Genomic DNA, 98,599 nt, shown 5'->3' with positions numbered 1-98,599 from the left:
GTGTGGGCGGGGGCGATGGGGCGGCCCCCGCGCCCCCCCCAAACATGTACCGCTATGTCGGGGGGGGGGGGCCGGGGGCCCGCTCCCGCCGCCGGGGGGGGGGATAGCGCGGGGGGGGGGCGGGGGTTGGGTGGCCCGCTGCGCGGGCGGGGCGCGCCCGCGCCCCGCCCCCCGCCGCGCTGCGCGACACCATTGCCCCGGTCGATTCGGCGGCGATGAGTCGCGCGATGCGATGCCCGATCTCGCGGCTGCCCTTGAACGAGGGGTGGACGCGGTCGAGCGCGTGATAGCTGAGGTCGCCATAGGGCACCATGTCGGCGAGCGACAGGAAATGCACGCCCGCATCCAGCGCCGCCAGCCGCGCGAGGCGGGCATCGAGTGCCGCGCCCTCGTCGGCGCAATGCTCGATCGGAGAGCCCTTGCCCGGCGTGCGCATATAGCCCACGAGCAGCACCTGCGCACCGTCTTGCCGCGCACGCGAGGCCATTCCGGGAATCGCCCCGCGCCGCCCGTCCTTCGAGATCAGCCGATCCATCTTGCGCTCGCAGCGATTGCAGCCGCAGCCGACCCAGAGATCGTTGCCGCCGCCGCCCATCACCACCCAATCCCAGTCGCCCCGGCGGTATTGTTTGGTGATGTTGAGGCCCATCGCCCCGGAAATCGGCAGCTTGTAGAGATAGCGCGCCCCGGCCACGGAATTATCCACCACCGGCGCATCAAGCGCGGCGCGCAGGCGCACGCCCACCGAGGCCCCGACAAGCTTGTGCATGGCAAAGAGCGAATCGCCCACCATCAGGACGCGCGGCCTGCCTTCGGCCTGTGCGATCCCCGCAGACAAGGAAATACTCAGAAAAAGAGCGGTCAGGACCCGTGCGAACATCTCGCCTCCCCAGTTCATATCGGTCCCACCCATCGGGGACATTAGCAGACTGCGGTGGAAAGATGAACAAATGGTGGAGGACAGACTGTTTCCAATCCGCCACCGCGCGTTTGCGCACAGGTCAATGGCCGTTCGCGCCGCTTGCAGCCGCGCGCAGGCCCTCTAGGTTGCGGCCCAAACGAAAGGGGGCAGCATGGGTGCCATTGTCGAGGTGGAACACCTCACCAAGACCTACAAGGACGGGTTGGTTGCGCTGTCTGGCGTGTCACTTGCCATCGAGCAGGGCGAGATCCTCGCGCTGCTCGGCCCCAATGGTGCGGGCAAGACCACGCTCATCTCGGCGCTGTGCGGGATCACCGCGCCTTCGGGCGGGCACGCGCGGATCGGCGGGCATGACGTGGTGCGCGACTGGCGCGCCGCGCGGCAGCTGGTGGGGCTCGTCCCGCAGGAGGTGGCGCTGGAGCCGTTCGAGCGGGTCATCAACACGGTGCGTTTCTCGCGCGGTCTTTTCGGCAAGGGGGCCGACGAGCCGCTGATCGAGCGCACCCTGCGGCAGCTCTCGCTCTGGGACAAGCGCAATGCCCGCACGCGCGAGCTGTCGGGCGGGATGAAGCGCCGGGTGCTCATCGCCAAGGCGCTGTGCCACGAGCCGCGGGTGCTCTTTCTTGACGAGCCGACGGCGGGCGTCGATGTGGAACTGCGCCGCGACATGTGGGAGGTGGTGCGCGGGCTCAAGGCGCAGGGCGTCACCATCATCCTGACCACCCATTACATCGAGGAGGCCGAGGCCATCGCCGACCGCGTCGCCGTCATCAACAAGGGCGAGATTCTGCTGGTGGAGAACAAGGCCGATCTGATGCGCCGGATGGGCCGCAAGACCCTTCGCATCGATCTTGTGCAGCCGGTCGCGGTGGTGCCCGAGGCGCTTGCCGCCTATGCGCTGGAACTGGCCGAGGATGGCCATGCTCTGCTTTATCATTACGACACGCGCGGCGACGGCACCGGCATCACGCGGCTGTTGCAGGCGCTGGCGGGCGAGGGGCTGGGCGTGCGCGATATCGAGACCCGCCAAAGTAGCCTGGAAGAGATTTTCGTGGGCCTCGTGCAGGAGGGAGCAGCATGAACCTGCACGCCGTCAGGGCCATCTATATCTACGAGATGAAGCGGTTTTTCCGCACTATTTTTGAATCGCTCCTGTCGCCGGTCATCTCCACCACGCTTTATTTCGTGGTTTTCGGCGCGGCCATCGGCGGGCGCATCGACGAGGTGGAGGGCGTGAGCTATGGTGCCTTCATCGTGCCCGGCCTCATCATGCTGAGCGTGATGACGCAGGCCATCTCCAACGCCTCTTTCGGCATCTACTTCCCGAAATTCATCGGCACGATCTACGAGCACCTCTCGGCCCCGGTCAGTTCCTTCGAGATCGTGACCGGCTATGTCGGCGCGGCGGCGACCAAATCGCTCCTGATCGGGGCGGTGATCCTGATGACCGCGCGGCTCTTCGTCGAGATCGAGATCGTGCATCCGGTCATGATGGTGGCGTTCCTGGTGATGATCTGCATCAGCTTTGCGCTGTTCGGCTTCATCATCGGGATATGGTCCGAGAATTTCCAGCAATTGCAGCTTGTGCCGCTCCTGGTGGTCACGCCGCTGGTCTTCCTCGGCGGGGCCTTCTACTCGGTCTCGATGCTGCCGCCCGCCTGGCAGGTGGTGACGCTGTTCAACCCGGTGGTCTATCTCATCTCGGGGTTCCGCTGGGCGTTTTTCGGCGTTGCCGATGTCAGCCCCGGCCTCAGCCTGCTGGCGGTGGCGGTGTTCTTCGCGCTGTGCCTCGCGGCGGTCTGGATGATCTTTCGCACCGGCTATCGCATCAAGTCCTGACCAGCGCGAGTGCCCGCCCGAGGGGGCGGACGGGCGCTCGCGCGGCGGCGCGCCAAGGCGCGCCTTGACTCCGCGCGGGAGACAGCAGGCGAACGTCCCCTTCAGCCCCTGAGCGGCCCCCGTCATGGCAGCGGGCACCTTGTGTCAGGCGTAGACCAATAGCATCCGGTCACGCGCGGCAGGACGGGTTTGCAATCGCTGGGCGGTTCGCGCATGTATCGACACGCAGGCGCAGCCAGGGGGCAGAATGACCACCGCCACCGTCAAGACCGCCAACCTCACCGGGGCCGGTTATGCGCTGGCGGCGGTGACGTGTTTTTCGGTCACCGATGTCGGGATCAAGTTCCTGTCGGGCGGCTATGCGCTGCACCAGGTGGTATTCATCCGCGCGCTGGTGGCGCTGGTCGTGTTCGCCGTGCTGGTGATGCCCTTCGCAGGCGGGCTTGGGGTGCTGCGCACGCGCCGCCCGGTGATCCATATCGTGCGCGGGCTCTGCGTTGTGGCGGCCAATATGTGCCTGTTTCTGGGGCTGGCGGCGCTGCCGCTTGCCGAGGCGACCGCGATCTTTTTCGTCTCGCCGCTGGTTATCACCGTGTTCTCGGTGATCTTCCTGCACGAGACGGTGGGGCCACGGCGCTGGGCGGCCATCGCGGTGGGCTTTGTCGGCGTTCTGGTGATCGTCAAGCCGGGCACGGCGGCGTTCCAGGCGGCCTCGCTTTTGCCCATCGCCGCCGCGTTTCTGTATGCCACGCTGCACATGCTCACCCGCCGCATCGGCGGCACCGAAAGTGCCGCGACGATGGCGGCCTATATCCAGATCACCTTTCTGGTGGCCAGCGTGCTCATAGGGATGGCCATAGGCGACGGGCGCTTTGCCGGATCCGGGCATCCGTCGCTCGAATTCCTGCTGCGCGGCTGGGTCTGGCCTGCGACCGGGGATTACGCGCTTTTCGCGATGCTGGGCGTTGCGGGCCTGTTTGGCGGGCTGTGCATCAGCCAGGCCTACCGGCTGTCCGAGGCCGCCTTTGCCGCGCCGTTCGAATATGCCGCCATGCCGATGGCGATTTTCTGGGGGGTCACGGTGTTTGGTACATGGCCCGATGCCACCGCCTGGATCGGCATCGCGCTTATCATCGGGTCGGGGCTATACCTGCTCTGGCGCGAGACGCGGCGCGATGCGACAGTGACCGCCAAGCCCCCGAAACACCGCCGCTGAGCAAAGGAGACGCGCCATGACCCCCACCATCATCCCGTTTGACGAGGGCGAGCGCGCGCTCGACTGGCTGAGCCTTTGTGCCGCGTTGCAGGCGGGCCATGACCGCCCCCGCGCCGAGATCGCCGACAGTTTCCTCTATCGCGACAAGGATACGCTCCTTAATCGCGCGGCGTGGATCGACGGGCTGGGCCTTGCGGTCAAATCCGCCACGATCTTTCCGGGCAATGCCGGGGCCGGTCTGCCCACGGTCAATGGCGGGGTAAACCTTTACGACGACGCCACCGGCACGCTTGCCGCGATCATTGATTTTCACCTTGTCACCAAGTGGAAGACGGCGGGCGACAGCCTTTATGCCGCCACCCGGCTGGCGCGGCCCGATAGCGGGCGCATCCTCATCATCGGCGCGGGCACGGTGGCGCAGTCGCTGTGGCAGGCCTACAGCGCCGCCTTTCCCGACGCGGAATTCACCGTGTGGAACCGCACCCGCGCGCGCGCCGAGGAGATGGCGGCGGCCTGTGATGGGATCGCGGTGGCCGACGATCTGGAGGCGGCGGTACGCGCCGCCGATATCGTCACCTCCGCCACCATGACGACAGAGCCGATCCTGCGCGGCGAGTGGCTGCAACCGGGCCAGCATATCGACCTTATCGGCGCCTATCGCCCCGATATGCGCGAGGCCGATGACGACGCGCTGCGCCGCGCGCGGCTTTTCGTGGACAGCGTTGAGACCACGGTGGGCCATATCGGCGAGATTGCGATTCCGATGGCGGCGGGGGTGATCCGCCGCGAGGACATCATCGCCGATTACTACGCGCCAAAGGCGTTCCAGCGCCTCAAGGAAGACGAGATCACCCTGTTCAAGAATGGCGGCGGCGCGCATCTCGACCTGATGACAAGCCGCTATATCCTCGACGCATGGCAGGCGGCGCGGTGATCTGGGGCGCGCTTGCGCTTCTGGCGCTGGCGGTGGCAGCGCCGGTGCTGCGCGAGGCGCTCAAACCCCGCATCGCCACGGTTCAGGCCCAGGCACCGGGCGCGTTTGCCCCGCTCTCGCGCGGGCGCACGCATTACCGCTGGCACGGGCCGGAGGGGGGCGCGGTCACGGTCTGCGTGCATGGGCTGACAACGCCTTCGTTTGTCTGGGACGGGCTGGTGCCGGGGCTGGTGTCGGCGGGCCACCGGGTGCTCTGCCACGATCTTTACGGGCGCGGCTACTCGGACCGGCCCGGCGGCGCGCAGGATACCGCGTTCTTTGTCGGACAGCTTGAGGACTTGCTGGCCGATCAAGGCGTTGACGGGCCGGTGACGCTGATCGGCTATTCGATGGGCGGTGCCATTGCCGCCGGGTTCGCCGCGCGCCACCCAGGCTACACACGCGCGCTCATCCTCATCGCGCCTGCCGGGCTGGGCCATGATCTGGGGCCGGTGGCGCGGCTGGTGGCGCGCGGCGGGGCAGTTGGCCGGTGGCTCATGCTCGCGGCCTTCGCGCGCAGCTTTCGCCGGGGCTGCGAGGCCGAGCGCGCGCTGCCCTCATCGGTGCCGGGGATCGTGGACCGGCAGCAGGCGGAACTGCGCTGGCGCGGGTTCGTGCCTGCGGTGGCGCGGTCGGTGGCGGGGATACTGGCCGAAGACCAGAGCGCGATCCATGCCGCGATTGCCGGGGCCGGCGTGCCGGTGCGCGCGATCTGGGGGGCCGAGGACCGGGTGATCCCGCTCTCGCGCAAGGCACGGCTGGCGGCGCTCAACCCGCGTGCGCAGCATGTGGTGATCGCGGGGGCGGGGCATGGCCTCACCTATACCCACACTGATCGCGTGCTTGAGGCGATCATCGGCTGAGCGGGTGGTGGCGCGCGGCCCCGCGCTGGTATATGCCGCGCCCATGTCCGATTACCGCCCGCCCGATACCCCGCTCGATATCCTGCACCACGATCACGAGTTGCTGGTGGTGAACAAGCCTGCGGGCCTCCTGAGCGTGCCGGGCAAGGGCGCGGATCTTGCCGATTGCCTGCTCGCGCGCGTGCAGGCGGCGTTTCCCTCGGCGCTGCTTGTGCACCGGCTGGACCGCGACACATCCGGGGTGATGGTGTTCGCGCTCAGCCCCCATGCGCAGCGCCATCTCGGCCTGCAATTCGAGAAACGGTATGTGAAAAAGAGCTATGTGGCGCGGGTGTTCGGGGCGCTGTCGCCCAGGACGGGCACGGTCGATCTGCCGATCACTGTCGACTGGCCCAACCGCCCGTTGCAGAAAATCTGCCACGAGACCGGGCGCGCGGCGCTGACCGAATGGCGGGTGCTGCGGCAAGGCGAGGGCGAGAGCCGGGTGCGGCTCATGCCGCAGACCGGGCGCAGCCATCAGCTTCGGGTGCATATGCTGAGCCTCGGCCACCCGATCCTTGGAGACCCGCTCTATGCCAGCGGGGCGGCGCGCGATTATCCGCGCCTGATGCTGCATTCCGAGGAATTGCGCCTGCGTCACCCCGATGGCGGGGCCGGGGTGCGGTTCCGCGCCAAGGCCCCGTTCTGAGATGGGGGCGCTTTAATGCGCCTCGGCCCAGTTGGCCCCCTGCCCGGCATCCACCACCAGCGGCACATCGAGATGCACCGCCGCGTGGGCGGCCCCCTGCATCACCTCGCGGGCGGTGTCGATGAGGCGGTCCACCGCTTCCTCCTCGACCTCGAAGATCAGTTCGTCATGCACCTGCAACAGCATTTTCGCGGGCATGTCCGCGATGGCCTGCGGCATTCGGATCATGGCGCGGCGGATGATGTCGGCGGCGCTGCCCTGAATCGGCGCGTTGATCGCCGCGCGGCGGGCGAACCCGGCGCGGGGGCCGCGCGCCGAAATCTCGGGCGTGTGGATTTTCCGCCCGAAGAGGGTTTGAACGAAGCCGTGTTCCTTGGCGAAGGAAACAGTGTCGTCCATGTAGTCCTTGATACCGGGGAAGCGCTCGAAATAGCGGTCGATGAATCCCTGCGCCTCCCCTCTCGGAATGCGCAGGTTGCGCGCAAGGCCAAAGCCGGAAATGCCGTAGATCACGCCGAAATTGATCGCCTTGGCCTGACGGCGCACATCGGGCGTCATCTCGTCCATCGGCACGCCGAACATCTCTGATGCGGTCATGGCGTGGATGTCCTGGCCCTCGCGAAACGCCTGTTTCAGCGCGTCGATCCCCGCCACATGCGCAAGGATGCGCAGCTCGATCTGGGAATAATCGAGCGACACGAGGCGGTGCCCAGGCGAGGCAACAAAGGCCTCGCGGATGCGGCGGCCCTCCTCGGAGCGCACGGGGATGTTTTGCAGGTTCGGATCGGAGGAGGAAAACCGCCCCGTGCTGGCCCCGGTTTGCAGATAGGAGGTGTGCACGCGCCCCGTATCCGGGTCGATATGATCCTGAAGCGCGTCCGTATAGGTCGATTTCAGCTTGGAAAGCTGCCGCCAGTCGAGCACGCGGGCGGGCAGGTCGTGCTCGGTCGCCAGGTCTTCGAGCACGTCGGCCCCGGTGGCATAGGCCCCGGTCTTGCCCTTCTTGCCGCCGTCAAGGCCCATCTCGTCAAAGAGGATCTCGCCCAACTGCTTGGGGCTACCGATATTGAAGCTGCGCCCTGCCAGTTCGTGAATCTCCGCCTCGAGCGCCGCCATCTTCTGCGCGAACTTGCCCGACATGGCGCGCAGCGTGGCGCGGTCCACGAGGATGCCCGCGCGCTCCATCTCTGCCAGCACCGGCACGAGGGGCCGCTCCAATGTCTCGTAGACGGTGGTGACGCGGGCGCGGTGCAATTGCGGCTTGAAGGTAAGCCACAGCCGCAGGGTGATATCGGCATCCTCGGCGGCATAGGGCACGGCATCGGCCACCGGCACGCGGTCAAAGGTGATCGCGGATTTGCCCGAGCCCAGCAGCGATTTGATCGGGATTGGCGTGTGGGTAAGGTAGCGATCCGAGAGCGTATCCATGCCGTGGCCATGCTTGCCCGCGTGCAGCGCGTAGGACATCAGCATCGTGTCGTCGATGGGTGCGATGGTCACGCCATGGCCCGCCAGTATCTTGGCGTCGTATTTCATGTTCTGTCCGATCTTGAGGATGGCATCATCCTCCAGCACCGGCTTCAACGCGGCCAGCACCTCGGCCAAGGGCAATTGCCCCTCGGCCAGCGCATCGGAGCCGAAAAGATCATCCGCCGCCCCGCCCTTGTGCGCCAGCGGGATATAGCAGGCGGTGCCCGGTGCCGTGGCCAACGAGATGCCGACAAGATCGGCCTGCATCTCGTTGAGCGAGGTGGTTTCGGTGTCGATGGCCACATACCCTTGCGCGCGGATCGTGGCGATCCAGGCGTTGAGCGCGTCCATGTCGCTTACATGCGCGTAGGTTTCAGGCGTGATCGCGGGCCAATCGGGGGCGGCCGGTGGCTCTTGCGCCGCGTTCTGCGGGGCGGCCTCGCGGATGGTGGGCGCATCTTTGCCCAGCGCCTCGGCGATGCGTTTCGAGAGTGTGCGAAACTCCATTTCCGCGAGGAACCCCAGCAGCGTGTCGGGGTCGGGGTCGCGCACCTCCAGATCGTCGAGGGTAAAGCCCAGCGGCGTGTCGCAATCAAGCTGCACGAGGCGCTTGGACAGCTCGATCTGGTCACGCATCGTCATCAGCGTCTCGCGGCGCTTGGCCTGCTTGATCTCTCCGGCGCGGTCCAGAAGCTCCTCCAGCGTGCCGAACTCGTTGATGAGAAGCGCGGCGGTCTTGATGCCGATGCCGGGCGCGCCGGGCACATTGTCGACGCTGTCGCCAGCCAGGGCCTGCACATCGACCACGCGCTCGGGGTCCACGCCGAATTTCTCGCGCACGCCGTCCACGTCGATGCGGCGGTTCTTCATCGCGTCGAGCATCTCGACCCCGCCGCCCACCAGTTGCATCAGATCCTTGTCGGAGGAAATGATCGTCACCCGCCCGCCCAGATCGCGCGCCTGGCACGACAGCGTGGCGATGATGTCGTCGGCCTCGAACCCTTCGATTTCCTCGCAGGCGATGTTGAAGGCGCGGGTGGCCTCGCGCGTCAGCGGGATTTGCGGGCGCAGGTCCTCGGGCATGGCCTCGCGGTTGGCCTTGTATTCGGGGTAAAGATCGTTGCGAAAGGTGTGGCTGCCCTTGTCGAAGATCACCGCCACATGGGTGGGTGCGTCAGAGCCGGTATTGCCCTCGACATAGCGTTGCAGCATGTTGCAAAATCCCGACACCGCCCCCACCGGCAGCCCGTCGGATTTGCGCGTCAGCGGCGGCAGCGCGTGATAGGCACGGAATATGAAGGACGAGCCGTCGATCAGGTGCAGGTGACAGCCTTTGCCGAATGACATCACTTGCCCTCCCGATCAGGCTTCATCTTGCCAAAAATATCCAAAGCCCGACTGCATCAGTCACCACGCGGCAGACGGCTCAGACCTTGCCCTCGAAATCGCGGTGGATGAGTTTCGCATCGCAATAGGGGCATTCCACATACCCCACCTCCTGCGGGATCTGGAGCCAGACGCGGGGATGGCCAAGCGCGCCCTCGCCGCCGTCACAGGCCACGCGATAGCTCTCGACATAGCGGATTTCAGGGGCCTGGGTTGCCATCGGGACATTTCCTTTTGCGCAGGGTTGGATTAGGTCGGACTATGGTTGAACTTCAGGCAGGGGGCAAGAGCGGCATGGCCGGGAACGCCATCGAAATACGCGGGCTGGTCAAGACCTATGCGGGCGGGCGGCACGGGCCGGAGAAGCGCGCGCTGAAGGGTGTCGATCTGAATATCCCGCAAGGCGCGGTGTTCGGCCTTCTGGGGCCTAACGGCGCGGGGAAATCGACGCTCATCAATATCCTTGCCGGTCTGGTGGTGAAAACCTCCGGGCAGGTCACGATCTGGGGGTTCGATCAGGACCGCAACCCGCGCCAGAGCCGCGCCTCCATCGGCGTCATGCCGCAGGAATTGAACCTTGATCCGTTTTTTACCCCGCGCGAGGCGCTGGAGGTGCAGGCCGGGCTTTACGGCGTGCCGCGCCGCGAGCGGTGCAGCGATGCGATCCTCGCGATGGTGGGCCTCGAGGACAAGGCCGACGCCTATGCCCGCACGCTCTCGGGGGGGATGCGGCGCAGGCTGTTGCTGGCCAAGGCGCTGGTGCATCACCCGCATGTCCTTGTGCTCGACGAGCCGACGGCGGGGGTGGATATCGAGCTGCGCCAGATGCTGTGGCAGAACATCCGGCGGCTCAACCGCGATGGGATGACCATCATCCTCACCACCCATTATCTGGAGGAGGCCGAGGAGATGTGCGACGAGATCGCCATCATCAACGAGGGCGAAGTGGTGGCGCGCGACAGCACGGCGCGGCTCTTGGGGCGGCTTGACGGCAAGACCATGATCATCCAGCCCGAGACTCCGGCGGCGGCGTTGCCCGAGGGGGCGGGGCTGGAGGTGACGCGGCGTGCGGACGGGGCCATCGTGATTGCCTATCGCGCCAGCGAAACCCCCGCCGAGGCGGTGCTGGCGGCGGTGCGCGCGGCGGGGATCAGCATTCGCGATGTGCGCACCGAACAGGCGGATTTGCAGGACGTGTTTCTTGATCTCACCCGGCGGCGCGCGGGCTGAGGCGTCAGGCCCCGCGCAACTCGTCGAGGATCGCAAGCGCCGCCGCGCGCGGGTCCGCTGCTGCCCAGACGGGACGCCCCACCACGATGTGATCGGCCCCGTTTGCGATGGCCTGCGCCGGGGTGGCCACGCGCTTCTGATCGCCCAGCGCGCTACCCATGGGGCGCACGCCGGGGGTGACGATGAGGCGGCCCGTAGCCTGCGGCAAGGCGCGGATCATCGCCGCCTCCTGCGGACTGGCGATGACGCCATCGGCCCCGGCCTCAAAAGCGCGGGCGGCGCGTTCGGCCACCAGATCGGGCAGGTCTCCGGGGCGTATCAGCCCGGCATCTAGATCGGCGCGGTCAAGCGAGGTGAGGATGGTCACGGCGAGGATTTTCAGCGGCTTGCCCCCCGCCCCTTCCTTGGCCGCGCGCACGACATGCGGATCGCCATGCACGGTGAGGAAATCAAGATCGAATTGCGCCAGCCCCCGCACGGCGGATTCGATCGTGGCCCCGATGTCAAAGAGCTTCATGTCGAGGAATATGCGCTTGCCATGCTCCTGCTTGAGCTCGGTGGCGACGGCAAGCCCCCCACCGGTGAGCATCCCGAGGCCGATCTTGTAGAACGACACGGCATCGCCCAGCGTTTCGGTCAGTTTCAGCGCCGAGAGCGCATCGGGCACATCAAGGGCAACGATCAGGCGGTCATCGGACATGGGGCGGCGCTCCGGCATGGGGTTTGACGCCTTGTCGCGGTGCGGCCACCAAGCGTCAAGCCCCGTCGCGGTCTGGAGCGCCCTCAGGCGGCACGCGCCGGGGGAACGGCACCGCAAATCGCGGGCGCAGCATGGCACAGGCGCAGCGGCGCGCGGCCCGAGCGGTGCGCATCAAGCGCACGGGCACGCAACCGCCGCATCACGTAATCGAAATCGGCAGTCATGGGCGCGGGCAGATCGACCGGATAGGCAAAGCGCAGGCCATCATGGGCGATTTCGGCAAGCGTTTCATAGCTGCCGGTCTCGGGGTTGTAGCGGACCGGGCCGAGGGTGAGATGCGGATCGGACATGGCGTGGCTCCTGATGGGGGGCGCTGGCTGCGCCTGTGGATAACTATTGAAAACGTGGGAATTCCATGAGGTTGCGCCAAGGCCGCGTCACAAAAACGTGCAATTTTCGTTATTCTCACGGCCGGGCCGCTTGAACCTCACGCAGGCGTTACCCATTTTCTGGTCAAGGTTCCCACCCGGTGCACGCCTCTTGCAGGGTGCCAATAACGGGAACGCTTTGGAAAAGGAGAAAGAGCCATGGACTTCAACAAGTTCACGGAACGGTCGCGCGGGTTCATCCAGGCGGCCCAGACCATCGCGATGCGCGAAAGCCATCAGAAACTGGCCCCCGAACATATCCTGAAGGCGCTCTTGGACGATCCCGAGGGGCTGGCCAGCAATCTCATCAATCGCGCAGGCGGCGATGCTGCGCGTGTGGCGCAGGCCAATGATCTGGCGCTGGCGAAAATCCCGCAGGTCTCGGGCGATGCGGGTCAGACCTATATGGATCAGCAGACCGGCAAGGTTCTCTCGGAGGCCGAGAAGCTGGCGACCAAGGCCAAGGACAGTTTCGTGCCGGTGGAGCGCATTCTGTGCGCGCTGGCCGTGGTGCGTTCGCCCGCCAAGGAGGCGCTGGAAGCGGGCGGCATCAGCGCGCAAAAGATCAACGAGGCGATCAACGATCTGCGCAAGGGTCGCACCGCCGATACCGCGAGCGCCGAGGACACCTATGAGGCGCTGGAGAAATACGCGCGCGACCTGACGGAGGCGGCGCGCGAGGGCAAGATCGACCCGATCATCGGGCGCGATGACGAGATCCGCCGCGCCATGCAGGTGCTCTCGCGCCGCACCAAGAACAACCCGGTGCTGATCGGCGAGCCGGGCGTGGGCAAGACGGCGATTGCCGAGGGGCTCGCGCTGCGCATCGTCAATGGCGACGTGCCGGAATCCTTGCGCAACAAGCGGCTCTTGGCGCTCGACATGGGCGCGCTGATTGCCGGGGCGAAATATCGCGGCGAGTTCGAGGAGCGGCTCAAGGGCGTGCTGAACGAAGTGACGCAGGCCGCCGGTGAGATCATCCTCTTCATCGACGAGATGCACACGCTGGTGGGCGCGGGCAAGGCGGATGGCGCGATGGATGCCGCCAACCTGATCAAACCGGCGCTGGCGCGCGGCGAATTGCACTGCATCGGTGCCACCACGCTCGACGAATACCGCAAGCATGTGGAAAAGGACGCGGCGTTGGCCCGCCGGTTCCAGCCGCTGGTGGTCGAGGAACCGACGGTGGAGGACACGATTTCCATCCTGCGCGGCATCAAGGAAAAATACGAGCTGCACCACGGTGTGCGCATCTCCGATTCCGCGCTGGTCGCGGCGGCGACGCTCAGCCATCGCTACATCACCGACCGGTTCCTGCCCGACAAGGCCATCGACCTGATGGACGAGGCGGCCAGCCGGTTGCGCATGGAAGTGGACAGCAAGCCCGAGGAGCTGGACGCGCTCGACCGCGAAATTCTGCAAAAGCAGATCGAGGCCGAGGCGCTGAAAAAAGAGGACGATACCGCCTCCAAGGACCGGCTGGCCAAGCTGGAGCGGGAACTGGCCGAGTTGCAAGAACGTTCATCGGAGATGACCGCGCAATGGCAGGCCGAACGCGACAAGCTGGCCAGCGCGCGCGACCTCAAGGAACAGCTCGACCGCGCCCGCGCCGAGCTTGACATCGCCAAGCGCGAGGGCAACCTCGCCCGCGCCGGGGAGCTGTCCTACGGCGTCATTCCGGGGCTGGAAAAGCAATTGGCCGAGGCCGAGAACCGCGCCGATGACGATGTGATGGTCGAAGAGGCCGTGCGCCCCGAGCAGATCGCGCAGGTGGTGGAACGCTGGACCGGCATCCCCACCGCGCGGATGCTGGAGGGCGAGCGCGAGAAACTGCTGAGCATGGAGCATAATCTCCACCGCCGGGTGATCGGGCAGGATACCGCCGTGCGGGCCGTGGCCAATGCGGTGCGGCGCGCGCGCGCGGGCCTCAACGACGAGGGCCGCCCGCTGGGCAGCTTCCTCTTCCTCGGGCCGACCGGCGTGGGCAAGACGGAACTCACCAAGGCGGTGGCCGAGTTCCTCTTTGACGATGACAGCGCGATGGTGCGCATCGACATGTCCGAGTTCATGGAGAAGCATTCGGTCGCCCGCCTCATCGGCGCGCCTCCGGGCTATGTCGGTTATGAGGAAGGCGGCGTGCTGACCGAAGCCGTCCGCCGCCGCCCCTATCAGGTGATCCTCTTCGACGAGGTCGAAAAGGCGCATCCCGAGGTGTTCAACGTGCTCTTGCAGGTGCTCGACGATGGCGTGCTGACCGATGGTCAGGGCCGCACGGTCGATTTCAAGCAGACGCTGATCGTACTGACCTCCAACCTAGGGTCGCAGGCACTCAGCCAGTTGCCCGAAGGCGCGGACGTGGCCGAGGCCAAGCGCGGCGTGATGGAGGCGGTGCGGGCGCATTTCCGGCCCGAATTCCTCAACCGGCTGGACGAGATCGTGATCTTCGACCGGCTGACGCGGCCGCAGATGGATGGCATCGTCGATATCCAGATGGCGCGTCTGCTCAAGCGGCTGGCGGGGCGCAAGATCGCGCTGGAGCTAGACGATTCGGCGCGCAAATGGCTGGCGGACGAGGGCTATGACCCGGTCTATGGTGCGCGCCCGCTGAAGCGCGTGATCCAGAAGGCGTTGCAGGACCCGCTGGCCGAGGCGATCCTCGCGGGCGATATCCTCGACGGGGCGGTTGTGCCGGTGACGGCGGGGCCGGATGGCCTCATCATCGGGGAGCGCGTCGGCACGACGCGCGCAGAGCCGCCCGCCGATGCGGTCGTGCATTAAGCGCCGTTTGGTCTCGACAATCATCGCCCCCCGCGTGACAACGCGGCAAGGGCGATGAGGGCGGGGCCGATGACAAGGCAGATGACCCCGGTGGCCCGGCCCGCGATCCGCGTGCCGGGCCATTTCGGGGAATGGATACAGGGGCGGCTTGGCCCCGAGGGTCCGGTGGTGCTGGTGACGCTGGCCTGCCCTGCGCTTGGCGTGATGGCAGCGGGGGAGGGGCCGGGGATTGACCGGCTGTTCCCGCCGCGCGCGGTGGCCGGGTTTGCCCGCGCGCTGGGGCTTGGCCCGGTGGCATGGCCGGGGCTGGGGTGCGACATGCCGATGGGGGCGGGGGCCGGGGCCTCGACCGCGTGTCTTGTGGCAAGTGCGCGGGCGATGGGCGCGCGCGCCGAACCGGAGGCGCTGGCGCGCGCCTGCCTCGCGGTCGAGGGTGCCACCGATCCGCTGATGTATCCCGCGCCCGATGCGATGCTCTGGGCCTCGCGTGAGGCGCGCGTGATTGAGGACCTGCCGCTGCCGCCGCCCTGCGAGGTGGTGGGCGGGTTCTGGGGCGCGTCGGCGCGCACCGATCCCGAGGATCATGATTTCCCTGATATCGCCGATCTGGTGCCGTTCTGGCGCGCGGCGGTGGCGCGGGGCGATCTGGCGGCGGTGGCCGGGATCGCCACCGAATCGGCGCGGCGTTGTTCGGCCTTGCGCGGGCCGGTGGACCCGATGGCGGCGCTGGCGCGAGACTTGGGCGCGCTTGGCCATACGCGGGCGTATACCGGCACGGCGCGGGCGCTGATCTTTGCCCCCGGCAAGGTGCCCGACGGGGCCGGGGCGGCGCTGGCCGAGGCGGGGCTGACAGGCGTTTTGCGCTTTGCCACCGGGGGGGCGGCATGAGCTTTGCGGGCATGATGCTGGTGGGGCTGGCGATTGATCTGGCTTTGGGGTGGCCCAGCTGGCTCCATGCGCGGATCGGGCATCCGGTGACATGGCTGGGCGCGGTGATTGCGGCGCTGGAGCGGCTGGGCAATCGCGGGGGGCGCTCCATACGTATCGGTATGGGAGCGCTCTGCGTGGCGCTGGTCGTGGCTCTCGCGGTGGGGCCTGCGCTGCTGGTGCAACGGGTCTTGCCGGAGGGGCTGTGGGGCGTGGTCATCGGCGGCCTGCTGGCCTGGCCGCTCATCGCGCTGCGCTCGATGCATACCCATGTTGCCGCCGTGGCTGCGCCTCTCTTGCGCGGCGATCTGGAGGCCGCGCGCGCGGCGGTGGCGATGATCGTCGGGCGCGATCCGGCCCTGCTCGACGGGGCGGGCGTGGCCCGCGCCGCGATCGAAAGCCTTGCGGAAAATACCGGCGACGGCATCGTGGCGCCGGTGTTCTGGGGCGTGGTGGCGGGCCTGCCGGGGATCGCCACCTACAAGGCCGTCAACACGCTCGATTCGATGATCGGGCATCGCAACGCGCGCTACGAGGCCTTCGGCAAGGTCGCGGCGAGGCTTGACGATCTGGCCAACCTGATCCCCGCGCGGATCACGGGGGTGCTCTTCGCGCTGGCCGCGCCGCGCTATATGGCGCGCGCCCTGCGCATCATGTGGCGGGATGCGCGCGCGCACCGCTCGCCCAATGCGGGCTGGTCCGAGGCGGCGATGGCGGGGGCGCTGGGCGTCCGCCTCTCGGGGCCGCGTGCCTATGGCGACCGGGTGAGCGAGGAGCCGTGGCTGAACGGTGCGGCACGCGATCCCGGCGCGGCGGATGTGCGGCGTGCGCTGCGGCTTTATGCACGGGCGATGGCGCTGATGGCGCTTGCGCTCGGGGCGCTGTGGCTGCTCTAACATGGGCATGACAACGCTCCGCGATCATGGTGGCAATCTGGATGCCGCGCGGCACCGCTTTGGCGGGGCGGCGGCGGATTGGCTCGACCTGTCGACGGGGATCAACCCGGTGGCATACCCGGTGCCGCCGCTCTCGGAGCGGGCGTTCACCGCCCTGCCCACGCACGAGGATATGGCGCGGCTGAGTGCAACTGCGGCGGCCTGTTACGGCACGCGCGCCGAGGTGGTGCCCTTGGCAGGCGCGCAGGCGGCAATCCAGACGGTGCCGTATGTTGTGCCGCGCGGGCTCGCGCGCGTGCTGGGGCCGACCTATAACGAGCACGCCGCCGCGCTGCGTGCGGGCGGCTGGGCGGTGGAGGAGGTGGCCACGCCAGAGGCGCTTCGGGGCGCGGACCTGGCGGTGGTGGTCAACCCCAACAACCCCTGCGGAGGCCGGCACGCGCCCGAGGCGCTCATGGCGCTGGCAGGCCGGGTGGGGGTGCTGGTGGTGGACGAAAGCTTTGCCGATCCCGAGCCGGGCCTGTCGCTCGCGCCGCTGCTTGACGCGGCAGAGAACGTGCTGGTGCTGCGCTCCTTCGGCAAGTTCTACGGGCTGGCGGGGCTGCGGCTGGGTTTCGTGCTGCCGTGTGAGGGCATGGCGGCGCGGGTGCGAGAGATGGCCGGGCCGTGGCCGGTCTCCGGCCCGGCGATCGAGGTGGCCTGCAAGGCGCTGGGCGATACCGCGTGGCAGGCCGAAACCACCGCGCGCCTGAACCGAGACGCTGCCCGGCTCGATGCGCTGGCAGGGCGCGCGGGCTGGCAGCTTGTCGGCGGCACGCCGCTCTTTCGGACCTATGCGGCGCCGGATGCCGTGGCGGCGAAGGAGCGGCTTGCCGGTGCCCATATCTGGACACGGGTTTTCCCGTGGTCACGGCACTGGATCAGGCTTGGCATGGCCGGAACGGCGGCAGAGTGGGCGCGGCTCGACGCCGCCTTGTGAGGGAGGCGGTTGGGGGGTGGAGCAGAGGTTGAGGGAGCCGCGCATCGACGGGCCGCGGTGCGGCGATCCAACGTCAGTTTGGCAGCACTTTATCGCGCCAAATCCGAAAAACCTCAGAGGGTGGCGCAGGTGGCAGCCGAATCGCCGTGCCGGTCAGGCGGCCCGGCGATGCGCGGCGGCGCGCAAGCGCGCCTTGTTCCGCGCGGGGCAGCACTCCAACATCCCCTCCAGCCCAAACCCCCTACGCGCCGCAACTCACGCGCAGGCCGCCATCACCGCGCGCACGCGGTCGGCATTGTCGCGCGCCAGCCGCCCATCTTCGTGCCAGAGGCTGTTCTCGAACCCCACGCGCAGCTTGCCGCCCGCCGCGTGCGCGGCCGCGAGGCAGGCGGTTTCGGCGCGGCCAAAGGCGCAGGCGGCCCAATCGGCGGGGGTATTCCGCGCCGCCAGCCGCTCAAGGAACGGGGCAAGGTCGCGCGCGTCGCTTTCCTGCCCGGCGCTGTAGCGGCCAAGCACGAAGATCATCTGCACCCCTGCCGCATCGCGCAAACCCTCCGGCACCAGCCGCGCCAGCAGGTCGAAATCCGCCGCGTCGTAAAGGATATGCTGCACCGCGATGTCGCGTTCGGCGCAGGCGGCGTAGAAACCGGGAGCCTCATCGGCCTCTTCGGCCATTTCGCGCAGCGCGACCGAGACCAGATCGGCCCCGGCATCGAGCGCCACCTGCCGCTGGCGGGGCGGGGCATAGATCCCTGCCGCCTCGGTCGTGACCTGCACCGCCATGCCGGGCACCGCGCGGGCGAGTTCCGCCAGCGCCTCGCGATAGGCTCCGGCGTCGAGCAGGTGCCGCCCTTGCGCGTCGCGCAGGTGCAGGTGCAGCCCGTCCGCGCCCGCCTCAAGACAGGTGCGCGCGGTGGCGACGATCTCGGGCAGGGTCATGGGCAGGGCGGGGTGATCTGCCTTGCTTCGCCGCGCGCCGTTGGGCGCGACCATCAGCCGGGGCAGCGCCCTCATGCGAGGCCCGCTTCCATCGCGAGGGCGAGCTTGTCCACCAACTCGCCCACCTGGTCCTCGGTCAGGATGAAAGGCGGCGCAAGCAAGACATGATCGCCCCGCCGCCCGTCGATCGTGCCGCCCATCGGGTAGCAGATCAGCCCGGCGTCAAACGCCGCCGCCTTGATCCGCTTGTGGACCCCGCGCGCGGGATCAAATGGTGTCTTGCTCTCGCGATCCTCGACCAGTTCCAGCCCGCGAAACATGCCGCGCCCGCGAATGTCGCCGACATGGGGGTGCTGGCCAAAGCGGTCGCGCAGCGCCGCGTCGAGCCGCTCGCCCATCTGCGCCGCGCGGTCGGTCATGCCGCCGTGGGTCAGCTTCGTCACTACCACATCGGCGGCGGCGCAGGCGATGGGATGGCCGATATAGGTGTGGCCATGCTGGAAAAAACCCGATCCGCCCGCGATGGCGGCATAGATCGCGGCTGAGCACAGCATCGCGCCGATGGGCTGATAGCCCGCGCCAAGCCCCTTGGCGATGGTCACGATATCGGGGCGCACGCCGTCCTGCTCGCAGGCGAAAAGCGTGCCGGTGCGCCCCATCCCGCACATCACCTCGTCGAGGATCAGCAATATGCCGTGACGGTCGCAGATCTCGCGGATGCGCCTGAAATATCCCGGCACGGGCGGCACCGCGCCAAGGGTCGCGCCCACCACCGGCTCTGCCACGAAAGCGATGACGTTTTCCGGGCCGACGCGGTGCAGTTCCGCCTCAAGCTCATCGGCGACGCGCAGCCCGTAATCTTCGGGCGATTCGCCGTCCTGCTGCCCGCGATAGGCGTAGCAGGGCGAGATATGCGAGGTTTCCACCATCAGCGGCGCGAACGGCTCTCGCCGCCACATGTTGCCCCCCGTCCCGAGCGCGCCCAGCGTGTTGCCGTGATAGCTCTGCTGTCGCGCGATGAAGCGGGTGCGGCTGGCCTCTCCCTTCTCCAGGAAATACTGCCGCGCGAGTTTCAGCGCCGCCTCCACCGCCTCGGAGCCGCCGGAGACGAAATAGACCCGCTCGATCCCCTCGGGCGCGTGGGCAATCAGCCGGTCGGCCAGCCGCTCGGCGGGCTCTGAGGTGAAGAACCCGGTATGGGCAAAGGCGATTCGGTCGGCCTGATCCTTGATCGCCTGCGTCACGTCCGGGTCGGAATGGCCAAGGCACGACACCGCCGCCCCGCCCGATCCGTCGAGATAGCGCTTGCCGGTCTCGTCGATGATATAGGCCCCGTCGCCGCGCGCGGCGCGGGGCGGGCGGGCCTTGGTGTGGCGGGGAAAGACATGGGTCATGATGCGTATCCTTGGCTGCTCGCCTGACTGAAACAAATGAATCACCTGTTGACAAGAGGTGAAACAGATGGAACCAATGTTTCAAAAAAGACGACATCAGGGGGATACCGTTTGAACGCCTCGTTCGAACACAGACTGTCGCGGAATTTCGACGGCCTCAGTGACAAGCTGCGGCAGGCGGGCGAATATGTAGCGGCGCATCCCGTTGATACCGCGACCCGGTCGCTGCGCAGCGTGGCACAGGAAAGCGGGCTTGCGCCCGCCACGTTTTCGCGGCTCGCGCGCGCCATCGGCTACCAGAGTTTCGAGGATCTGCGCGAGGACATGCGCGAAAAGATCGGCCAGCGCGTCAACAGCTTTGCCGAGCGTGCAGAGCGGTTGCAGGCGGCCCACGAGGCGGGCGAGACCGGGTTTTTCGACGCCCATGTGGGGGCGTGCCAGAACAACCTTGAAACCCTCCTGCGCGATATCGACCGGCCGCTGCTGGAGCGCGCGGTGGCCCGGCTCGACGGGGCGCGCAACGTGCTTGTGTTCGGGGCGCTTGGCTCTACCGGCGTGGTGGAATACCTTGCCTACATGGCGCATTTCTGCACCGGAAACTGGATCATCGGCGGGCGCATGGGGGCCTCGCTCGGGGCGGCGCTGGCCGATCTGGATGCGCGCGACGCGTTCCTTGTCGTGACCAAGCCGCCGTTTTCCACCCGCTCCATCGAGGCCGCGCAGATGGCGGCGGGGCAGGGGGCATATGTGGTGGTCATCACCGACAGCCACGCCTGCCCGGCGCTGCCCCATGCCTCGGCGGGGTTCGTCCTGCCCTCGAACAGCCCGCATTTCTATTCCTCCTATGTGGCCACCCTCGTCTTTGTCGAAGCGATGATCGGGATGCTGGTGAGCCGTGCAGGCCCGGCGGCGCGCGCGCGCATCGCACGGGTCGAAGAGAGCAGCCGCCGCCTTGGCGAAACCTGGGACGGCTGACACGCAAACCGAAACGACATCATCAAAAAAGGGAGATCATGATGTTTGCCAAGTTCAAATTCACTGTTGCCGGGGCCGCGCTGGCCACGCTGATGGCACCGGCGGCGATGGCCGAGGAGTTCATCACCATCGGCACCGGCGGCGTCACCGGCGTCTATTATCCCACCGGCGGCGCGATCTGCCGTCTGGTCAACAAGGGCCGCAAGGATCACGGCATCCGCTGCTCGGTGGAATCCACCGGCGGCTCTATCTACAACATCAAGACCATCCGCGCGGGCGAGCTTGAATTCGGCGTCGCGCAGTCCGACTGGCAGTATCACGCCTATAACGGCACATCGAGCTTTGCCGACGATGGCGCGTTCGAGGGGCTGCGCGCGGTGTTTTCGGTCCATCCCGAACCCTTCACCGTGGTGGCCCGCGCCGATAGCGGCGTCACCAGCTTTGACGATCTCAAGGGCAAGCGCGTCAATATCGGCAATCCCGGATCGGGCCAGCGCGGCACGATGGAAGTGCTGATGGCGGCCAAGGGCTGGACAACCGATGATTTCGCGCTCGCGACCGAATTGAAGGCCGCCGAACAGTCTGCCGCGCTCTGCGATAACCAGATCGACGCGATGGTCTATACCGTCGGTCACCCTTCCGGCTCTATCCAGGAGGCAACCACCGCCTGTGACAGTGTGCTGGTCGAGGTCAGCGGCCCGGCCGTGGACAAGCTGGTGAACGACAACCCCTATTACCGCACCGCCACCATCCCCGGCGGCATGTATCGCGGCAATGACGCCGATACCCAGACCTTTGGTGTCGGCGCCACCTTTGTCAGCTCTGACGCGGTGAGCGAAGAGGCGGTTTATACGGTCGTGAAATCGGTGTTCGAGAATTTCGACGATTTCCGCGGCCTGCACCCGGCCTTTGCCAATCTTGACCCCAAGGAAATGGCGACCGCCGGTCTTTCGGCCCCGCTGCACGCCGGTGCCGCGAAATACTACAAGGAGCAGGGCTGGATCGAGTAACGATCCGCGCGACCCGGCAAGGGCGGCACACCGCCCTTGCCAATTCCCTTTGGGTTATTTCAAACTCAGCATAACAGATCGCGGATTGACCGCGGCACGTCAGGGAGACGCAACGCATGGCCGAGAACACGCAAGCCAAGGGGCCGCTCAGCGAAGAAGAGCTGCAAGAGATGGTCGCCTCCAACGACGGCGGCGCGCGCAATCCGACCGGCAAGGTGGCGATGCTGCTGGCGGTGGTGGCGCTGGTCTGGTCGCTCTACCAGGTGTTGCTGGCCTCGCCGCTCGCGAATTACGTGCTGCCCGGCGATCTCATCAACAATTCGCGCCAGATCCACCTCGCCTTCGCGATCTTTCTCGCCTTCATGGCCTATCCGATGCTGAAATCCAGCCCGCGCACATATGTGCCGATCTATGACTGGGTGCTTGGCCTCGCGGGCACCTATCTGGCGCTTTACGGTTATTTCTTCTACGCCAAGATCGTCGATAATGGCGGGCTGGCCGATCACACCGACAAATGGATGGCGCTTGCAGGTCTCTTGATCCTGTTCGAGGGCGCGCGCCGCGCGCTCGGGCCTGCGATGGCGATCATCGCCACGATCTTTCTCGGCTATGTCTTCTTCGGGGCCTCGGAATGGGTGCCCGAGGTGATCCGCTGGAAGGGTGCCAGCCTGCAAAAGGCGATGAGCCATATGTGGATCACCTCCGAGGGTGTCTTTGGCATCGCTTTGGGCGTCTCGACCAAGTTCGTGTTTCTCTTCGTGCTCTTCGGCGCGCTTTTGGACAAGGCGGGCGCGGGCAACTACTTCATCAAGATGGCGTTCGGCGCATTGGGCCATCTGCGCGGCGGTCCGGCCAAGGCCGCCGTGGTCGGCTCTGCCGCCACTGGCCTCATTTCCGGCTCGTCCATCGCCAATGTGGTCACGACCGGCACCTTCACCATCCCGCTGATGAAGCGGGTGGGCTTCACCTCCGAGAAGGCCGGCGCGGTCGAGGTGGCAAGCTCTGTCAATGGCCAGATCATGCCGCCGGTGATGGGGGCTGCGGCCTTTCTGATGGTGGAATATGTCGGCATCTCTTACGTCGAGGTCATCACCCACGCCTTCCTGCCCGCCACGATCAGCTATATCGCGCTGGTCTATATCGTCCATCTCGAGGCGGTGAAGCAGAACATGCCGACGCTCGGCGACCGGGTGGTGAGCCTGGGGCGCACCATCGGCGGCATGGCGCTTTTCTTCGCGGGATTCGCGGGGCTTTGCTACGGGGTGCAATACCCGGTGGGCTGGATCGTCGCCGCCGTGCCCGACAATTCCGGATTGGTCCTGTCGGCGCTTCTGGTGCTGGCCTATGTCGCGCTGCTTTGGTTCGCGGCAGGCGTGCCGGATCTTGAGCCGGACGACCCCAATTCAGAGGATGTGCGCCTGCCCGACGTGGGCGAGATCTACAAGGCGGGGCTATACTTCCTTCTGCCCATCGTGGTGCTGGTCTATTTCCTGATGATCGAGCAGAAATCGCCCGGCCTCTCGGCCTTCTGGGCGACGGCGCTGCTGTTTGTGATCCTGTTGACGCAGCGCCCCCTGAAGGCGATGTTCCGTGGCCAGAGCGAGATGGCCAACGCCGTGCGCGCCGGTCTCCTTGACCTCATCGACGGGCTGATCGCGGGGGCGCGCAACATGATCGGCATCGCCCTTGCCACCGCCACCGCCGGGGTGATCGTGGGCACGGTCACGCTCACCGGGGTGGGGCAGGTGATGTCCGAACTGGTTGAGTTCCTGTCGGGTGGCAATCTGGTGCTGATGCTCATCCTGGTGGGGCTGCTGAGCCTCGTGCTGGGCATGGGCCTGCCGACCACGGCCAATTATATCGTCGTGTCGTCGCTGATGGCGGGCGTGGTGGTGGAGCTTGGCGCGCAATCGGGGCTGATCGTGCCGCTGATCGCGGTGCATCTCTTTGTCTTCTATTTCGGGATCATGGCCGATGTGACGCCACCGGTGGGGCTGGCAAGCTTTGCCGCCGCCGCCGTGTCGGGGGGCGACGCGATCAAGACCGGCATTGTCGCGTTCTTCTACAGCTTGCGCACAGTGGCGCTGCCCTTCGTGTTCATCTTCAATACCAACCTGCTGTTGATTGATGTCACGGTGACCCAGGGTATCATCACCTTCATCACGGCAACCATCGCGATCCTTGTCTTTACTGCCGGAACCATGGGCTGGTTCCTGACCAAGAACCGCATCTACGAAAGTGTCGCGCTGGTGCTGGTGGCCTTTGCCCTGTTCCGGCCCGACTATTTCATGGACCGGATCCAGCCACCCTTCGAGATCGTCGAGCCTGCGCAGCTTGAGCAGGCGCTTGGGCGCGCGGTGCCGGGGCAGGATCTGCGCATCGTGGTGGCTGGCCCCGATTTCATCAGCGGTGAGCCCAAGGAGACGACGCTGGTGCTCTCGGTCACCGAGGACAAGGACGGGGCGGCGCTGTTGCAGGAGTATGGCCTGACGCTCATTCCCGAGGGCGATCAGGTGCTGCTCGACGAGCCGATGTTCGGCACGCCCTTTGCCGATACGATGCAGGGCTATGATTTCTACGGCGACACGCCGGTCACGATCACCACCGTCAAGGCCCCGGTCGATCAATGGCCGCAAGAGCTTCTGTTCATCCCAGCCTTCCTGCTGCTGGCGCTGGTGGCGCTGTTGCAGCGCGCCCGCCTCGGGAGGGAAACCCAGATCAAGCAAGGAGCCACGACATGACCGGCCCCGTTCTCTGCGCCGTCGATATCAGCAACCCGCGCCGTGACGATAACGTGCTGCGCTCTGCCGCGCGGCTTGCGGCCCTCGACGGGGCGCAGCTTGATCTCATTACCGTCGTGCCCGATTACGGGATGAGCGTGGTAGGCAGCTATTTCGACAAGGAACATCACCCCAAGATCGAGCAAGAGGCGCGGCGGCGGCTCGACGATCTGGTGTCAGAGGTGCTCGGCCCCGAGGCCAATGCCAGCATCCGTCACCTCGTCGTGACCGGGAACGCCTACGAGGAAATCCTTCGCGTGGCCCGCGCCGATGGGGCCTCGCTCATCGTGATCGGCGCGCACAAGCCCGATTTCCACGATTTCCTGCTTGGCCCCAACGCGGCGCGGGTGGTGCGCCACGCCGCGTGCTCGGTCATGGTGGTGCGGTAAGGGCGGGTTGCGCGCGCCCGACGGTTATCCCGGCAGCTTCACCTTGCGCAGATAGGGCAGTTGTGCATCGAAACTGCCGAATTTCTCGCGCGCGGCCGCGTCATTCACCGAGGGCGGCACGATCACATCCTGCCCAAGCGTCCAGTCGGCGGGCGTCGCCACGCCATGTTTCGCCGTGGTCTGAAGCGCGTCGAGCGCGCGCAGCACCTCGGCGAAATTGCGCCCCACCGTCATCGGGTAGGTCATCGACAGTTTCAACTGCTTGTCCGGCCCGATGATGAAGACCGAGCGCACCGTGGCGCTGTCGGCAGGCGTGCGCCCATCGGGTAGATAGGCCTCGGCGGGCAGCATGTCGAAGGCCTTGGAGACCGCCAGCCCGTCATCGGCGATGATCGGGAATCGCGGCGCGGCCCCGCCGACGGCCTCGATATCGCCCTTCCATTTGCGGTGATCCTCGACGCCATCGACCGAGACGCCGATTACCTTGGTGCCGCGCTTCTCCCATTCATCAGCCAGCCGCGAAACGGCGCCAAATTCGGTGGTGCAAACGGGGGTGAAATCCTTGGGATGCGAAAACAGAATCGCCCAGCTATCGCCGATCCACTCGTGCAGCGAGAACGTGCCGAGATCGGTCTCGACGGTCAGATCGGGGATCGTGTCATTGATGCGAAGTGCCATGAAAGCCTCCTTGTTTTGCGGGCGCGGGCGGGGATTTGATCAAATTCCCAGAGGGCCGGATCATCCGGCCTTGCGGCGCGCCGGAACCGCTGACAGAGTGCCGCCAAATCCACGGAGGTCAACCATGATCGAGAAAAAGATGTTCTATATTGACGGGGCCTGGCAGAAGCCGCTTTCCGGCCGTGATCACGCCGTCATCAACCCCACCACCGAGGAGCCCTGCGCGGTCATCGCGCTCGGCGGGCAGGCCGATACCGATGCCGCCGTCGCCGCCGCGCGCGCGGCCTTTCCGGCATGGATGGCCACCCCGCCCGCCGAACGCATCGCTCATGTCGAGAAAATCCTCGAGGTTTACGCAACCCGCGCCGAGGATATGGCGCAGGCCACCAGCATGGAGATGGGCGCGCCCATCGACATGGCGCGCCAGCAACAGGTGCCTTCGGGGACGTGGCATATCACCAATTTCCTGACCGCCGCGCGCGCCTTCGAATTCGACGAGCCGCTTGGCGATCACGCCCCGAATGACCGCATCATCCACGAGCCGGTGGGTGTGGTGGCGATGATCACGCCGTGGAACTGGCCGCAGAACCAGATCACCCTCAAGGTGATCGCGGGGCTCATTGCGGGCTGCACCATGGTGCTCAAGCCAAGCGAGGAATCGCCGCTCAACGCGCTGATCTTCGCCGAGGTGATCCATGAGGCGGGCCTGCCCAAGGGCGTGTTCAACCTCGTCAACGGCGATGGCGCGGGCGTGGGCAGCCAGCTTTCGGCGCATGAGGGCGTCGATATGGTCAGCTTCACCGGCTCATCGCGCGCGGGCAAACTCATCTCGAAATCCGCCGCCGACACGCTCAAGCGCGTCAGCCTTGAGCTGGGCGGCAAGGGCGCGAACCTGATCTTTGCCGATGCCGATGAAAAGGCCGTCAAGCGCGGCGTGATCCATTGCATGAACAATACCGGCCAATCGTGCAACGCCCCCACGCGGATGTTGGTGGAACGGTCGCGCTATGACAGCGCCGTTGCAGAGGCCGCCGAGGTCGCCGCCGCAATCAAGGTCGGCCCCGCCCATGAAGAGGGCCGCCATATCGGCCCGGTCGTCAACGAGGCGCAGTTCAACAAGATACAAGGGTTGATCCAGATCGGCATCGACGAGGGCGCGCGGCTTGTCGCGGGCGGTCTTGGCCGCCCCGACGGGCTCAATCGCGGGTTTTTCGTGCGGCCCACGGTCTTTGCCGATGTCACCCCCGACATGACCATCGCCCGCGAGGAAATCTTTGGCCCGGTCCTGTCGATCATGCCCTTTGAGACAGAGGAGGAGGCGTTGCGCATCGCCAATGACACGCCTTACGGCCTCACGAACTATGTCCAGACCACTGACGCCGCCCGCGCCAATCGCCTTGCGCGCGGCTTGCGCTCGGGCATGGTTGAGATGAACGGCAAATCGCGCGGCGCGGGATCGCCCTTCGGCGGGATGAAGCAATCGGGCCACGGGCGCGAGGGCGGTAAATGGGGCATCGAGGATTTCCTCGAGGTCAAGGCCGTCTCGGGCTGGACCCCCGGCGCCTGATCTGGTGGCGGGCCACGCCTTTATCCTGCATCTGGTGCGTGCCACGGCGCGGCGCGACAACGCGTGCGCCCTGCTCGAGGGCTGCGGGATGGAGGGCGAGATCTGGGCCGCCGTCGATGGCCGCGCGATGTCGTCGCGCGATCTTGCGGCCTGCGTCGGCGCGCGGCTCTTTGCACCGGCCTACCCGTTCGGCCTCAAGACCGGCGAGATCGGCTGTTTCCTCAGCCACCGCCAGATCTGGGCCGAGATCGTGCGGCGCGATCTGGATCACGCGCTCCTCATCGAGGATGATGCCGCCATCGCCGATCCTTTCCCCGCCGCGCTGGCACTGGCGCGCGATCACATCGCCGATCTGGGCTATATCCAGTTCCAGACCCGCCCGGTGCCGCGCCCCGCCACCGTGGTCGATACAAATGGCGGGGCGACGCTTGCGGTGCCGCGGGTGGCAGGGCTGCGCACCACCGCGCAGATGCTGAGCCGCGCCGCCGCCGAGCGGCTTTTGCACCTGTCGGAGGTGTTTGACCGGCCCGTGGATACGTTTATCCAGAGCCATTGGCATACCGGGCTGCGCCCCGCCGCGATCCACCCCGCGGGGATCACCGATATCGCCCACCGGCTCGACGGCTCGACCATTCAGGGCGGGGCGCGCGGCCCGATGGAGCGGCTGGGGCGCGAATGGGCGCGGCTGCGCTATCGCCGGGCGGTGGCGGCGGCCTCGCGGCAAAGCGCGGCCCCGGCGGCGGGCGGGCCGGGATGATCGTTGCGCGGCTTTTCGGGGGGCTTGGCAACCAGCTTTTCCAATATGCCGCCGGGCGCGCGCTTGCCGATCACCTGCGCACCGATCTGGCGCTTGATACCCGTTATCTCGGCGGCGCGCGGGCCTGTGGCATGGGTCATTTCGCGCGGGCGCGATACCGGACCGACACGCCCCTGCCGCCCGCCAGATCCGACGGGATGCTGCGCTATGGGCTGTGGCGGCTTATGGGCCGGAACCCCCGCTTTTACCGCGAGCGCGGCCTCGGCTTCGACCCGGCGTTCCGTGACCTGCCCGACGGCAGCTATCTGCACGGCTACTGGCAATCCGCGCGCTATTTCGCCGCTATCGCCGGGCGGCTGCGCAGCGATCTGGCATTCACCACCCCGCTTGATCTGGCCAATGCCGATATGACCGCGCGGATCGAGGCCGCGCCCTGCGCCGTCTCGGTCCATGTGCGGCGCGGCGATTACCTCGCCTCGGGCAGCTATGCCGCCTGCCCGCCGGACTATTACCGCCGGGCCATCGCACGGCTGGCCGATGATCTTGGCACGCCGCTGACCTGCTTTGTCTTTTCCAACGATCCCGGCTGGGCGCGCGACGCGCTCGATCTTGGCACGCAAAAGGTGGTGGTCGATCTCAACGACGAGACGCGCGGCGCGTTCGATCTTCACCTGATGTCGCGCTGCGCCCATCATGTGATCGCCAATTCCACCTTTTCGTGGTGGGGGGCGTGGCTCAACCCCGCGCCGACCCGCCGGGTGATCGCGCCCGCGAACTGGTTCGGCACGGCGAAACTGTCCAATCCCGATCTCATCCCCGAGGGCTGGACGCGGCTCTGACATCCGCCGGTTTTGCCTGCCCGCGACGGCGCGGCGTAGGCTATCAACCGGGCAGCGGAAACTCCATCAGCGCGGCATCGCGGCGCAGGTAGAGCGGGTGCTTGGCCGAGCCGTCCTTGTTGAGGCCAAAACAGCGCAGCGGGCGGCCCGTCGCGGCGAGCGCGGTGACGGCGTCGCGCACGGTGCCCGCGTGGCGCGGGTGCAGACGGCCATAGGCCATCACCACCATCTCGGCCTCGGCCGCCATCGCCACCAGCGCGGGGATATTGGCGGGGCTGCACGCCATGCCCGGATCATGCGGCAGATCGCGCGGCGAGGTGGCCCGCCAGTCGAGCACATTGCCCTTGAGATAGCGGGTAAAGCCCCAGTCGCGGGCAAAGCCCAGCTCGCGGTGGCAGGTGGGATCGGAGGCTGCGGCATCGGCGACCGAGGGGTTCATGCCCACGAAAAGCACCGTGCGGGGCACCTCTCCCGGTGCGGTCCAGTCGCGGCTGAGCGCCTGCCGGTAGCGGCCGCAGTCGGAGAATGTCGCGCCGCCCTGCACGCCCTCGGGCAGGCGCAGGCGCACGCGGCCGCCGGGGTCGTGCCGGTCCTCGGGTGCGGTCATTGGTTGAACACGCGCGAGGGGTGCAACTCGCCCGCCTTGTAGCGCCCGATGGCCACCGCGCGGCCCGCCTCGGCGGCCCAGCATTCCTCGCCATACTCGACCCCGCTGGCGATCACCATGCCGGGATTGCCGTTGCGCAGCCGCGCCGCGCCCTCGGGCGTGGCGGTGAGCATGGGCAGATCGGCAAGCCCCTCTTCGAGCGGGCGCAGATGGGCGTCGAGATCGGGGGTGCGCGCCAGCGCCTCGATGGTCTCCATGTCGATACCGTCTTCGGCATTGAACGGCCCGGACCACAGACGCCGCAGCGTCAGGACATGGCCAAAGCAGCCCAGCGCGCGGCCCAGATCGCGGGCCACGGCGCGCACGTAACCGCCCTTGCCGCAGGTCATCTCGATCACGGCGGTATCGCGGTCGGGGCGGTCCACCAGCACGATTTCCTCGATCCAGAGCGGGCGGGCTGTGGTCTCGAAATCCTCGCCGTCGCGGGCGCGTTTATAGGCGCGCTCGCCGTCGATCTTGACCGCAGAGAAACGCGGCGGCACCTGCATGATCTCGCCCAGAAAGCCGCCGAGCGCGGCCTTGATCGCGTCATCCTCGGGGCGCGCGTCGTTGGTCTCGGTTATCCGGCCCTCGGCATCGTCGGTATCGGTTTCCTGCCCCAGCCGCACGGTAAAGCGATACGCCTTGAGCGCGTCGGTGATATGCGGCACCGTCTTGGTGGCCTCGCCAAGGGCGATGGCCAACACGCCCGTCGCCTCGGGGTCGAGCGTGCCGGCATGGCCTGCCTTCTTGGCGTCAAGCGCCCATTTCACCTTGTTCACCACGGCGGTGGAGGTGAGGCCCGCAGGCTTGTCCACCACCAGCCAACCCGAGATGTCGCGGCCCTTTGCCTTGCGTGCCATATGCGGTCCTGAAATTGCGCCTGGGTCAGGCCGCAGGGCCTAGTCGAGCGGCGCACCTGCGTCAACCACCACGCCGACGATCGGCCCCAGCGGCAGGAACACGGTATCCGAGCGGCCCAGCCCCGGCGCGTGCAGCCGCGAGATTTTGCCATCAAGATAGAGCGCCTGTGCCGCGCCGAGATGGTCGCGGAAAACCCGCGCGAAGCGGTGGAAATTCACCGGCGCGTCTGAGATGAGAAACCAGACGCGCCGCCCGTCAGCGGAATTGCCCACGCCGTTGCGGATATGCAGGCTGTCGCTGTCCTCAAGAAAGCGCGGATGCAGTGCGCCGTCGATCACCAGCATCGGCCCGGATTGGGTGGCAAAGCGGCAGTCGGGGGCGGCGCGCGCGAAGCGGCGCGATTCGATCACCTCGGCGCGAGCCTCGGAGACGCAGAACACGCCATTGGGCAGCATCCCGAAATTGCCGGGGCTGGCCCCGGTCAGAAGCGGCGCCGCCTGCAGTCCCTCTTCGATATAAAGGCCGACGGGGCTGCGGTCGGCGTGATACATGCCGGCATTCATGGCGAAGCCAAGCCGCTTGCCCTCGCGCGCCAAGAGCCGGTCGGTATTGGCGAAACTGCCAAGCGGGGTGCCGCGCGCGGGATCGTTGAGAAAGAGGCGGATATCGTCGCGGGCGGCATCGGCCTCGCAGAGCGTATAGCCCGCGCCCTCAAAGGTGATGGCACGGCAGGCGGCGGCGGTGGCGGGGAGGGGGGCGAGCAGAGCGAGCGCGGCAAGAAGGATGCAGGCGCGCGCGCGCTGCCCTTTACCCGTCATGCTCCGGCTTGACCGGGGCATCTCTGGCCACAGGCGCAGCCAGACCCGCGAGATTGCCCGGTCAAGCCGGGAAATGACGCGCGCTTGCCAGCGCTCGGGGCCTTTACCCCTCGACATCCCGGCGCACCTTGTCCTCGGCGAAAAGCCGCCGCGTCTCGTCCATCTGGTCAAACGTCTCATCAAGGCGAAACCGCAGGTCGGGGGTGAATTTCAGCCCCGCCTTGCGCCCGATGATGCGGCGCAATTCGGCCTTGTTGCGCGCGAGGAACGCGATCGCCTCACTACGCCCCTCGCCGCCCAAGGGCATGACAAAGGCGGTGGCGATCTTGAGATCGGGCGAGCAGCGCACCTCGCCCACGGTGATCGAGAGGCGGTTCAACTCGGGGTCATGGATATCGCCCCGCATCAGCACCTCCGACAGGGTGCGGCGGATAAGCTCGCCCACGCGCAATTGACGCTGCGAGGGGCCGGGGCCGTCATGTGTGTGCTGTCGTGCCATGTCGCCGATGTAACCCTTCGCAAAGGCCCTGCCAAGCGGGCGCGGCCCAATTTTCAACACCTGGCACAAGATAGCCGCTGATGGGCGGTGCGGTCGTGACGGGGGAGTATGGCAGACGGCGCGGACAATGACCGGCGGCACTGTGGAGGGTGCAAATGGCTTGACGCGGCCAGGGATTCATTTTCTCCCGCGCGGCATCACGTCTCGGTTCGGGTCAAGCCATTTTGGGCCGCCATGCCCTGTCCGTGCTGATAAGCGTGTTGGTGACTTCAATGAGCTTTCGCAATGAGAAGGGCCGGAAAACAGCGCGGGGCGCTGTTCTCCCGACGAACCTATTTCGGGACATGCCACGAGGGTGGTGTGCATGGGGGGGGGCGTTCGATGCCGGTTCCCACTTTTGAGCAACATATTTCAAGCGTGGCTCCCAAGGTGGCCGAGCGAATGGCGTCGAACGGTGTGAATTTGGATGGCGCGCGCCTCACCCCCTCTGCCGCTGTCGCCAGAGCGTGAACAGCCCCGCCCCCACGATCAGCGCCACCCCGAGTGCCACGTTGAGGCGGATGGTCTCGGAAAACACCGCGATGCCGATGGTGCTGGCAAAGACCAGTTGCAGATAGGCGAAGGGCTGCACGGCGCTCGCCTCGGCGACCTCGTAGCATTTGATCAGCGTGTAATGCCCCGCCGCCCCGGTGATGCAAAGCGCGCCCATCCAGATCCAGTCCGGCCCTGTCATCGGCTCCCAGAACCACGCGCCCACGACGGTCATCGCGACCGAACCCACCGTGCCGGTCCAGAAAAACGAGGTGGCGGCGCTGTCGAGCCGCGCGACGAACCGGGTGAGCAGGCCGTAAAGCGCGAACATCAGCGCGGCGATGAACGGGATCACGGCGGCGGGCTGGAACACGCCGAATCCCGGCTCCAGGATGATGAGCACCCCGGCAAAGCCCACGCCGATCGCCACCCACCTGCGCCAGCCCACCCGCTCGCCCAGCACCGGGCCAGAGAGCGCGGCGATCAGAAGCGGATAGGCGGCAAACACCGCATGGCTCTCGACCAGCCCCAGAAGCGTGAAGCCATAGATCATCACGCAGATTTCCGCCACCAGCAGCACGGCGCGAAAGCCCTGCATCAAGGGCTGCGCCGTGGCGGCGGCAGCCATCAACCCGCCCGCGCGGCGCGCGGCGATGGTCATCACGAAGGCGGCAAAGAACCAATACCGGATCATCACCACCATGAAGACGTTGTATTCGCCCGCCAGATGCCGCGAGATGCCATCCTGCACCGCAAAGATGAAGGTGGTGAGCACCATCATCCAGATGCCAAGGCGGGTGTTCTGATCTGTCATCGCCTGTCCAATATTGCGCGGGTCATGTGGCGCTTGCGCCCGTATCCCGCAACACGGCTGACAGAAAACCCCGCCGCCTCCAAGCCCCGCCGCACAAAGCCCGCCGCCGTATAGGTGGCCGCCGTGCCGCCCGTGGCGGTGTGGCGGGCGACCTCGGCCATCAGGGCGGGCTGCCACATCTCGGGGTTTTTCGCCGGTGAAAACCCGTCGAGAAACCAGGCATCGGCCTTGTGGGGCCAGTGGCTTAGCGTCTCGCGCGCATCCCCCGCCACAAGCGTGAAATGCAGGTCCGGCAGCGCGATCTCCTGCGCGCTGCCCTGCCAATGGGGGGCAAGCTCCGCCGCCAGCCCCGCCAGTTCCGCAAACCGGGCTTGCGCGCGGCGCATGTCTTGGGGGGCCATCGGATAGGCCTCGAAGGAGGTGTATTTGAGCCGCCCCGGCACGCGCGCCGCGCGCCATGCCACAAGCGCCGCGAGCAGGTTCAGCCCGGTGCCGAAGCCCAGTTCGGCAATGTGAAACCCGTCCCGGAATCGCGCCGGCAGATCGTTGCCCGCAACGAAAACATGCCGCGTCTCCGCCAGCCCGTCATCGAGGCTGAAATAGGGATCGTCAAAGCGGGTCGAGACCGGCACCTCGCCGTCGCGCCATGTGATCCGCGCCTGCTGGTCCTGCATCGGGCACTCCGCTAGAAAGCGTCTGGACCATGACGGCGCGCGGGGAAATGTGCAATGACCGACATCACGGTGATGGGGGCGGGGATATTCGGGCTGGCGACCGCCTGGGCCTGCGCGCGGCGCGAGGCAAGGGTGCGGGTGATCGACCCGGCAGGTCCTGGCGCGGGGGCCTCGGGCGGGCTTGTTGGCGCGCTGGCCCCGCATGTGCCGGAAACCTGGAATGACAAGAAGGCGTTCCAGTTCGAGAGCCTTATCATGGCCGAAGGCTTCTGGGCCGGGGTGGCCGAGGCGGGAGCTGTGTCGCCGGGCTATGCGCGGCTGGGGCGAGTGCAGCCGGTGGCGGATGACGCGGCGCTGGCGCTTGCACATGAGCGCGCGGCGAGCGCGGCGCGGCTCTGGCAGGGCAGGGCGCTTTGGCAGCTGGAGGCGGCCACCGGCGGCTGGTGCCCGCCAAGCCCCACCGGATACGTGATCCGCGACACGCTGAGCGCGCGGCTGCATCCGCGCCGCGCCTGCGCCGCGCTGGTGGCGGCACTGCGCGGCGCGGGGGCCGAGGTGCTGCGCGAGGGGGTGCCCAAGGGCCGCGTGCTCTGGGCCACCGGCGTGGCGGGCCTGGAAGAGCTGAGCGCCGCGCGCGGTCGCACCGTCGGCAATGGCGTCAAGGGGCAGGCCGCGCTGCTCGATTTCGACGCGCGCGACCTGCCGCAGATATTCGCGGGCGGCGTGCATATCGTGCCGCACGAGGACGGGACCACGGCCATCGGCTCCACCTCCGAGCGTGACTATGCCGACCCGACCGCCACCGACGCGCAGCTTGACGCGGTGATCGCCGCCGCGCGCGCCGCCCTGCCCGCGCTGGCCGAGGCCCCGGTGATCGAACGCTGGGCCGGGCTGCGTCCGCGTACGCGCAGCCGCGCGCCGATGCTGGGGGCGCATCCGCTGCATCCCGGCCAGTTCATCGCCAATGGCGGGTTCAAGATCGGCTTTGGCATGGCCCCCAAGGTGGCCGAGGTCATGGCCGACCTGATGCTTGACGGGGTGGACCGCATCCCCGAAGGATTTCGCCCGGAGGCGTCGTTATGAGCGGACCACGCTTTGCCAGCCTGCGGCGGGACGTGGCCTGAAGGGCCCATTGGCCCCCCTCGGACGGGCACGCGCGCGGCTCATCGCACCAAATCGACCGGCCTCGTCACGCCGGTCATGTCGACGAAGCCGATCCGCAGCGCCCACGGTTCGGTCTCCAAGCCCCCATCAGCAACCGCGCGTCAATCAGCCAGTCCTAGAGCGTGTCGTGTTCATTCGCATTCACGCGCCACGCTCTAACTTATTGATTTAGCATGTTCGAGAAGCTCAAAACCGGTTCCCACTTTTGAGCAACATGCTCTAATCGTCGAGATCGGCGAAAAGGTTCTCGCTTTCGACAAAGTCGATCCGGTCCTTGGCGATGCTGCCATCGTTGATGTCGCGCGTCTCCACCCGCCCGTCGCCAAAGCCCAGGATCACCACGTCGCAGATATCCAGAAACAGCCCGTTCTCGACCACCCCCGGCATCTGGTTGAGCGCCATCGAGAGCCGGTGCGGCTGCCCGATGCGCGCGAGGTGCAGATCGACGATGTAATTGCCCTCGTCGGTGACAAAGGGGCGGTCGCCGTTCATGCGCAGCGTGGCATCGCGGCCCAGCACATCCATGTTGATGAGCAATTCCTCGATCAACGATTTTGTGGTCTGCCAGCCGAACGGGATCACCTCGACCGGCAGCGGGAAGGCACCGAGATGTTCGACCTCCTTGCCGATATCGGCGATCACGATCATCTGATCGCTGGCGGTGGCGACGATCTTTTCCTGCAACAGCGCCCCGCCGCCGCCCTTGATAAGGTTGAGATTGGCATCGAACTCGTCGGCGCCATCAATCGTCACATCGAGCCATTTCGCCTCGTCGAGGCTGATTACCTCGATCCCCACCTCGCGGGCAAGCTCGGCGGTGCGGGTCGAGGTGGGCACGCCCTTGATCTTGAGCCCGTCCTCGCGCACCAACTCGCCGAGGCACCGCACCATCCACGCCGCGGTAGAGCCGGTGCCGAGGCCCACGCGCATCCCGTCCTCGATAAAATCGACCGAGCGTTTGGCGGCGACATATTTGGCCTTGTCGATGGGGGACAATTCTCCGGTCATGGCAGCGTCTCTCCGGGTTGGTGTGCGCGGCCCGCTTATAGCGGCCTTGCCGCCGTGGTGCGAGGGGCAATCGCGCCCGCGCCTAGATCGTGAGGTGGCGCGCGCGCGCGCCGCGCTCGATCGCCGCAGCGTGCAGCCGGTCGATATCGAGCTCGTAGCGGATTTCCTCCAGCAGGCGCAATTCGCGATCATTGAGCGTGCCATCGGCGGCGGCCACGTCGCAGGCCAGCGCATAGGCGGTTTCGTTCAGCGCCTCGGGCAGGTTGTCGCGAATGAGGCCAAAGAGCGCATCCAGCCCGTCCTCGACCGCGAACAGATCGAACACCGTCTGCGACATCACGCGCAGCCGGTCGAGATCATAGCTGGCAAAAACGGGCAGGTTGTTGATCTGGCTCTCGATCTTGACAAGCTCGGCGGTGCGCATGTCCTCGTCCGAGGCCGAAACCGCGATCATCAGGGCGACAAGGCAATCCTGCGGGCTGAGCGGGTGGGGGATCTGGTCTGACATTTGCGGCCTTTCGGGCGGGGGCATGTTGCGGTGCAGAATATTGACTGTGCCGCCCCCCGGCAATAGGTAGCGCGAGGCCGTGCGGCCCCAACGGCGCGCGGCGAAGCTGGAGTTTGAGCAATGTCCGATCTGCGCGATGCCGCGATGCAATCCAAGGCCTGGCCCTTTGAAGAGGCGCGCCGGGTGCTCAAACGCTATGAGAAAGCCCCGCCTGAAAAGGGCCATGTGCTCTTTGAGACGGGCTATGGCCCCTCCGGCCTGCCGCATATCGGCACCTTTGGCGAGGTGCTGCGCACCACGATGATCCGCCGCGCTTTTGAGGTCATCAGCGACATTCCGACGCGGCTTATCTGTTTTTCCGACGATCTCGATGGGATGCGCAAGGTGCCGGGCAATGTGCCCGACCAAGACGCCTTGCGCGAGCATCTGCAAAAGCCGCTCACGAGCGTGCCCGACCCGTTCGGCACGCATGACAGCTTTGGTGCGCATAACAACGCCATGCTGCGGCGGTTTCTCGACACGTTCGGGTTTGACTACGAATTCATCTCGGCCACCGAATTCTATGCCTCGGGGCAGTTCGACGAGGTGCTGCGCCGCGCCGCCGAGCGCTATGACGATATCATGAAGATCATGCTCAAGAGCCTGCGCGAGGAGCGGCGGCAGACCTATTCGATATTCCTGCCGATCCACCCCGAGACGGGCCGCGTGCTTTACGTGCCGATGAAGCATGTGGACGGTGCCAAGGGCGAGATCACCTTTGACGACGAGACGGGCCGCGAATGGACGCTTCCCGTCACCGGCGGGAACGTCAAACTGCAATGGAAGCCCGATTTCGGCGCGCGCTGGGCCGCGCTTGGCGTCGATTTCGAGATGTATGGCAAGGACCATTCCACCAACACGCCGATCTATGACGGCATCTGCCGGGCGCTTGGCGCGCGCGCGCCCGAGCATTTCACCTACGAGCTTTTCCTCGACGAGACCGGGCAGAAAATCTCCAAATCCTCGGGCAACGGCATCTCGATCGACGAATGGCTGCGCTATGCCGCGACCGAGTCGCTCAGCTATTTCATGTATCAAAAGCCCAAGACCGCCAAACGGCTGCATTTTGACGTGATCCCGCGCGCGGTGGATGAATACCACCAGCAATTGCGCGCCTATGTGGATCAGGATGCGGGCCAGCGGCTCAACAACCCGGTCTATCACATCCATGGCGGCGATGTGCCCGAGAGCCGCATGGTGGTGCCCTTCTCGATGCTGCTCAATCTCGCCTCGGTGGCGCACGCCCATGACAAGGCCGCGCTCTGGGGCTTCATCCGCCGCTACGCGCCCGAGGCCAGCCCCGAGACGCATCCCGATCTTGATGCGGCGGCGGGGTTTGCGCTGCGCTATTACGAGGATTTCGTGGCCCCGGCGAAGCGCTATCGCGCGCCGTCGGATCTGGAGCGCGAGGCGCTGATGGATCTGCGCGACCGGCTTGCCGCGCATCAGGGCCCGCGCGACGACGAGACCTTGCAGGGTCTGGTCTACGACGCGGGGCGCGAGCGGTTCGATCCGCTGCGCGGCTGGTTCACGGCGCTTTACGAGGTGTTGCTGGGGGCCTCGCAGGGGCCGCGTTTCGGCGGGTTCATCGCGCTCTATGGCGTCGAGGAAACCGTGGCGCTCATTGACCGCGCGCTTGCGGGCGAGATGGCTTGACACGGATCATTGCGCGCGCGCCGGGCGCTTGCTAGCTTGCGGGCAAAAGAGCATGAGGCCCGCGATGCAGTATTCCCTTGCCCCCCTGATCGGCGCCCTCGGCGTCGCTGCCTGCGTGCAGGCCGTCTCCATGCCGGATGCAAGCGAGGGCGCGGCACTCTATGCCGCCAATTGTGCGCAATGCCACGGGGCAGGCGGCGAGGGCGATGGACCTTGGGCCGAGGGCATGATGCCGCCGCCCGCCGATCTCACGCGGCTGTCAAAGGATGGCACGTTCCCGCGCGCGCATGTGCTCTCGGTGATCGACGGCTATGACCGCACCGGCCTGCCGGGGCAGGAAATGCCGGAATTCGGCCTGCTGCTGGAGGGCGATACCGTGCCGGTGGATGTGGGCGACGGGGTGCTGACCCCGACACCGCGCCCGCTGGCGGCGCTGATGGCCTATCTCGAAAGTATCCAGCGGGGGTAGATTATCCGCCGCGGATCAATTCATCCTCGTCATCAGAGGCCGACAGTCCCAGCGCATCAAGCCCGTTTTCGAGATGGTCCGACAAATGCGGCGTGCCGATCAGGTAATCGGCGCAGGGCGTCGTTGCCTCCTCATAGGCGGTGCGGCGCGCCTCGTCGAATTCCTCGGCCTCGAACGTGCCGCGCCCAACCCACATGACGGCGACAAGGCTGGCCTGTTCCTCCTCGGTCAGCCGGTCGATAAAGGCGCGAAGCTCGGCCTCGGCGCGGTCCAGCTCGCGCGCCATGAGCACGATCTGCGCAATCTTGTAGACGGTGATGTCGAGCATGGGCGGCCTCCTCTCGTGCGATGATGGCACAGATTTGCCCGCCTGCCGAGACCTCGCCTTGATCTTACGCAAAGAGCCGGTAATAGGCCCAATCCGGCAATAGCCGCGAGAGCCGGAAGACATAGCTGAAAAGCCGCGGGAAATGGCGTTGAAACGCCGCATCGTCGCACATCAGCTCGAATATTTCCTGCGCCGCCGCCTCGGGCGGCATGATGAACGGCATGGCGAAATCGTTCTTGTCGGTGAGCCGCGTGCGGATGAAACCGGGATTGGCCAGCTGCACCCGCACGCCGCTGCGCCACAGGTCGGCGCGCATCGATTCGGCAAGGCTCATGATGCCCGCCTTGGACGCGCCATAGCCGATGGCCCCCGGCAATCCGCGAAATCCCGAGAGCGAGCCGGTGAGCACGATATGGCCCGCGCCCCGCGCCACCATCCCCGGCACCACATGGCCCAAAACCCGCACCGCGCCGGTAAAATTCACATCCGCCATCGCGGTGACCTCCTCGGCGCGCCACGCCGTCGCCGCCATCGGCCAGTAGACCCCGGCGAGATAGACCATCCCGTCGATCTCGCCCACAGCCTCTGCCGCCGCTCTTACGCTGGCCTCGTCGCGCACATCCACCGGAACCGCCCGCGCGCGCCCCGGCAGCGCCGCCGCTACCTCGTCGCACCGCGCGGCATTGCGCGCCGACACGATCACCTCGGCCCCCGCCGCGCTCAGCTTGGCGGCCAGCGCCGCGCCCAGCCCCTCGCTTGCGCCCACCAGCCAATAGCGGTTGCCCTGCCAGTTGCTCATGCCTGCACCTTTCTCATCGTGGCCACAAGCTCGGCCACCTTGATCCCGAACTTGCGGAATTGGCTTCGGTTCACGATCACCCCCTCGGGTGTCAGATACATCCAGTCGGTGACGCTCAGCACATGGCCGCCCGCCTCCAGCGGCAGGCGAATGCGATAGCATAGCCGCACCGCCGATCCGGTCTGTTGCCCGGTGCCCGGCCCTACCAGATCCTCGGCCTCGGCCCGGATCGCGCCATCATTGCCGATCTCAAGCTGCCATTCGCGATCCTGCCGGTTGCCGCTGTCATAGCGGAAATGCTCGCGCATGATGCCGCGATTACCCTGCCATTCGGCTTCGAAATCCGCATCGAACCGCGAGGCGACCCGGCCCAGCGGCCCAAAGATCACGCCTTCGCATTTGATCGCGCCGTTCAGATGCTCGCGCAGGTCGAGCGCGGGCGCGCCCTCCGCGTAATCGTGGGGCCGTTGCGCGCCGAACCCGGCCAGCCGCGCGGCCAGCCAGACAGCGCCCAGCGCCACCGCTGCACCCGTCGCGATCAGGGCTATCGCCTCCATCCCGTCATCCTTTCGTGTCACCGAGGTCGAGCCGCAGCAACAGCGCGATCGCCCCGAGTTTCAGAACACAAGGCAGCCCGCCATAAAGCAGCGCCAAAAGCCACAGCGCGCCTGCGTCATTCTCTCCGCCGCTGCGAAAGCCTGCGGCCTCCAGCGCGGGCAGCACCGCCACGGCGGCCAGCGCCAGCGTGAATTTCGACACAAAGGCCCAAAGGCCGAACCCCTCGGCCCCGCCCGGCGCGATCTCGGCCATGCGGCGGGCGAACATCGCGGGCAAGAGCGTCATATCCGCCCCCGTCGCCACGCCCGACACCACGCAGATCACCGCAAACGCCGTCAGGTCGCCCGCGCCAAGCGTGATCGCCCAGCCAAAGGCGGCAATGGCCAGAACCATCGCGCCAAGCAGCATCCGTTTCGCCCCGAACCGCTCTGCCAGCGCGCTCCAGACCGGTGCGGCGCAGGCGGCGCTGAGGAAAAAGAGCACCAGATACGCCCCCTCCCATCCCGGCGCGGCAAGGCGGCTTTCGACGTAGAACAAAAACAGCGTCGAGGTGATCGCCACCGGTGCCGCATTGACCAGCGCCACCGCCAGAAGCCTGCGCGCGCGCCCGTCGCGCAGCACGAGGCCAAAGCCGGTGGGCGCGGTATCGCCGCCGCCCTGCCACTCGCCCGTCATCGCGAGCCACGCCAGCGCCACCAGCCCGGCAAAGGCCAGCGCATAGCCCGCCGCTCCGCCCAAAAGCGCGGGCGCCGTGGCCGCCGCGCATATCCCCAGAAGCGCGCCTGTCTCGCGCCAGCGCGCCAGCCGCAAATGCCCCGCGCCAGACAGCCGCCCGGCGGCCGAGACCCCCTCGGCATAAAGGCAGATGGTGAGGAAACTGAACGCGCTGAACACGAGCGTCATCATCACCGCGAACCACCACAGCGGCGCGATGGGCGGGGTGACGGCGAACAGCCCCACCATGCCGCCCGCGATCAGGGCGGCGGCCAGCGTCACCGCCGACCCCCGCCAGCGCGCGCCCCGCGCCGCCAGCCAGCCCAGCGCCGGGTCCTGCACCACGTCGATGAGCCGCAGCGCGAACAGCACCGTGCCCAGCGCCGCAAGCGATACGCCATAGCCATCGGCATAGACCTTGGGCGCGTGGATGTAGACCGGCAGCCCCGCCGCCGCGAGCATCCCGGCGAAAAGCGCGTAGGCCGGCAGGCGCGGTGCGGGCTGCGCGCGGGGTATGGCGGCGGCGTGGCTCACCGGCTTATCTCGTCGGCGGGCGGCGCGGGGCGCGCGCGAAACCGCGCCCCCTTCCACCACAGCCGAAGCGCCTGCCAGTGGATCAGCGCCAGCACCCGGCGCGAGCCGAACGGGCGGCGCAAGAGCGTCCCCGCCATCCCCCCGAGCGTGAGCGGGCGCACGCGCCCGGTCAGCGTTGCCACCACGCCGCCATTGCCTGCCGTCAGGTCGATCCAGATGCCGATCCGCTCGGGGCGCAGGTCGAAACGGAATTCGTAGTGCCCCTCCACCGGCTGAAACGGCGAGACGTGGAAAATCTTGCGCGCGTGGAGCCGGTCGGTGACGGTGATCGCGCCATGATCGTCGCGATGGCACAGATAGGAATGGCGGTCGCCATAGGTGTTGGTCACCTCGGCGATGACGTAGCGCAGATCGCCCGCCCTGTCGCGGCAGAGCCAGAATGCCACCGGGTTGAACACATGACCAAGGATGCGCGGTTGCGCCAGCAATTCGATGCGCGCGGGTGCGGGCAGGCCATGCTCTGCGAGCACCTCGCGCACCCATGCCGCCCCGCGCCCCTTGCCCGGCGCGCCGCCGTGATCGCTGTCATGCAGCGACATCACCCCGGCGCGATTGCGCGCGAAGAGGCGCGGCGCGTGCGCCTCTGCCTCGGCATCGAGCAGCAGGTAATCCACCCCGTATCGGAACGCGTTTTCCACCGCGCCCTTGCGCCCGTGCCAGGTATGGCCCGCGATATGGCGTACCACGCTCATTCGGCGGCAACCGCGGCCGCGTCGCGGGCAAGGATCGCCTCGGCCACCTCCAGCCCGGTGGCCAGCCCATCCTCGTGAAAGCCGTGGCGCAGCCACGCCCCGCAAAACCACGTCCCATCCGTGCCATTGGCCGCGCGCACGCGCGCCTGTGCCGCCAGCGCCGCCATGTCATAGACCGGGTGGCGCAGGGTCACCTGGTCATAAATCAGCTCTTCGCGGATCGGGCGCGTGGTGTTGAGGGTCACGAAATGCGGATCGTCATGGGCGATCGGCTGAAGACTGTTCATCCAGTAGGTCAGGTCGATCTGGCCCGCGCGCTTGGTCGCGCCTTCGGTATAATTCCACGACGACCACACCGCGCGGCGGCGCGGCATGAGGCTGGCATCGGCGTGCAGCGTGATGTCGTTGGGCTGATAGGCGATGGCCCCGAGATTGTCGCGCTCGGCCCCGGTCGGATCGGCCAGCAGGCGCAGGCTGTCATCGGAATGGGTGGCGAATACCACCTCGTCGAACCGCTCCCACGCGCCGCCCTCGGCCCGCACCTCTACCCCGGTCGCCGCGCGCCGCACGCCGCGCACCGCGCAGCCTGTCCGCACCACGACGCCGCGCGCCGCCATCGAGGCGGCCAGCCGCGTCACATAGGCACGCGATCCGCCCTCGACAGTATACCACTGGTGCTGATCCTCATAGCCCAACAGCCCGTGGTTCTTGAAGAACTGCACCAGCGCATGCGCCGGAAACTCAAGGATTTTCTCCACCGGCGTGGACCAGATCGCGCCGGAAAACGGCGTCAGGTAATAGTCGCGAAACCACCGCCCCAGCCGCATGTCCTCGATCAATTCGCCGATGGTCATCCCGCCGTCTTTTGCTGCCGCCAGCGCGCCCGCGTTGAACCGGAAGATATCGCGCAGCATCCTCCAGTGACGCGGATCGAGCACGCGCCGCGCTTGCGCGAAATAGGCGCGCCCACCTTGCAGCCCATATTCGAACGCCCCCCCGCGAAACGACGCGCCGAAACTCATGGTGCTTTTCACCACCGGCACGCCCAGCCGGTCGAACATCGCGGTAAGTTCGGGATAGGTGGCATAGTTGAACACGATGAAACCGGTATCGACCGCGCAATCGCCGCGCTTGCCCGCGATAACCGTGCGCGCATGCCCGCCAAGTCGACGCTCCGTCTCGATAAGCGTCACCGCGTGGCGCGAGGCCAGCCGCTCGGCCACCCCCATGCCGGTGATTCCGCCACCGATCACGGCGATGCTTTTTTGCTCGGGCTTGGGCATGGTCGGCCTGTTCCTTTGACATGTCATGTTCCATGTTACGACGCCCGGTGACAACCGGATTAGAATGGCCCGTGATCGGCCCTCCGCCTTGGCCCCGCAACAGGGCTGTGTGCGGCAAAGTGATCCGGCGCGGCGCGGGGCGCGTAACCCGGTCATGTTCATTGAGCCGCGCCACAGCTTTGCCGACAGTGCCGCCGCCCCCTCGCCGCACGTGGGGCGGCGTGCTATGTGGCGGGCGACAAGGCGGAACGGGACGGTAAGCGGCGTGGCATCGGAGAAACGGACAAGGGCGCAGCAGGATGCGTGGGTTGCGGCCATGATCGCGGTGCGCGATGCGCGCGACGAGGCGGCATTCGCGCGGCTCTTCGGGCATTTCGCGCCACGGGTAAAGGCGTTTTTGATGCGCTCTGGCGCGGATGCGACGCTGGCCGAGGAATGCGCGCAAGAGACCATGGCAGCCCTTTGGCACAAGGCGCATCTGTTCGATCCATCCCGCGCCTCGGTGGCGACGTGGATTTTCACCATCGCCCGCAACCGCCGCATCGACGCCCTGCGCCGCCAGCGCCGCCCCGAGCCCGAAGACCTGCCCTGGGGCCCGGAGCCGGAGCCAGACCAGGCCGACGCGCTGGCCCTGCAACAAGACAGCGCGAAACTGGCCGAGGCGCTGGCCACCCTGCCCGAGAAACAGCGCGTGCTGATCGAAAAGGCCTATTTCGGCGACCTGTCCCAGACCGAGATCGCCGAAGAGACCGGCCTGCCGCTCGGCACCATCAAATCCCGCATCAGACTGGCGCTCGACCGTTTGCGCCATGCAATGAAGTGACGCCAATGACCATGACAATGCCCGATATCACCCACCACCTCAGCGGGCCCCTGCTGATGGCCTATGCCGCGGGCACGCTGCCCGAGGCGTTCAGCCTGACCGTGGCCACCCATATCTCGCTTTGCGACGAGTGTCGCGCGCGGCTTGGTGCCTATGAGAGCCTTGGCGGCGCGGTGCTCGATCATGCCGGGCCGGTGGCGATGGCCGAGGACAGCCTTGCCGCGACGATGGCGCGTATCCGCGCGGGTGCGCCCGAGGCGGTGCCCGCCCCGCGCAAGGCATCCGGCATCCTGCCCGCGCCGCTTTGCGATTACGTGGGCGGTGGTCTGGCCGATGTGCGCTGGCGGCCCGTCGGCATGGGGGTGAAACAGGCGATCCTGCCCACCTCGCGCGACGCGACGGCGCGGTTGCTCTATATCCCGGCGGGGGCGGCGGTGCCCGATCACGGCCATCGCGGGACCGAGTTGACGCTGGTGCTGCAAGGGGCCTTCGTCGACGAGGCAGACCGCTTTGGTCGCGGCGATATCGAGATCGCGAATGAGGATATGAACCACATGCCGGTGGCCGATATCGGCGAGGATTGCATCTGCCTTGCCGCCACCGATGCGCCGCTGCGCTTTCGCAGGCTGATCCCGCGCATCGCGCAGCCGTTCCTGCGTATCTGACGGTTTGCGCGCGGCACGCCTTGTTGGGGCCCAGCTTATCTATACGGTTGCGTATATTGGCGAGATGCACCACGGTGCATGTTGCGGCTGTTCCGTGTGACGCCGCTATCGCCGTGGATGATCGGCGTGCTCTGCACCGATTCGGTGCGGCTGCCATTCGCGGTCACCTTTTCCATCCTGACAGGAGCCTCGCTATGGCGTCGCAAACGCCGCAACCAACGCTGATATCCGTCCTGACCTGCCCGCAATGCGGCGCGGCGGAGGCATTGGACATGCCCACCGACTCGTGCCAGTGGTTCCACCAATGCGGCACCTGCGGCACGGTGCTGCGCCCGCGCGCGGGCGATTGCTGCGTGTTCTGCTCGTATGGGTCGGTGGCTTGCCCGCCGGTGCAGGCGGGCGAGGGCTGTTGCGGGTCATGAGCCGGTCAGAATGCCCGACACCTTGAGCGCGCGTTGCACATTGCCCTCGACCCGCAGCTTGCCGGTCATATAGGCGGTGATCGGGTTCTGATCGCCCGCAAGGATGGCGCGAAACACCGCGTCGCTCGCACCCAGCACCACATCGGCAGGCGTGTCGGGCGTGGCCGCCTCGGCCCCCGTTTCGGTCAGCAGAACAGAGCCGTGATCGGTGATTTCGAGCCGCGCGCGGCCCCGGATGCGGCCCGTGGCCCTGGGCCCGAGCGTGGCGATGTAATCGGCGATAAGCGGGGTCATGGGGCCTGTCCTTCGTGATCCGGTGGCGTGCGGTGAAATCCGATTTTGGCGCAATTCTCCCCGCGCGCAAGCGCAACCCGGCGTCAACGGGAGGCAAAGCCCGATAGCGGCAATGCCCCGCACTCATTCTGCGACCGTGCCCATGGGGATCGCCGCGTGATCGTGGCGCGGGTCAAAAAGAAACGCCCGGTTGCGCCCGCCATGTTTGGCGCGATAAAGCGCGCGGTCGGCCTGCTGGATGGCGGCATCCATGTCACCGCCCGGCGGCAGCGCCGCAACCCCGAAACTCGCCGTCAGGCGCAGGGTGTGCGCGCCGTGATAGATCGGGCTGGCGCGCACCCGCTCGGCCAGGCGTTCGGCCACGGCAAGCCCCTCTTCGGGGCCCGCGTCGCAGAGCACGATGACGAATTCCTCGCCGCCGAACCGCGCGACGATATCGCCATCGCGGCAATTCGCGGTCAGGATCGCTGCGAATTGGCGCAGCGCCTGATCGCCCGCGAAATGGCCGTAGCGGTCGTTGAACCCCTTGAACTTGTCGATATCGGTCACGATCACCGCGCAGGCCCCCGCGCTGATCGGTCCGGCACGCTCGTAGAAGGCTTTGCGCGTGTGGGTGCCGGTGAGCAGGTCGTGGTTGATCGCATGTTCGAGCCGCTCCCCGAGCCGGTGAATCTCATGCATCCGGCGGCCCACGAACCACGCGATCGGCGCGGCGAGCATCAGCGCCATCGCCGAGCCGGGAATAAGCGTGCGCAGCGCGAGATCAGGCGGCAGGATCGCAAAGCGCAAGCCGACGCTGCCCAGAAGCACGATCATCGCGATCGCAGCCGTGAAACGCCGGATATCAGCCCTGCTGCGCACCCGCCATGTCATCGCTTACCCTCCTGTTGCGCCCGGCCACAGGATGGCGCGCTGCCGGTTAACGGCGGGTGGCCATGCGCCCGGAAAATGCCGCCAATTCGAGTCAAACGCGCGCGATGCCTCACCATCGCGTGACAAAATGCCCGTGGCGCTGGAAGCGGCGGCGCGGCTTGCCTATCCTGCCTCCGACCACACAGACAGGAAAACAGCACATGCCCACCGAACGTTTCACCTTCACGGGCCATGACGGCCACGAGCTTGCCGCCCGGCTCGACCTGCCCGAGGGGCCGCACCTGGCCACCGCGCTTTTCGCGCATTGCTTCACCTGTTCCAAGGATATCCCCGCCGCGCGCCGCATCGCGGGGCGGCTGGCGGGGGCGGGTATCGCCGTGCTGCGCTTTGATTTCACCGGGTTGGGCCATTCGGGCGGCGAGTTCGAGAACACCTCCTTTGCCTCCAACGTGGCCGATCTGGAGCACGCCGCAAAGGCGCTCGCGGCGCGCGGCATGGCCCCGAAACTGCTGGTCGGCCATAGCCTTGGCGGCGCGGCGGTGCTGGCGGCTGCGGGCCGCATCAAGAGCGTGCGCGCGGTGGCCACCATCGGCGCGCCCTTCGATCCCGGCCATGTCACCCATAATTTCGCCGGTGCGCTCGACGAGATCGAGGCGCAGGGCGTGGCCGAGGTCACGCTTGGCGGGCGCGCGATCAGGATCGGGCGCGATTTCGTGCGCGACGTGCAGGCCGAGACCCTCGCCGACAAGATCGCCGCGCTCGATTGCGCGCTTCTGGTGCTGCACGCGCCGCGCGATACCGTGGTGGGGATCGACAATGCCGCCGAAATCTTCAAGGCGGCGAAACACCCCAAGAGCTTTGTCACCCTCGACGGGGCCGATCACCTTGTCACCGATGCGCAGGATGCCGAATACGCGGCGCAGGTCATCGCCGCCTGGGCCACGCGCTATCTTGCGCTCAGGCCACCCGCGCCGCCGCCGGGCGCGCCCGAGGGGATCGTTCGGGTGAGCGAGGCGGATGCCGAGGGCTTTCTTCAGGATGTGAACGCTGGCCCCGCGCACCATGTGCTGGCCGACGAGCCGGAGGCCTATGGCGGCACCGATCGCGGGATGTCGCCGTACGGGTTTCTTGCCGCCGGTCTCGGGGCCTGCACCTCGATGACCATCCGCATGTATGCCCGCCGCAAGGGCTGGCCGCTCACCCATGTCAGCGTCGATATCTGCCACGACAAGGTGCACGCGCAGGACGCCGACAGCCGCGGGACGGCCAAGGCCGACCGGTTCCTGCGCGTGATCCGCCTCGACGGTGATCTGAGCGAGGAGCAGCGCGCGAAACTCATGGAGATCGCCGACCGCTGCCCGGTGCATCGCACGCTCGAGCAAAGCGCGGTGGTCGAGACGCGGGCGGCGTGAGGCGGGGCGCTATTCCACCGCGCGGATGAGCTTGCGCTCCAGCACGCGCAGCACGGTGCGCAACTCGTGCCCGCGCTTCAATATCCGCCCGTCCATGCCGATCACGGCGTATTGCCCCTGCCTCTCGCGGAGGCGGGGGCGTTTCTCGATGCGGTAGAGCGGATGCTCGGCGGTGCGGCGAAAGACCGAGAACACGGCCACCTCGCGCAGGCAGGAAATGCCGTAATCGCGCCATTCCCCCGCCGCCACCATGCGCCCGTAAAGCGACAGTATCACGCCCAGCTCGTCGCGGCGGAACGCCACCTGCGGCTCGGTCGGTTTCGCGCCCGCAAGCGGGCCGGTGCCTGGCATGTTCATGGCCCTATGATTTGCGCCGAATGGGCTGCGAATCAAGGGAATTCGGGCAAGACGGTGCCGCGCCGGGGGGGCGCTGCGCCGGGAAAGTGCTCGCGGATGCGCGGCCCGGACGCGATGTCATGGTGTTGGATACCTGCCGATGTTGGCTAATGCTGATCCGGCCTGCCATGCGGCGCAATGCGGTTTGGCAAGCGTCGTGAAGTGGCCTGTTGCCGTCATTTGACATGATGCGATGAGCCGCGCGGTGCCCGTCCGCCGGGTGGGCGCTGCAACAGATTTGGCTGGCAGTTTATGCCCGCCAAATACTTTATCGTTCTCAAGGAACTGCACCGTTGCAAAAGCGCCCGCCCGAGGGGGCGGACGGGCGCTGCGCGGCGGCGTGCAAGCACGCCTTGATTCCGCGCAAAGGGGGCTTCGCCTTGAACGTCCCCTTCAGGCCACACCGCCCCCCGTTCAGCAGCGGGTAACATCCGTCGGATGTCGACCAATAGCGCCGTTGTGCCCGGTCAGGCATGCCCGATCCCCCGCCAGCGCCAACGCGTGCCCGCTCACCGCACATCACGCAAACCGCCCGTGGCAGAACCACCCCCCCGAAAGCGCCGCGCCATGCGCCTGATAGAGCCACAGCCGCTCGCCCCGCGTGGTCAGCACCTGCCAGTAATCGCGCAGGCCCGTGCGCCATTCGGGGTCATCCAGCCACCATTCCGGGGCGATGCGCTCGGGGCCGATGGCATGGGCAGTCTCGTGCCGCCGCCCGCGCCAGCGAAACGCTGCGCAGGGCCGCCCGCCCGCCTCGGGCTTGACCGGCTCGGGCCGCCACAGCATCAGCGGGCGGGGATGTTCGGGCAGCGGCCAGGGCGCGGGGGCAGGGGAGGACCAGGCGGCGGCGAGGGTGAGCGCGGTCTTGCCGGGGATGCGGCTCTTGGCGGGGTGACGGCGGGTGATCGCGTCAAGCCCCACCCGCGCCCCCAGCCGCGTCAACAGATCGGCCAGCGCATCGCTGCGCGCTTCGGCCTGTCCTGCCCCGCGCATCTGTTCGGGCACGATGCGCTCGGTCTCGGGCGCGTCGAGCCGCAGCATGTCGATGCCGAACCCCGCCTCGATCCTCTCCAGCCTTGGGCCCAGCAACGCCAGCATCGCGGCCTCGTCGCGCATGGGCCGCGCCAGCCGCAAGTCCACCGCCTGCACCCCGCCATCGCAGCCGCGCGCCTCAAGCCGCAGCGCCCGCGCGCCCTCGCCGCGCTCGGCCAGCCGCGCGCAAAGCCGCGCCAGCAGCCGCGCCGCACCTGCGCGCAGGTCATCCAGCAGGCCGATGGGTTCGGGCAGGCTCAGCCGCACGGCGAGCGGCGGCGGCGTGGCAATCGCCGAAAGCGGCTCTGGCACCGCCCCCAGCGCCTGATCGAGCCGCTGCATGAGCACCGGGCCAAAGCGCCGCCCCAGCGCCGCGCGCGGTTGTCCCGCCAGATCGCCGATCCGCCGCAGCCCCAGCCGCGCCAGATCCTCGGCCATGTCACCGGGCAGGCGCAGCGCCGCGACCGGCAGGGGGGCGAGCGCGCCATGAAGCTGCCCCGGCGGGGCGATGGTCACCGGCTTTGTCCTGTCCTGCGGCGCACGCCGCTGCCACACCCCCCGTTTGGCCGCGTGGGCGCGGGTGGCGCGGGCCTCTTGCGCGATGGCGTCGCCCGACCGGCCCGGCACCGCGCCCTGTCCGGCGAAGCGCGCCAGTGCCCAGGCGGCACCCGGCGTGTCGGCGAGGCCGCAGCGCGCCGAGAGGCCAAGCCCTGCGGCCTCGTCCACCACGGCCTCTGCCAGCGCCGCCTCGCCGCCGAAAAGATGCGCGCAGCCGGTGATGTCGAGCATCAGCCCGCCCCCGCGATCACAGGCCACCAGCGGCGAAAACCGGTCGGCCCAGCGCGCCAGCGCGCGCAGGAATGCGGCCTCGGCGGCGGGGTCTTGCGCGACGGTGTGCAGATCGAGGCAGATCGCCTGCGCCGCGCGCAGCGGCTGGCCGGGCACCAGCCCCGCCGCCTCTGCCTCGGGCGAGAGCGAGGCCAGCACCGTGCGCGGCCCGTCCTCGGCCACCACGGCAAACACCCCCGCCCCGCCCGCGCGCCGGGTCAGGCGCTCGGCCCCCAGCCGGGGGAACCAGACAGAGAGGATTCGGCGGGCAGGCATGGTGGCAGGATGGCATATGTTCGTGCTATGTTCCATATGCCCCATGCGCGTCTTGGCACGAGGGGCGCGCTGTTGAGTGGGGGGCGTTGGGGGCCTGAAGGGGACGTTCACACCTTGTCCCCGCGCGGCGGCGTGCACTTCTGCAACGCCGCCTACCCGCACAGCATTGCGCAACATCGCACACCGGATCGCCAACCGGGGCGCACCTCCCCCGGCCCCTCAAACGAAAAATTAGGTCTGAAAAATGCCCCATACCGAAACTCATATTCCAAATTTACCGGCCCTACGCCCCTTGGCGGGAAAATCCTTTTCGCGCCCCTCCGCGCGTCATAGCCTGCCCCCGGATCATCGAAGGAGACAGGTCATGACCGACACATCCATTCGCACCACCACCGGGCGGGGCCGCCGCTTTGACAGCGTGCTTGATACCATCGGCGATACGCCGGTGATCCGCGTCAACAATCTCGGCCCCGATCACGTGACGATCTACGTCAAGGCCGAGGCGTTCAACCCGGCGGCCTCGGTCAAGGACCGGCTGGCGGTGGGCATCATCGAGGCTGCCGAGCGCGACGGGCGGCTGAAGCCGGGGCAAACCGTGGTCGAGGCGACAAGCGGCAATACCGGCATCGGCCTCGCCATGGTCTGCGCGCAAAAGGGCTATCCGCTGGTGGTGACGATGACCGAAAGCTTTTCCATCGAGCGCCGCCGCCTGATGCGGATGCTTGGGGCCAAGGTGGTGCTGACGCCCAAGGCCGAAAAGGGGCTTGGCATGTATAAGAAGGCCGAGGAACTGGCCGAGGCCAATGGCTGGTTCCTCGCCCATCAATTCGAGACCAAGGACAATGCCGATATCCACGCCGCCACCACGGCGCAGGAAATCCTTGGCGATTTTGCGGGTGAGCGGCTCGATTACGTGGTCACGGGCTATGGCACCGGCGGCACGGTGACGGGGCTTGGCCGGGTGCTGCGCGCGGCGCGCCCCGAGACGAAAATCATCCTGTCGGAGCCTGCCAACGCCGCGCTTTTGGGCAGCGGCGAGGCGCAGGCGCGCACCGATGCAGGCGCCCCCGCCGCGAGCCACCCCGCGTTTGAGCCGCACCCGATCCAGGGCTGGACCCCGGATTTCATCCCGCTGGTGCTGCAAGAGGCGGTGGATGGGCAGTATTACGACGACCTGCGCCCCGTGACCGGCCCCGACGCGATCCGCGCAGCGCGCGATCTGGCGTCGCGCGAGGGCATCTTTACCGGCGTCTCGGGCGGGGCGACATTCGCGGTCTCGCTTGCCCTTGCCGAAACCGCCGCGCCGGGAGCGGTGATCCTGTGCATGTTGCCCGATACCGGCGAGCGCTACCTGAGCACGCCGCTTTTCGAGGGCATCGCCGAGGAGATGAACGAGGAGGAACAGGCGATCTCGGCCTCGACACCGGGCTATCGGCTGGGCTGAGGCCCCCCGCAGGGCTGCACATCCCCCTGTGCAGCCCCGCCGCTTGTGCGCGCGGCGGCAAGGCTTACCTTGCCCACCAGACCCATATGACAAAGGACAAGATCGCGATGACCGACGATACCTACACCCCGCCCGAGGTCTGGACATGGCAGGCCGCCTCGGGCGGCAAGTTCGCCTCGATCAACCGCCCCGTCGCCGGGGCCACCCATGACAAGGCGTTGCCCGAGGGCGAACACCCGTTCCAGCTCTACTCGCTGGCCACGCCCAATGGCGTCAAGGTCACGGTGATGTTCGAGGAATTGCTCGCCGCAGGCCATGACGCCGAATACGACGCGTGGAAAGTCGACATCGGCGAGGGCGATCAATTCGGCAGCGGGTTCGTGGCCATCAACCCCAATTCCAAGATCCCCGCGTTGCTGGACCGCAGCGGCGACGCGCCGCTGCGCGTGTTTGAGAGCGGCGCGATCCTGCTGCACCTCGCGGAGAAATTCGGTGCGTTTTTGCCCAAGGATGGCCCTACACGCACCGAAACCCTCAACTGGCTGATGTGGCAGATGGGCAGCGCGCCCTATCTCGGCGGCGGTTTCGGCCATTTCTACGCCTATGCGCCCGAGAAATGGCAATATCCCATCGACCGTTTCGCGATGGAGGCCAAGCGCCAGCTTGACGTGCTCGACCGGCAACTGGCCGAGCGGCCCTATATCGCGGGCGATGACTACACCATCGCCGATATGGCGATCTGGCCGTGGTATGGGCAGCTTTGCCTCGGGCGGCTTTACAGTGCCGCGACGTTCCTCGATGTGCAGAGCTACAAACACGTCATGGCTTGGGCCGAAAAGATCGACGCCCGCGCCCCGGTGCAGCGCGGCCGCATGGTCAACCGGAGCTTTGGCGAGCCGCATATGCAACTGCATGAGCGCCATTCCGCGCAGGATTTCGAGACGCAGACGCAAGACAAGATCGGCGAGGGGGTCTGACAACAGACGCTTTCGCACCCACGCGGAATAGGGCATGAAGGGCCGAAAAAGGAGCGCCTTCATGCCCACCCGCGATACCCACCTTTTGGCCGTGCTGATCGACGCCGACAACGTGCCCGCCAAATATGCCGATGCGATCCTGCGCGAGGTCACCAGCTATGGCGAGCCGGGGCTGCGCCGCGTCTATGGCGACTGGTCGAGCCAGCAGCTTGCCGGCTGGACCAAGACGGCGCAGAAACTCGGCCTTGTCCAGCACCAGCAGACCGCCAATACCAAGGGCAAGAACGCCTCTGATATCGGGCTGGTGATCGACGCGATGGATATCCTGCACGCGGGCCATTTCGACGGCTTCGTTCTGGTCTCGTCCGATAGCGATTTCACCCGGCTGGCCTCGCGCATCCGCGAGCAGGGCCTCACGGTGATCGGCATCGGCGAGGCCAAGGCCCCCGACGCGCTCAAGAACGCCTGCAACCGCTTCGTCGCCATCGAGAATATCTACGAGGACGTGGACGACACCCCCCGCAGCGCCCCCACGCCCAAGCTCGACACCCAGCATATCGCCGATGCGCGGCGGCTCATTTTCGATGCGATGGAAAAGATCGACAGCGAGGATGAATGGTATCCTCTGGGCCGCATCGGCCAGCAGATTCAGGCCGACAAGCCCGATTTCGACACGCGCAGCTATGGCAAGAAAAAGCTGAGCGACCTGATAAAGGAACTCAAGGTGTTCGAGACCAAGCCCGGATCGGGTAACCAGCTTCTGGTGCGGCGCGTCGATTGAGCGGATGGGCGCTCAACCCGCCTCGGCATCCACCCCGGCAAGCTGTGCCCGCGCCGCGCGCCGCGCCCGCGCGGCGGCCACCAGCGCGCGAAAAATCCCCATCTGGCGGTGCGCATAGAACAGGTGTTCGGGGTGCCACTGCACCCCCAGCGCGAATGGCTCCTCGACCCGCTCGATCGCCTGCACGATGCCGCCGCGATCCCGCGCCGCCACCCGCAAGCCCTCTCCCAGACGGTCCACCGCCTGGCTGTGCAACGCGTTGACCTTCATCGGCGCGCCCCCCGCCAGCCGCGCCAGCCGCGTGCCCGGCACGATCTCCACCCGCTTGCGTGGCAGGATCGTGCGGCGGTGGTCGCTCGCCTCATAGGTCTCATAGGCATCCTGATGCAGCGTGCCGCCCAGCGCCACGTTGAGCATCTGGCTGCCCCGGCAAATCCCCAGCACCGGCATCCCGCGCGCGAAGGCGTCGAGCACCACGCCACGCTCCAGCGCATCGCGCGCAGGATCAAGCCGCGCCGAGGTCACGATCCGCCCGCCGTAAAGATCGGGCGAGATATCGTCACCGCCGCCGATGATGACGCCATCCACCGCGCCCATATCGGTCTCGCGCCCCGCCTGCCAACGCTGCGCGCGCGCGCCCGCCAGCCACAGGTTGAGCGCGATGAGCGGATAGATGCGCCAGCCCGACCGGCGCGAGACGGTGACCCCGATCACCGGGCGCGCGCGGCTCATGCGCCGCAAATTCCCGCCGTTTGCAGGATGCGGCCCGCCCGCATGGCCCAGCCCTGCCGCGACAGCGTGACCAGCCCGTGATCGTCGAGCCACGCATCCGACAGCCGCCGCAAGAGCGCCTCATCGCGCGCCACCTGCTCCACCGCGATCCAGCGCCGCCATTCGAGGGCCAGCGACCACGCCGCCTCGTCGATGCGGCAATCGGGCAGGCGGAAATGAAAGGTGGGCCGCGCCGATGTCTTGTCGGAGATTGCCGCCGCCACGCGCGGCCCGTCGAAATGCGCCAAGAGCGGCAGCATGTCGAGGCCGCGATTGCGGCTTGGCGTCAGCGCAAGGTAAAGCCCCGTCACCTCGTCGCGCGCCGCCCCCGGCCCCGCCTCGACCAGCGCGCGCACGAAATCGGTGGGGTAGGGGTCGGTAAAGGGCAGCAGGCGGCGCGACTCGTCGATCGGATAGGCGCTGCGCAGCCAGTCCTCGATCAGCGCATAGGCCATGAGCGGGCGCACCGTGTCGGCATCCGTTTCGCTCGCCACCTCGATGTTGAAATGCACACCAAAGCCAAAGACCAGCCCCGCGCCGCTCCCCAATGCGCCCGCGGCGCGCAAGGCGTCGCGCAGATCGTCGAGCCTTGCCATGCCCGCCATGTCGAGCGGCGCGGTCACGATCTCGACCGGCACCACCTCGCGCCCGAGATCGAGCGCCAGATCGCGCAACCGGCTTTGCTGCGCCTTGCGCAGGAAGATATCGAGATAGACCTCGACCCGGCCCAGCGCGCTTTCCTCGACCGCCCAGATATGGCTGTCTTCCTGCACCGCCCGACCGCCGAGTTCACGGGCGCAAATCCGCGCCGCCTCCGCCTCGGGCAGCCCGCCCATCTCGATCTCCAGACCCACCCGGCGCGGCGCGCCCTCGGCGTTGTCACGCTGCGGCAATGCTGCAAACCCGGTCATCGGCTCAGGCATCCGCCGCAGGCGCGCGGCGCGGGTTGCGGGCGCGTTCGGTGGCGGATTTGAGCTGCCCACAGGCGGCCATGATATCCTCGCCGCGCGGGGTGCGGATTGGGCTGGCATAGCCTGCCTTGTAAAGGATATGCGCAAACGCCTCGATCCGGTCCCAGTCGCTGCGCATGTAGGGCGCGCCGGGCCATTCGTTGAACGGGATGAGGTTGATCTTGGCCGGAATACCGGCGATCAGCCGCACCAGCCGCCGCGCGTCCTCGTCGCTATCGTTCACGCCCTTGAGCATGACATATTCAAAGGTGATCCGCTCGGAATTCGACAGGCGCGGATACTCGCGCAAGGCATTCAGCAGCGTCTCGATGTTCCATTTCTTGTTGATCGGCACAAGGCCGTCGCGCACCGCATCGGTGGTGGCATGAAACGACACCGCCAGCAAACAGCCGATCTCCGCCGCCGTCCGCGCGATCTCTGGCACGACACCGCTTGTCGACAGCGTGATACGACGACGCGAGAGCGAAATCCCCTCGCCATCCATCGCGATTTTCATCGCGTCGCGCACGTTCTCGAAATTATAGAGCGGCTCGCCCATCCCCATCAGCACAATATTGCTGATAAGACGCGGCCGCTCGCCTGCCCCCTCGCCGGGGCGCGGCCACTCATCCAGATCGTCGCGCGCCAGCATCACCTGGCCGATGATCTCGCCGGCGGTCAGGTTGCGCACCAGCTTCTGCGTGCCGGTATGACAGAACGAACAGGTCAGCGTGCAGCCCACCTGGCTGGAAATGCACAGCGTTCCGCGGTCGGTCTCGGGGATATAGACCACCTCCACCTCGTGCCCGCCCGCGATCCGCACAAGGTATTTGCGGGTGCCGTCGGCGCTCACCTGGCGGCTGACGACCTCGGGCACCGCGATCACGAAGCGCTCTGCCAGATCGGCGCGATAGGCCTTGGCAAGGTTGGTCATCGCGTGAAAATCGCGCACCCCCCATTGATAGACCCATTGCCAGATCTGGCCCACGCGCATCCTGGCCTGTTTCTCGGGCGTGCCATTGGCAATCAGCACCTCGCGCAACCCCTCGCGCGTCAGCCCGACGATGTTGGTCGGCCCCTCGGGGGCCTTGCGGGGGATGGTCAGCACATCCTGCGTGATCGGGGCGGTCTGGGTCATGGGCGTGGTCCTCGGGTCTGTCATGCCCCCATATAGGCCATGCGGCGCGAATGCGAAACAGGGGTTGGGGGGATAGGGTGAGGGCGTTGGCCTGTTGCCGCCGTTCGCCTCCTGTCTCCCGCGCGGCTCGTCTCTGAAACCGTCAACCTCAACTCCAACCCAAAAGATACCCGAGGCTTGGCGGCAGGTTTCCGGCGATTGCCGCTCTCCCGGCGCAGCTCACCTCGACAAATCGTTAATTATCAATTAACGGTTATGCCGAAATGGAGGTTTCAAATGAGATTTGTTTTTCTGACCTGCGCTTTTGCGGCGGCCTTGTCCTTTTCCGCGATAACTGCCGATGCACATGGCGGCGGCTGTAGAAAATCCTCTCCCCCTGGCCAATGCTGCCATGCGGATAACAGCAATGGCGGGCGCGTGCACTGCCACTGAACGGGCACCGCCCCCCTCACCCCAACCGCGCCACCCGCGCGTGGCACGGGCACCCCACAAGGTGATCGTTGACCAGCCCCGCCGCCTGCATGAAGGCATAGGTCGTCGTCGGGCCGCAGAACTTGAACCCCCGGCGCTTGAGGTCTTTCGACATCGCGACCGACAGATCGGTCTGCGCGGGCACCACTGCGAGGCTCTCCCAGCGGTTGCGAAGAGGGCATCCCCCGACGAACCCCCAGATATAGCGGGCAAAGCCCTGCTCGGCCTCTACCGCGCGCCACGCCCGCGCGTTGCCGATCACCGCCTCGATCTTGCCGCGATGGCGGACGATGCCCGCATCCCCCACCAGCCGCGCCACCTCCGCCGTGCCCCAGCCTGCGATCACCTCCGGGTCAAACCCCTGGAAGGCCGCGCGAAACCTCTCGCGCTTGCGCAGGATCGTGATCCAGGACAGCCCCGCCTGAAACCCCTCCAGCATCAGCGCCTCCCACAGCGCGCGCCCGTCACGCTCGGGCACACCCCATTCGTGGTCGTGATAGGCGATATAGAGCGGGTCTGCGCCCACCCAGCCGCACCGCTCGCCGTCCTTTTCCATGCCGCGATCCCCCGAATTTCATTCAAATGCGCGCTTTAAACGATCCTTAATGTGCTGCGCGCAGTCTGCAACCACGGATGGAATCGGAGGGCGGCATGGCGCGCAAAAACAAATGGGCGGATATCCCCGCCGGGCATGACAGCCCGCTCAATTACGCGGTCACCGCGCGCGACTGCTCGATCATCGAGATGGTCGAGGCCGCGATTCGCCACAAAGAGCTTCTGCTCGCCTATCAGCCGGTGGTGACCGCCGGTCAACCGGACCGTGCGGCCTTCTACGAGGGGTTGATTCGCATCACCGATCCGACAGGCCGCGTGATCCCCGCGCGCGACTTCATCGACCAGGTGGAAACCCGCGAGGCCGGGCGCATCATCGACTGCCTCGCGCTGGAAAAAGGGCTCGCCACCCTCTCGGAATATCCCGATCTGCGCCTCTCGATCAACATGTCGGCGCGCTCCATCGGCTATCACCGCTGGCTGCGCACGCTCAACAAGGGCCTCGCCAACGATCCCACCATCGCCGAGCGGCTGATCCTCGAGATCACCGAAAGCTCGGCCATGCTGGTGCCCGAACTGGTGGTCGGCTTCATGACAGAGCTTCAGGCCAAGGGCGTCGGATTTGCCCTCGATGATTTCGGAGCGGGCTATACATCCTTCAGATTCCTCAAGGATTTCTTCTTCGACATCCTCAAGATCGACGGCCAGTTCATCCGCGGCATCGCCACCAATGCCGATAACCAGGTGCTCGCCGCCGCGCTGCTCAGCATCGGCCAACAATTCGACATGGTCACCGTCGCCGAAAGCGTCGAGCGCGCCGAGGATGCGGCCTATCTCACCGCGCTCGGGCTCGATTGCCTTCAAGGCTATTACTTCGGCGCGCCCACCGTGCGCCCGCCCTGGCTCGATACCGGCTTTGCGCAGGCCACCGGCTGAGGCGCAGCCGGGGAATCGCCTGCGGCATAGGGCCACCGCCGTTGCCGCGCCGCCGGGCTTGCGGTATGACGCCACGGAACACTGGCGCATCGCGCCTGCCCAATCCCCGAGGAGGATATCCATGACCAATGTCGTAATCGCGTCTGCGGCCCGCACCGCTGTCGGCTCTTTCGGGGGGGCGTTTGCCACCACCCCCGCGCATGATCTCGGCGCGGCCGTGCTCGAAGCCGTGGTCGCCCGCGCGGGCATCGACAAGGCCGAGGTCTCCGAGACCATTCTCGGCCAGGTGCTCACCGCCGCGCAGGGCCAGAACCCGGCGCGCCAGGCCCATGTCAACGCCGGCCTGCCGATCGAATCGGCGGCCTGGGGCATCAACCAGGTCTGCGGCTCAGGCCTGCGCGCGGTGGCGCTTGGCGCGCAGCACATCCAGCTTGGCGATGCCGCCATCGTCTGCGCCGGTGGTCAGGAAAACATGACCCTCTCGCCCCATGCCGCGCATCTGCGCGCAGGCCACAAGATGGGCGACATGCAATATATCGACACGATGATTCGCGACGGTCTGTGGGACGCGTTTAACGGCTACCACATGGGCCAGACCGCCGAGAATGTCGCCAACAAGTGGCAGATCACCCGCGACCAGCAGGACGAATTTGCCGTCGCCAGCCAGAACAAGGCCGAGGCCGCGCAAAAGGCCGGACGCTTCGACGACGAGGTGATCGCCTTCACCGTCAAGACCCGCAAGGGCGATATCGTGGTCGACAAGGATGAATATATCCGTCACGGCGCGAATATCGACGCGATGTCCAAGATGCGCCCGGCCTTCACCAAGGATGGCTCGGTTACCGCCGCCAATGCCAGCGGCCTCAACGATGGTGCGGCCGCCACCCTGCTGATGTCCGCCGACGAGGCCGCGCGGCGCGGCATCACGCCGCTTGCGCGCATCGCTTCCTACGCCACCGCGGGCGTTGATCCGTCGATCATGGGCGTCGGGCCGGTCAATGCCAGCCGCAAGGCGCTGGAAAAGGCGGGCTGGAGCGTGGACGATCTTGATCTGGTCGAGGCCAACGAGGCCTTTGCCGCGCAGGCCTGCGCCGTCAACAAGGAGATGGGCTGGGATCCGGCCATCGTCAACGTGAACGGCGGCGCCATCGCCATCGGCCACCCGATCGGTGCCTCGGGCTGCCGCATCCTCAACACGCTTCTCTTCGAGATGCAGCGCCGCGACGCGAAAAAAGGCCTCGCCACGCTCTGCATCGGCGGCGGTATGGGCGTTGCGCTCTGCGTCGAGCGCGCCTGACCGGGCCGGGCAGAGGCTTGACGCAAAAGGGCACCGCATCAGTGGTGCCCTTTTCGCGTTCAGGGCCGTGCCCACCCGATCGTGAAAAATTTGCCGCGTAACATTGTTGCGCCCAGCCATTTGAGCCGATAATCAAGTTACGTAACAAGCCATAGCGGAGGATAACATGGCCAGAACTGCACTCGTCACCGGGGGGTCGCGCGGAATCGGCGCCGCCATTTCCAAGGCGCTCAAGGCCGAGGGACACACCGTCGCCGCCACCTATGCCGGCAACGATGAGGCCGCCGCGAAATTCACCGAGGAAACCGGCATCAAGACCTACAAGTGGAATGTCGCCGATTACGACGAGTCGAAGGCCGGGATCGCGCAGGTCGAGGCTGATCTTGGCCCCATCGAGATCGTCGTGGCCAACGCGGGCATCACCCGCGACGCACCCTTTCACAAGATGACGCCGCAGCAGTGGAAAGACGTGATCGACACCAACCTCACCGGCGTGTTCAACACCGTGCACCCGGTCTGGCCGGGGATGCGCGAGCGTGGCTTTGGCCGGGTCGTGGTGATCTCGTCAGTGAACGGGCAAAAGGGGCAGTTTGCCCAGGCCAACTATGCCGCGACCAAGGCCGGTGATCTTGGCATCGTGCGCAGCCTCGCGCAGGAAGGCGCGGCCAAGGGCATCACCGCCAACGCAGTTTGCCCCGGCTATATTGCCACCGAAATGGTCATGGCGGTGCCGGAAAAGGTGCGCGAGGCGATCATCGGCATGATCCCGGCGGGCCGTCTTGGCGAGCCCGAGGAAATCGCCCGCTGCGTGGCTTTCCTCGCTTCTGACGATGCGAGCTTTATCAACGGCTCGACGATCTCGGCCAATGGCGGGCAGTTCTTCTCGTGATCGCGACAAGGTGATCGCGCTCACATGATAATGAGGGGCCGGGCCATGCGCCCGGCCCCGATTTTGTTCAGACGTCCATCGACAGGCGTTCGATCTCTTCCTTGATCTTCAGCTTCTGTTTCTTGAGATCCGCGAGTTCCAGCGTGCTCACCCCCGGCGCGCGTTGCGCGACCTCCACCTTTTCCGAGAGCGCGTGATGTTTCTTCTTCAGTTCCTCGATATGCGAACTCAAGCTCATGGGCTGTCTCCTCACTGAAAATGCGTGTCCAATGGACATGGGAATTGCAGCACAGTTTTACAATTCTGTCACGCGGCGCGTGCAGGATGCGCGGTTTTTTTCTCAAACCATTTTTCGCAAATCACCGGTAAAAGGGCAGGGGGGCCGCCGCGCGCAGCACCGAGGCCGTTGATGGCGTGAGGTTTTCGCCGTCACCCTCGTGGCGCAGCCCTTCGTGCAGCAGCCAGCCATCGCAAAGCCGCAGCGCTGCGCGCCCGCCCTTGCGCACCCGCACCAGCACCAGCCGTGCCGCCCGCCCGCGCCTTGGAATCAGCGGCAGCACCTCCACCGCGCCGCGCAGCGCGCCCAGCAAATCCGCCAGCCGTTCGGCGCGATGCACCACGCAGATATGCCCCCCCGGCCTGCATCGCCGCGCCGCCGCCGTCATCCAGTCTGCCAGCGGCGTGGCCTCGCCCAGCGCCCCCTCGCGGCCCGCATCGGCGGCGCGCGTGCCGCCCGCGCGATCGAAATAGGGCGGGTTGGCGATGACATGGTCGAATTGCCGCTGCCGCAGTTCCGCGGGCATCTCTGCCAGATCGCCCGTGACCACCTCCATCACGACCCCGTTGGCCTCGGCGTTGCGCCGCGCGAGATCGGCATAGCCGGGCTGCATCTCCAGCCCCGCAAGCGCCACCCCCGGCACCCGCGCGGCCACGCAAAGCGCTGCCACCCCCGCGCCGCAGCCCAGATCGAGCAGCGTCTCGCCCGCCCGCGCGGGCACGCTTGCCGCGAGCAGCACCGGGTCGATCCCCGCGCGATAGCCGCGCCGAGGCTGCGCGATCCGCAACCGCCCGCCGAGAAAGGCATCAACGCTCAGCTCGGCCTCGGAAAACGGCTCACTCCTCAAACGAGAATCCGTTATCCACAAGCGCCACCCGCGCCGCCGCGTAATCATCGTCGCGCACCAGAAGCCGCCGGGGAAAAATCCCGATGGAGCCTTCGAGCATGCTCATGTTTACGTCCATTTCAAAGCAGTCTATATCCTCGCCCTGAAGCAGGGCCTTGGCAAAGGCCATGTCGGCGGGGTTGGTCGTGCTCAAGAGCTGTTTCATCCTGCCGAGATAAGAGCACCGCGCATGATTTGTCGAGGGTCGGAGGTCGCAAAGAGAGGATGAGCTTGGACGAGGCAGCCACCAAACCGCACGAGGCCCTGGCCGCGCATCTCGCGCCCCGCCTCGACGCCGTCAACACGCTCATCCGCGCGCGCATGGCCTCGCGCCACGCGCCGCGCATCCCCGAGGTCACGGCCCACCTGATCGAGGCGGGCGGCAAGCGCCTGCGCCCGATGCTCACGCTGGCCTCTGCCGATCTGTGCGGCTATCGGGGCGATCACGATGTGCGCCTTGCCGCCACGGTGGAATTCATCCACACCGCCACGCTTTTGCACGATGACGTGGTCGACGAGAGCGCGAGCCGTCGCGGGCGGCCCACCGCCAACCTCTTGTGGGATAACAAGTCGAGCGTTCTGGTCGGCGATTACCTCTTTGCCCGCGCCTTTCAGCTCATGGTCGAGACCGAATCGCTGCGCGTGCTCGACATCCTGTCGAATGCGGCGGCCACCATCGCCGAGGGCGAGGTGCTGCAACTGAGCACGGCGCGCGATCTTGCCACCACCGAGGCGCTTTATCTTCAGGTGGTGCGCGGCAAGACGGCGGCGCTGTTTTCGGCGGCGACGCAGGTGGGCGGCGTCATCGCCGCCGCGCCGGAACGCCAGATTGCCGCGCTTTATGATTACGGTGATGCGCTCGGCATCGCCTTTCAGATCGTCGATGACCTGCTCGATTATCAGGGCGACGCCAAAGCCACCGGCAAGAACGTGGGCGACGATTTCCGCGAGCGCAAGGTGACCCTGCCGGTGATCCGCGCTCTGGCGCAGGCCGATGATGACGAGCGCGCCTTCTGGCGGCGCACCATCGAGAAGGGCGATCAGCAGGGCGGCGATCTCGAGCGCGCGCTTGATATCCTGCGCACGCGCGGCGCGCTCGATGAAACCCGCGCCGCGGCGATGCAGTGGATCACGGATGCGCGCGCGGCGCTTGACGTGCTGCCCGTGCATCCGGTGCGCGACATGCTCGATGCGCTCGCCGGTTACGTGGTCGCGCGCCTTACCTGAGCCGCGTCGCCACCACCCACCAATCGGGCCGCGCCTCTGCGATCCGCGCCGCCGCACGCGCGGCGGCCCCGCTATCGGGGTAAATCCCGAAACAGGTCGCCCCCGATCCCGACATCCGCGCCAGCGCGCAGCCCTCGGTGGCGCGCAGCCGTTCCAGCACCACGCCGATCTCGGGGCAGAGTGCTTGTGCCGGGGCCTCCAGATCGTTGCGCTGCGTGGCCAGCCAGCGCGCGCAATCGCCCGCGTCACGCCAGCCGGGCAGCGCCTCGGGCATTGCGGCAGTGTCGCGCCGCTCCAGCCTTGCGAAGACCTCGGGCGTGGCCACCGGGAGGCGCGGATTGACCAGCACCGCGTCGAGCATCGGTAGCCCCGCCACCGGGGCCACATCCTCGCCGATCCCGCGCATCCGCGCCGCCCGTGCCAAGAGGCAAACGGGCACATCCGCCCCCAGCCCCAGCGCCTCGGGCAGGGCCACGCCGCCAAGCCGCGCCAAGGCCCGCAAGCACGCCGCTGCATCGCTCGATCCGCCGCCGATCCCGGCCGCCGCGGGCAGGTGTTTTTCCAGCGTGATCGCGGCCTCTACCCCGATCAGCGCGGCGGCGCGCAGCACCGAATTATCCGCGCCTTCCGGCACATCCCCGGCCATCGACCCGGTCACGCGCAGCGAGACCGCATCGGCGCGCGCGACGTGCACCCGGTCGCCCGCTCCGGCAAAGACCACCAGCGAATCGAGCAGGTGATAGCCGTCGGCGCGGCGGCCCGTGACATGCAGGGTAAGGTTGATCTTGGCCGGGGCGGCCTCGGTGATGCCGCCGTCAGACTGTGACGCGTTCAATCGCATTCACGCGCACCCTGATAGGGTCTCGCTGCGCGGCGGGCTTCGCCCTTGATTCCGCGCAAGGGGGGTTCGCCCTGGATGGCAGCAACAGGCCAGAAACGTCCCCCCGTGCACCAACGGCCACGTTGCGCCCGCTCTCTATCGCTAGCGCCCGTCATCGACCACCCGGAGCGGCTCTGCGCCCTCTTCGGCCAGCACTGCGTCCAGCCCGATCTCGAGCTTGCGTCGCACCCGCTCGGCCTCCAGATCGGGCGAGGGCGAGGTCTTGTGCAGCGACAGCGCGCGCCGCCACTGAAACCGCGCCTCGACCTTGCGATCCACCGCCCAGAGCACATCGCCCAGATGGTCGTTGACCACCGGATCGGTGGGCATCAACTCGGCGGCGTGCTCCATATGGCCCACGGCCTCGTCATAGCGGCCCAGCCGGTAGAGCACCCAACCAAGGCTGTCCACGATATAGCCGCTATCGGGGCGCGCCGCAGCGGCGCGCTCGATCATGCCCAGCGCCTCGTCCAGGTTGACGCTTTGTTCGACCATCGAATAGCCCAGATAGTTGAGCACTTGCGGGTGATCCGGGTTCAGTTCCAGCGCGCGGCGGAAATCGGCCTCTGCCTTTGGCCAGTTGCCCTGCCGCTCGTGCGATATGGCGCGCACGTAATAGACAAACCATTGCGGGTTGTTGCGCGCCTTCAGCAAGGCGATGGCGCGGTCATAAGAGGCGACGGCCTCGGCATATTCTTCCTGTTCGCGGTGCAGATCGCCCAACGCGACATGGATATCCACGATCTCGGGAAAGGCGCGGGCAAGCTGCCCCAGAACCTCGGCGGCGGCGTCGGGCTTGTCGGTTTCGCGCAGCGCCTCGGCGCGGCCAAGCTCGGCGGTGTAGAACGCCGGATGATCGCGCGGCACGCTGGCATAGGCCTCGATGGCAAGGGCGTATTGCTTCATGCTTTGCAGCGTCTCGGCGACGGTGATGGTGGCGTCCACATGGCCCGGCGCGATGGCCTCTGCGGCGCGGGCATAGATCAGGACGAACTCGTTATTGGCCTCCTGCACGAGCGCGCGCGCCAGCGAAAAGAACACCTCTGCCACGCCACCGCGCGGGCCTGTTACCGCCGTGAACGGCACCGTCTCGCCCGCCGCGATCCGCGCGCGCAGCGCCGCGACGCCCGGATCGGGATCGGTGCCGAACGCATCGTCGATGATGCTCAGCGCGCGCTCGGCCTCGCCCAACTGGCTCAAAACCTGCGCCCAGGCGATGACCCCGCTGCGCGTGCGCTGCACGGGGCCGTCGGATTCGCCGGAAAACACGGCATCGGCGGCCTCGAAATCGCCCACCACCGCGAGCGCCAGCGCCTTGTGATAAAGCGCGAAGTTGCGCAAGCCGCGCTCCTCGGCCAGCGCGTCGATGCGTTTGAGCGCCGCCGACATGTCGCCGCGCCCGAGCTCGGCCCAGGCCGCGATCATGCCATCAGCGAGGTCGCCCGCCCCGCGATCCGCCTCGATCCGCGCCAGCAGGGCGGCCCAGTCCTCGTTGCGCGCCGCCTCGACGATGAGCGGGATTTGCGCCACGCGGCTCGGGGTGCCGTCGGCCTCCATCTTCCGCGCGACCGCCGCCGCGCGGTCCACCTCGCCCAGCGCCATATAGGCGAATGCCGCGTTTTCCAGGATCGAGGCATTGCCCGGATCGCGCGCCAGCGCCTGCGCGTAATACCGCGCGGCGGCGGCGAAATCACCCTGCGCGCGGGCGTTTTGCGCGGCGAGATAAGCCCCCGAGGGCACCTGTGCGAGGGCCTGACCGCCCATCATCAAGACCACGGCAAGAGCGGCCAGAAAGCTGCGATGGATCACGAATGCGCCCCTTCTTGATAGCGAATATGACTTGAACCTAGTGTCCCGCCCCGCCCAAGGCAATGCGCCGCGACCCGGGCGCGCGCCGCCGCGCGGTCACGCCTGCGTCACATGTTGGGATAATTCGGGCCGTCGCCGCCCTGCGGCGTGACCCAGGTGATGTTCCGGCTCGGGTCCTTGATGTCGCAGGTCTTGCAATGCACGCAGTTCTGGAAGTTTATGACGAAACGCGGCTCGCGCCCCTCCTCATGCACCACCTCGTAGACGCCCGCCGGGCAATAGCGCTGCGCCGGTTCGGCGTATTCGGGCAGGTTGACCGCGATCGGCACGTCCCTGTCGGCCAGCCGCAGGTGGCAGGGCTGGCTTTCCTCGTGGTTGGTCATCGCGAAACTGACATTGGTCAGCCGGTCGAAACTCAGCTTGCCATCGGGTTTGGGATAGTCGATGGGCGCGTGGTCGCGGGCCTTGCCGGTCGCCTCGGCATCGGATTTGCCATGCCGCAGCGTGCCCAGAAGGCTGAACCCGGCGGTGTTGGTCCACATGTCGAACCCGCCCAGCGCGAGCGAGGTCAGCAGGCCGTATTTCGACCAAAGCGGCTTGACGTTGCGCACCTTTTTCAGGTCGCGGCCAATCGCGCCCTCGCGCACTTCGGTCTCGTAATCGCTCAACTCGTCGCTGGCGCGGCCTGCCTTGATCGCGGCGTGCGCGGCCTCGGCGGCGGCCTTGCCCGAGAGCATCGCGTTGTGATTGCCCTTGATGCGCGGCACGTTGACCATGCCGACCGAGCAGCCCAGAAGCGCCACGCCGGGTGCCACCATCTTGGGCATCGACTGCCAGCCCCCCTCGGAAATCGCCCGCGCGCCATAGGCCACGCGCTTGCCGCCTTTGAGCAGTTCGGCAACCATCGGGTGATGCTTGAAGCGCTGGAATTCCATATAGGGAAACAGGTGCGGGTTCGCATAGTTGAGATGGACTACGAAACCCACATAAACCTGATTGTTCTCAAGATGATAGATGAACGACCCGCCGCCCGCATTGCTGCCCAGCGGCCAGCCCATCGTATGCGTAACCGTGCCTTGTCGGTGCTTCTCGGGGTCGATCTCCCAGATTTCCTTCATGCCGAGGCCGTATTTCTGCGGCTCTTTTCCGGCGCTCAGGTCGTATTTCGCGATCACCTCCTTGGACAGGCTGCCGCGCACGCCCTCGCTCAGGAACACGTATTTGCCCAAGAGCTCCATCCCCGGCTCATAGCTTGGCCCCGGCGTGCCGTCAGGCTCGCGCCCGAACTCGCCCGCGACCACGCCGCGCACCTCGCCCGCCTCGCCATAGACGATCTCCGAGCAGGACATGCCGGGGAAAATCTCGACCCCCAGCGCCTCGGCCTGTTCGGCCATCCAGCGGCAGACATTGCCCATCGACACGATGTAATTGCCGTGATTGTTCATCAGGGGCGGCATCGGCCAGTTGGGCACGCGGATGCGGCCCCCCTCGCCAAGCATGTAGAAATTATCCTCGGTCACGGGGGTGTTGAGCGGCGCGCCGCGCGCCTTCCAGTCGGGGATGAGCGCATCGAGGCCCACCGGATCAAGCACCGCGCCCGACAGGATATGCGCGCCCACTTCCGAGCCCTTTTCCAGCACCACGACGTTAAGATCGGCGTCAAGCTGCTTGAGCCGGATCGCCGCCGAGAGGCCCGCAGGCCCCGCGCCGACGATCACCACGTCATATTCCATCGCTTCGCGTGTCGCTTCGGTCATGGTGTCCATCCTTCTTTCGGCATGCGCCGCGATCATTTGTCCGCGCGCAACAAAGTTGCGAATGTGACTAGCGCGTGCCCGCTTGAGGCGTCAATTGAAACACGACGTTATGGCGCACCGAAACCGGCAATTTGTCACGCCCGCCCGCGCCAAATCCGCCGGTCCCGGCGATCACCCCTTGCAATGGGGCGGGCGCATCGTGCAGTCTCACTTGCACAAGTGAAAAGCAACAACGGGGCTGCGGGTGCGCGGCCCCTCTGTCGATGATGGACGTGTGTAATGGAAAAGATACCGATGACAGCCGCCGGTCACGAGGCGCTTGAGAAAGAACTCAAGCACCTCAAATCGGTCGAGCGCCCCGCCATCATCCGCGCCATCGCCGAGGCGCGCGAACATGGTGATCTCAGCGAGAATGCCGAATACCATTCCGCCAAGGAAAAGCAGTCTTTCATCGAGGGCCGCATCAAGGAGGTCGAGGGTATCCTCAGCCGCGCCGAGGTGATCGACCCCAAACGCCTGTCGGGCGCGATCAAGTTCGGGGCTACGGTCACGCTCATCGATGAGGATACCGAGGACGAGCACACCTGGCAGATCGTCGGCGAGCACGAGGCCAATATCGAACAGGGCCTCTTGAACATGAAATCGCCCATCGCCCGCGCCCTTATCGGCAAAGAAGAGGGCGACAGCGTCGAGGTGCGCACCCCCGGTGGCGACCGCGCCTACGAGGTGGTCAAGATCGCCTATATCTGACAGGCCGCCCCGGACATGGCCCAGCCCCCAACCCCTCGCCGCGATCCCGCCGGGCCTCTGCGCGATCGCCTGACCGCGGTCGAGATCGCGGCGGCGCTGCTGTCGGTGGCCTGGCTTGCCGGGACGGCGCTGTATTTCCTGGTGCTCGCGCCGGGGCCCGAGGCGGCGGCGGGGGCGCTGCATTTCGTCACCGTGCTGATCGCGGTGTTCATGCCGGTGGCGATGCTTTGGGTGGGTGCGACCGCCGCCCGCGCCAGCCGCACCATGCGCGAGGAAAGCGCGAGGCTCCGCGCCGCCATCGACGCCATCCGAGAGGCCTATATCGCGCAAAATCAGTCACTTGGCGCGACCGTGGACAAGACCGTGGCGCAGAAACTCGACGAGATCGTTGCCGCCCAGCGCAAGACCGAGACCGCGCTCGCCACCTTCTCCTCGGTGCGCGTGTCCGAACCGCCGCGCCCGGTGCGCCCCGCGCCGCCGCCAGAGCAGCCCGGCGATCAGGTGGCGCTGCCGCTTGGCACCCCGGCCGAGGAAACCGCGCCACCGCTGGAGCGCGCCGATTTCATCCGCGCGCTCAATTTCCCCGAAAACCCCGAGGACAAGGCCGGGTTCACCGCGCTGCGCCGCGCACTCAAGGACCGGCCCACCGCGCAGCTTGTGCGTGCCTCGCAGGATGTGCTCACCCTTCTGGCGCAGGACGGCATCTATATGGATGACCTGCGCCCCGACATGGCCCGCCCCGAAATCTGGCGTCGCTTTGCCGAAGGCGAGCGCGGCCGCGCCATCGCCGCCCTGGGTGGCATCCGCGACCGTTCCTCGCTCGCGCTCACCGCCGCGCGGATGAAGCAGGACACGATCTTTCGCGACGCGGCGCACCATTTCCTGCGGCTGTTTGATCGCATGGTGTCGGATTTCGCCGAGACCGCCTCGGACGCCGAAATATCCGATCTGTCCCAAACCCGCACCGCCCGCGCCTTCATGCTCTTGGGGCGCATCAGCGGCACGTTTGATTGAGTTTGGGGGTGGTGGGGCGTCGCCACGGGCTTGTTGCTGCCGTTGGATCGCCGCGCATCGACGGGCCGCGGCGCGGCGATCCAACGTGAGTTTGGGTGCGCTTTATCTCGCCAAACCCGAAAACCCTCAGAGGATGGCGCAGGTTGCAGCCAAATCGCCGTGCCGGGGGGCGGCCCGGCGATGCGCGGCGGCGCGCCAAGGCGCGCCTCGATTCCGCGCAAGGGGGCTAGCCTTGAATGTCCCCTCCAGGCCATGAACGTTCCCTCGTGCAGGCCCAGGCACGTTGCGCCTGATGTCGAGCGCTTGCCTCCCCGTTCACCTCTCTTGCCCCGCCGCGCGTTCCGGGTCATGATGCCCGCCGGAGGGAGACCGTTCCATGCGCAAGTTTCTCGTGGTGCTCGATGACAGCCGCGAATGCCTCAACGCGATGCGGTTCGCGGCGATGCGTGCGGCGCATACCGGCGGCGGGGTGGCGATCCTGTCGGTGATCCCGCCCGATGAATTCAACCACTGGATCGGCGTCGGCGATATCATGCGCCAGGAGGCCCGCGAGCGGATCGAGGCGCATTTCGAGGTTTTCGCCAAGTGGATGCGCGACAAGCAGGGCGTCGACCCCGAGCTTGTCATCCGCGAGGGAGAGCCGGTGACCGAGATCATGGCGCATGTCCGCGACGATGCAGAGATCGGCGTGCTTGTTCTCGGGGCCGCCGGTGACAAGAAGGGGCCGGGCCCGCTGGTCACGCAACTCACCCGCAACGCCGGCGGGCTGCCGATCCCGATCACCATCGTGCCGGGCGACCTGAGCAAGGAGCGGCTCGAGGCGATCACCTGAACCGGTAGGCTGGCGCAGAGATGGCAAAGTTTGGAATCGTTCCAAACCTTGACTCGCGGTGCCCCGGCGCGCATATCTGACATAGCTGCAAAAGGGGCCTTTTTCGATGTTCATCCAGACCGAATCCACACCCAACCCCGCGACGCTCAAGTTTTTGCCGGGTCAATCCGTGCTCGACGCGGGCACCGCCGATTTTCCGAGCGCCGAGGGGGCCGAGGCCTCGCCGCTGGCCGCGCGCCTCTTTCGCGTGCCGGGGGTGTCGGGGGTGTTTCTCGGCAATGATTTCGTCACCGTCACCAAGGCCGAGGCGATCGAGTGGGACCATGTCAAACCCGCCATTCTTGGCGCGATCATGGAGCATTACCAATCCGGTCAGCCGGTCATGGCCGATGCCGGTGGAGGCACCTCGGGCCATGCCGATCACAGCGGCGAGGATTCGGAAATCGTAGGCCAGATCAAGGAGTTGCTTGATACCCGCGTGCGCCCTGCGGTGGCACAGGATGGCGGCGACATCACCTTTCACGGCTTTGATCGCGGCGTGGTCTACCTGCATATGCAAGGGGCCTGCGCGGGATGCCCGTCCTCGACCATCACCCTCAAGATGGGGATCGAGAACCTGTTGCGCCACTACATCCCCGAGGTGACGGAGGTGCGCCCCGTTGGGCTCTGAGCCGCTGACACTGGGGTTCGACACATCGGCCGCGCATTGCGCGGCCGCTTTGCTGTCGGGCGAACGGGTTCTCGCGGCCCGCGCCGAGGAGATGGCGCGCGGGCAGGCGGAACGGCTCATTCCGCTCCTCGAAGAGGTGCTGGCCGAGGGTGGGAAGCGCTGGCGCGATCTGGACCGCATCGGCGTCGGCATCGGCCCCGGCAACTTCACCGGTATCCGTATTGCCGTCGCCGCAGCGCGGGGGCTGGCGCTGTCGCTGGATATTTCTGCCTTTGGAATCAGCACTTTCGATGTGATTGTTGCGTGCGGACACGGCCAGACACCCGCCGTGCCCGCCCCGCGCGGCATGGCGCATATCCGTGCATCCGGCGGGGGCTATGCGCTGGTTGCGGCAACGGATCTGCCAGATCCGGCGTGGCCACCGGCCCCCGTCGATGTGGCGCAGGCGATCGCGCGCCTGGCGCAAACAGCCCCCGCCGACGCCCCTCCGCCAGCGCCGCTTTATGTCCGGCCCGCCGACGCCGCCCCCGCCCGCGATGCGCCGCCGGTGATCCTCGATGACGCCTGAGGCGCTGGCCGCCACCCATGCGCGCGCCTTTGCGGGGCAGGGGCGGGGCTGGTCGGCGGCGGAATTTGCGGCCCTTCTGGCAAGCCCGCTGGTCTTTGTTGCGGGCGAGGCGCAGTCCTTTGCCCTTGGCCGGGTGATCGCCGATGAGGCGGAATTGCTGACGCTGGCCACCGATCCCGCCGCCCGCCGCAAGGGCCGCGCCCGCACCGCCCTTGCCGGGTTCGAGGCCGGGGCACGGGCGCGCGGGGCCGTGCGCGGCTTTCTCGAGGTGGCCGAGGATAACATGGCCGCCCGCGCGCTCTATGCCGCGTGCCAGTGGCGCGAGGCGGCGCGCCGCGCGGCCTATTACCCGCGGGCGGGCGGGCAGGCAGTGGATGCGCTCGTGTTGGAAAAACGCTGGGGCTGAGCCGCGCGCCTTCGCACCTTCTGAAGCATACATTTCGGCAACAAGAATTTACCGCCCGGCCCGCCCCTCGCCGCGCCACTCCCTTGCATGTCGCGGCGTCATCGGGCTAGGAATTGTCATGCAGATTTATCTCCCCATCGCCGAGGTTTCGGTCAACGCCTTCCTGCTTCTGGGGCTGGGCGGCATCGTGGGGGTGCTGTCGGGCATGTTCGGGGTGGGCGGCGGCTTTCTGATGACGCCCTTGCTGTTCTTCATCGGCATCCCGCCCGCTGTTGCGGTGGCAACCGAGGCCAACCAGATCGTCGCCTCGTCCTTTTCCGGTGTGCTGGCGCATCTGCGGCGAAAGACCGTCGATCTGAGGATGGGCACGGTGCTGCTGGTGGGCGGCCTCGTCGGGGCAGCGCTGGGCGTTATCCTATTCAACTATCTGAAATCATTGGGCCAGGTCGATCTTCTGGTCAAGCTGTGCTACGTTCTGTTTCTGGGCGCGATCGGCGGGCTCATGTTCATCGAGAGCCTGCGCGCGATCCGCAACACCCGCCGTGGCACCGCCCCCAAGCGCAAGAAGCATGGCTGGGTTCACAAGCTGCCCCTGAAGATGCGGTTCCGCACCTCGGGGCTTTATATCTCGGTGATCCCCCCGCTTGTGGTCGGGGTGTCGGTGGGCGTGCTGGCGGCGATCATGGGGGTGGGAGGCGGCTTTGTCATGGTGCCGGCGATGATCTATATCCTCGGGATGCCGACCAAGGTGGTGGTGGGCACCTCGCTTTTCCAGATCATTTTCGTCACCGCCTTCACCACGCTTCTGCACGCGACCACGAACTATACCGTCGATGTGGCGCTGGCGGTGCTGTTGCTGGTGGGCGGCGTGATCGGCGCGCAGATCGGCACAATGATCGGCACCCGGATGAAGGCCGAACAGTTGCGCATATGGTTGGCCATTATGGTGCTCGCGGTCTGCGGCAAGCTGGCGCTCGATCTGCTGCTCACGCCGTCAGAGCTTTATTCCATCGCCACCGGCGCGGGGGGGCATTGATGCTGCGCCTCGCGCTTCTGTTCTGTCTCGCGGCGCTGCCCTTGCGCGCCGAGGAGGTGGTGCTGGGCCTGTCCAAGGACCGCGTGGCGATCACCGCCACTTTTGAGGGGTCCGATATCCTGATCTTCGGCGCGGTCAAGCGCGAGGCCCCGATCCCCGATATCCCGCTCGACGTGGTGATTACCGTGGCCGGGCCATCGCTGCCCGTGAGCGTGCGGCGCAAGGAGCGGGTTCTGGGCATCTGGGTCAATACCGACACGGTGGCGCTTGATTCCGCGCCCACATTCTATGCCGTGGCCAGCAGCGGCCCGCTCGAGCAGGTGCTGACCGATACCGAGGATTTGCGCCACCGGGTCTCGATCCCGCGCGCGATCCGCTCGGTCGGCGCGGCGAGCATGGCCGAGGATGTCGAGAGCTTTACCGACGCCCTGATCCGCATCCGCGAGCGCACGAATGCCTATCAGCTTTTGGAAAACAGCGTGGCGCTGGATGAGCAGACGCTGTTTCGCACCGCCATCAGCCTGCCCGCCAACCTGACCGAGGGGGCCTATCAGACGCGGATATTTCTCACCCGCGAGGGGCGGGTGGTGGCGCAGTTTGAGACGGTGATCGACGTGCGCAAGGTGGGGCTGGAGCGGTGGCTCTTTACCCTGTCGCGGCAGCAACCGCTGCTTTACGGGCTGATGTCGCTGGCCATCGCCATCGCCGCAGGCTGGAGCGCGTCGGCGGCGTTCCGGGTGTTGCGGCGGAACTGACGCAGATATGCTTACCCCGCTTATGCGGCGCTGCTCGCGTGCCATTGGCGGACCATCTCGGCGGCCGTGCTGTCCTTGGGGGCAAAATGGTGCAGCGCAGCGAGGCGGCGGCAATCGAGCGTGATGCGCTGATGGGCCTCGGGCGGGGCGGGGCGGGTCTCGTATCGCGCCCCCGCGGCCTGCGCCAGCGCGGTCATCGCCACCGGCACAGGTGCCGCGATGTTGAGCACATCCGGCAGCGGGTCGGCATGGCGGCAGAGCGTGGCCAGCACGGCGGCAAGGGTGGCGGGGCCGATATAGGAGCGCACCGGCCCGCCGCCATCGGCGAAGCGGTCGATCACCAGTGCGCCGTGCCCCCCCGCCACGTTGAGCAAGAGCGCATCCGCCCCCGCCACGTTGCCGATGCGCAGGCAGCATATCTCCATCCCGCGCGCGCGCCACGGCGCGCAGGCGGTCTCCATCTCGCGCTTGGCCGCGCCATAGGCGTTGACCGGGGCGGGGGGGGCATCCTCATCCATCGCCTCGCCCGCGCCATAGACCGCCGAGGACGACGCCAAAATCACCCGCGTGATCCCCGCCTGCGCGGCGGCGTCAACCGTGGCCTCGGCAATGGTGCGGTTGAGCGACAGGTCGCGCCCCGGCCCCGGCACCACCCCGGCAAGCGCCACCACCGCGCCAAAGCAGCGGCCTGCCCTGTCCGCATGGGCAAGAAGCGCCCCCGGCCCGTCGAGCGGATCCCAGCAGAGCGCGCCCGGATGGGGCCTGCGATATTGCGCGGTCAGCGCCTGCCGCCCTTGGGGCCAAGACCGCAGCACCATCCGCCCGACGCGGCCCGACGCCCCGGTCAGTAGAATATGGTCATCTGCCTTGGCCATCCATCGCCCTCTTTGCCCGCTGCGGGGCAGTGCCCGGCCCGAGAGGTGTAGCAATCAATCCGCGCGGCAGACAAGGCGCGGGTGCCGTCTTGTCCTGCCTTCGGTCATGCTCTAGCGTGATCCGTGCAGGGGAGTCCCGCCTTGGGGACTGAGAGGCTGACAGGTGGTGACACCGGTGACGCGACCCTTAGAACCTGATCCAGTTGATACTGGCGTAGGAAGCTAGGAATGGTCGTCTCCCCCGCGTGGGGTCTGCCATTGCGAACCGGGGGCAGAGTGCCCCCATGCCTCCCCGTCCACGGCTCATCTGGTCTCTTTGAAACCATGGCTCGAGGAGCACCAAAATGACCATCCTGACCACCCCCGCCGTGACCACCGGCCCCTTGCCCGCCTCGCGCAAGATTTACGTGGCGGGCGCGCTGCACGCAGATATCCGCGTGCCGATGCGCGAGATTTGCACCCACCCGACGGCGGGCGAGGCGCCCTTGCCTGTCTATGACAGTTCCGGCCCCTATACCGACCCCGAGGCTCAGACCGATATCGCGCGCGGCCTGCCCGCGCTGCGGCGCGGCTGGATCATGGCGCGCGGCGATGTGGCGGCCTATGAAGGCCGCCATGTGAGGCCTGAGGATAACGGCTTTGTCGAAGGTGACCGGCTGGTGCCGGAATTCCCGGTGCGCGGGCAACCCCTGCGTGGCATGGGCGGTGCGGCCCCCACGCAACTGGCCTATGCGCGCGCGGGCATCATCACGCCGGAAATGGAATTCGTCGCCATCCGCGAAAACCAGATGCGCGAGGCGGGTGCGGCACCGCGCGACGGCAACGACTGGGGCGCCAGCATCCCCGACCATGTGACGCCTGAGTTCGTGCGCGCCGAGATCGCGGCGGGCCGCGCCATCATCCCGGCCAATATCAACCATCCCGAGTTGGAGCCGATGATCATCGGGCGCAATTTCCTTGTGAAGATCAACGCCAATATGGGCACCTCCGCCGTCACCTCGTCTATGGAGGAAGAGGTGGAAAAACTCGTCTGGGCGATCCGCTGGGGCGCGGACACGGTGATGGACCTTTCCACCGGGCGCAACATCCACAACACCCGCGAATGGATCATCCGCAATTCCCCCGTCCCCATCGGCACCGTGCCGATCTATCAGGCGCTGGAAAAGGTGCATGGCGTGGCCGAGGATCTTACATGGGAGTTGTTCCGCGACACGCTGATCGAGCAGGCCGAACAGGGGGTGGACTATTTCACCATCCATGCGGGCGTGCGCCTGCACATGGTGCCGATGACGGTGGGTCGGGTCACGGGGATCGTGTCGCGCGGCGGCTCGATCATGGCCAAGTGGTGCCTGCATCACCACCGCGAGTCGTTCCTTTATGAGCATTTCGAGGAGATTTGCGACATATGCCGCCAATATGACGTGAGTTTCTCGCTGGGCGACGGGCTGCGCCCCGGCTCCATCGCCGATGCCAATGACGAAGCGCAATTCGCGGAACTGGAGACGCTGGGGGAGTTGACCAAGATCGCGTGGCGCAAGGACTGTCAGGTGATGATCGAAGGCCCCGGCCATGTCGCCATGCACAAGATCAAAGAGAACATGGAAAAGCAGCTAGAGTGCTGTCACGAGGCCCCCTTTTACACGCTCGGGCCACTCACCACCGATATTGCCCCCGGCTATGACCATATCACCAGCGGTATTGGCGCGGCGATGATCGGCTGGTTTGGCTGCGCGATGCTGTGCTACGTGACACCCAAGGAGCACCTTGGCCTGCCCGACCGCGACGACGTGAAAACCGGGGTCATCACCTACAAGATCGCGGCCCATGCCGCCGATCTGGCCAAGGGCCTACCCGGCGCGCAGCGGCGCGACGACGCGCTATCGCGCGCGCGGTTCGAATTCCGCTGGGAGGATCAGTTCAACCTGTCGCTTGATCCCGAAACCGCGCGCGATTTCCACGATCAGACCCTGCCCAAGGAGGCGCATAAGGTGGCGCATTTCTGCTCCATGTGCGGGCCGAAATTCTGCTCGATGAAGATCAGCCACGACATCCGCGCCGAGGCGCAGAAAGAGGGGATGGCGGCGATGGCCGAGAAATTCCGCGAAGGGGACGATCTTTACGTGCCGCTTGCCCCCGAGGCGGAGGCCTGAGACGGAAAACGCCGCCCGGTTGGGTCCGGGCGGCGCATCCTTGTCCCTCGTCTGAGACTGGCCTCAGGCGGCCAGCGCCTGCTTGGCCTGATCCACGATGGCGTTGAACGCTGCCGGTTCGTGCACGGCGAGATCGGCCAGAACCTTGCGATCCACCTCGACCCCGGCAAGCGCCAGGCCGTTGATGAAGCGCGAATAGGTCAGCCCCTCGTCATGGGCACGCACGGCGGCGTTGATCCGCTGGATCCACAGCGCGCGGAAATTGCGCTTGCGGTTCTTGCGGTCGCGCGTGGCGTATTGGTTGGCCTTGTCGACGGCCTGTGCGGCCACCTTGAAGGTGTTCTTGCGGCGACCGTAATAGCCCTTGGCTGCGGTCGTGACTTTCTTGTGACGGGCGTGGGTAACAACCCCACCTTTGACGCGTGACATCTCTCAAATCCTCCTTAACGCGAATAGGGCATCATCGGTCGGATGATCCCCTCGTCAGCTTTGCTGAGCGTGGTGGTGCCACGCGCGTTGCGGATGAACTTGTTGGTGCGCTTGATCATCCCGTGACGCTTGCCCGCCTGGGCGGTGATGATCTTGCCAGTAGCGGACACCTTGAACCGCTTCTTGCAGCTCGACTTGGTCTTCATTTTGGGCATTTCCGGCTCCTTTTTCGGTCGGTCGTTCCGCGTGCCTCGGCATGCCACATCCAGCCGGACCAGCGGTTTGAGCGCGCCGTATACGCGAGGCCCGCGCCCGGTGCAAGGGCCGCGTTGCGCGCGCGGGGGGCTTCAGGGCAGATAGCGCGCGATCACGGTCAGGATCACGGCGGGCACCTCGGCGAGCTTGTAGCCGCCGGGCTTGGTCGATACCGCCCAGATCACAAGGCCGCCCGCGATGACGAGGGTCAGCGCGCCGACACGCGGTGCCCGCCCATCCGAGATTGCCGATAAAAACGACGGCACCGACAGCACCCCAAGCACCGTTCCAACCGCCATTGCCAAATCCGCATCCATGATAACACACCCTGAAAATCGTTGTTTCATCGGGTTTAGCCCGGATCGGTTGCGTAGATCAAACTTTCCTTGCAGGGCGCGATGCGCAGGATATTGGTGGTGCCGGGCACGTTGAAGGGCACACCGGCGGTGACCACGATCTGATCGCTTTCCTCGGCATAGCCCTGCGCCCGCGCGGCGCGCGCGGCGTTGATCACCGCCAGCTTGAAGCGCGTAAGCTGCGCGGTCATCACGCAATTCACCCCCCATGTCAGCGCCAGCCGCCGCGCGGTGCCGCGCAGGCTGGTGAGCGCGATGATCGGCACATGGGGCCGCTCGCGCGCGGTCAAAAGCGCGGTGGTGCCCGATTCGGTATAGCAGCAGATCGCCTTGATATCGGTGGTCTCGGCGATCTCGCGCGCGGCCACCACGATGCCGTCGGCGACGCTCTGGCGGTTGACGCGGCGGCTGGCCTCGATCACCTCGCGATAGGTCGGGTCGTCCTCGACCTCGCGGGCCACGTTGTCCATCGTCGTCACGGCCTCGATCGGATATTGACCGGCCGCCGATTCCGCCGAGAGCATGATCGCATCGGCGCCCTCGTAGATCGCGGTGGCCACGTCCGAGACCTCGGCGCGCGTCGGCATCGGCGATTCGATCATCGATTCGAGCATCTGCGTCGCCACGATCACCGGCTTGGCCGCCGCGCGGCATTTGCGCACAAGGCGCTTCTGGATCGGCGGCACGTTCTGCACCGGCAACTCCACGCCAAGATCGCCGCGCGCCACCATGATCCCGTCGGAAACCGCGAGGATGTCGTCAAAGCATTTCACCGCCGCCGGTTTCTCGATCTTCGACAGGATCGCGGCGCGGCCCCGCACCAGCGTGCGCGCCTCGTTCACATCCTCGGGCCGCTGCACGAAACTGAGCGCGAGCCAGTCCACGCCAAGTTCACAGGCGAATTCCAGATCGGCGCGGTCCTTTTCCGACAGTGCCGCCAGCGGCAGCACCACGTCGGGCACGTTGACGCCCTTGCGGTTCGAGATGGTGCCGCCCACCACGACCTCGCAGGTGGCGAAATCGGCATCGCAAGCGGTCACGCGCAGGCGGATCTTGCCGTCATTGACCAGCAGTTGCGATCCCGGCTCCAGCGCGGCGAAAATCTCCGGGTGGGGCAGGCAGACACGGGTCGAATCGCCCTCGGCCTCGTCCAGATCGAGCCGAAAGGCCGCCCCCTCGATCAATTCTTCCTCGCCACGGGCAAAGGTACCGACCCGCAGTTTCGGCCCCTGAAGATCGGCGAGAATCGCGATCGGGCTGTCAAGCTCGTCCTCGATCTGCCGGATGATACGGTGCTTCTCGGCGATATCGGCATGCTCGCCATGGCTCATGTTGAGGCGGAACACGTCCGCGCCGGCCTCGTGCAGGGCGTGGATCGTTGCGTAATCCGACGATGCGGGGCCAAGCGTGGCCACGACCTTGACATTGCGATGGCGTCTCATCTGCTGTCCTTCTCTTGAAATCCTGACCTGTTACCGCTAACAGGCGCGTCGGGGGTCTTATGGCCCAATTCCCTTTTCCCGACAACTGTCCTAGACCACAGAAGCGCAACAAACCAACCCGGATCATGCATAATCCTTTTCACATCGAGGGTGCCGCGCGCCCCGCCCGCTGGCTCGTGACCTGCGATCACGCCACCAACGCGGTGCCCGGCTTCGTGAATGGCGGCAGCCTCGGCATCGCGCCCGAGGACATGGCGCGCCACATCGCCTATGACGTGGGCGCGGCAGGCGTTGCGCGCGCGCTTGCCCGCGCGCTCGACGCCCCGGCGATCCTGTCGAATTTCTCGCGGCTGGTGATCGACCCCAATCGCGGCGAGGATGATCCCACGCTGGTGATGAAGCTTTATGACGGCACGGTGATCCCCGCCAACCGCCATGTCGGCGAGGAGGATTTCGCGCGCCGCCTCGACCGGCTCTACCGCCCCTATCACACCGCGCTGGCCGAATTGGCGGCGCGGCGCGACGATACCGTGATCGTCTCGGTGCACAGCTTCACGCCGCAATTTCGCGGTCGTCCGCCGCGGCCGTGGCATATCGCGCTGCTTTATGCCGCCGACACGCGGCTGGCGCATCCGCTGCTGGCGCGGCTGCGCGCCGAGCCGGATCTTTGCGTCGGCGACAACCAGCCCTATGGTGGCCATCTGCCCGGTGACACCATCGCGCGCCACGCCATCGCCCACCAGCGGCCCAACGTGCTCATCGAGCTGCGCAACGACCTGATTGCCACGCCCGAGGCACAGGCCGCCTGGGCCGTGCGGCTTGCCCCGATTCTGCAAGAGGTGGCGGCGCACGCGGGCGTGTGAGGGGGCTTGCGCGGTGCGACACTCCAGCCCATCTTGAGAGGCAAAAGGGAGAGAGATCATGGACGACCAGACCCGTATCGAGCTTGAGGCCGCCGCCTTTCGCAAGCTGCGCGCGCATCTGATGGACAAGCGCCCCGATGTGCAGAATATCGACCTGATGAACCTCGCAGGCTTTTGCCGCAACTGCCTGTCGCGCTGGTATCAGGAGGCCGCCCACGAGAAGGGCCTCGAGATGACCAAGGACGAGGCGCGCGAGATCTATTACGGGATGCCCTATCCCGACTGGAAATCGCGCCACCAGACCGATGCCGATGCCGAGAAACAGGCCGCCTTCGAGGCGGCTTTCGCGGCGAATGTGGGCAAGGACGGGTAGGGGGTTCTTCTTGGCAAAAATACCCAATGCCCTGCCCTTGCGACCGGGTGGGCGGTCATGAGCGCGCGCTACCGGCTGCACTACGCGCCCGACAACGCCTCGCTCATCGTGCGGCTGGCGCTCGATGAACTGGGCGTGCCGTTCGAGACCGTGCTGGTGGATCGCCGCAGTCAGGCGCAGCGCGCGCCCGCCTATCTGGCGCTCAACCCGGCGGGGCGCATCCCGGTGCTGGAGGTGCCCGATGGTCCGATCTTCGAGACCGGCGCGATCCTTCTGTGGCTGGCGGACCGGCATGGCGGGCTGATCCCCGATCCCGGCGATGCGGCGCGCGGGGCGGCGCTCAAATGGCTGTTTTTCCTGTCCAACACGCTGCACCCGGCGCTGCGCATGATCTTCTATCCCGATCAATACGCGGGTGGCGATGCGGCGGGCCAAGCGGCGCTGCGCGCGCAGATGCAGGGCGAGGTGGCGCGCCATCTCGATCTGCTCGATCACGCGGCGGGTGTGCATCCTGCGCTGTTCAGCGGCAGCGCGCCCACGGTGATCGGCCTCTATCTTGGCCCCGCGCTGCGCTGGGCCGCGCTTTACCCGTCGGGGGAAACCGGCTGGTTCGATCTCTCGCGCTGGCCGCGCCTTTACGCTCTGGCCCGCGATCTCGAGGGGCGGGCCAGCACCCGCGCCGCCATCGCCGCCGAGGGGCTGGGCGCGCATCCCTTCACCGCGCCCTGCCTGCCCGATCCGCCCGAGGGTGTGGCGCTTTGAGCGTGTCCTATGTCAACGCGGTGGCCCTGATGGGTCGCTTTCGGACAAGTGGCGGCCCCTCGGAGACCGCATAACCCCCGCGACCCAGGGAGCGCGCATCATGTTTCTATCTGTCTTCGAGATGTTCAAGGTCGGCATCGGTCCGTCCTCGTCGCATACGATGGGGCCGATGGTGGCCGCTGCGCGATTCCTCGACCGGATGCGCGCCGAGCCGTTCCACTACGCGGGCTTGCGCGGCTCGCTGCATGGCAGCCTTGCCTTTACCGGGGTGGGGCACGCCAGCGACCGCGCCACGATCCTTGGCCTTGCGGGGTTTCGCCCCGACACCTACGACCACGCGCAGGCCGAGACCACGCTGGAGGCGATCCGCGAGACCCACCGCGTTACCCCGCCGGGTCTGCCCGAGTTGAAATTCCATCCCAAGGATGACCTGACCTTCGATTTCGGGCCGAACCTGCCGGGCCATGCCAATGGCATGATCCTCATGGCCACCGACGCGCAGGGCGACGTGATCCTGCAAGAGACCTATTATTCCATCGGCGGCGGTTTCGTCATGACGGCGGATGAATTGGCGGCGGGCAAGGATACCGACGAGGGCGACCCGGTGCCCTATCCGTTCAAATCGGCGGTCGAGATGCTCGAGATGGCCGAACGCTCGGGCAAGAGCATCGCCGAGATGAAGCGCGCCAACGAGATCGCGCGCGGCGGGGCGGAAAATCTGCGCGGCGGCGTGGCGCGCCTCTGGCAGGTGATGAATGACTGTATCGAGCGCGGGCTCTCGACCGACGGCATTTTGCCCGGCGGCCTGTCGGTCAAGCGCCGCGCCAAGGGCATCCGCGACGCGCTGATCGCGGAGCGCGGCACCAACCTGAGCGCGCCGCACAAGATCAACGACTGGATGAGCGCCTATGCGATGGCCGTGAACGAGGAAAACGCCGCCGGCGGGCAGGTGGTGACCGCGCCCACCAATGGCGCGGCCGGGGTGGTGCCTGCGGTCATCCGCTACTGGCTCGACCATGTGCCCGGCGCGCATGAGGGCAGGGTCGAGGAATTCCTGCTCACCGCCGCCGCGATCGGCGGGCTGGTGAAGTTCAACGCCTCGATTTCCGGGGCAGAGGCGGGCTGTCAGGCCGAGGTGGGCAGCGCCTCGGCGATGGCCGCAGCGGGGCTTTGCGCGGTGATGGGCGGAACCCCTGCGCAGATCGAGAACGCCGCCGAGATCGCGCTTGAGCATCATCTCGGCATGACCTGCGATCCGGTCAAGGGTCTGGTGCAGGTGCCCTGCATCGAGCGCAACGGGCTGGGCGCGATCAAGGCGGTGTCGGCGGCCTCGCTGGCGCTGCGCGGCGATGGCAGCCATTTCGTGCCGCTCGATGCCTGTATCGAGACGATGCGCCAGACCGGTGCCGATATGAGCGAGCGCTACAAGGAAACCTCGCTTGGCGGGCTGGCGGTGAACGTCCCCAATTGCTGAGCGCGTGAGGGCGCGCGCGGCCCGGTCATTGGGTGCGCTTACTCGGCGGCCTGGCCGGTGATCCGCTCGATATGGGCGCGCAAATGCTCGGCCTCGTAACGGGCCTCGCGCAGCCCCTCCATCGTGGCTGAAAGCTCGGCCTCGGTCTGGCTGAGCTGGTTGGTCAGCTCCGCCTCGCGCTGTTGCAGGTAGGTGATCGCCTGGTCGCGGGTTTCCTCGGCCTCGTGCAATTCCTGCGCGAGGCGTTCCAGCTCACCCACTTCGGACGCCTGCACCCGCACGAAGCGATGCACCAGCCAGTTGGCGAACCAACCGACGCAGAACGCCACGAAAAGCACGATGGCGGTCGCGATGATGAATTCAGTTCTGTTCATCGGTGGTGCGGCCTTCGCCGCCCTCTTCTGTCCCGTCCCCATTGTCCCCCGTATCCTCGACGCTTTCAAGGCCCGTCTGCGTCTCGGGGGCGGGTTCGGTCTCGGTCTCGGGGCGGATCAGGCGGAATTCGATGCGGCGGTTGGTCTCGCGCCCCTCTTCGGTGTCGTTATCGGCAATGGGGCGGCTTTCGCCATAGCCCTGCGCCTCCAGCCCCGAGGTCAGCACCCGGCGCAGGCGCAATTCGTCGAGCACGGCGCGCGCGCGCTCAAGGCTCAGTTGCGCGTTCATCTCCTCGCGGCCCTGGCTGTCGGTGTGGCCCGCCACCTCCATCCTGATCTCGCCGCATTCCATCAGGATCGCGGCGATTTCGTCGAGGATGACCGCCCCGGTGCCGTCGATCCGCGCCGATCCAGGCTCAAAGCCGATCTTGCGGTCACTTTGCACCGCAGCGATCCGCGCCTCGCATTCCTCGGGCGTGGGCAGCGCGGCCACCGGGTCGAGATGCTCGACATAGGCCACATCGAGGGTGTAGCGCTCGTTGCCGCCAAGACGGTCGGCCAGAAGCTGTGCAATCTCGGTGCCCGCAGCCTTCTGCCCCGATTTGCCGCGCACGTCGATGGTATCGGGCGTTACCGTCACCGCGCCGCTTTCGAGATGGGCAAGCGCCTCGACGGCAAGCAGCACCCGCATCGACCAGTCGCGTGGCAGTTCCTCGGCGACCCGCGCTGTGACATGCACGGCATCGGCGGAAAAGCGTGCCTGCGCGAGGCTCGTCGCGGTCTCGCGCACCTGCGCGCTGCCAAGCCGCCCACGCAACAGAACCTGCCCCTCGGGCGATAGCGTGGCGATGAATTCTGGCACCACCGGCTCGCTGTCATCGGGCAGGGGCGGCAGCGTGGCGTTGAGGGCGAAAACCTCGGGCAAGGCCCCGTCGAGCGCGCCCACCACGTCATCGAAAAGCGCCTGATCGGTGCCCGGCTCGGCCAGCAGGGCGATATCGGCATCGGTGAATGTCACACTGCCCGCGCCGAGACGCGCCAGCGCGGCAATCGACTGTTCGGCGGCTTGCGCCCATTGCGGCGTCGGCACGCCCATGCCGATCACGCAGTCGGCGCGGCCCTCCATGCCCGCCTGCCCCGCCGCGCGCAGGATACGGTCGCGCGCCTCCTCGGTATCGGCAGAGCAGGCATCGAACCGCGCGCCGCGTTCGTCGATGACAAAGCGCAGCGTGAACGGCGTGATCACCGGGCGCGGTGCCGAGATATCGAGCGCAAGGCGCACATCCTTCGGGCTGCGCCGCGCAAGATCGGCCTCGACCTGCCGTTTTTCTGCGGCGCTGTCGACCATCGCGGTGACCGCGACGCGCTCGGCGCTCACCGAGATCTTGCTGCGTGGCAAAAGCCCGAGAGAGCGCACCGCATAGCGCAGTGCGGGCCGCCAGGTGGCGGGGGCAGGGTAATCGGCGGCATCGAGCAGGTCGGCCACCGGGGCATCGCCCGTCGCCTCGGAAATATCGGCCATGAGCTGATGACGGTCGAGCGTGGCAGGTACCAGCCCGATGAGGGAAATCCCCCGCTCGTTGCGCAGGATCTCGATGGAAAATTGCGGCGGGGCGAGCGGCTCTGCCTCTTCCACCACGGTCTGGTCGATCACCCGTGTCGCATCCACCACAGAGCCCGCCACCGACAGCGCGGCAAAGCGCGCGGCCTCGTCCGGGGCGGTGCCCGCGAGAAACACCTGCAACCCGTCGGTGCCGACCTCGGCCCAAACCATGCCGCGCGCGTCAAGTGCTGCGCGCACCGCGCGGCGCGAGCCGTCCTCGATGGCGGTCACGGAAAAGCCCGCCGCCACCACCGACAGCGCGGCAGCCCCGGTGAACACCCCGGCAATGGTGAGAATGGTGGACAGGCGCATGGCCAGGCGGCCCCCCGTGGTTGCACTTGCCCGTGTTCTAGGCACGCCCGCGCCCGAGCGCAATCACACCAGCGCCGCGACGGCGAAAAACGGCACAGGCAGCAGCCCCGCATCGCGGTTCGAGCGGAAGAGCGAAAGCAGGCGCGCGTTGTCATCGAGCCGCAGCCGCCGCAATTGCCCGGCAAGGTGCCAGCCCATCGCCCAGACCCCGCATAGCGCCACCACCATCGCCACCGGCCGCTCTGCGGGCACGGCGAGGATCACCGCCACCATCATCAGGCTCACGCAGGCGACGAGGAACCGCCGCAGCCAGCGCGGGGACTTCTCGCCAAAAAGCCGCGCGGTGGATTTCACCCCGATCAGCGCGTCATCCTCGGCGTCCTGATGGGCATAGATCGTGTCATAAAAGAGCGTCCAGGCGATCCCCGCAAGATAGAGCACCACCGCCGGCACCTCCAGCCGCCCCGAATGCGCCGTCCACGCCAGCAGCGCGCCCCAGTTGAACGCGAGGCCCAGGAAAACCTGCGGCCACCATGTGAACCGCTTCGCAAAGGGATAGACCGCCACGGGCAGAAGCGCGAGCACGCCAAGCGCAATCGCCGCCGTGTTGAACGTGAGCAGGATCAGCAACGCCACCAGCGCCTGCGCGCCCATCCACAAGAGCGCGCCGCGCACCCGCACCTGCCCCGAGGGGATGGGCCGCAACGCGGTGCGCGCCACCGAGCCGTCGATGTCGCGGTCGGTGATGTCGTTCCAGGTGCAGCCCGCCCCGCGCATCAGCACCGCGCCAATGCCGCAGCCAATGAGGATCCACAGATCATGCCAGCCCGCGTGCCCGTCCGCCAGCATCGCCAGCATGAGCCCCCACCAGCACGGCAAGAGCAACAGCCACGTGCCGATGGGCCGGTCGGCGCGGCTTAGTCGCAGATAGGGGCGCGTGGCCTCGGGCGCGTAACGGTCCACCCAATTGCCGTCATAGGCATCGGCCACGGCGTTTGTCGCCTCTGGCGTCCGGTTTCCCTCGCTCATATGCTGGCCTCATGAGTGGTGAAAAAATCAGGCTTTATCTAGAGCATCCGCTGGGGGAAGGGCAAACCCTTCCTCTGACCCAGCCGCAGGCGCATTACCTTTTCGGGGTGATGCGGCTCGGGCCGGGGGCGGGGTTGCGCGTGTTCAACGGGCGCGACGGCGAGTGGCGCGCGGTGGTGGCGGAGGCGGGCAAGCGCGGCGGGGTCTTGCGCTGCGAGGCGCAGACCGCGCCGCAGCGCAACCCGCCTGATCTTTGGCTGATCTTCGCGCCGATCAAGAAGGCGCGCACCGATTTCATCGTCGAGAAAGCCGCCGAGATGGGGGCCGCGCGCATTCTGCCGGTGCAGACTGATTTCACCAATTCCGAGCGTATTCGGCAGGACCGGCTTCAGGCCCACGCCGTCGAGGCGGCCGAGCAATGCGGCGGCACTTTCGTGCCCGAGGTGGCCCAACTCACGCGCCTTGACCGGCTGCTTGCGGACTGGCCCGAGAATCGCCGCCTGATGTTCTGCGACGAGGCGCTTGTGGGCGCGGCACCCGCCCTGCCGGGTGGCCCCAATGGTGCGTGGGCCGTGCTGATCGGCCCCGAGGGCGGGTTTTCGCAAGGTGAGCGCGCGCGCCTGCACGCCCTGCCGCAGGCCCATGCCATCAGCCTCGGGCCGCGCATCTTGCGCGCCGATACCGCCGCCGTCGCCGCGCTGACGCTCTGGCAGATGACCTGCGGGGACTGGCGATGAGCCTCATTCGCCCCGGCGCGGCGCATGGCCTGCGCCGCTGGCGCGAGGTGCTGGTGGCGGGGGCGCTGGCCGCGCTTGGCCTGTGGTGGGCGCTGACCGGCTTTGGCCTGCTCGCGTGGCTTGGCTGGGCGGTGACGCTGGCCGCCGCCGCCCTTGGCCTTGCCGGGCTGCAACGCGCGCGCTTCCGACGCGGCGCGGGCGGGCCGGGGGTGGTGGTGGTCGACGAGGGGCTGATTGCCTATCTCGGCCCCGTCACCGGCGGCACGGTGGCGCTTTCCGAGGTGACCGCGCTCGCGCTCGATCCGCGCGACGGCGGGCAATGGGTGCTCTCGCAACCCGGCCAGCCCGATCTGCATATCCCGCTCGATGCCGAGGGGGGCGAGGCGCTTTTCGACGCCTTCGCCGCCCTCCCCGGCCTGCGCACCGAGCATATGCTGGCGCGGATGCGCCGCCCCGGCCCCGCGCCCGAGACACTCTGGCAGCGCCCCGCGCGCGTCATTTCCCACCCAAGGCTGCATTGACACCCGCGCGGAATAGCGCCAACTCTGGCCCCCGAAACCGATCCGCGACCCTCAGGAGGCCCGAGCATGTCCATTCCCCAATCCGGCGGCGGGCCGATCGAGCATGAAAGCCAGTTGGCCGAGTATCTGGCCAGCGGCTGCAAGCCCAAGGATGACTGGCGCATCGGCACCGAGCACGAGAAATTCGGCTATTGCAAGGACACGCTGCGGCCGCTGCCCTATGAGGGCGAACGCTCGATCCTCGCCGTGCTGGAGGGCTTGCGCGATCTGCATGGCTGGGCGCCGGTCGAGGAGGGGGGCAAGCTGATCGGGCTGGAAAAGGACGGCGCGAATGTGAGCCTTGAGCCGGGGGGGCAGTTGGAGCTTTCGGGCGGGATACTGGAGACGATCCACCAGACCTGCGACGAGGTGAACGAGCATCTGGCGGATGTGAAGGACATCGCCGACAAGGTCGGCGTCGGCTTTATCGGTCTTGGCGCCGCGCCGATCTGGCGGCACGAGGATATGCCGCTCATGCCCAAGGGCCGCTACAAGCTGATGGACAGCTACATGAGAGAAGTCGGCACCATGGGTCAGACCATGATGCGCCGCACCTGCACCGTGCAGGTCAATCTCGATTTCGGCTCCGAAGCGGATATGGTGCAGAAATTCCGCGTGGCGCTGGCGCTGCAACCGGTGGCCACCGCGCTTTTCGCCAATTCGCCGTTTCTCGATGGCAAGCCCAACGGCCATAAATCGTGGCGCGCGCGGGTCTGGCGCGATCTTGATGCGGCGCGCACCGGGATGCTGCCCTTTGTCTTTGACGAGGGGTTCGGGTTCGAGGCCTATGCCGATTACGCGCTCGATGTGCCGATGTATTTCGTCTATCGCGACGGGCGCTATATCGACGCGCTGGGGCAGAGCTTTCGCGACTTCCTGCGCGGCGAATTGCCCGCCCTGCCGGGCGAGAAGCCGACGCTCTCAGACTGGGCCGATCACCTCACCACGATCTTTCCCGAGGCGCGGATCAAGAAATTCATGGAGATGCGCGGGGCCGATGGCGGCCCTTGGCGCAGGCTTTGTGCGCTGCCTGCCTTCTGGGTCGGGCTGATGTATGACCAATCCGCGCTTGATGCCGCGTGGGATATCGTCAAGGGCTGGGATGCCGAGACGCGCGACGCCCTGCGGGTGGCCGCAAGCGTCGACGGGCTTCAGGCGCAGGTGGACGGCATTTCCATGCTCGATCTGGCACGCGAGGTGCTCGACATTTCCGAGGCGGGGCTGAAGGCGCGCGCGCGCCCCGGCGGCGGCGGCATGATCCCCGACGAGACGCATTTCCTTGGCACCCTGCGCGAGAGCGTCGAGTCTGGCAAGACCCCCGCTGACGAACTGTTGGAGCGCTATCACGGCGACTGGCAGGGCGATCTGAGCCGCATCTACGCCGATTACAGCTACTGAGTGCCGCGCGGCCATACGCCGCAGTCACCCACGCCCAAAAATCGAATTTCCTTGCATCCGACGGGTAAACCGACCGGATTTAGACGCGTTCGGCCTGCAAATGGGGATATTTCGGGACAATCTTGGGATGTGGTTCTGCTATTTTTAGCCACCGGGCCACAAAAGCGCCCGGAGACCGCAACCAACGAGGGAACCTGAACCATGTCCGATAAATTCGTCGTCGGCTACGACGGCAGCGTGTCCGCACGGCGCGCATTGGAATTCGCGGTGGACCGCGCCCGCGCGCAAGGGGGGACGATCGTGCTCACCCATGTGCTCGAATGGTCGCCCTATTCCTTCCTCACGCCGCAGGAACTGGAAGAGCGCCACAGCCGCCGCAAAGAAGAAATGGCGCGCGCCGAAAAGGCGATCATGAGCACGATCAAGGCCGAGCTTGACGATGCCGGGATCTCCAACGAGGTCGTGATCCGCTATGGCAACACCGCCGAGATCCTCGGTCGCGTCGCCAAGGAACACAACGCGGTGCAGATCATCATCGGGCGTGACGGGCAATCCGCGCTCGGGGCGCGGGTCTTTGGCTCGGTTGCCGGCGCGCTTGTGCAGACCGCGCCCGTGCCGTGCACCATCGTGCCGTGACACAAAAAACGACAACAGGGATATAGAATATGCAACGCAACGTATTTTCCGCGGCCCTCGCCGCGGCGGGGCTCGCGCTGATGAGCGCGCCTGCCTTCGCACAAGAGCAGGCACTCTCGCTTGATGAAAAGGTCAACCAGATCTTTGCCAGTTCCACAGGCTGGTTCGTCAACCTGATCTTCTCCAATTTTCCGGGCACCACGTTTCCGTGGATCGTGGCCTGGCTGGTGATCGGGGCCTCGGTCTTCACGCTCTATTTCGGCTTTATCCAGTTCCGCGCGGTGGGCCATGCCATCGCGCTGGTGAAGGGCGATTATTCCGACCCCAACGATGCCGGTGAGGTCAGCCATTTCCAGGCGCTTGCAACCGCCCTGTCGGGCACCGTGGGCCTTGGTAATATCGCCGGTGTCGCGGTGGCGGTGAGCATCGGGGGCCCTGGGGCCACGTTCTGGATGATCCTCGCGGGTCTGATGGGCATGGCGTCGAAATTCACCGAATGCACATTGGGCGTGAAATACCGGAATGAGTATCCCGATGGCCGCGTCTCGGGCGGGCCGATGTATTACCTGACCAAGGGTTTTGCCGAACGCGGGCTGCCCGGTGGCAAGATCCTCGCCGTGATGTTCTCGATCTTCTGCATCCTCGGCGCGCTTGGCGGTGGCAACATGTTCCAGGCCAATCAGGCGCATCAGCAGATTTCGGGCATCGTCGGTGACTATCCCGGCTGGATCACCGGGGTGATCTTTGCCGGTGTGGTCTTTGCGGTGATCGTGGGCGGCCTCAAATCCATCGCACGCGTGACCGAAAAGGTCGTGCCGTTGATGGGCATCCTTTATGTTGGCACGGCGCTGGTCATCATTGCGATGAACGCCGACATGATCGGCTGGGCCTTCGGCCAGATCTTTGCGGGGGCCTTCACCGGGCTTGGCGTCGCGGGCGGCATGGTCGGCGCGTTGATCCAGGGGTTCAAGCGGGCGGCGTTCTCGAACGAGGCCGGCGTTGGATCTGCGGCCATCGCCCACTCGGCGGTGCGCACCAAGGAGCCGATCACCGAAGGCTTCGTGTCGCTGTTGGAGCCGTTCATCGACACGGTGGTGATCTGCACCATGACGGCGCTGGTGATCATCATCACCGGCCAGCTTGTCGCCGGGCCGGATGGCAATTACCTGCTCAACGAGGCGGGAACCGCGATCCAGACCGTCGGCAATACCTCGGGCGTGGGCCTCACTTCGGCGGCCTTCGGCAGCGCGATCAGCTGGTTTCCCTATGTTCTGGCGCTCGCTGTCGTGCTCTTTGCCTTCTCGACGATGATCAGCTGGTCCTATTACGGCCTCAAGGCCTGGACCTACCTGTTCGGTGAGGGCGAGACCAAGGAACTGGTCTTCAAGGTGATTTTCTGCATCTTCGTGGTGATCGGGGCTGCGGCCAATCTTGGCCCGGTGATCGACTTCTCGGATGCGGCGATCTTTGCGATGGCCGTCGTGAACATCATCGGCCTCTACTTCCTGATGCCCATCGTCAAGCGCGAGCTGTCAAGCTATTTGCGCCGCTTGAAATCCGGTGAAATCAAGAAGTTTGTCTAGGGCTGGCCAGCCCGCTCAAGGGGTTGGGGGCCATCGCGCAGGCGGTGGCCCCTTTTACATCCGCCGGGCAGTCTCCGCCGCAGCGGGGACTGCCTTGACATTGCGCGCGGCCTGGCACAGGGCATGCGCCATGACAGATACGCAAGACCCTCGCCCCTCGCGCCAACAGGTCTATACGCTGGTGGTTGAAATCGGCCGCAAGATCGGCGACGGGTTGCCCGAGCGCGCCACCGGTGCTGCGCTTATGGTCTATGCCTCGGGCGTGGACGAGGCCGAGGCGGTGCGCGAAACGGTGGCGATCCTCAAGCAGGCGGGAATGGCCCCGCTCGACGTGACCGGCCACGGCACCCGCGCCGAGCGCGAGGCCGAGGGCCACGAGATCGACGAGGAAGAGGCCGCGCTCATGGCCCGCGCCCGCGACGAAAACGCGGTGATCGTGGCACAGGTGACGCCGTTTCACGACTGAGCCGGGGTGGGCTTGCCGGGCGATATCACGCCCGACTGTCCGCTCACTCCTTGGGGATCACGCGCAGGCCAAGTTCCATCAACTGGTCCGGGGTCGGATCGCTGGGCGCGTTCATCATCAGATCCTCGGCGCGCTGGTTCATCGGGAACATGATCACCTCGCGAATATTCGAGGTGCCCGCGAGCAGCATCACGATGCGGTCGATCCCCGCCGCGCAGCCGCCATGCGGCGGCGCGCCATATTGGAAGGCGTTGACCATGCCGCCAAAGCGTTTGCGCACTTCCGCCTCGTCGTAGCCTGCAAGCTCGAAGGCCTTGAACATGATCTCGGGGCGGTGGTTGCGGATCGCGCCCGACACCAATTCATAGCCGTTGCAAGCCAGATCATATTGATAGCCGAGCACGCCGAGCGGATCGCCGTCGAGCGCCGCGCGCCCGCCCTGCGGCATGGAAAACGGGTTGTGGCTGAAATCGACGCGACCGCTGTCCTCGTCGCGTTCATACATCGGGAAATCGACGATCCAGGCAAAGGCAAAGCGGTCCTGATCGCTCAGCCCCAATTCATCGCCGATCACCGTGCGCGCCTTGGCCGCTACCCGCTCGAACGCCTGCGGCTTGCCGCCAAGGAAGAAGGCCGCATCGCCCACGCCAAGGCCAAGCTGCTGGCGAATGGCCTCGGTGCGTTCGGGGCCGATATTCTTGGCCAGCGGGCCTGCGGCCTCGGTCTCGCCATTGGCGTCGCGCCAGAAAATATACCCCATCCCCGGCAGCCCCTCTTTCTGGGCGAAGGCGTTCATCCGGTCGCAGAACTTGCGGCTGCCGCCCGTGGGCGCGGGGATGGCGCGGACCTCGGTGCCGTCCTGTTCGAGCAATTTCGCGAAGATGGCGAAACCGGACCCCCGGAAATGTTCACTCACGTCCTGCATTTCGATCGGATTGCGCAGGTCGGGCTTGTCGGTGCCGTATTTCAGCAGCGCCTCGGCATAGGGGATTTGCGGCCAGTCCTCGGGCGCATCCACTCGCGCCCCGCCGCCGAATTCCTCGAACACGCCCGCGATCACCGGGGCGACGGTGTCGAATACGTCCTGTTGCTCGACAAAGGACATCTCCATGTCGAGCTGGTAGAAATCGGTCGGCGAGCGGTCGGCGCGGGGGTCTTCGTCGCGAAAACAGGGGGCGACCTGGAAATATTTATCAAACCCCGAGACCATGATGAGCTGCTTGAACTGCTGCGGGGCCTGCGGCAGGGCGTAGAACTTGCCCGGATGGAGCCGCGAGGGGACAAGGAAATCGCGCGCGCCTTCGGGGCTCGAGGCGGTGATGATCGGCGTCTGGAACTCGCGGAATCCCTTGTCCCACATGCGCTTGCGGATCGAGGCGACCACGTCCGAGCGCAGCACCATGTTGGCCTGCATCGCCTCGCGGCGCAGATCGAGATAGCGGTAGCGCAGGCGCGTTTCCTCGGGATAATCCTGATCGCCGAAGACCTGGAGCGGCAACTCGGACGCCGCGCCGAGGATTTCCATGTCGCGGATATAGACCTCGACCTCGCCGGTGGGGAGTTTCGCGTTCACGAGGCTCGCATCGCGCGCCTTCACCTCGCCGTCGATGCGCACGCAATATTCGGCGCGCAGGCCGTCTACGGCCTTGAAAACCGGGCTGTCGGAGTCGCACAGAACCTGCGTCACGCCATAGTGATCGCGCAGGTCGATGAAAAGCACGCCGCCGTGATCGCGGATGCGGTGGACCCATCCGGCAAGGCGGACGGTCTCTCCGACATGGGATTTCCTCAGATCGGCGCAGGTATGGCTGCGATATGCGTGCATTTTCACTCTCCGGGGCCGGGGACGGCGCTTGTGGCGGTCATGATCGGGTTCGCGCCGATACACATGGGCCGGACGGCAAAGTCAAGCCGGGACCGGGCGGCATCGGGCGAAACCGTTTACATATAAAGCGATTTTGGTAAGATGCTTTGGGCTGGAACGAGGTCAGAACGCCGATGAATGCGCCGGGGATGGCGCGGGATTGGAGGTGTGCGATGTGGACCGGTACGCTTGACAGGCTGTTGCGCCATTACTTTCTCCACGGTCGGATGCGGGTGACCTTCCCCGACGGCACCACGCGCAGCTACGGGCCGGGAGGTGGCCCCGAAAGCGCGGTGTCGCTGCATGATCCAAGCCTGCCGCGCCGTATCGTTCTCTCGCCCGACATGGCCATCGGCGAGGGCTATATGGATGGCACCGTGACCTTCGCGGAGGATGACGTTTACGGCTTTCTCAGCCTTGCCATGATGAATATCGCCGCGCAGGGGCAGCCGTGGTTTCGCCGCCCGCTGGAAGCCTTGCGCTGGCTCAGGCGGCGGCTTGACCAGTTCAACCCGGCTGGCCGCGCGCGCGCCAATGTGGCGCATCATTATGACCTGTCGGGAGAGCTTTATGATCTCTTCCTCGACGCGGACCGCAATTATTCCTGCGCCTATTTCGCACGTCCCGACATGACGCTGGAAGAGGCGCAGGTGGCCAAGAAACACCATATCGCGAAGAAACTTCTGATCGAGCCGGGAATGCGCGTGCTCGATATCGGCTGCGGCTGGGGCGGCATGGGGCTGACGCTGGCGCGCGATTTCGGGGCCGAGGTTCTGGGCGTCACCCTCTCGCGCGAACAGCACGCAATGGCCAATATGCGCGCCGAGCAGGCCGGGCTGGCGGACATGGTTCGGTTTGAATTGATGGATTATCGCGACGTGCAGGGGCAGTTCGACCGCATCGTGTCGGTGGGCATGTTCGAGCATGTCGGCGTGCCGCATTACGACGCCTATTTCACCGCGGTGCGGCGGCTTCTGAAACCCGACGGTATCGCACTCATCCACACGATCGGGCGGGCCGGGCCGCCGGGCGCGACGAGCCCATGGATTCTCAAGTATATCTTTCCCGGCGGTTATTGTCCGGCCATGTCCGAGGCGGTGGCGGCGGTGGAGCGCCAGCGGCTGGTGACCACCGATGTGGAGGTGTGGCGGCTGCATTATGCCGAAACGCTCAAGGAATGGCGGCGCCGCTTCGAGGCCAATATCGAGCGTGCCCGCGCGCTTTATGACGAGCGGTTCTGCCGGATGTGGCGCTATTACCTGATCGCGAGCGAGTTGACATTCCGGCTCAACAATCAGGTGGTGTTCCAGTTTCAGATCACGCCAAAGCAGGACGCCGTGCCGCTGACGCGCGATTATCTCTATCGCGACGGGGCGGACGGGTTCCACGAGGCCGCCGAATAGCCGCGATCACGCCACCGGCGCGGCGATGCGGGCAAAGCGCGCTTTCCACAGCGCCTCCTCGTATTCACCCGCCGCGGTGCTGTCATGGACCACGCCGCCGCCCACGTTGAGGCGGGCGCGCCCGCCGTCGAGCATCAGGGTGCGGATGGCGACGTTGAATTCGGCGCGCCCGTCGGGGGCGGCCCAGCCGATGGTGCCGCAATAGATCTCGCGCGGGGCCTGTTCGAGATCGGCGAGGATCTGCATGGCGCGGATCTTCGGAGCGCCGGTGATCGAGCCGCAGGGGAAAAGCGCCGTGAAGATATCGCCAAGCCCGGTGTCGGGGTGAAGCTGCGCGGTGACGCGCGAGGTCATCTGGTGGACGGTCTCGTAGGTCTCGACCGAGAAAAGCGCGGGCACGCGAACCGATCCCGGTACGCTCACGCGGCTGATGTCGTTGCGCAGCAAATCCACGATCATCAGGTTTTCGGCGCGGTTCTTCTCGTCGGTTTGCAGGAAATAGCGCCGCCGCGCATCCTCCGCCGGGTCGGGGCTGCGCGGTTGGGTGCCTTTCATGGGGCGTGTCTCGATCCCGCCCCCGGCATCGGTGCGAAAGAACAACTCCGGCGAGCGCGACAGGATCGCGGGCAGACCCTCGGCCTCGATCAGCGCACCAAAGCGCACCGGCTGCACGGCGCTGAGCGCGGCATAAAGCGCCTGCGGCGTGCCGCTGGCGGTGAGCGTGAGTGGAAAGGTCAGATTGGCCTGATAGATATCGCCCGCCCCGATCTGCCCGTGCACCACCTGGAAGGCGTGGGCATAGCGCGCCGCGTCCCAGTCTGGCACGATGGGGCCGAGCGTGGCGGGGGCTGATGTGAGCGGCGTGGCCCCTTGCGGCCCCTCATAGACCCCGAATTGCAGGAGCGGCAGACGGCGCTTGCCCGGCATGAGCGGCAAAAGGCGCGGCTCCAGCGCATAGCCCATCTCGTAGCTGGCAAATCCCGCGAGCCAGAACCCCTCGGCCCGCGCGGCATCCATCGCGGCGAGGGCTGCGGGCACCTCGCAAGCCTCATGTGCCACGATCGTCCGCCGTGCCCCCGAAAAGGCTGCGGCCCCGCCCTCTGGCCCGTGATCGAAACGAATCTCCACCCCGCCCCCTTTCGCGCAATCACCTGATACCTAGGGCGCGCGTGCCGCCCGTGCATCCCGAAAAACGCCGTATCGGCGTGGATTTGCGATCACCCTTGCGCCCCGCCGGGTGATAGCTATAACCCCCGAGAATTTGGGCGCGCAGCCCCTCCGGCCCGCGCCCGCTGCCAGCCGTCAGGGGACCGACATGCCGAAAAGAACCGATATCAAATCCATCATGATCATCGGCGCGGGGCCCATCATCATCGGACAGGCCTGCGAATTCGACTATTCCGGCGCTCAGGCCTGCAAGGCGCTGCGCGAGGAAGGCTATCGCGTCATCCTCGTCAACTCCAACCCTGCAACGATCATGACCGATCCGGGGCTGGCGGACGCCACCTATATCGAGCCGATCACGCCCGAGGTGGTCGCGCGCATCATCGAAAAGGAACGCCCCGACGCACTCTTGCCCACGATGGGCGGGCAAACCGGCCTCAACACCGCGCTGGCGGTGGCCGATATGGGGGTGCTGGAAAAATTCGGCGTGGAGCTGATCGGGGCCAACCGTGCCGCGATCGAGATGGCCGAGGATCGCAAGCTCTTCCGCGAGGCGATGGACCGTCTGGGGATCGAGAACCCCAAGGCCACCATCGCCAACAACATGGAAGAATGCATGGCGGCGATTGATTTCGTCGGCCTGCCCGCGATCATTCGCCCGGCCTATACATTGGGCGGGACGGGGGGCGGCGTGGCGTATAATCGCGATGATTATATCCATTTCTGCAAATCCGGCCTCGACGCCTCGCCGGTCAGCCAGATCCTGATCGACGAGAGCCTGCTTGGCTGGAAGGAATTCGAGATGGAGGTGGTGCGGGACCGCGCGGATAACGCGATCATCGTTTGCGCCATCGAAAACGTCGATCCGATGGGCGTGCATACGGGCGATTCGATCACGGTGGCCCCGGCGCTGACCCTGACTGACAAAGAATATCAGATCATGCGCAACCAAAGCATCGCCGTGCTGCGCGAGATCGGGGTGGAGACGGGTGGCTCCAACGTGCAATGGGCGGTGAACCCCGCCGACGGGCGCATGGTGGTGATCGAGATGAACCCGCGTGTGTCGCGCTCCTCGGCGCTGGCGTCCAAGGCCACGGGCTTTCCCATCGCCAAGATCGCGGCCAAGCTGGCCGTGGGCTATACGCTCGACGAGTTGGACAATGACATCACCAAGGTCACGCCTGCCAGCTTTGAGCCGACGATTGACTATGTCGTGACGAAAATCCCGCGTTTTGCGTTCGAGAAATTCCCCGGCTCCAAGCCGAACCTCACCACCGCGATGAAATCGGTGGGCGAGGCGATGGCGATTGGCCGGACAATCCACGAGAGCCTGCAAAAGGCGCTGGCGTCGATGGAAACCGGGCTTTCGGGCTTTGACGAGGTGGACATCGAAGGTGCCCCCGAGAAGGCCGCGATCACCCGCGCTCTGTCGGTCGCCACGCCTGACCGGATGCGCACCATCGCGCAGGCGATGCGCCATGGCCTCAGCGATGACGAGATCAACGCCGCCACGGCCTTCGATCCGTGGTTCCTCGCCCGCATTCGCGAGATCGTGGAGGCCGAGGCGCGCATCCGCCGCGACGGCCTGCCCGTGACCGAGGAGGGCCTGCGTGCCCTCAAGATGATGGGCTTTACCGATGCCCGCCTCGCCACGCTTACGGGCCGCGACGAGGATCAGGTGCGCCGCGCGCGCCAGAACCTCGGCGTGCATGCCGTCTTCAAGCGCATCGACACCTGCGCCGCCGAATTCGAGGCGCAGACGCCCTATATGTATTCCACCTACGAGGCTCCGATGATGGGCGAGGTGGAATGCGAGGCGCGCCCCTCGGACGCCAAGAAGGTGGTCATCCTCGGCGGCGGCCCGAACCGGATCGGGCAGGGGATCGAGTTCGATTACTGCTGCTGTCACGCCTGTTTCGCGCTGACCAAGGCGGGTTACGAGACGATCATGATCAACTGCAACCCCGAGACGGTGAGCACCGATTACGACACCTCGGACCGGCTTTACTTCGAGCCGCTGACATTCGAGCATGTCATGGAAATCCTGCGCGTCGAGCAGGAACGCGGCACGCTGCACGGGGTGATCGTGCAGTTCGGCGGGCAGACGCCCTTGAAGCTGGCGCGCGGGCTGGAGGCCGAAGGCATCCCGATCCTCGGCACCACGCCCGACGCGATTGACCTGGCCGAGGATCGCGAGCGGTTCCAGGCGCTGGTCACGCGGCTGGGGCTGAAACAGCCGGTCAACGGCATCGCCTCGACGGATGCGCAGGCGCTGGCCATCGCCGAGGAAATCGGCTTTCCGCTGGTCATCCGCCCGTCCTACGTGCTGGGCGGGCGCGCCATGGAGATCGTGCGCGACATGGCCCATCTGGAGCGCTACATCGCCGAGGCGGTGGTGGTGTCGGGCAAGAGCCCGGTGCTGCTCGACAGTTATCTCTCGGGCGCGATCGAATGCGATGTGGATGCGCTCTGCGACGGCACGCGCGTGCATGTCGCGGGCATCATGCAGCATATCGAGGAAGCGGGCGTGCATTCGGGCGATTCCGCCTGCTCGCTGCCGCCCTATTCGCTTTCGCGCGCGACCATCGACGAGATCAAGCGCCAGACCGAGGCGCTGGCGCGTGCGCTGGGCGTGGTGGGGCTGATGAACGTGCAATTCGCGGTCAAGGGCGATGATATCTACCTCATCGAGGTCAACCCGCGCGCCTCGCGCACCGTGCCGTTCGTGGCCAAGGCCACCGACAGCGCCATCGCCTCCATCGCCGCGCGGCTCATGGCGGGCGAGACGCTCGACAGCTTTCCCGCGCGCGGCCCCTATCCACGCGATACGCGCCCCGGCACCCTGCCGATGGCCGACCAGATGACGCTGGCGGACCCGGATATGCCGTGGTTCTCGGTCAAGGAGGCGGTGCTGCCCTTTGCTCGCTTCCCCGGCGTGGATACGATCCTTGGCCCCGAAATGCGCTCCACCGGCGAGGTGATGGGCTGGGATGTCTCGTTCCCGCGCGCCTTTCTCAAGGCGCAGATGGGCGCGGGCGTGACCCTGCCCGAGGGTGGCACGGTGTTCGTCTCGGTGCGCGACAGCGACAAGACGGAGCAACTCATCGAGACGGCGG

General features: G+C 66.7%; 100 protein-coding genes and 1 riboswitch (1 of these 101 only partly in view). Of the genes, 54 read left to right on the top strand and 46 right to left on the bottom strand.

The window, feature by feature from the left end; genetic code table 11:
• Nucleotides 1–52: 52 nt before the first annotated feature.
• Nucleotides 53–880, bottom strand: coding sequence for an SGNH/GDSL hydrolase family protein (locus ABIE58_RS06155; RefSeq protein ID WP_354543808.1), 828 nt, complete (start codon nt 878–880; stop codon nt 53–55).
• A 193-nt stretch (nt 881–1,073) separates the two neighbouring features.
• On the opposite strand from ABIE58_RS06155, the gene ABIE58_RS06150 reads away from it, so the two are divergent.
• The 6 genes from ABIE58_RS06150 to ABIE58_RS06125 all read left to right on the top strand — a co-directional run bounded on the left by ABIE58_RS06150 (nt 1,074) and on the right by ABIE58_RS06125 (nt 6,501).
• Entirely contained in the window at nt 1,074–2,003 is a 930-nt protein-coding gene (locus tag ABIE58_RS06150) for an ABC transporter ATP-binding protein (protein WP_354543807.1), read from the top strand.
• Nucleotides 2,000–2,761 carry an ABC transporter permease gene (locus tag ABIE58_RS06145; protein ID WP_354543806.1) on the top strand — a complete coding sequence of 254 codons (762 nt, stop codon included), beginning with the start codon at nt 2,000–2,002 and terminating at the stop codon, nt 2,759–2,761. Before ABIE58_RS06150 ends, ABIE58_RS06145 begins: the two co-directional genes overlap by 4 nt.
• 247 nt (nt 2,762–3,008) lie before the next feature.
• On the top strand, nt 3,009–3,977 hold the full coding sequence (locus ABIE58_RS06140; RefSeq protein ID WP_354543805.1) for a DMT family transporter: 969 nt from the start codon (nt 3,009–3,011) through the stop codon (nt 3,975–3,977).
• 16 nt (nt 3,978–3,993) lie between these two features.
• Nucleotides 3,994–4,911: an ornithine cyclodeaminase family protein gene (locus ABIE58_RS06135; protein WP_354543804.1), complete on the top strand. Its 918-nt coding sequence runs from the start codon at nt 3,994–3,996 to the stop codon at nt 4,909–4,911.
• The gene (locus ABIE58_RS06130) at nt 4,893–5,813 is read left to right on the top strand and encodes an alpha/beta fold hydrolase (RefSeq protein WP_354543803.1); all 921 of its coding nucleotides are present in this window, start codon (nt 4,893–4,895) and stop codon (nt 5,811–5,813) included. Before ABIE58_RS06135 ends, ABIE58_RS06130 begins: the two co-directional genes overlap by 19 nt.
• Nucleotides 5,814–5,856: 43 nt before the next feature.
• On the top strand, nt 5,857–6,501 hold the full coding sequence (locus ABIE58_RS06125; protein WP_354543802.1) for an RluA family pseudouridine synthase: 645 nt from the start codon (nt 5,857–5,859) through the stop codon (nt 6,499–6,501).
• Between the two features lie 12 nt (nt 6,502–6,513).
• Here ABIE58_RS06125 and polA read toward each other — a convergent pair whose 3' ends face one another.
• Both polA and ABIE58_RS06115 read right to left on the bottom strand, forming a co-directional pair.
• Entirely contained in the window at nt 6,514–9,318 is a 2,805-nt protein-coding gene (polA, locus tag ABIE58_RS06120) for a DNA polymerase I (protein ID WP_354543801.1), read from the bottom strand.
• 79 nt (nt 9,319–9,397) lie between these two features.
• Nucleotides 9,398–9,577 carry a zinc-finger domain-containing protein gene (locus ABIE58_RS06115; RefSeq protein WP_354543800.1) on the bottom strand — a complete coding sequence of 60 codons (180 nt, stop codon included), beginning with the start codon at nt 9,575–9,577 and terminating at the stop codon, nt 9,398–9,400.
• Between the two features lie 74 nt (nt 9,578–9,651).
• Between ABIE58_RS06115 and ABIE58_RS06110 the strand changes: the two genes are divergently transcribed.
• On the top strand, nt 9,652–10,587 hold the full coding sequence (locus tag ABIE58_RS06110; RefSeq protein WP_354543825.1) for an ABC transporter ATP-binding protein: 936 nt from the start codon (nt 9,652–9,654) through the stop codon (nt 10,585–10,587).
• Between the two features lie 4 nt (nt 10,588–10,591).
• Here ABIE58_RS06110 and pyrF read toward each other — a convergent pair whose 3' ends face one another.
• Both pyrF and ABIE58_RS06100 read right to left on the bottom strand, forming a co-directional pair.
• Nucleotides 10,592–11,287, bottom strand: coding sequence for an orotidine-5'-phosphate decarboxylase (gene pyrF, locus ABIE58_RS06105; protein WP_354543799.1), 696 nt, complete (start codon nt 11,285–11,287; stop codon nt 10,592–10,594).
• Nucleotides 11,288–11,370: 83 nt separating this feature from the next.
• A complete protein-coding gene (locus tag ABIE58_RS06100) occupies nt 11,371–11,637 on the bottom strand; it encodes a hypothetical protein (RefSeq protein ID WP_354543798.1) in 267 nt (88 codons plus the stop codon).
• A gap of 237 nt (nt 11,638–11,874) precedes the next feature.
• Here ABIE58_RS06100 and clpB point away from each other — a divergent pair, with 237 nt between their 5' ends.
• The 4 genes from clpB (at nt 11,875) to cobD (ending at nt 17,295) form a co-directional block, all read left to right on the top strand.
• Nucleotides 11,875–14,493 (top strand): ATP-dependent chaperone ClpB, encoded by a 2,619-nt coding sequence (gene clpB, locus ABIE58_RS06095; protein WP_354543797.1) that lies wholly within the window; start codon nt 11,875–11,877, stop codon nt 14,491–14,493.
• A gap of 69 nt (nt 14,494–14,562) precedes the next feature.
• Complete coding sequence (locus ABIE58_RS06090) at nt 14,563–15,381, top strand: propanediol utilization protein (protein WP_354543796.1); 819 nt, start codon at nt 14,563–14,565, stop codon at nt 15,379–15,381.
• Nucleotides 15,378–16,316: an adenosylcobinamide-phosphate synthase CbiB gene (gene cbiB, locus ABIE58_RS06085; RefSeq protein ID WP_354543795.1), complete on the top strand. Its 939-nt coding sequence runs from the start codon at nt 15,378–15,380 to the stop codon at nt 16,314–16,316. Before ABIE58_RS06090 ends, cbiB begins: the two co-directional genes overlap by 4 nt.
• A gap of 7 nt (nt 16,317–16,323) precedes the next feature.
• Nucleotides 16,324–17,295 carry a threonine-phosphate decarboxylase CobD gene (gene cobD, locus ABIE58_RS06080; protein WP_354543794.1) on the top strand — a complete coding sequence of 324 codons (972 nt, stop codon included), beginning with the start codon at nt 16,324–16,326 and terminating at the stop codon, nt 17,293–17,295.
• A gap of 255 nt (nt 17,296–17,550) precedes the next feature.
• Here cobD and ABIE58_RS06075 read toward each other — a convergent pair whose 3' ends face one another.
• On the bottom strand, nt 17,551–18,309 hold the full coding sequence (locus tag ABIE58_RS06075) for a beta-keto acid cleavage family enzyme (protein ID WP_354543793.1): 759 nt from the start codon (nt 18,307–18,309) through the stop codon (nt 17,551–17,553).
• Nucleotides 18,306–19,628, bottom strand: coding sequence for an aspartate aminotransferase family protein (locus tag ABIE58_RS06070; protein ID WP_502950066.1), 1,323 nt, complete (start codon nt 19,626–19,628; stop codon nt 18,306–18,308). The genes ABIE58_RS06075 and ABIE58_RS06070 overlap by 4 nt, the downstream gene beginning before the upstream one ends.
• Nucleotides 19,629–19,739: 111 nt before the next feature.
• Here ABIE58_RS06070 and ABIE58_RS06065 point away from each other — a divergent pair, with 111 nt between their 5' ends.
• From ABIE58_RS06065 to ABIE58_RS06050, 4 genes are all read left to right on the top strand, one after another.
• Nucleotides 19,740–20,603: a MurR/RpiR family transcriptional regulator gene (locus ABIE58_RS06065; RefSeq protein WP_354543792.1), complete on the top strand. Its 864-nt coding sequence runs from the start codon at nt 19,740–19,742 to the stop codon at nt 20,601–20,603.
• Nucleotides 20,604–20,644: 41 nt separating this feature from the next.
• Nucleotides 20,645–21,613, top strand: a complete 969-nt coding sequence (locus ABIE58_RS06060) for a TAXI family TRAP transporter solute-binding subunit (RefSeq protein WP_354543791.1) — start codon at nt 20,645–20,647, stop codon at nt 21,611–21,613.
• A 116-nt stretch (nt 21,614–21,729) separates the two neighbouring features.
• On the top strand, nt 21,730–24,354 hold the full coding sequence (locus ABIE58_RS06055; protein ID WP_354543790.1) for a TRAP transporter permease: 2,625 nt from the start codon (nt 21,730–21,732) through the stop codon (nt 24,352–24,354).
• Nucleotides 24,351–24,782, top strand: a complete 432-nt coding sequence (locus ABIE58_RS06050) for a universal stress protein (protein ID WP_354543789.1) — start codon at nt 24,351–24,353, stop codon at nt 24,780–24,782. Before ABIE58_RS06055 ends, ABIE58_RS06050 begins: the two co-directional genes overlap by 4 nt.
• A gap of 24 nt (nt 24,783–24,806) precedes the next feature.
• On the opposite strand, the gene ABIE58_RS06045 is transcribed toward ABIE58_RS06050, so the two are convergent.
• The gene (locus tag ABIE58_RS06045; protein ID WP_354543788.1) at nt 24,807–25,460 is read right to left on the bottom strand and encodes a peroxiredoxin; all 654 of its coding nucleotides are present in this window, start codon (nt 25,458–25,460) and stop codon (nt 24,807–24,809) included.
• 124 nt (nt 25,461–25,584) lie between these two features.
• Here ABIE58_RS06045 and ABIE58_RS06040 point away from each other — a divergent pair, with 124 nt between their 5' ends.
• The 3 genes from ABIE58_RS06040 to ABIE58_RS06030 are packed head-to-tail and all read left to right on the top strand — an operon-like array spanning nt 25,585 to nt 28,623.
• Nucleotides 25,585–27,027, top strand: coding sequence for an aldehyde dehydrogenase family protein (locus ABIE58_RS06040; protein ID WP_354543787.1), 1,443 nt, complete (start codon nt 25,585–25,587; stop codon nt 27,025–27,027).
• Between the two features lie 4 nt (nt 27,028–27,031).
• The gene (locus tag ABIE58_RS06035; protein WP_354543786.1) at nt 27,032–27,784 is read left to right on the top strand and encodes a glycosyltransferase family 25 protein; all 753 of its coding nucleotides are present in this window, start codon (nt 27,032–27,034) and stop codon (nt 27,782–27,784) included.
• Complete coding sequence (locus ABIE58_RS06030; RefSeq protein WP_354543785.1) at nt 27,703–28,623, top strand: alpha-1,2-fucosyltransferase; 921 nt, start codon at nt 27,703–27,705, stop codon at nt 28,621–28,623. The genes ABIE58_RS06035 and ABIE58_RS06030 overlap by 82 nt, the downstream gene beginning before the upstream one ends.
• 43 nt (nt 28,624–28,666) lie before the next feature.
• Here ABIE58_RS06030 and ABIE58_RS06025 read toward each other — a convergent pair whose 3' ends face one another.
• The 6 genes from ABIE58_RS06025 to mnmC2 form a co-directional block, all read right to left on the bottom strand.
• Nucleotides 28,667–29,230 (bottom strand): DUF1643 domain-containing protein, encoded by a 564-nt coding sequence (locus ABIE58_RS06025; protein WP_354543784.1) that lies wholly within the window; start codon nt 29,228–29,230, stop codon nt 28,667–28,669.
• The gene (truB, locus tag ABIE58_RS06020) at nt 29,227–30,132 is read right to left on the bottom strand and encodes a tRNA pseudouridine(55) synthase TruB (protein ID WP_354543783.1); all 906 of its coding nucleotides are present in this window, start codon (nt 30,130–30,132) and stop codon (nt 29,227–29,229) included. The genes ABIE58_RS06025 and truB overlap by 4 nt, the downstream gene beginning before the upstream one ends.
• 39 nt (nt 30,133–30,171) lie before the next feature.
• A complete protein-coding gene (locus ABIE58_RS06015; protein WP_502950068.1) occupies nt 30,172–30,951 on the bottom strand; it encodes a phosphodiester glycosidase family protein in 780 nt (259 codons plus the stop codon).
• A gap of 103 nt (nt 30,952–31,054) precedes the next feature.
• Nucleotides 31,055–31,450 (bottom strand): 30S ribosome-binding factor RbfA, encoded by a 396-nt coding sequence (rbfA, locus tag ABIE58_RS06010; protein ID WP_354543781.1) that lies wholly within the window; start codon nt 31,448–31,450, stop codon nt 31,055–31,057.
• A 478-nt stretch (nt 31,451–31,928) separates the two neighbouring features.
• Nucleotides 31,929–32,795: a DMT family transporter gene (locus ABIE58_RS06005; RefSeq protein WP_354543780.1), complete on the bottom strand. Its 867-nt coding sequence runs from the start codon at nt 32,793–32,795 to the stop codon at nt 31,929–31,931.
• Nucleotides 32,792–33,469 carry a tRNA (5-methylaminomethyl-2-thiouridine)(34)-methyltransferase MnmC2 gene (gene mnmC2, locus ABIE58_RS06000; protein ID WP_354543779.1) on the bottom strand — a complete coding sequence of 226 codons (678 nt, stop codon included), beginning with the start codon at nt 33,467–33,469 and terminating at the stop codon, nt 32,792–32,794. Before mnmC2 ends, ABIE58_RS06005 begins: the two co-directional genes overlap by 4 nt.
• 54 nt (nt 33,470–33,523) lie before the next feature.
• Here mnmC2 and ABIE58_RS05995 point away from each other — a divergent pair, with 54 nt between their 5' ends.
• On the top strand, nt 33,524–34,552 hold the full coding sequence (locus ABIE58_RS05995; protein WP_354543778.1) for an NAD(P)/FAD-dependent oxidoreductase: 1,029 nt from the start codon (nt 33,524–33,526) through the stop codon (nt 34,550–34,552).
• Nucleotides 34,553–34,852: 300 nt separating this feature from the next.
• On the opposite strand, the gene rpiA is transcribed toward ABIE58_RS05995, so the two are convergent.
• Both rpiA and ABIE58_RS05985 read right to left on the bottom strand, forming a co-directional pair.
• Nucleotides 34,853–35,641: a ribose-5-phosphate isomerase RpiA gene (gene rpiA / locus ABIE58_RS05990; RefSeq protein ID WP_354543777.1), complete on the bottom strand. Its 789-nt coding sequence runs from the start codon at nt 35,639–35,641 to the stop codon at nt 34,853–34,855.
• Nucleotides 35,642–35,723: 82 nt separating this feature from the next.
• Nucleotides 35,724–36,149, bottom strand: a complete 426-nt coding sequence (locus ABIE58_RS05985; RefSeq protein WP_354543776.1) for a tellurite resistance TerB family protein — start codon at nt 36,147–36,149, stop codon at nt 35,724–35,726.
• A 120-nt stretch (nt 36,150–36,269) separates the two neighbouring features.
• Between ABIE58_RS05985 and ABIE58_RS05980 the strand changes: the two genes are divergently transcribed.
• Together ABIE58_RS05980 and ABIE58_RS05975 are read left to right on the top strand one after the other, a co-directional pair.
• Complete coding sequence (locus ABIE58_RS05980) at nt 36,270–37,844, top strand: lysine--tRNA ligase (protein WP_354543775.1); 1,575 nt, start codon at nt 36,270–36,272, stop codon at nt 37,842–37,844.
• Between the two features lie 64 nt (nt 37,845–37,908).
• Nucleotides 37,909–38,313 carry a c-type cytochrome gene (locus ABIE58_RS05975; RefSeq protein WP_354543774.1) on the top strand — a complete coding sequence of 135 codons (405 nt, stop codon included), beginning with the start codon at nt 37,909–37,911 and terminating at the stop codon, nt 38,311–38,313.
• Nucleotide 38,314: 1 nt separating this feature from the next.
• On the opposite strand, the gene ABIE58_RS05970 is transcribed toward ABIE58_RS05975, so the two are convergent.
• The 6 genes from ABIE58_RS05970 to ABIE58_RS05945 all read right to left on the bottom strand — a co-directional run bounded on the left by ABIE58_RS05970 (nt 38,315) and on the right by ABIE58_RS05945 (nt 43,281).
• Entirely contained in the window at nt 38,315–38,641 is a 327-nt protein-coding gene (locus tag ABIE58_RS05970) for a DUF3775 domain-containing protein (protein WP_354543773.1), read from the bottom strand.
• A 64-nt stretch (nt 38,642–38,705) separates the two neighbouring features.
• Complete coding sequence (locus ABIE58_RS05965) at nt 38,706–39,440, bottom strand: SDR family NAD(P)-dependent oxidoreductase (RefSeq protein ID WP_354543772.1); 735 nt, start codon at nt 39,438–39,440, stop codon at nt 38,706–38,708.
• Complete coding sequence (locus tag ABIE58_RS05960) at nt 39,437–39,997, bottom strand: DUF3833 domain-containing protein (RefSeq protein WP_354543771.1); 561 nt, start codon at nt 39,995–39,997, stop codon at nt 39,437–39,439. The genes ABIE58_RS05965 and ABIE58_RS05960 overlap by 4 nt, the downstream gene beginning before the upstream one ends.
• A 4-nt stretch (nt 39,998–40,001) precedes the next feature.
• Nucleotides 40,002–41,246 (bottom strand): MFS transporter, encoded by a 1,245-nt coding sequence (locus tag ABIE58_RS05955; RefSeq protein ID WP_354543770.1) that lies wholly within the window; start codon nt 41,244–41,246, stop codon nt 40,002–40,004.
• The gene (locus tag ABIE58_RS05950) at nt 41,243–41,998 is read right to left on the bottom strand and encodes a DUF1365 domain-containing protein (RefSeq protein ID WP_354543769.1); all 756 of its coding nucleotides are present in this window, start codon (nt 41,996–41,998) and stop codon (nt 41,243–41,245) included. The genes ABIE58_RS05955 and ABIE58_RS05950 overlap by 4 nt, the downstream gene beginning before the upstream one ends.
• Nucleotides 41,995–43,281, bottom strand: coding sequence for an NAD(P)/FAD-dependent oxidoreductase (locus tag ABIE58_RS05945; RefSeq protein ID WP_354543768.1), 1,287 nt, complete (start codon nt 43,279–43,281; stop codon nt 41,995–41,997). The genes ABIE58_RS05950 and ABIE58_RS05945 overlap by 4 nt, the downstream gene beginning before the upstream one ends.
• Nucleotides 43,282–43,597: 316 nt before the next feature.
• Here ABIE58_RS05945 and ABIE58_RS05940 point away from each other — a divergent pair, with 316 nt between their 5' ends.
• The 4 genes from ABIE58_RS05940 to ABIE58_RS05925 all read left to right on the top strand — a co-directional run bounded on the left by ABIE58_RS05940 (nt 43,598) and on the right by ABIE58_RS05925 (nt 45,191).
• Entirely contained in the window at nt 43,598–44,104 is a 507-nt protein-coding gene (locus ABIE58_RS05940) for a sigma-70 family RNA polymerase sigma factor (protein ID WP_354543823.1), read from the top strand.
• Nucleotides 44,105–44,115: 11 nt separating this feature from the next.
• Nucleotides 44,116–44,769: a ChrR family anti-sigma-E factor gene (locus ABIE58_RS05935; protein WP_354543822.1), complete on the top strand. Its 654-nt coding sequence runs from the start codon at nt 44,116–44,118 to the stop codon at nt 44,767–44,769.
• A 78-nt stretch (nt 44,770–44,847) separates the two neighbouring features.
• The gene (locus ABIE58_RS05930; protein ID WP_354543767.1) at nt 44,848–44,994 is read left to right on the top strand and encodes a hypothetical protein; all 147 of its coding nucleotides are present in this window, start codon (nt 44,848–44,850) and stop codon (nt 44,992–44,994) included.
• Nucleotides 44,964–45,191 carry a GDCCVxC domain-containing (seleno)protein gene (locus ABIE58_RS05925; protein ID WP_354543766.1) on the top strand — a complete coding sequence of 76 codons (228 nt, stop codon included), beginning with the start codon at nt 44,964–44,966 and terminating at the stop codon, nt 45,189–45,191. Before ABIE58_RS05930 ends, ABIE58_RS05925 begins: the two co-directional genes overlap by 31 nt.
• On the opposite strand, the gene ABIE58_RS05920 is transcribed toward ABIE58_RS05925, so the two are convergent.
• Both ABIE58_RS05920 and ABIE58_RS05915 read right to left on the bottom strand, forming a co-directional pair.
• A complete protein-coding gene (locus tag ABIE58_RS05920) occupies nt 45,186–45,485 on the bottom strand; it encodes an SCP2 sterol-binding domain-containing protein (protein ID WP_354543765.1) in 300 nt (99 codons plus the stop codon). The two genes, ABIE58_RS05925 and ABIE58_RS05920, sit on opposite strands and share 6 nt — an antisense overlap.
• 123 nt (nt 45,486–45,608) lie before the next feature.
• On the bottom strand, nt 45,609–46,358 hold the full coding sequence (locus tag ABIE58_RS05915; RefSeq protein ID WP_354543764.1) for a GGDEF domain-containing protein: 750 nt from the start codon (nt 46,356–46,358) through the stop codon (nt 45,609–45,611).
• A gap of 200 nt (nt 46,359–46,558) precedes the next feature.
• On the opposite strand from ABIE58_RS05915, the gene ABIE58_RS05910 reads away from it, so the two are divergent.
• Entirely contained in the window at nt 46,559–47,770 is a 1,212-nt protein-coding gene (locus tag ABIE58_RS05910) for a bifunctional alpha/beta hydrolase/OsmC family protein (protein WP_354543763.1), read from the top strand.
• 9 nt (nt 47,771–47,779) lie between these two features.
• Here ABIE58_RS05910 and ABIE58_RS05905 read toward each other — a convergent pair whose 3' ends face one another.
• On the bottom strand, nt 47,780–48,127 hold the full coding sequence (locus ABIE58_RS05905; protein ID WP_354543762.1) for a DUF2794 domain-containing protein: 348 nt from the start codon (nt 48,125–48,127) through the stop codon (nt 47,780–47,782).
• Nucleotides 48,128–48,685: 558 nt separating this feature from the next.
• On the bottom strand, nt 48,686–50,302 hold the full coding sequence (locus ABIE58_RS05900; protein ID WP_354543761.1) for a Y-family DNA polymerase: 1,617 nt from the start codon (nt 50,300–50,302) through the stop codon (nt 48,686–48,688).
• A 364-nt stretch (nt 50,303–50,666) separates the two neighbouring features.
• On the opposite strand from ABIE58_RS05900, the gene ABIE58_RS05895 reads away from it, so the two are divergent.
• From ABIE58_RS05895 to ABIE58_RS05885, 3 genes are all read left to right on the top strand, one after another.
• Nucleotides 50,667–51,746: a PLP-dependent cysteine synthase family protein gene (locus tag ABIE58_RS05895; RefSeq protein WP_354543760.1), complete on the top strand. Its 1,080-nt coding sequence runs from the start codon at nt 50,667–50,669 to the stop codon at nt 51,744–51,746.
• Nucleotides 51,747–51,853: 107 nt separating this feature from the next.
• On the top strand, nt 51,854–52,723 hold the full coding sequence (yghU, locus tag ABIE58_RS05890) for a glutathione-dependent disulfide-bond oxidoreductase (protein ID WP_354543821.1): 870 nt from the start codon (nt 51,854–51,856) through the stop codon (nt 52,721–52,723).
• A gap of 61 nt (nt 52,724–52,784) precedes the next feature.
• Nucleotides 52,785–53,504 (top strand): NYN domain-containing protein, encoded by a 720-nt coding sequence (locus ABIE58_RS05885; RefSeq protein ID WP_354543759.1) that lies wholly within the window; start codon nt 52,785–52,787, stop codon nt 53,502–53,504.
• Nucleotides 53,505–53,516: 12 nt separating this feature from the next.
• Here the strand turns inward: ABIE58_RS05885 and ABIE58_RS05880 are convergent, their stop codons facing one another.
• The 4 genes from ABIE58_RS05880 to ABIE58_RS05865 all read right to left on the bottom strand — a co-directional run bounded on the left by ABIE58_RS05880 (nt 53,517) and on the right by ABIE58_RS05865 (nt 57,390).
• A complete protein-coding gene (locus ABIE58_RS05880; RefSeq protein WP_354543758.1) occupies nt 53,517–54,236 on the bottom strand; it encodes a gamma-glutamyl-gamma-aminobutyrate hydrolase family protein in 720 nt (239 codons plus the stop codon).
• Nucleotides 54,233–55,186, bottom strand: coding sequence for an amidoligase family protein (locus ABIE58_RS05875; RefSeq protein ID WP_354543757.1), 954 nt, complete (start codon nt 55,184–55,186; stop codon nt 54,233–54,235). The genes ABIE58_RS05880 and ABIE58_RS05875 overlap by 4 nt, the downstream gene beginning before the upstream one ends.
• A 4-nt stretch (nt 55,187–55,190) precedes the next feature.
• Nucleotides 55,191–56,363, bottom strand: coding sequence for a dual-specificity RNA methyltransferase RlmN (gene rlmN / locus ABIE58_RS05870; RefSeq protein ID WP_354543756.1), 1,173 nt, complete (start codon nt 56,361–56,363; stop codon nt 55,191–55,193).
• A 448-nt stretch (nt 56,364–56,811) separates the two neighbouring features.
• Nucleotides 56,812–57,390: a DNA-3-methyladenine glycosylase I gene (locus ABIE58_RS05865; protein WP_354543755.1), complete on the bottom strand. Its 579-nt coding sequence runs from the start codon at nt 57,388–57,390 to the stop codon at nt 56,812–56,814.
• 95 nt (nt 57,391–57,485) lie between these two features.
• Here ABIE58_RS05865 and ABIE58_RS05860 point away from each other — a divergent pair, with 95 nt between their 5' ends.
• The 3 genes from ABIE58_RS05860 (at nt 57,486) to phbB (ending at nt 60,508) form a co-directional block, all read left to right on the top strand.
• On the top strand, nt 57,486–58,322 hold the full coding sequence (locus tag ABIE58_RS05860) for an EAL domain-containing protein (protein ID WP_354543754.1): 837 nt from the start codon (nt 57,486–57,488) through the stop codon (nt 58,320–58,322).
• Nucleotides 58,323–58,443: 121 nt separating this feature from the next.
• Nucleotides 58,444–59,619: an acetyl-CoA C-acetyltransferase gene (locus ABIE58_RS05855; RefSeq protein ID WP_354543753.1), complete on the top strand. Its 1,176-nt coding sequence runs from the start codon at nt 58,444–58,446 to the stop codon at nt 59,617–59,619.
• Between the two features lie 166 nt (nt 59,620–59,785).
• Nucleotides 59,786–60,508 carry an acetoacetyl-CoA reductase gene (gene phbB, locus ABIE58_RS05850; RefSeq protein WP_354543752.1) on the top strand — a complete coding sequence of 241 codons (723 nt, stop codon included), beginning with the start codon at nt 59,786–59,788 and terminating at the stop codon, nt 60,506–60,508.
• Between the two features lie 67 nt (nt 60,509–60,575).
• On the opposite strand, the gene ABIE58_RS05845 is transcribed toward phbB, so the two are convergent.
• The 3 genes from ABIE58_RS05845 to ABIE58_RS05835 form a co-directional block, all read right to left on the bottom strand.
• A complete protein-coding gene (locus tag ABIE58_RS05845) occupies nt 60,576–60,746 on the bottom strand; it encodes a YdcH family protein (RefSeq protein ID WP_354543751.1) in 171 nt (56 codons plus the stop codon).
• A 121-nt stretch (nt 60,747–60,867) separates the two neighbouring features.
• Nucleotides 60,868–61,632, bottom strand: a complete 765-nt coding sequence (locus ABIE58_RS05840; RefSeq protein ID WP_354543750.1) for a tRNA1(Val) (adenine(37)-N6)-methyltransferase — start codon at nt 61,630–61,632, stop codon at nt 60,868–60,870.
• Entirely contained in the window at nt 61,622–61,837 is a 216-nt protein-coding gene (locus ABIE58_RS05835; RefSeq protein ID WP_354543749.1) for a putative signal transducing protein, read from the bottom strand. Before ABIE58_RS05835 ends, ABIE58_RS05840 begins: the two co-directional genes overlap by 11 nt.
• Nucleotides 61,838–61,896: 59 nt before the next feature.
• Here ABIE58_RS05835 and ABIE58_RS05830 point away from each other — a divergent pair, with 59 nt between their 5' ends.
• Nucleotides 61,897–62,898 carry a polyprenyl synthetase family protein gene (locus ABIE58_RS05830; protein WP_354543748.1) on the top strand — a complete coding sequence of 334 codons (1,002 nt, stop codon included), beginning with the start codon at nt 61,897–61,899 and terminating at the stop codon, nt 62,896–62,898.
• On the opposite strand, the gene ABIE58_RS05825 is transcribed toward ABIE58_RS05830, so the two are convergent.
• The 3 genes from ABIE58_RS05825 to ABIE58_RS05815 form a co-directional block, all read right to left on the bottom strand.
• Nucleotides 62,891–63,706: a 4-(cytidine 5'-diphospho)-2-C-methyl-D-erythritol kinase gene (locus ABIE58_RS05825; protein ID WP_354543820.1), complete on the bottom strand. Its 816-nt coding sequence runs from the start codon at nt 63,704–63,706 to the stop codon at nt 62,891–62,893. The two genes, ABIE58_RS05830 and ABIE58_RS05825, sit on opposite strands and share 8 nt — an antisense overlap.
• Before the next feature lie 174 nt (nt 63,707–63,880).
• Nucleotides 63,881–65,587, bottom strand: coding sequence for a tetratricopeptide repeat protein (locus ABIE58_RS05820; RefSeq protein ID WP_354543747.1), 1,707 nt, complete (start codon nt 65,585–65,587; stop codon nt 63,881–63,883).
• A 107-nt stretch (nt 65,588–65,694) separates the two neighbouring features.
• Nucleotides 65,695–67,344 carry an electron transfer flavoprotein-ubiquinone oxidoreductase gene (locus tag ABIE58_RS05815; RefSeq protein ID WP_354543746.1) on the bottom strand — a complete coding sequence of 550 codons (1,650 nt, stop codon included), beginning with the start codon at nt 67,342–67,344 and terminating at the stop codon, nt 65,695–65,697.
• A 279-nt stretch (nt 67,345–67,623) separates the two neighbouring features.
• Here ABIE58_RS05815 and greA point away from each other — a divergent pair, with 279 nt between their 5' ends.
• The 8 genes from greA to ABIE58_RS05775 all read left to right on the top strand — a co-directional run bounded on the left by greA (nt 67,624) and on the right by ABIE58_RS05775 (nt 73,375).
• Nucleotides 67,624–68,094 carry a transcription elongation factor GreA gene (gene greA / locus ABIE58_RS05810; RefSeq protein ID WP_354543745.1) on the top strand — a complete coding sequence of 157 codons (471 nt, stop codon included), beginning with the start codon at nt 67,624–67,626 and terminating at the stop codon, nt 68,092–68,094.
• 15 nt (nt 68,095–68,109) lie between these two features.
• Nucleotides 68,110–69,108: a hypothetical protein gene (locus tag ABIE58_RS05805; protein WP_354543744.1), complete on the top strand. Its 999-nt coding sequence runs from the start codon at nt 68,110–68,112 to the stop codon at nt 69,106–69,108.
• Nucleotides 69,109–69,484: 376 nt separating this feature from the next.
• Complete coding sequence (locus ABIE58_RS05800) at nt 69,485–69,940, top strand: universal stress protein (protein WP_354543743.1); 456 nt, start codon at nt 69,485–69,487, stop codon at nt 69,938–69,940.
• Nucleotides 69,941–70,046: 106 nt separating this feature from the next.
• Nucleotides 70,047–70,610: a NifU family protein gene (locus ABIE58_RS05795; protein WP_354543742.1), complete on the top strand. Its 564-nt coding sequence runs from the start codon at nt 70,047–70,049 to the stop codon at nt 70,608–70,610.
• The gene (tsaB, locus tag ABIE58_RS05790) at nt 70,600–71,178 is read left to right on the top strand and encodes a tRNA (adenosine(37)-N6)-threonylcarbamoyltransferase complex dimerization subunit type 1 TsaB (protein WP_354543741.1); all 579 of its coding nucleotides are present in this window, start codon (nt 70,600–70,602) and stop codon (nt 71,176–71,178) included. The genes ABIE58_RS05795 and tsaB overlap by 11 nt, the downstream gene beginning before the upstream one ends.
• A complete protein-coding gene (locus ABIE58_RS05785; RefSeq protein ID WP_354543740.1) occupies nt 71,168–71,584 on the top strand; it encodes a GNAT family N-acetyltransferase in 417 nt (138 codons plus the stop codon). The genes tsaB and ABIE58_RS05785 overlap by 11 nt, the downstream gene beginning before the upstream one ends.
• A 118-nt stretch (nt 71,585–71,702) precedes the next feature.
• Nucleotides 71,703–72,620 carry a sulfite exporter TauE/SafE family protein gene (locus ABIE58_RS05780; RefSeq protein WP_354543739.1) on the top strand — a complete coding sequence of 306 codons (918 nt, stop codon included), beginning with the start codon at nt 71,703–71,705 and terminating at the stop codon, nt 72,618–72,620.
• Entirely contained in the window at nt 72,620–73,375 is a 756-nt protein-coding gene (locus tag ABIE58_RS05775; RefSeq protein WP_354543738.1) for a TIGR02186 family protein, read from the top strand. The genes ABIE58_RS05780 and ABIE58_RS05775 overlap by 1 nt, the downstream gene beginning before the upstream one ends.
• Before the next feature lie 20 nt (nt 73,376–73,395).
• On the opposite strand, the gene ABIE58_RS05770 is transcribed toward ABIE58_RS05775, so the two are convergent.
• On the bottom strand, nt 73,396–74,250 hold the full coding sequence (locus ABIE58_RS05770; protein ID WP_354543737.1) for an NAD-dependent epimerase/dehydratase family protein: 855 nt from the start codon (nt 74,248–74,250) through the stop codon (nt 73,396–73,398).
• 117 nt (nt 74,251–74,367) lie between these two features.
• Nucleotides 74,368–74,488: riboswitch (TPP riboswitch) on the top strand.
• A 106-nt stretch (nt 74,489–74,594) separates the two neighbouring features.
• Between ABIE58_RS05770 and thiC the strand changes: the two genes are divergently transcribed.
• Entirely contained in the window at nt 74,595–76,400 is a 1,806-nt protein-coding gene (thiC, locus tag ABIE58_RS05765; RefSeq protein WP_354543736.1) for a phosphomethylpyrimidine synthase ThiC, read from the top strand.
• Nucleotides 76,401–76,463: 63 nt separating this feature from the next.
• Here the strand turns inward: thiC and rplT are convergent, their stop codons facing one another.
• The 4 genes from rplT to pyk form a co-directional block, all read right to left on the bottom strand.
• Entirely contained in the window at nt 76,464–76,829 is a 366-nt protein-coding gene (gene rplT / locus ABIE58_RS05760) for a 50S ribosomal protein L20 (protein ID WP_354543735.1), read from the bottom strand.
• Nucleotides 76,830–76,843: 14 nt separating this feature from the next.
• On the bottom strand, nt 76,844–77,044 hold the full coding sequence (rpmI, locus tag ABIE58_RS05755) for a 50S ribosomal protein L35 (protein ID WP_354543734.1): 201 nt from the start codon (nt 77,042–77,044) through the stop codon (nt 76,844–76,846).
• Nucleotides 77,045–77,176: 132 nt separating this feature from the next.
• Nucleotides 77,177–77,401 carry a hypothetical protein gene (locus ABIE58_RS05750; RefSeq protein ID WP_354543733.1) on the bottom strand — a complete coding sequence of 75 codons (225 nt, stop codon included), beginning with the start codon at nt 77,399–77,401 and terminating at the stop codon, nt 77,177–77,179.
• 35 nt (nt 77,402–77,436) lie between these two features.
• On the bottom strand, nt 77,437–78,882 hold the full coding sequence (pyk, locus tag ABIE58_RS05745; protein WP_354543732.1) for a pyruvate kinase: 1,446 nt from the start codon (nt 78,880–78,882) through the stop codon (nt 77,437–77,439).
• Nucleotides 78,883–79,007: 125 nt separating this feature from the next.
• Here pyk and ABIE58_RS05740 point away from each other — a divergent pair, with 125 nt between their 5' ends.
• From ABIE58_RS05740 to ABIE58_RS05725, 4 genes are all read left to right on the top strand, one after another.
• Entirely contained in the window at nt 79,008–79,745 is a 738-nt protein-coding gene (locus ABIE58_RS05740) for an N-formylglutamate amidohydrolase (protein ID WP_354543731.1), read from the top strand.
• 58 nt (nt 79,746–79,803) lie between these two features.
• Entirely contained in the window at nt 79,804–80,118 is a 315-nt protein-coding gene (locus ABIE58_RS05735) for a DUF1244 domain-containing protein (RefSeq protein WP_354543730.1), read from the top strand.
• 57 nt (nt 80,119–80,175) lie between these two features.
• Complete coding sequence (locus ABIE58_RS05730; RefSeq protein WP_354543729.1) at nt 80,176–80,880, top strand: glutathione S-transferase family protein; 705 nt, start codon at nt 80,176–80,178, stop codon at nt 80,878–80,880.
• Nucleotides 80,881–80,980: 100 nt separating this feature from the next.
• Complete coding sequence (locus ABIE58_RS05725) at nt 80,981–82,354, top strand: L-serine ammonia-lyase (RefSeq protein WP_354543728.1); 1,374 nt, start codon at nt 80,981–80,983, stop codon at nt 82,352–82,354.
• A 38-nt stretch (nt 82,355–82,392) separates the two neighbouring features.
• Here ABIE58_RS05725 and ABIE58_RS05720 read toward each other — a convergent pair whose 3' ends face one another.
• From ABIE58_RS05720 to ubiA, 3 genes are all read right to left on the bottom strand, one after another.
• On the bottom strand, nt 82,393–82,728 hold the full coding sequence (locus tag ABIE58_RS05720; protein WP_354543727.1) for a hypothetical protein: 336 nt from the start codon (nt 82,726–82,728) through the stop codon (nt 82,393–82,395).
• Nucleotides 82,715–84,643: an OmpA family protein gene (locus ABIE58_RS05715; RefSeq protein WP_354543726.1), complete on the bottom strand. Its 1,929-nt coding sequence runs from the start codon at nt 84,641–84,643 to the stop codon at nt 82,715–82,717. Before ABIE58_RS05715 ends, ABIE58_RS05720 begins: the two co-directional genes overlap by 14 nt.
• Nucleotides 84,644–84,706: 63 nt before the next feature.
• Nucleotides 84,707–85,672: a 4-hydroxybenzoate octaprenyltransferase gene (gene ubiA / locus ABIE58_RS05710; protein WP_354543725.1), complete on the bottom strand. Its 966-nt coding sequence runs from the start codon at nt 85,670–85,672 to the stop codon at nt 84,707–84,709.
• Nucleotides 85,673–85,683: 11 nt separating this feature from the next.
• Here ubiA and ABIE58_RS05705 point away from each other — a divergent pair, with 11 nt between their 5' ends.
• The 6 genes from ABIE58_RS05705 (at nt 85,684) to ABIE58_RS05680 (ending at nt 91,052) form a co-directional block, all read left to right on the top strand.
• Nucleotides 85,684–86,409 (top strand): 16S rRNA (uracil(1498)-N(3))-methyltransferase, encoded by a 726-nt coding sequence (locus ABIE58_RS05705; RefSeq protein ID WP_354543724.1) that lies wholly within the window; start codon nt 85,684–85,686, stop codon nt 86,407–86,409.
• Nucleotides 86,406–86,930, top strand: coding sequence for a hypothetical protein (locus ABIE58_RS05700; RefSeq protein ID WP_354543723.1), 525 nt, complete (start codon nt 86,406–86,408; stop codon nt 86,928–86,930). The genes ABIE58_RS05705 and ABIE58_RS05700 overlap by 4 nt, the downstream gene beginning before the upstream one ends.
• 66 nt (nt 86,931–86,996) lie before the next feature.
• Nucleotides 86,997–88,367: a glutamate--cysteine ligase gene (locus ABIE58_RS05695; RefSeq protein ID WP_354543721.1), complete on the top strand. Its 1,371-nt coding sequence runs from the start codon at nt 86,997–86,999 to the stop codon at nt 88,365–88,367.
• A 201-nt stretch (nt 88,368–88,568) separates the two neighbouring features.
• Nucleotides 88,569–89,003: a universal stress protein gene (locus ABIE58_RS05690; RefSeq protein WP_354543720.1), complete on the top strand. Its 435-nt coding sequence runs from the start codon at nt 88,569–88,571 to the stop codon at nt 89,001–89,003.
• A 29-nt stretch (nt 89,004–89,032) separates the two neighbouring features.
• Nucleotides 89,033–90,586, top strand: coding sequence for an alanine/glycine:cation symporter family protein (locus ABIE58_RS05685; RefSeq protein ID WP_354543719.1), 1,554 nt, complete (start codon nt 89,033–89,035; stop codon nt 90,584–90,586).
• 130 nt (nt 90,587–90,716) lie between these two features.
• Entirely contained in the window at nt 90,717–91,052 is a 336-nt protein-coding gene (locus tag ABIE58_RS05680; protein WP_354543718.1) for a DUF8846 family protein, read from the top strand.
• A gap of 43 nt (nt 91,053–91,095) precedes the next feature.
• Here the strand turns inward: ABIE58_RS05680 and aspS are convergent, their stop codons facing one another.
• A complete protein-coding gene (aspS, locus tag ABIE58_RS05675) occupies nt 91,096–92,877 on the bottom strand; it encodes an aspartate--tRNA ligase (protein ID WP_354543819.1) in 1,782 nt (593 codons plus the stop codon).
• 212 nt (nt 92,878–93,089) lie between these two features.
• Here aspS and ABIE58_RS05670 point away from each other — a divergent pair, with 212 nt between their 5' ends.
• Nucleotides 93,090–94,319: a class I SAM-dependent methyltransferase gene (locus ABIE58_RS05670; RefSeq protein ID WP_354543717.1), complete on the top strand. Its 1,230-nt coding sequence runs from the start codon at nt 93,090–93,092 to the stop codon at nt 94,317–94,319.
• A 6-nt stretch (nt 94,320–94,325) separates the two neighbouring features.
• On the opposite strand, the gene ABIE58_RS05665 is transcribed toward ABIE58_RS05670, so the two are convergent.
• Nucleotides 94,326–95,447 (bottom strand): aminodeoxychorismate synthase component I, encoded by a 1,122-nt coding sequence (locus ABIE58_RS05665; RefSeq protein ID WP_354543716.1) that lies wholly within the window; start codon nt 95,445–95,447, stop codon nt 94,326–94,328.
• A 187-nt stretch (nt 95,448–95,634) separates the two neighbouring features.
• On the opposite strand from ABIE58_RS05665, the gene carB reads away from it, so the two are divergent.
• Nucleotides 95,635–98,599 carry the 5' portion of a carbamoyl-phosphate synthase large subunit gene (gene carB, locus ABIE58_RS05660; protein WP_354543715.1) on the top strand. Its footprint extends 335 nt past the window's final position, so 2,965 of the gene's 3,300 nt are visible here — the first part of the coding sequence; the start codon lies at nt 95,635–95,637; its stop codon lies beyond the right edge, outside the window.

Source organism: Roseovarius sp. MBR-78, assembly GCF_040547535.1.
Taxonomy (GTDB): Bacteria; Pseudomonadota; Alphaproteobacteria; order Rhodobacterales; family Rhodobacteraceae; genus Roseovarius.
Note: the sequence above shows the minus strand (reverse complement) of the source record. Positions and strands in the feature narration are given on the sequence as shown.

What these genes read in the sequence shown, in the direction of transcription:
- ABIE58_RS06155 (WP_354543808.1), bottom strand. Translation starts at nt 880, where the DNA reads ATGTTCGCACGGGTCCTGACCGCTCTTTTTCTGAGTATTTCCTTGTCT.
- ABIE58_RS06150 (WP_354543807.1), top strand. Translation starts at nt 1,074, where the DNA reads ATGGGTGCCATTGTCGAGGTGGAACACCTCACCAAGACCTACAAGGAC.
- ABIE58_RS06145 (WP_354543806.1), top strand. Translation starts at nt 2,000, where the DNA reads ATGAACCTGCACGCCGTCAGGGCCATCTATATCTACGAGATGAAGCGG.
- ABIE58_RS06140 (WP_354543805.1), top strand. Translation starts at nt 3,009, where the DNA reads ATGACCACCGCCACCGTCAAGACCGCCAACCTCACCGGGGCCGGTTAT.
- ABIE58_RS06135 (WP_354543804.1), top strand. Translation starts at nt 3,994, where the DNA reads ATGACCCCCACCATCATCCCGTTTGACGAGGGCGAGCGCGCGCTCGAC.
- ABIE58_RS06130 (WP_354543803.1), top strand. Translation starts at nt 4,893, where the DNA reads ATGGCAGGCGGCGCGGTGATCTGGGGCGCGCTTGCGCTTCTGGCGCTG.
- ABIE58_RS06125 (WP_354543802.1), top strand. Translation starts at nt 5,857, where the DNA reads ATGTCCGATTACCGCCCGCCCGATACCCCGCTCGATATCCTGCACCAC.
- polA (WP_354543801.1), bottom strand. Translation starts at nt 9,318, where the DNA reads ATGTCATTCGGCAAAGGCTGTCACCTGCACCTGATCGACGGCTCGTCC.
- ABIE58_RS06115 (WP_354543800.1), bottom strand. Translation starts at nt 9,577, where the DNA reads ATGGCAACCCAGGCCCCTGAAATCCGCTATGTCGAGAGCTATCGCGTG.
- ABIE58_RS06110 (WP_354543825.1), top strand. Translation starts at nt 9,652, where the DNA reads ATGGCCGGGAACGCCATCGAAATACGCGGGCTGGTCAAGACCTATGCG.
- pyrF (WP_354543799.1), bottom strand. Translation starts at nt 11,287, where the DNA reads ATGTCCGATGACCGCCTGATCGTTGCCCTTGATGTGCCCGATGCGCTC.
- ABIE58_RS06100 (WP_354543798.1), bottom strand. Translation starts at nt 11,637, where the DNA reads ATGTCCGATCCGCATCTCACCCTCGGCCCGGTCCGCTACAACCCCGAG.
- clpB (WP_354543797.1), top strand. Translation starts at nt 11,875, where the DNA reads ATGGACTTCAACAAGTTCACGGAACGGTCGCGCGGGTTCATCCAGGCG.
- ABIE58_RS06090 (WP_354543796.1), top strand. Translation starts at nt 14,563, where the DNA reads ATGACAAGGCAGATGACCCCGGTGGCCCGGCCCGCGATCCGCGTGCCG.
- cbiB (WP_354543795.1), top strand. Translation starts at nt 15,378, where the DNA reads ATGAGCTTTGCGGGCATGATGCTGGTGGGGCTGGCGATTGATCTGGCT.
- cobD (WP_354543794.1), top strand. Translation starts at nt 16,324, where the DNA reads ATGACAACGCTCCGCGATCATGGTGGCAATCTGGATGCCGCGCGGCAC.
- ABIE58_RS06075 (WP_354543793.1), bottom strand. Translation starts at nt 18,309, where the DNA reads ATGAGGGCGCTGCCCCGGCTGATGGTCGCGCCCAACGGCGCGCGGCGA.
- ABIE58_RS06070 (WP_502950066.1), bottom strand. Translation starts at nt 19,628, where the DNA reads ATGACCCATGTCTTTCCCCGCCACACCAAGGCCCGCCCGCCCCGCGCC.
- ABIE58_RS06060 (WP_354543791.1), top strand. Translation starts at nt 20,645, where the DNA reads ATGTTTGCCAAGTTCAAATTCACTGTTGCCGGGGCCGCGCTGGCCACG.
- ABIE58_RS06055 (WP_354543790.1), top strand. Translation starts at nt 21,730, where the DNA reads ATGGCCGAGAACACGCAAGCCAAGGGGCCGCTCAGCGAAGAAGAGCTG.
- ABIE58_RS06050 (WP_354543789.1), top strand. Translation starts at nt 24,351, where the DNA reads ATGACCGGCCCCGTTCTCTGCGCCGTCGATATCAGCAACCCGCGCCGT.
- ABIE58_RS06045 (WP_354543788.1), bottom strand. Translation starts at nt 25,460, where the DNA reads ATGGCACTTCGCATCAATGACACGATCCCCGATCTGACCGTCGAGACC.
- ABIE58_RS06040 (WP_354543787.1), top strand. Translation starts at nt 25,585, where the DNA reads ATGATCGAGAAAAAGATGTTCTATATTGACGGGGCCTGGCAGAAGCCG.
- ABIE58_RS06030 (WP_354543785.1), top strand. Translation starts at nt 27,703, where the DNA reads ATGGGCGCGGCTGCGCTATCGCCGGGCGGTGGCGGCGGCCTCGCGGCA.
- ABIE58_RS06025 (WP_354543784.1), bottom strand. Translation starts at nt 29,230, where the DNA reads ATGACCGCACCCGAGGACCGGCACGACCCCGGCGGCCGCGTGCGCCTG.
- truB (WP_354543783.1), bottom strand. Translation starts at nt 30,132, where the DNA reads ATGGCACGCAAGGCAAAGGGCCGCGACATCTCGGGTTGGCTGGTGGTG.
- ABIE58_RS06015 (WP_502950068.1), bottom strand. Translation starts at nt 30,951, where the DNA reads ATGACGGGTAAAGGGCAGCGCGCGCGCGCCTGCATCCTTCTTGCCGCG.
- rbfA (WP_354543781.1), bottom strand. Translation starts at nt 31,450, where the DNA reads ATGGCACGACAGCACACACATGACGGCCCCGGCCCCTCGCAGCGTCAA.
- ABIE58_RS06005 (WP_354543780.1), bottom strand. Translation starts at nt 32,795, where the DNA reads ATGACAGATCAGAACACCCGCCTTGGCATCTGGATGATGGTGCTCACC.
- mnmC2 (WP_354543779.1), bottom strand. Translation starts at nt 33,469, where the DNA reads ATGCAGGACCAGCAGGCGCGGATCACATGGCGCGACGGCGAGGTGCCG.
- ABIE58_RS05995 (WP_354543778.1), top strand. Translation starts at nt 33,524, where the DNA reads ATGACCGACATCACGGTGATGGGGGCGGGGATATTCGGGCTGGCGACC.
- rpiA (WP_354543777.1), bottom strand. Translation starts at nt 35,641, where the DNA reads ATGACCGGAGAATTGTCCCCCATCGACAAGGCCAAATATGTCGCCGCC.
- ABIE58_RS05985 (WP_354543776.1), bottom strand. Translation starts at nt 36,149, where the DNA reads ATGTCAGACCAGATCCCCCACCCGCTCAGCCCGCAGGATTGCCTTGTC.
- ABIE58_RS05980 (WP_354543775.1), top strand. Translation starts at nt 36,270, where the DNA reads ATGTCCGATCTGCGCGATGCCGCGATGCAATCCAAGGCCTGGCCCTTT.
- ABIE58_RS05975 (WP_354543774.1), top strand. Translation starts at nt 37,909, where the DNA reads ATGCAGTATTCCCTTGCCCCCCTGATCGGCGCCCTCGGCGTCGCTGCC.
- ABIE58_RS05970 (WP_354543773.1), bottom strand. Translation starts at nt 38,641, where the DNA reads ATGCTCGACATCACCGTCTACAAGATTGCGCAGATCGTGCTCATGGCG.
- ABIE58_RS05965 (WP_354543772.1), bottom strand. Translation starts at nt 39,440, where the DNA reads ATGAGCAACTGGCAGGGCAACCGCTATTGGCTGGTGGGCGCAAGCGAG.
- ABIE58_RS05960 (WP_354543771.1), bottom strand. Translation starts at nt 39,997, where the DNA reads ATGGAGGCGATAGCCCTGATCGCGACGGGTGCAGCGGTGGCGCTGGGC.
- ABIE58_RS05950 (WP_354543769.1), bottom strand. Translation starts at nt 41,998, where the DNA reads ATGAGCGTGGTACGCCATATCGCGGGCCATACCTGGCACGGGCGCAAG.
- ABIE58_RS05945 (WP_354543768.1), bottom strand. Translation starts at nt 43,281, where the DNA reads ATGCCCAAGCCCGAGCAAAAAAGCATCGCCGTGATCGGTGGCGGAATC.
- ABIE58_RS05940 (WP_354543823.1), top strand. Translation starts at nt 43,598, where the DNA reads ATGATCGCGGTGCGCGATGCGCGCGACGAGGCGGCATTCGCGCGGCTC.
- ABIE58_RS05935 (WP_354543822.1), top strand. Translation starts at nt 44,116, where the DNA reads ATGACAATGCCCGATATCACCCACCACCTCAGCGGGCCCCTGCTGATG.
- ABIE58_RS05930 (WP_354543767.1), top strand. Translation starts at nt 44,848, where the DNA reads ATGTTGCGGCTGTTCCGTGTGACGCCGCTATCGCCGTGGATGATCGGC.
- ABIE58_RS05925 (WP_354543766.1), top strand. Translation starts at nt 44,964, where the DNA reads ATGGCGTCGCAAACGCCGCAACCAACGCTGATATCCGTCCTGACCTGC.
- ABIE58_RS05920 (WP_354543765.1), bottom strand. Translation starts at nt 45,485, where the DNA reads ATGACCCCGCTTATCGCCGATTACATCGCCACGCTCGGGCCCAGGGCC.
- ABIE58_RS05915 (WP_354543764.1), bottom strand. Translation starts at nt 46,358, where the DNA reads ATGACATGGCGGGTGCGCAGCAGGGCTGATATCCGGCGTTTCACGGCT.
- ABIE58_RS05910 (WP_354543763.1), top strand. Translation starts at nt 46,559, where the DNA reads ATGCCCACCGAACGTTTCACCTTCACGGGCCATGACGGCCACGAGCTT.
- ABIE58_RS05905 (WP_354543762.1), bottom strand. Translation starts at nt 48,127, where the DNA reads ATGAACATGCCAGGCACCGGCCCGCTTGCGGGCGCGAAACCGACCGAG.
- ABIE58_RS05900 (WP_354543761.1), bottom strand. Translation starts at nt 50,302, where the DNA reads ATGCCTGCCCGCCGAATCCTCTCTGTCTGGTTCCCCCGGCTGGGGGCC.
- ABIE58_RS05895 (WP_354543760.1), top strand. Translation starts at nt 50,667, where the DNA reads ATGACCGACACATCCATTCGCACCACCACCGGGCGGGGCCGCCGCTTT.
- yghU (WP_354543821.1), top strand. Translation starts at nt 51,854, where the DNA reads ATGACCGACGATACCTACACCCCGCCCGAGGTCTGGACATGGCAGGCC.
- ABIE58_RS05885 (WP_354543759.1), top strand. Translation starts at nt 52,785, where the DNA reads ATGCCCACCCGCGATACCCACCTTTTGGCCGTGCTGATCGACGCCGAC.
- ABIE58_RS05880 (WP_354543758.1), bottom strand. Translation starts at nt 54,236, where the DNA reads ATGAGCCGCGCGCGCCCGGTGATCGGGGTCACCGTCTCGCGCCGGTCG.
- ABIE58_RS05875 (WP_354543757.1), bottom strand. Translation starts at nt 55,186, where the DNA reads ATGACCGGGTTTGCAGCATTGCCGCAGCGTGACAACGCCGAGGGCGCG.
- rlmN (WP_354543756.1), bottom strand. Translation starts at nt 56,363, where the DNA reads ATGACCCAGACCGCCCCGATCACGCAGGATGTGCTGACCATCCCCCGC.
- ABIE58_RS05865 (WP_354543755.1), bottom strand. Translation starts at nt 57,390, where the DNA reads ATGGAAAAGGACGGCGAGCGGTGCGGCTGGGTGGGCGCAGACCCGCTC.
- ABIE58_RS05860 (WP_354543754.1), top strand. Translation starts at nt 57,486, where the DNA reads ATGGCGCGCAAAAACAAATGGGCGGATATCCCCGCCGGGCATGACAGC.
- ABIE58_RS05855 (WP_354543753.1), top strand. Translation starts at nt 58,444, where the DNA reads ATGACCAATGTCGTAATCGCGTCTGCGGCCCGCACCGCTGTCGGCTCT.
- phbB (WP_354543752.1), top strand. Translation starts at nt 59,786, where the DNA reads ATGGCCAGAACTGCACTCGTCACCGGGGGGTCGCGCGGAATCGGCGCC.
- ABIE58_RS05845 (WP_354543751.1), bottom strand. Translation starts at nt 60,746, where the DNA reads ATGAGCTTGAGTTCGCATATCGAGGAACTGAAGAAGAAACATCACGCG.
- ABIE58_RS05835 (WP_354543749.1), bottom strand. Translation starts at nt 61,837, where the DNA reads ATGAAACAGCTCTTGAGCACGACCAACCCCGCCGACATGGCCTTTGCC.
- ABIE58_RS05830 (WP_354543748.1), top strand. Translation starts at nt 61,897, where the DNA reads ATGAGCTTGGACGAGGCAGCCACCAAACCGCACGAGGCCCTGGCCGCG.
- ABIE58_RS05815 (WP_354543746.1), bottom strand. Translation starts at nt 67,344, where the DNA reads ATGACCGAAGCGACACGCGAAGCGATGGAATATGACGTGGTGATCGTC.
- greA (WP_354543745.1), top strand. Translation starts at nt 67,624, where the DNA reads ATGGAAAAGATACCGATGACAGCCGCCGGTCACGAGGCGCTTGAGAAA.
- ABIE58_RS05805 (WP_354543744.1), top strand. Translation starts at nt 68,110, where the DNA reads ATGGCCCAGCCCCCAACCCCTCGCCGCGATCCCGCCGGGCCTCTGCGC.
- ABIE58_RS05800 (WP_354543743.1), top strand. Translation starts at nt 69,485, where the DNA reads ATGCGCAAGTTTCTCGTGGTGCTCGATGACAGCCGCGAATGCCTCAAC.
- ABIE58_RS05795 (WP_354543742.1), top strand. Translation starts at nt 70,047, where the DNA reads ATGTTCATCCAGACCGAATCCACACCCAACCCCGCGACGCTCAAGTTT.
- ABIE58_RS05785 (WP_354543740.1), top strand. Translation starts at nt 71,168, where the DNA reads ATGACGCCTGAGGCGCTGGCCGCCACCCATGCGCGCGCCTTTGCGGGG.
- ABIE58_RS05780 (WP_354543739.1), top strand. Translation starts at nt 71,703, where the DNA reads ATGCAGATTTATCTCCCCATCGCCGAGGTTTCGGTCAACGCCTTCCTG.
- ABIE58_RS05775 (WP_354543738.1), top strand. Translation starts at nt 72,620, where the DNA reads ATGCTGCGCCTCGCGCTTCTGTTCTGTCTCGCGGCGCTGCCCTTGCGC.
- ABIE58_RS05770 (WP_354543737.1), bottom strand. Translation starts at nt 74,250, where the DNA reads ATGGCCAAGGCAGATGACCATATTCTACTGACCGGGGCGTCGGGCCGC.
- thiC (WP_354543736.1), top strand. Translation starts at nt 74,595, where the DNA reads ATGACCATCCTGACCACCCCCGCCGTGACCACCGGCCCCTTGCCCGCC.
- rplT (WP_354543735.1), bottom strand. Translation starts at nt 76,829, where the DNA reads ATGTCACGCGTCAAAGGTGGGGTTGTTACCCACGCCCGTCACAAGAAA.
- rpmI (WP_354543734.1), bottom strand. Translation starts at nt 77,044, where the DNA reads ATGCCCAAAATGAAGACCAAGTCGAGCTGCAAGAAGCGGTTCAAGGTG.
- ABIE58_RS05750 (WP_354543733.1), bottom strand. Translation starts at nt 77,401, where the DNA reads ATGGATGCGGATTTGGCAATGGCGGTTGGAACGGTGCTTGGGGTGCTG.
- pyk (WP_354543732.1), bottom strand. Translation starts at nt 78,882, where the DNA reads ATGAGACGCCATCGCAATGTCAAGGTCGTGGCCACGCTTGGCCCCGCA.
- ABIE58_RS05740 (WP_354543731.1), top strand. Translation starts at nt 79,008, where the DNA reads ATGCATAATCCTTTTCACATCGAGGGTGCCGCGCGCCCCGCCCGCTGG.
- ABIE58_RS05735 (WP_354543730.1), top strand. Translation starts at nt 79,804, where the DNA reads ATGGACGACCAGACCCGTATCGAGCTTGAGGCCGCCGCCTTTCGCAAG.
- ABIE58_RS05730 (WP_354543729.1), top strand. Translation starts at nt 80,176, where the DNA reads ATGAGCGCGCGCTACCGGCTGCACTACGCGCCCGACAACGCCTCGCTC.
- ABIE58_RS05725 (WP_354543728.1), top strand. Translation starts at nt 80,981, where the DNA reads ATGTTTCTATCTGTCTTCGAGATGTTCAAGGTCGGCATCGGTCCGTCC.
- ABIE58_RS05720 (WP_354543727.1), bottom strand. Translation starts at nt 82,728, where the DNA reads ATGAACAGAACTGAATTCATCATCGCGACCGCCATCGTGCTTTTCGTG.
- ABIE58_RS05715 (WP_354543726.1), bottom strand. Translation starts at nt 84,643, where the DNA reads ATGCGCCTGTCCACCATTCTCACCATTGCCGGGGTGTTCACCGGGGCT.
- ubiA (WP_354543725.1), bottom strand. Translation starts at nt 85,672, where the DNA reads ATGAGCGAGGGAAACCGGACGCCAGAGGCGACAAACGCCGTGGCCGAT.
- ABIE58_RS05705 (WP_354543724.1), top strand. Translation starts at nt 85,684, where the DNA reads ATGAGTGGTGAAAAAATCAGGCTTTATCTAGAGCATCCGCTGGGGGAA.
- ABIE58_RS05700 (WP_354543723.1), top strand. Translation starts at nt 86,406, where the DNA reads ATGAGCCTCATTCGCCCCGGCGCGGCGCATGGCCTGCGCCGCTGGCGC.
- ABIE58_RS05695 (WP_354543721.1), top strand. Translation starts at nt 86,997, where the DNA reads ATGTCCATTCCCCAATCCGGCGGCGGGCCGATCGAGCATGAAAGCCAG.
- ABIE58_RS05690 (WP_354543720.1), top strand. Translation starts at nt 88,569, where the DNA reads ATGTCCGATAAATTCGTCGTCGGCTACGACGGCAGCGTGTCCGCACGG.
- ABIE58_RS05685 (WP_354543719.1), top strand. Translation starts at nt 89,033, where the DNA reads ATGCAACGCAACGTATTTTCCGCGGCCCTCGCCGCGGCGGGGCTCGCG.
- ABIE58_RS05680 (WP_354543718.1), top strand. Translation starts at nt 90,717, where the DNA reads ATGACAGATACGCAAGACCCTCGCCCCTCGCGCCAACAGGTCTATACG.
- aspS (WP_354543819.1), bottom strand. Translation starts at nt 92,877, where the DNA reads ATGCACGCATATCGCAGCCATACCTGCGCCGATCTGAGGAAATCCCAT.
- ABIE58_RS05670 (WP_354543717.1), top strand. Translation starts at nt 93,090, where the DNA reads ATGTGGACCGGTACGCTTGACAGGCTGTTGCGCCATTACTTTCTCCAC.